This is a genomic window from Sphingopyxis sp. PET50 (genome assembly GCF_025244705.1).
Classification (GTDB): Bacteria; Pseudomonadota; Alphaproteobacteria; order Sphingomonadales; family Sphingomonadaceae; genus Sphingopyxis.
In genome coordinates this window covers 3,034,024-3,145,936 of sequence record NZ_CP104207.1, presented here as the reverse complement: position 1 = coordinate 3,145,936, position 111,913 = coordinate 3,034,024, and the positions used below count along the sequence as shown (strand labels likewise).

The 111,913-nt window shown below is 66.4% G+C and carries 97 protein-coding genes, 6 tRNA genes and 16 pseudogenes (1 of these 119 cut by a window edge); 50 read left to right on the top strand and 69 right to left on the bottom strand.

Annotated elements, in window-relative coordinates:
* Nucleotides 1-253 precede the first annotated feature (253 nt).
* From N0A20_RS16585 to tldD, 9 genes and pseudogenes are all read right to left on the bottom strand, one after another.
* A pseudogene (locus N0A20_RS16585) lies at nucleotides 254-1,591 on the bottom strand (ammonium transporter).
* A 17-nt stretch (nucleotides 1,592-1,608) separates the two neighbouring features.
* Complete coding sequence (locus N0A20_RS16580; protein WP_003043080.1) at nucleotides 1,609-1,947, bottom strand: P-II family nitrogen regulator; 339 nt, start codon at nucleotides 1,945-1,947, stop codon at nucleotides 1,609-1,611.
* A gap of 206 nt (nucleotides 1,948-2,153) precedes the next feature.
* A pseudogene (locus N0A20_RS16575) lies at nucleotides 2,154-2,850 on the bottom strand (endonuclease/exonuclease/phosphatase family protein).
* A gap of 158 nt (nucleotides 2,851-3,008) precedes the next feature.
* On the bottom strand, nucleotides 3,009-3,578 hold the full coding sequence (locus N0A20_RS16570; RefSeq protein ID WP_260581428.1) for a pyridoxamine 5'-phosphate oxidase family protein: 570 nt from the start codon (nucleotides 3,576-3,578) through the stop codon (nucleotides 3,009-3,011).
* 27 nt (nucleotides 3,579-3,605) lie between these two features.
* Nucleotides 3,606-4,181: a DUF924 family protein gene (locus N0A20_RS16565; protein ID WP_260581427.1), complete on the bottom strand. Its 576-nt coding sequence runs from the start codon at nucleotides 4,179-4,181 to the stop codon at nucleotides 3,606-3,608.
* Between the two features lie 6 nt (nucleotides 4,182-4,187).
* Nucleotides 4,188-4,595: a hypothetical protein gene (locus tag N0A20_RS16560; protein ID WP_260581425.1), complete on the bottom strand. Its 408-nt coding sequence runs from the start codon at nucleotides 4,593-4,595 to the stop codon at nucleotides 4,188-4,190.
* A gap of 98 nt (nucleotides 4,596-4,693) precedes the next feature.
* A complete protein-coding gene (locus tag N0A20_RS16555) occupies nucleotides 4,694-5,905 on the bottom strand; it encodes a hypothetical protein (protein WP_260581424.1) in 1,212 nt (403 codons plus the stop codon).
* Nucleotides 5,906-6,021: 116 nt separating this feature from the next.
* A complete protein-coding gene (locus N0A20_RS16550) occupies nucleotides 6,022-6,900 on the bottom strand; it encodes a hypothetical protein (protein ID WP_260581422.1) in 879 nt (292 codons plus the stop codon).
* Between the two features lies 1 nt (nucleotide 6,901).
* Nucleotides 6,902-8,329, bottom strand: a complete 1,428-nt coding sequence (gene tldD, locus N0A20_RS16545) for a metalloprotease TldD (RefSeq protein ID WP_260581421.1) — start codon at nucleotides 8,327-8,329, stop codon at nucleotides 6,902-6,904.
* A gap of 2,073 nt (nucleotides 8,330-10,402) precedes the next feature.
* Here tldD and N0A20_RS20820 point away from each other — a divergent pair.
* A pseudogene (locus tag N0A20_RS20820) lies at nucleotides 10,403-10,882 on the top strand (CHAT domain-containing protein); the annotation flags it as partial.
* 31 nt (nucleotides 10,883-10,913) lie between these two features.
* On the top strand, nucleotides 10,914-11,531 hold the full coding sequence (locus N0A20_RS16535) for a CHAT domain-containing protein (RefSeq protein WP_260581418.1): 618 nt from the start codon (nucleotides 10,914-10,916) through the stop codon (nucleotides 11,529-11,531).
* Between the two features lie 13 nt (nucleotides 11,532-11,544).
* Here N0A20_RS16535 and N0A20_RS16530 read toward each other — a convergent pair whose 3' ends face one another.
* The 3 genes from N0A20_RS16530 to N0A20_RS16520 form a co-directional block, all read right to left on the bottom strand.
* Nucleotides 11,545-12,093, bottom strand: coding sequence for a DUF4402 domain-containing protein (locus N0A20_RS16530; protein ID WP_260581416.1), 549 nt, complete (start codon nucleotides 12,091-12,093; stop codon nucleotides 11,545-11,547).
* Between the two features lie 121 nt (nucleotides 12,094-12,214).
* On the bottom strand, nucleotides 12,215-12,412 hold the full coding sequence (locus N0A20_RS16525) for a zinc-finger domain-containing protein (protein WP_260581414.1): 198 nt from the start codon (nucleotides 12,410-12,412) through the stop codon (nucleotides 12,215-12,217).
* A gap of 214 nt (nucleotides 12,413-12,626) precedes the next feature.
* Nucleotides 12,627-13,280: a DUF4402 domain-containing protein gene (locus tag N0A20_RS16520; RefSeq protein ID WP_260581413.1), complete on the bottom strand. Its 654-nt coding sequence runs from the start codon at nucleotides 13,278-13,280 to the stop codon at nucleotides 12,627-12,629.
* A gap of 111 nt (nucleotides 13,281-13,391) precedes the next feature.
* Between N0A20_RS16520 and N0A20_RS16515 the strand changes: the two are divergent.
* The 5 genes and pseudogenes from N0A20_RS16515 (at nucleotide 13,392) to N0A20_RS16495 (ending at nucleotide 17,860) form a co-directional block, all read left to right on the top strand.
* Nucleotides 13,392-14,316, top strand: a pseudogene (locus tag N0A20_RS16515) (ABC transporter ATP-binding protein).
* Complete coding sequence (locus N0A20_RS16510; RefSeq protein ID WP_260581411.1) at nucleotides 14,313-14,807, top strand: hypothetical protein; 495 nt, start codon at nucleotides 14,313-14,315, stop codon at nucleotides 14,805-14,807. Before N0A20_RS16515 ends, N0A20_RS16510 begins: the two are co-directional and overlap by 4 nt.
* Nucleotides 14,804-16,381 carry an L-aspartate oxidase gene (gene nadB / locus N0A20_RS16505; protein WP_260581409.1) on the top strand — a complete coding sequence of 526 codons (1,578 nt, stop codon included), beginning with the start codon at nucleotides 14,804-14,806 and terminating at the stop codon, nucleotides 16,379-16,381. The genes N0A20_RS16510 and nadB overlap by 4 nt, the downstream gene beginning before the upstream one ends.
* Before the next feature lies 1 nt (nucleotide 16,382).
* Nucleotides 16,383-17,156 carry an AAA family ATPase gene (locus N0A20_RS16500; RefSeq protein WP_260581408.1) on the top strand — a complete coding sequence of 258 codons (774 nt, stop codon included), beginning with the start codon at nucleotides 16,383-16,385 and terminating at the stop codon, nucleotides 17,154-17,156.
* A complete protein-coding gene (locus N0A20_RS16495; RefSeq protein WP_260581407.1) occupies nucleotides 17,153-17,860 on the top strand; it encodes a Crp/Fnr family transcriptional regulator in 708 nt (235 codons plus the stop codon). The genes N0A20_RS16500 and N0A20_RS16495 overlap by 4 nt, the downstream gene beginning before the upstream one ends.
* On the opposite strand, the gene N0A20_RS16490 is transcribed toward N0A20_RS16495, so the two are convergent.
* From N0A20_RS16490 to N0A20_RS16465, 6 genes are all read right to left on the bottom strand, one after another.
* Nucleotides 17,857-18,288 carry a hypothetical protein gene (locus tag N0A20_RS16490; RefSeq protein ID WP_260581406.1) on the bottom strand — a complete coding sequence of 144 codons (432 nt, stop codon included), beginning with the start codon at nucleotides 18,286-18,288 and terminating at the stop codon, nucleotides 17,857-17,859. The genes N0A20_RS16495 and N0A20_RS16490 overlap by 4 nt on opposite strands.
* 81 nt (nucleotides 18,289-18,369) lie before the next feature.
* Nucleotides 18,370-18,618, bottom strand: coding sequence for a GlsB/YeaQ/YmgE family stress response membrane protein (locus N0A20_RS16485; RefSeq protein ID WP_260581405.1), 249 nt, complete (start codon nucleotides 18,616-18,618; stop codon nucleotides 18,370-18,372).
* Between the two features lie 114 nt (nucleotides 18,619-18,732).
* Complete coding sequence (locus tag N0A20_RS16480) at nucleotides 18,733-19,116, bottom strand: GxxExxY protein (RefSeq protein ID WP_260581403.1); 384 nt, start codon at nucleotides 19,114-19,116, stop codon at nucleotides 18,733-18,735.
* 49 nt (nucleotides 19,117-19,165) lie between these two features.
* On the bottom strand, nucleotides 19,166-20,368 hold the full coding sequence (locus N0A20_RS16475; protein ID WP_260581402.1) for a M20 family metallopeptidase: 1,203 nt from the start codon (nucleotides 20,366-20,368) through the stop codon (nucleotides 19,166-19,168).
* The gene (locus N0A20_RS16470; protein ID WP_260581400.1) at nucleotides 20,349-21,743 is read right to left on the bottom strand and encodes a hypothetical protein; all 1,395 of its coding nucleotides are present in this window, start codon (nucleotides 21,741-21,743) and stop codon (nucleotides 20,349-20,351) included. Before N0A20_RS16470 ends, N0A20_RS16475 begins: the two co-directional genes overlap by 20 nt.
* Entirely contained in the window at nucleotides 21,740-22,279 is a 540-nt protein-coding gene (locus N0A20_RS16465) for a hypothetical protein (protein ID WP_260581398.1), read from the bottom strand. Before N0A20_RS16465 ends, N0A20_RS16470 begins: the two co-directional genes overlap by 4 nt.
* Nucleotides 22,280-22,313: 34 nt before the next feature.
* On the opposite strand from N0A20_RS16465, the gene N0A20_RS16460 reads away from it, so the two are divergent.
* Both N0A20_RS16460 and N0A20_RS16455 read left to right on the top strand, forming a co-directional pair.
* Complete coding sequence (locus tag N0A20_RS16460) at nucleotides 22,314-22,712, top strand: hypothetical protein (protein WP_260581397.1); 399 nt, start codon at nucleotides 22,314-22,316, stop codon at nucleotides 22,710-22,712.
* A gap of 42 nt (nucleotides 22,713-22,754) precedes the next feature.
* Nucleotides 22,755-23,096, top strand: coding sequence for a metalloregulator ArsR/SmtB family transcription factor (locus tag N0A20_RS16455; protein ID WP_260581396.1), 342 nt, complete (start codon nucleotides 22,755-22,757; stop codon nucleotides 23,094-23,096).
* Here N0A20_RS16455 and N0A20_RS16450 read toward each other — a convergent pair.
* Complete coding sequence (locus N0A20_RS16450) at nucleotides 23,093-24,265, bottom strand: acyl-CoA dehydrogenase family protein (RefSeq protein WP_260581395.1); 1,173 nt, start codon at nucleotides 24,263-24,265, stop codon at nucleotides 23,093-23,095. The two genes, N0A20_RS16455 and N0A20_RS16450, sit on opposite strands and share 4 nt — an antisense overlap.
* 357 nt (nucleotides 24,266-24,622) lie before the next feature.
* On the opposite strand from N0A20_RS16450, the gene N0A20_RS16445 reads away from it, so the two are divergent.
* On the top strand, nucleotides 24,623-25,879 hold the full coding sequence (locus N0A20_RS16445) for a dipeptidase (protein ID WP_260581394.1): 1,257 nt from the start codon (nucleotides 24,623-24,625) through the stop codon (nucleotides 25,877-25,879).
* A 145-nt stretch (nucleotides 25,880-26,024) separates the two neighbouring features.
* On the opposite strand, the gene N0A20_RS16440 is transcribed toward N0A20_RS16445, so the two are convergent.
* Nucleotides 26,025-26,447, bottom strand: coding sequence for a DoxX family protein (locus N0A20_RS16440; protein ID WP_260581393.1), 423 nt, complete (start codon nucleotides 26,445-26,447; stop codon nucleotides 26,025-26,027).
* Nucleotides 26,448-26,468: 21 nt separating this feature from the next.
* On the opposite strand from N0A20_RS16440, the gene N0A20_RS16435 reads away from it, so the two are divergent.
* Nucleotides 26,469-26,972: a TlpA disulfide reductase family protein gene (locus N0A20_RS16435; RefSeq protein WP_260581392.1), complete on the top strand. Its 504-nt coding sequence runs from the start codon at nucleotides 26,469-26,471 to the stop codon at nucleotides 26,970-26,972.
* A 137-nt stretch (nucleotides 26,973-27,109) separates the two neighbouring features.
* Here the strand turns inward: N0A20_RS16435 and N0A20_RS16430 are convergent, their stop codons facing one another.
* Nucleotides 27,110-28,402, bottom strand: coding sequence for an FAD-dependent oxidoreductase (locus N0A20_RS16430; protein WP_260581391.1), 1,293 nt, complete (start codon nucleotides 28,400-28,402; stop codon nucleotides 27,110-27,112).
* A gap of 375 nt (nucleotides 28,403-28,777) precedes the next feature.
* Between N0A20_RS16430 and N0A20_RS16425 the strand changes: the two genes are divergently transcribed.
* Nucleotides 28,778-29,431: an SGNH/GDSL hydrolase family protein gene (locus N0A20_RS16425; RefSeq protein WP_260581390.1), complete on the top strand. Its 654-nt coding sequence runs from the start codon at nucleotides 28,778-28,780 to the stop codon at nucleotides 29,429-29,431.
* Nucleotides 29,417-29,490: transfer RNA gene (locus tag N0A20_RS16420), tRNA-Gln, on the top strand. Before N0A20_RS16425 ends, N0A20_RS16420 begins: the two co-directional genes overlap by 15 nt.
* 329 nt (nucleotides 29,491-29,819) lie before the next feature.
* Here N0A20_RS16420 and N0A20_RS16415 read toward each other — a convergent pair.
* The 3 genes from N0A20_RS16415 to N0A20_RS16405 all read right to left on the bottom strand — a co-directional run bounded on the left by N0A20_RS16415 (nucleotide 29,820) and on the right by N0A20_RS16405 (nucleotide 32,121).
* Nucleotides 29,820-31,346: an MFS transporter gene (locus N0A20_RS16415; protein ID WP_260581389.1), complete on the bottom strand. Its 1,527-nt coding sequence runs from the start codon at nucleotides 31,344-31,346 to the stop codon at nucleotides 29,820-29,822.
* A 231-nt stretch (nucleotides 31,347-31,577) separates the two neighbouring features.
* A complete protein-coding gene (locus N0A20_RS16410; RefSeq protein ID WP_260581388.1) occupies nucleotides 31,578-31,724 on the bottom strand; it encodes a hypothetical protein in 147 nt (48 codons plus the stop codon).
* 4 nt (nucleotides 31,725-31,728) lie between these two features.
* A complete protein-coding gene (locus tag N0A20_RS16405; RefSeq protein ID WP_260581387.1) occupies nucleotides 31,729-32,121 on the bottom strand; it encodes a phytanoyl-CoA dioxygenase family protein in 393 nt (130 codons plus the stop codon).
* Here N0A20_RS16405 and N0A20_RS16400 point away from each other — a divergent pair.
* Nucleotides 32,099-32,524, top strand: coding sequence for a hypothetical protein (locus tag N0A20_RS16400; protein WP_260581386.1), 426 nt, complete (start codon nucleotides 32,099-32,101; stop codon nucleotides 32,522-32,524). The two genes, N0A20_RS16405 and N0A20_RS16400, sit on opposite strands and share 23 nt — an antisense overlap.
* Before the next feature lie 95 nt (nucleotides 32,525-32,619).
* On the opposite strand, the gene N0A20_RS16395 is transcribed toward N0A20_RS16400, so the two are convergent.
* Nucleotides 32,620-33,276, bottom strand: coding sequence for a TetR/AcrR family transcriptional regulator (locus N0A20_RS16395; protein ID WP_260581385.1), 657 nt, complete (start codon nucleotides 33,274-33,276; stop codon nucleotides 32,620-32,622).
* A 27-nt stretch (nucleotides 33,277-33,303) separates the two neighbouring features.
* The gene (locus N0A20_RS16390) at nucleotides 33,304-35,214 is read right to left on the bottom strand and encodes an AMP-binding protein (protein ID WP_260581384.1); all 1,911 of its coding nucleotides are present in this window, start codon (nucleotides 35,212-35,214) and stop codon (nucleotides 33,304-33,306) included.
* A gap of 160 nt (nucleotides 35,215-35,374) precedes the next feature.
* Between N0A20_RS16390 and N0A20_RS16385 the strand changes: the two genes are divergently transcribed.
* The 5 genes and pseudogenes from N0A20_RS16385 to N0A20_RS16365 all read left to right on the top strand — a co-directional run bounded on the left by N0A20_RS16385 (nucleotide 35,375) and on the right by N0A20_RS16365 (nucleotide 40,126).
* Nucleotides 35,375-36,388, top strand: coding sequence for a phosphotransferase family protein (locus tag N0A20_RS16385; protein ID WP_260581383.1), 1,014 nt, complete (start codon nucleotides 35,375-35,377; stop codon nucleotides 36,386-36,388).
* A 4-nt stretch (nucleotides 36,389-36,392) separates the two neighbouring features.
* Nucleotides 36,393-36,788 (top strand): DUF6285 domain-containing protein, encoded by a 396-nt coding sequence (locus N0A20_RS16380; protein ID WP_260581382.1) that lies wholly within the window; start codon nucleotides 36,393-36,395, stop codon nucleotides 36,786-36,788.
* A gap of 1 nt (nucleotide 36,789) precedes the next feature.
* Nucleotides 36,790-38,092 (top strand): annotated as a pseudogene (locus N0A20_RS16375) (acyl-CoA dehydrogenase family protein).
* Entirely contained in the window at nucleotides 38,089-39,381 is a 1,293-nt protein-coding gene (locus N0A20_RS16370) for a cytochrome P450 (RefSeq protein ID WP_260581381.1), read from the top strand. The pseudogene N0A20_RS16375 and the gene N0A20_RS16370 overlap by 4 nt, the downstream one beginning before the upstream one ends.
* A gap of 139 nt (nucleotides 39,382-39,520) precedes the next feature.
* Nucleotides 39,521-40,126 carry a hypothetical protein gene (locus N0A20_RS16365; protein ID WP_260581379.1) on the top strand — a complete coding sequence of 202 codons (606 nt, stop codon included), beginning with the start codon at nucleotides 39,521-39,523 and terminating at the stop codon, nucleotides 40,124-40,126.
* A gap of 178 nt (nucleotides 40,127-40,304) precedes the next feature.
* Here N0A20_RS16365 and N0A20_RS16360 read toward each other — a convergent pair whose 3' ends face one another.
* The 3 genes from N0A20_RS16360 to N0A20_RS16350 form a co-directional block, all read right to left on the bottom strand.
* Nucleotides 40,305-40,967: a D-Ala-D-Ala carboxypeptidase family metallohydrolase gene (locus tag N0A20_RS16360; protein WP_260581378.1), complete on the bottom strand. Its 663-nt coding sequence runs from the start codon at nucleotides 40,965-40,967 to the stop codon at nucleotides 40,305-40,307.
* On the bottom strand, nucleotides 40,964-41,617 hold the full coding sequence (locus tag N0A20_RS16355) for a purine phosphorylase (RefSeq protein WP_260581377.1): 654 nt from the start codon (nucleotides 41,615-41,617) through the stop codon (nucleotides 40,964-40,966). Before N0A20_RS16355 ends, N0A20_RS16360 begins: the two co-directional genes overlap by 4 nt.
* Nucleotides 41,618-41,728: 111 nt before the next feature.
* Nucleotides 41,729-42,477 (bottom strand): IS5 family transposase gene (locus N0A20_RS16350; RefSeq protein WP_260581376.1). Its coding sequence is split into 2 segments (ribosomal slippage): nucleotides 41,729-42,150 and nucleotides 42,150-42,477, totalling 750 coding nucleotides; the frame shifts between segments, so codons are not numbered across the junction.
* 256 nt (nucleotides 42,478-42,733) lie between these two features.
* On the opposite strand from N0A20_RS16350, the gene N0A20_RS16345 reads away from it, so the two are divergent.
* The 3 genes from N0A20_RS16345 (at nucleotide 42,734) to N0A20_RS16335 (ending at nucleotide 43,845) form a co-directional block, all read left to right on the top strand.
* Nucleotides 42,734-43,090, top strand: a complete 357-nt coding sequence (locus tag N0A20_RS16345; protein WP_260581375.1) for a DUF962 domain-containing protein — start codon at nucleotides 42,734-42,736, stop codon at nucleotides 43,088-43,090.
* Nucleotides 43,091-43,161: 71 nt separating this feature from the next.
* Nucleotides 43,162-43,365 (top strand): DUF2061 domain-containing protein, encoded by a 204-nt coding sequence (locus N0A20_RS16340; protein WP_260581374.1) that lies wholly within the window; start codon nucleotides 43,162-43,164, stop codon nucleotides 43,363-43,365.
* A gap of 51 nt (nucleotides 43,366-43,416) precedes the next feature.
* Nucleotides 43,417-43,845, top strand: a complete 429-nt coding sequence (locus N0A20_RS16335; protein WP_260581373.1) for an OsmC family protein — start codon at nucleotides 43,417-43,419, stop codon at nucleotides 43,843-43,845.
* Nucleotides 43,846-43,949: 104 nt separating this feature from the next.
* Here N0A20_RS16335 and N0A20_RS16330 read toward each other — a convergent pair.
* From N0A20_RS16330 to N0A20_RS16290, 9 genes and pseudogenes are all read right to left on the bottom strand, one after another.
* Nucleotides 43,950-44,024, bottom strand: a tRNA-Glu gene (locus N0A20_RS16330).
* A gap of 31 nt (nucleotides 44,025-44,055) precedes the next feature.
* Nucleotides 44,056-44,131, bottom strand: a tRNA-Glu gene (locus N0A20_RS16325).
* 80 nt (nucleotides 44,132-44,211) lie between these two features.
* Nucleotides 44,212-45,991 (bottom strand): annotated as a pseudogene (recJ, locus tag N0A20_RS16320) (single-stranded-DNA-specific exonuclease RecJ).
* The gene (locus N0A20_RS16315) at nucleotides 45,988-46,293 is read right to left on the bottom strand and encodes a PH domain-containing protein (protein WP_260583938.1); all 306 of its coding nucleotides are present in this window, start codon (nucleotides 46,291-46,293) and stop codon (nucleotides 45,988-45,990) included. The pseudogene recJ and the gene N0A20_RS16315 overlap by 4 nt, the downstream one beginning before the upstream one ends.
* Nucleotides 46,290-46,976 carry a PH domain-containing protein gene (locus tag N0A20_RS16310; protein ID WP_260583937.1) on the bottom strand — a complete coding sequence of 229 codons (687 nt, stop codon included), beginning with the start codon at nucleotides 46,974-46,976 and terminating at the stop codon, nucleotides 46,290-46,292. Before N0A20_RS16310 ends, N0A20_RS16315 begins: the two co-directional genes overlap by 4 nt.
* A 139-nt stretch (nucleotides 46,977-47,115) precedes the next feature.
* Nucleotides 47,116-47,535: pseudogene (locus tag N0A20_RS16305) on the bottom strand (PH domain-containing protein); the annotation flags it as partial.
* Nucleotides 47,532-48,062 carry a PH domain-containing protein gene (locus N0A20_RS16300; RefSeq protein WP_260581372.1) on the bottom strand — a complete coding sequence of 177 codons (531 nt, stop codon included), beginning with the start codon at nucleotides 48,060-48,062 and terminating at the stop codon, nucleotides 47,532-47,534. The gene N0A20_RS16300 and the pseudogene N0A20_RS16305, both read right to left, overlap by 4 nt.
* Before the next feature lie 157 nt (nucleotides 48,063-48,219).
* The gene (locus N0A20_RS16295; RefSeq protein WP_260581371.1) at nucleotides 48,220-49,920 is read right to left on the bottom strand and encodes an alkyl/aryl-sulfatase; all 1,701 of its coding nucleotides are present in this window, start codon (nucleotides 49,918-49,920) and stop codon (nucleotides 48,220-48,222) included.
* Entirely contained in the window at nucleotides 49,826-50,182 is a 357-nt protein-coding gene (locus N0A20_RS16290; RefSeq protein WP_260581370.1) for a hypothetical protein, read from the bottom strand. The genes N0A20_RS16295 and N0A20_RS16290 overlap by 95 nt, the downstream gene beginning before the upstream one ends.
* 65 nt (nucleotides 50,183-50,247) lie before the next feature.
* On the opposite strand from N0A20_RS16290, the pseudogene N0A20_RS16285 reads away from it, so the two are divergent.
* A pseudogene (locus tag N0A20_RS16285) lies at nucleotides 50,248-50,735 on the top strand (flavodoxin family protein).
* A gap of 58 nt (nucleotides 50,736-50,793) precedes the next feature.
* Here the strand turns inward: N0A20_RS16285 and N0A20_RS16280 are convergent.
* The 3 genes and pseudogenes from N0A20_RS16280 to glpX form a co-directional block, all read right to left on the bottom strand.
* Entirely contained in the window at nucleotides 50,794-51,837 is a 1,044-nt protein-coding gene (locus N0A20_RS16280) for a TIR domain-containing protein (RefSeq protein ID WP_260581369.1), read from the bottom strand.
* A gap of 64 nt (nucleotides 51,838-51,901) precedes the next feature.
* A complete protein-coding gene (locus N0A20_RS16275) occupies nucleotides 51,902-52,105 on the bottom strand; it encodes a hypothetical protein (protein WP_260581368.1) in 204 nt (67 codons plus the stop codon).
* Between the two features lie 515 nt (nucleotides 52,106-52,620).
* Nucleotides 52,621-53,548 (bottom strand): annotated as a pseudogene (gene glpX / locus N0A20_RS16270) (class II fructose-bisphosphatase).
* On the opposite strand from glpX, the gene N0A20_RS16265 reads away from it, so the two are divergent.
* Both N0A20_RS16265 and N0A20_RS16260 read left to right on the top strand, forming a co-directional pair.
* On the top strand, nucleotides 53,439-53,726 hold the full coding sequence (locus N0A20_RS16265; RefSeq protein WP_260583989.1) for a hypothetical protein: 288 nt from the start codon (nucleotides 53,439-53,441) through the stop codon (nucleotides 53,724-53,726). The pseudogene glpX and the gene N0A20_RS16265 overlap by 110 nt on opposite strands.
* Before the next feature lie 111 nt (nucleotides 53,727-53,837).
* Complete coding sequence (locus tag N0A20_RS16260; protein WP_260581367.1) at nucleotides 53,838-54,149, top strand: hypothetical protein; 312 nt, start codon at nucleotides 53,838-53,840, stop codon at nucleotides 54,147-54,149.
* Here the strand turns inward: N0A20_RS16260 and N0A20_RS16255 are convergent.
* The 3 genes from N0A20_RS16255 to N0A20_RS16245 form a co-directional block, all read right to left on the bottom strand.
* Nucleotides 54,146-54,979, bottom strand: a complete 834-nt coding sequence (locus N0A20_RS16255; protein WP_260581366.1) for a hypothetical protein — start codon at nucleotides 54,977-54,979, stop codon at nucleotides 54,146-54,148. The genes N0A20_RS16260 and N0A20_RS16255 overlap by 4 nt on opposite strands.
* A 100-nt stretch (nucleotides 54,980-55,079) precedes the next feature.
* Nucleotides 55,080-56,414, bottom strand: coding sequence for a homoserine dehydrogenase (locus tag N0A20_RS16250; protein ID WP_260581365.1), 1,335 nt, complete (start codon nucleotides 56,412-56,414; stop codon nucleotides 55,080-55,082).
* Between the two features lie 187 nt (nucleotides 56,415-56,601).
* On the bottom strand, nucleotides 56,602-57,486 hold the full coding sequence (locus N0A20_RS16245) for a hypothetical protein (RefSeq protein ID WP_260581364.1): 885 nt from the start codon (nucleotides 57,484-57,486) through the stop codon (nucleotides 56,602-56,604).
* Between the two features lie 316 nt (nucleotides 57,487-57,802).
* Between N0A20_RS16245 and N0A20_RS16240 the strand changes: the two genes are divergently transcribed.
* The 6 genes and pseudogenes from N0A20_RS16240 to N0A20_RS16215 all read left to right on the top strand — a co-directional run bounded on the left by N0A20_RS16240 (nucleotide 57,803) and on the right by N0A20_RS16215 (nucleotide 62,703).
* Nucleotides 57,803-58,411 (top strand): energy transducer TonB, encoded by a 609-nt coding sequence (locus tag N0A20_RS16240; RefSeq protein ID WP_260581363.1) that lies wholly within the window; start codon nucleotides 57,803-57,805, stop codon nucleotides 58,409-58,411.
* A 69-nt stretch (nucleotides 58,412-58,480) separates the two neighbouring features.
* Nucleotides 58,481-59,296: a MotA/TolQ/ExbB proton channel family protein gene (locus N0A20_RS16235; RefSeq protein WP_260581362.1), complete on the top strand. Its 816-nt coding sequence runs from the start codon at nucleotides 58,481-58,483 to the stop codon at nucleotides 59,294-59,296.
* A gap of 113 nt (nucleotides 59,297-59,409) precedes the next feature.
* On the top strand, nucleotides 59,410-59,928 hold the full coding sequence (locus N0A20_RS16230) for an ExbD/TolR family protein (protein WP_260581360.1): 519 nt from the start codon (nucleotides 59,410-59,412) through the stop codon (nucleotides 59,926-59,928).
* A gap of 34 nt (nucleotides 59,929-59,962) precedes the next feature.
* Complete coding sequence (locus N0A20_RS16225; RefSeq protein ID WP_260581359.1) at nucleotides 59,963-60,388, top strand: ExbD/TolR family protein; 426 nt, start codon at nucleotides 59,963-59,965, stop codon at nucleotides 60,386-60,388.
* Nucleotides 60,389-60,738: 350 nt separating this feature from the next.
* Nucleotides 60,739-62,050: pseudogene (locus N0A20_RS16220) on the top strand (UDP-glucose dehydrogenase family protein).
* A gap of 77 nt (nucleotides 62,051-62,127) precedes the next feature.
* Nucleotides 62,128-62,703 carry a superoxide dismutase family protein gene (locus tag N0A20_RS16215; protein ID WP_312846558.1) on the top strand — a complete coding sequence of 192 codons (576 nt, stop codon included), beginning with the start codon at nucleotides 62,128-62,130 and terminating at the stop codon, nucleotides 62,701-62,703.
* Between the two features lie 248 nt (nucleotides 62,704-62,951).
* Here the strand turns inward: N0A20_RS16215 and N0A20_RS16210 are convergent.
* Nucleotides 62,952-64,527: pseudogene (locus tag N0A20_RS16210) on the bottom strand (spinster family MFS transporter).
* 106 nt (nucleotides 64,528-64,633) lie between these two features.
* On the opposite strand from N0A20_RS16210, the gene N0A20_RS16205 reads away from it, so the two are divergent.
* A complete protein-coding gene (locus N0A20_RS16205) occupies nucleotides 64,634-65,122 on the top strand; it encodes a low molecular weight protein-tyrosine-phosphatase (protein WP_260583935.1) in 489 nt (162 codons plus the stop codon).
* Here N0A20_RS16205 and thpR read toward each other — a convergent pair.
* Nucleotides 65,029-65,661, bottom strand: coding sequence for an RNA 2',3'-cyclic phosphodiesterase (gene thpR, locus N0A20_RS16200; RefSeq protein ID WP_260581358.1), 633 nt, complete (start codon nucleotides 65,659-65,661; stop codon nucleotides 65,029-65,031). The genes N0A20_RS16205 and thpR overlap by 94 nt on opposite strands.
* Nucleotides 65,662-65,787: 126 nt before the next feature.
* Between thpR and N0A20_RS16195 the strand changes: the two genes are divergently transcribed.
* Together N0A20_RS16195 and N0A20_RS16190 are read left to right on the top strand one after the other, a co-directional pair.
* Nucleotides 65,788-66,519 (top strand): Bax inhibitor-1/YccA family protein, encoded by a 732-nt coding sequence (locus N0A20_RS16195; protein WP_260581357.1) that lies wholly within the window; start codon nucleotides 65,788-65,790, stop codon nucleotides 66,517-66,519.
* 188 nt (nucleotides 66,520-66,707) lie between these two features.
* A complete protein-coding gene (locus N0A20_RS16190; RefSeq protein ID WP_260581356.1) occupies nucleotides 66,708-67,496 on the top strand; it encodes a DUF2785 domain-containing protein in 789 nt (262 codons plus the stop codon).
* 79 nt (nucleotides 67,497-67,575) lie between these two features.
* Here N0A20_RS16190 and N0A20_RS16185 read toward each other — a convergent pair whose 3' ends face one another.
* Complete coding sequence (locus N0A20_RS16185; RefSeq protein ID WP_260581355.1) at nucleotides 67,576-68,211, bottom strand: glutathione S-transferase family protein; 636 nt, start codon at nucleotides 68,209-68,211, stop codon at nucleotides 67,576-67,578.
* A 103-nt stretch (nucleotides 68,212-68,314) separates the two neighbouring features.
* On the opposite strand from N0A20_RS16185, the gene N0A20_RS16180 reads away from it, so the two are divergent.
* Nucleotides 68,315-69,076 carry a competence/damage-inducible protein A gene (locus N0A20_RS16180; RefSeq protein ID WP_260581353.1) on the top strand — a complete coding sequence of 254 codons (762 nt, stop codon included), beginning with the start codon at nucleotides 68,315-68,317 and terminating at the stop codon, nucleotides 69,074-69,076.
* On the opposite strand, the gene N0A20_RS16175 is transcribed toward N0A20_RS16180, so the two are convergent.
* Complete coding sequence (locus tag N0A20_RS16175; protein ID WP_260581352.1) at nucleotides 69,049-70,293, bottom strand: MFS transporter; 1,245 nt, start codon at nucleotides 70,291-70,293, stop codon at nucleotides 69,049-69,051. The genes N0A20_RS16180 and N0A20_RS16175 overlap by 28 nt on opposite strands.
* Before the next feature lie 95 nt (nucleotides 70,294-70,388).
* Here N0A20_RS16175 and N0A20_RS16170 point away from each other — a divergent pair, with 95 nt between their 5' ends.
* Nucleotides 70,389-71,165, top strand: coding sequence for a transglutaminase-like domain-containing protein (locus N0A20_RS16170; protein ID WP_260581351.1), 777 nt, complete (start codon nucleotides 70,389-70,391; stop codon nucleotides 71,163-71,165).
* A 211-nt stretch (nucleotides 71,166-71,376) separates the two neighbouring features.
* On the opposite strand, the gene N0A20_RS16165 is transcribed toward N0A20_RS16170, so the two are convergent.
* From N0A20_RS16165 to N0A20_RS16115, 11 genes are all read right to left on the bottom strand, one after another.
* Nucleotides 71,377-73,989, bottom strand: coding sequence for a DEAD/DEAH box helicase (locus N0A20_RS16165; RefSeq protein WP_260581350.1), 2,613 nt, complete (start codon nucleotides 73,987-73,989; stop codon nucleotides 71,377-71,379).
* Between the two features lies 1 nt (nucleotide 73,990).
* Complete coding sequence (locus tag N0A20_RS16160; RefSeq protein ID WP_260581349.1) at nucleotides 73,991-75,514, bottom strand: site-specific DNA-methyltransferase; 1,524 nt, start codon at nucleotides 75,512-75,514, stop codon at nucleotides 73,991-73,993.
* A gap of 94 nt (nucleotides 75,515-75,608) precedes the next feature.
* Nucleotides 75,609-75,685: transfer RNA gene (locus N0A20_RS16155), tRNA-Arg, on the bottom strand.
* Between the two features lie 2 nt (nucleotides 75,686-75,687).
* Nucleotides 75,688-75,761 (bottom strand) — tRNA-Gly (locus N0A20_RS16150).
* A gap of 257 nt (nucleotides 75,762-76,018) precedes the next feature.
* Nucleotides 76,019-76,390 carry a hypothetical protein gene (locus tag N0A20_RS16145; protein ID WP_260581348.1) on the bottom strand — a complete coding sequence of 124 codons (372 nt, stop codon included), beginning with the start codon at nucleotides 76,388-76,390 and terminating at the stop codon, nucleotides 76,019-76,021.
* 101 nt (nucleotides 76,391-76,491) lie between these two features.
* Nucleotides 76,492-77,586, bottom strand: coding sequence for a tyrosine-type recombinase/integrase (locus tag N0A20_RS16140; RefSeq protein WP_260581347.1), 1,095 nt, complete (start codon nucleotides 77,584-77,586; stop codon nucleotides 76,492-76,494).
* Between the two features lie 6 nt (nucleotides 77,587-77,592).
* A complete protein-coding gene (locus tag N0A20_RS16135; protein ID WP_260581346.1) occupies nucleotides 77,593-78,069 on the bottom strand; it encodes a helix-turn-helix domain-containing protein in 477 nt (158 codons plus the stop codon).
* A gap of 4 nt (nucleotides 78,070-78,073) precedes the next feature.
* On the bottom strand, nucleotides 78,074-78,241 hold the full coding sequence (locus N0A20_RS16130) for a helix-turn-helix domain-containing protein (protein ID WP_260581345.1): 168 nt from the start codon (nucleotides 78,239-78,241) through the stop codon (nucleotides 78,074-78,076).
* A gap of 107 nt (nucleotides 78,242-78,348) precedes the next feature.
* A complete protein-coding gene (locus N0A20_RS16125) occupies nucleotides 78,349-79,269 on the bottom strand; it encodes a hypothetical protein (RefSeq protein ID WP_260581344.1) in 921 nt (306 codons plus the stop codon).
* Between the two features lie 57 nt (nucleotides 79,270-79,326).
* On the bottom strand, nucleotides 79,327-80,547 hold the full coding sequence (locus N0A20_RS16120) for a tyrosine-type recombinase/integrase (protein ID WP_260581343.1): 1,221 nt from the start codon (nucleotides 80,545-80,547) through the stop codon (nucleotides 79,327-79,329).
* A 201-nt stretch (nucleotides 80,548-80,748) separates the two neighbouring features.
* Nucleotides 80,749-80,822 (bottom strand) — tRNA-Gly (locus tag N0A20_RS16115).
* 134 nt (nucleotides 80,823-80,956) lie between these two features.
* On the opposite strand from N0A20_RS16115, the gene N0A20_RS16110 reads away from it, so the two are divergent.
* On the top strand, nucleotides 80,957-82,114 hold the full coding sequence (locus N0A20_RS16110; RefSeq protein ID WP_260581342.1) for an acyl-CoA dehydrogenase family protein: 1,158 nt from the start codon (nucleotides 80,957-80,959) through the stop codon (nucleotides 82,112-82,114).
* A complete protein-coding gene (locus tag N0A20_RS16105; protein ID WP_260581340.1) occupies nucleotides 82,114-83,055 on the top strand; it encodes an acyl-CoA dehydrogenase family protein in 942 nt (313 codons plus the stop codon). The genes N0A20_RS16110 and N0A20_RS16105 overlap by 1 nt, the downstream gene beginning before the upstream one ends.
* Nucleotides 83,056-83,267: 212 nt before the next feature.
* Here the strand turns inward: N0A20_RS16105 and N0A20_RS16100 are convergent, their stop codons facing one another.
* The gene (locus N0A20_RS16100; protein ID WP_260581339.1) at nucleotides 83,268-83,720 is read right to left on the bottom strand and encodes an Lrp/AsnC family transcriptional regulator; all 453 of its coding nucleotides are present in this window, start codon (nucleotides 83,718-83,720) and stop codon (nucleotides 83,268-83,270) included.
* A gap of 116 nt (nucleotides 83,721-83,836) precedes the next feature.
* Between N0A20_RS16100 and putA the strand changes: the two genes are divergently transcribed.
* A complete protein-coding gene (gene putA, locus N0A20_RS16095) occupies nucleotides 83,837-86,926 on the top strand; it encodes a bifunctional proline dehydrogenase/L-glutamate gamma-semialdehyde dehydrogenase PutA (protein WP_260581338.1) in 3,090 nt (1,029 codons plus the stop codon).
* A gap of 211 nt (nucleotides 86,927-87,137) precedes the next feature.
* Here the strand turns inward: putA and N0A20_RS16090 are convergent, their stop codons facing one another.
* Together N0A20_RS16090 and N0A20_RS20275 are read right to left on the bottom strand one after the other, a co-directional pair.
* Nucleotides 87,138-87,797: a hypothetical protein gene (locus tag N0A20_RS16090; protein ID WP_312846557.1), complete on the bottom strand. Its 660-nt coding sequence runs from the start codon at nucleotides 87,795-87,797 to the stop codon at nucleotides 87,138-87,140.
* Nucleotides 87,712-88,077 (bottom strand): tetratricopeptide repeat protein, encoded by a 366-nt coding sequence (locus N0A20_RS20275; protein WP_312846556.1) that lies wholly within the window; start codon nucleotides 88,075-88,077, stop codon nucleotides 87,712-87,714. Before N0A20_RS20275 ends, N0A20_RS16090 begins: the two co-directional genes overlap by 86 nt.
* A gap of 158 nt (nucleotides 88,078-88,235) precedes the next feature.
* On the opposite strand from N0A20_RS20275, the gene gdhA reads away from it, so the two are divergent.
* Complete coding sequence (gene gdhA / locus N0A20_RS16085) at nucleotides 88,236-89,591, top strand: NADP-specific glutamate dehydrogenase (RefSeq protein WP_260581337.1); 1,356 nt, start codon at nucleotides 88,236-88,238, stop codon at nucleotides 89,589-89,591.
* Between the two features lie 189 nt (nucleotides 89,592-89,780).
* Here the strand turns inward: gdhA and N0A20_RS20270 are convergent, their stop codons facing one another.
* A complete protein-coding gene (locus N0A20_RS20270) occupies nucleotides 89,781-89,930 on the bottom strand; it encodes a hypothetical protein (RefSeq protein ID WP_312846666.1) in 150 nt (49 codons plus the stop codon).
* On the opposite strand from N0A20_RS20270, the pseudogene N0A20_RS20265 reads away from it, so the two are divergent.
* The 6 genes and pseudogenes from N0A20_RS20265 to N0A20_RS16060 form a co-directional block, all read left to right on the top strand.
* Nucleotides 89,866-90,036: pseudogene (locus N0A20_RS20265) on the top strand (hypothetical protein); the annotation flags it as partial. The gene N0A20_RS20270 and the pseudogene N0A20_RS20265 sit on opposite strands and share 65 nt — an antisense overlap.
* 50 nt (nucleotides 90,037-90,086) lie before the next feature.
* Nucleotides 90,087-91,127, top strand: a complete 1,041-nt coding sequence (locus tag N0A20_RS16080) for a hypothetical protein (protein WP_312846665.1) — start codon at nucleotides 90,087-90,089, stop codon at nucleotides 91,125-91,127.
* A gap of 8 nt (nucleotides 91,128-91,135) precedes the next feature.
* A pseudogene (locus tag N0A20_RS16075) lies at nucleotides 91,136-93,155 on the top strand (heme-binding protein).
* A gap of 3 nt (nucleotides 93,156-93,158) precedes the next feature.
* A complete protein-coding gene (locus N0A20_RS16070) occupies nucleotides 93,159-95,138 on the top strand; it encodes a hypothetical protein (protein WP_260581336.1) in 1,980 nt (659 codons plus the stop codon).
* 3 nt (nucleotides 95,139-95,141) lie between these two features.
* Nucleotides 95,142-99,525: pseudogene (locus N0A20_RS16065) on the top strand (hypothetical protein).
* A gap of 373 nt (nucleotides 99,526-99,898) precedes the next feature.
* Complete coding sequence (locus tag N0A20_RS16060) at nucleotides 99,899-100,465, top strand: putative colanic acid biosynthesis acetyltransferase (protein WP_260581335.1); 567 nt, start codon at nucleotides 99,899-99,901, stop codon at nucleotides 100,463-100,465.
* A gap of 58 nt (nucleotides 100,466-100,523) precedes the next feature.
* On the opposite strand, the gene N0A20_RS16055 is transcribed toward N0A20_RS16060, so the two are convergent.
* Nucleotides 100,524-102,617 carry a bifunctional (p)ppGpp synthetase/guanosine-3',5'-bis(diphosphate) 3'-pyrophosphohydrolase gene (locus N0A20_RS16055; protein WP_260581334.1) on the bottom strand — a complete coding sequence of 698 codons (2,094 nt, stop codon included), beginning with the start codon at nucleotides 102,615-102,617 and terminating at the stop codon, nucleotides 100,524-100,526.
* A 126-nt stretch (nucleotides 102,618-102,743) separates the two neighbouring features.
* On the opposite strand from N0A20_RS16055, the gene N0A20_RS16050 reads away from it, so the two are divergent.
* Nucleotides 102,744-103,634 carry a glycosyltransferase family 2 protein gene (locus tag N0A20_RS16050; RefSeq protein ID WP_260581333.1) on the top strand — a complete coding sequence of 297 codons (891 nt, stop codon included), beginning with the start codon at nucleotides 102,744-102,746 and terminating at the stop codon, nucleotides 103,632-103,634.
* Between the two features lie 50 nt (nucleotides 103,635-103,684).
* Here N0A20_RS16050 and N0A20_RS16045 read toward each other — a convergent pair whose 3' ends face one another.
* Nucleotides 103,685-104,011 (bottom strand): CC_3452 family protein, encoded by a 327-nt coding sequence (locus N0A20_RS16045; protein ID WP_260581332.1) that lies wholly within the window; start codon nucleotides 104,009-104,011, stop codon nucleotides 103,685-103,687.
* A 125-nt stretch (nucleotides 104,012-104,136) separates the two neighbouring features.
* Between N0A20_RS16045 and N0A20_RS16040 the strand changes: the two are divergent.
* From N0A20_RS16040 to N0A20_RS16030, 3 genes and pseudogenes are all read left to right on the top strand, one after another.
* Nucleotides 104,137-104,659 (top strand): annotated as a pseudogene (locus N0A20_RS16040) (winged helix-turn-helix transcriptional regulator).
* A gap of 58 nt (nucleotides 104,660-104,717) precedes the next feature.
* On the top strand, nucleotides 104,718-105,845 hold the full coding sequence (locus tag N0A20_RS16035) for a sensor histidine kinase (protein ID WP_260583934.1): 1,128 nt from the start codon (nucleotides 104,718-104,720) through the stop codon (nucleotides 105,843-105,845).
* Nucleotides 105,842-106,648, top strand: coding sequence for a LytR/AlgR family response regulator transcription factor (locus tag N0A20_RS16030; RefSeq protein ID WP_260581331.1), 807 nt, complete (start codon nucleotides 105,842-105,844; stop codon nucleotides 106,646-106,648). Before N0A20_RS16035 ends, N0A20_RS16030 begins: the two co-directional genes overlap by 4 nt.
* 184 nt (nucleotides 106,649-106,832) lie before the next feature.
* On the opposite strand, the gene ribA is transcribed toward N0A20_RS16030, so the two are convergent.
* The 4 genes and pseudogenes from ribA to N0A20_RS16010 all read right to left on the bottom strand — a co-directional run.
* Complete coding sequence (gene ribA, locus N0A20_RS16025; RefSeq protein WP_260581330.1) at nucleotides 106,833-107,906, bottom strand: GTP cyclohydrolase II; 1,074 nt, start codon at nucleotides 107,904-107,906, stop codon at nucleotides 106,833-106,835.
* Nucleotides 107,903-108,691 carry an exodeoxyribonuclease III gene (locus tag N0A20_RS16020; RefSeq protein WP_260581329.1) on the bottom strand — a complete coding sequence of 263 codons (789 nt, stop codon included), beginning with the start codon at nucleotides 108,689-108,691 and terminating at the stop codon, nucleotides 107,903-107,905. The genes ribA and N0A20_RS16020 overlap by 4 nt, the downstream gene beginning before the upstream one ends.
* 394 nt (nucleotides 108,692-109,085) lie before the next feature.
* Nucleotides 109,086-109,748: a LolA family protein gene (locus N0A20_RS16015; protein ID WP_260581328.1), complete on the bottom strand. Its 663-nt coding sequence runs from the start codon at nucleotides 109,746-109,748 to the stop codon at nucleotides 109,086-109,088.
* 120 nt (nucleotides 109,749-109,868) lie between these two features.
* A pseudogene (locus tag N0A20_RS16010) lies at nucleotides 109,869-111,913 on the bottom strand (DNA translocase FtsK 4TM domain-containing protein) (it continues 173 nt past the right edge of the window).

The following is a 111,913-nucleotide window of genomic DNA, read 5'->3' as shown; positions in this document are numbered from 1 at the left end:
TTTGCATCACCACTGCCTATTTTTTGTGCGGATGCGAAGGCTGGCCGCTGCGGCGGGCGAGCAGGGCGGCCGGTCGAGCACGCGCGCATCGCATGGTGCCGGCCGCTGTCGCGCGATGACGGAATAGAGCTACCCGCCGCAGGTCAAAAAAAATGGCCGGGGACAAGCCCCGGCCAGTGGTTCGCAGGAGGAACCTGGGTTGGACCCCGCCGCCTTTTGAAGAGGAGAGAGCGGCGGCGGGTGTCCAGTCTCGTCAGTAGTTGTAGGCCCGCTCTCCATGTTCGCCGAGGTCGAGGCCTTCGCGCTCCACCTCTTCGGAGACGCGCAGCCCGGTGACCGCCTTGGCGATATAGAAGGCGATGGCCGATCCAACGGCTGCCCAGACGATCGCGACGGCGGTCGCGAAGAGCTGGGTGCCAATCTGGCCGCCGACGGTATAGTCGGCATCACCCGGACCGCCGAGGCTCGGCAGGTTGGTGAAGGCGACACCGATCGAACCGATGATGCCCGCGACACCGTGGATACCGAACACATCGGCGGTGTCGTCGAAGCCGAGCTTCGGTTTGGCATAGGCGACGAAGCCATAAGCGATGACCGAGGCGACCGCGCCGAGGATGATCGCACCGAACGGTCCCGAGAAACCCGCCGCCGGGGTGATGGCGACGAGGCCGGCAATCACGCCCGAGCAGCCGCCGAGCAGCGTCGATTTGTGGCCCGACAGCTTTTCGGCGATCAGCCAGGCGACCGCACCTGCTGCCGTGGCGGTGAAGGTGTTGATCATCGCGAGGCCCGCGGCCGAGCTCGGCACCGAGCGCCGAGCCGGCTGTTGAAGCCGAACCAGCCCACCCACAGCAGGCCGGTACCGATCAGCGTCATCGTCAGCGAGTGCGGCGGCAGCGCTTCCTTGAGATAGCCGATGCGCTTGCCGAGGATAAGGCAACCGACGAGGCCCGATACGCCCGCATTGATGTGCACGACGGTGCCGCCCGCAAAGTCCAGCGCGCCTTTTTCAAAGAAGAAGCCGCCTACCGACCACACCATGTGGGCGAGCGGGAAATAGACGATCGTCAGCCAGATCACCGCGAAGATCATCAGGCTGGTGAACTTCACGCGTTCCGCCAGCGAGCCGACGACGAGCGCGCAGGTGATCGCAGCGAAGGTCATCTGGAAACTGACGAACACATATTCGGGAATGGTGCCCGAAATGCTGTCGGCGTTGACATTCGCGAGGAAGGCGTTGCTGAGATTGCCGACGAAGGGGCCGGCTTCGGTAAAGGCCAGCGAATAGCCCCAGCTGACCCACACCAGCATCGCGACGCAGGCGACCGCGAGCACATGGGTGAGCACCGACAGCATGTTCTTGGTGCGGACGAGGCCGCCATAGAAGAGCGCGAGGCCCGGCACGATCATCGCGAGGACCAGGACGGTCGAGATGAGCATCCAGGCGGTGTCGCCGGTGTCGATCGTCGGGACTTCCTCCGCGACCTCGGCGACCGCTTCGGCCGCCTCCTGCGCCCAGGCGGGCATTGCGGCGAACAGCGCGAGGCCGGCTGGCCCCGGCGGTCGCCGCCGTCTTTTTCATGAGATTCATTGCTTCCCCCTTTATCATTACAGCGCCGCTTCGCCGGTCTCGCCGGTGCGGATGCGCACGGCCTGACCCACGTCGAGGACGAAAATCTTGCCGTCGCCGATCGACCCGGTTCCGGCGCTTTGCTGCAGCGTTTCGACCACGCGCGGCGCAAGCGCGTCGTCGCAGACGAGCTCGATCTTCACCTTCGGCACCATATTGGTGGCATATTCCGCGCCGCGGTAGATTTCGGTTTGGCCTTTCTGACGACCGAAGCCCTTGACTTCGGTCACGGTCATTCCGGCGATGCCCAGGCCGGTGAGGGCTTCGCGCACCTCATCGAGCTTGAACGGTTTGATGATAGCCAGGATCAGCTTCATGACGCCCCCTTGTGATTATTGGCAGATGCTGCACTGCAACAGCCGTGCCAGATTGCGCGGGCGGGGGATAAGTTAACATTTTGTGACGAATCGCGGCGCCCGCACGACCGATTGAGTCAGCGGATTGGGCAAGCGAGGCAGTGCGATGCCTAATTTTTGGGCAGAAGTGCGAAGCGCCTTCCCTGAAAGGGAGGGCGTAAAGGAGTTCAGTCCGCCCGTTCGAACCGCGCCCAGATCGGCAGATGGTCCGACGCCCGCGCCGCGAGCGCGCTGCGATGCACCCCGGCCTCGACGGCGTTCAGATCGGGCGAGGCGAAGATGCGGTCGAGCTTTGCGACCGGGCGGCGGCTGTGGAAACTGTGGCCGGTGTCGATCAGGCGGTGCCGCTCGCCGAAATCATGGAGGCAGCCGCCCTGATTGCGCCACTCGTTGCAGTCGCCCATCAGGATCGTCGGCAAGGGCTCCCCCGCGGCGACATGGTGCAGGATCGCGCGCGCCTGTTGCCGTGCGCCGCAGCCCCGAAATGTCGAGATGCATGCCGACGACGCGCAATCTGGTGTCGCCGATGCGGATCGTCGCCGCGACCGCGCCGCGCGGCTCGAGGGTCGGCAGGTGGAGCGCGTGGCTCTCCTCGACTTCGGCGCCTCTGCGCACGAGCAGCGCATTGCCGTGCCAGCCGAGGCTGTGCGGGCGATTGTCGAGCGTGACGGGCACATAATCGCTATGCTCGTCGAACATATGGGGCGGGATCGCGCTGGCGCGGGTGCCGAAGCGGCGGTCGGCCTCCTGCAGCGCGACGATATCGGCGTCGAGCTCGGTCAGCACCGACAGCACCCGCCCGGGGTCGCGGCGCCGGTCGAGTCCGATGCCCTTGCGCATATTGTAGCTGGCGACTTTTATCATGGGAGAATTTCGTACCGGCCTTCAATCCGTTTGCGTTGAGTCCCGAACCTGTCGAGCGATCAAAGCACTGTCCTTCTTTCGCCGCTCAAGAGGAAAAACGGTCCTTCGACAAGCTCAGGACGAACGGAGGAGGGGGTGGGTTGCGGAGAAAACGACTGTCACCCCGCAATGAAGCGGTCGGTCGGGCGTGCCGGCAGGCCGTCGATGCTTCTGGTGCGCTGCTGGAATTTCTCCACCCACAGCGCGGGATCGGCCTGGCGGTGATATTTCTGCAACGTGTCGCGTTCGTGTTGCAGCTCCATCATCGGCACGCCCCAGCCGCAGCTCGTCTGCACGCTCTCGACATCGATGACGAAGATCTGGCGCGTGCCGGGGAGCAGGGTGAAAGGCGCTGCGACCGTGTCCCAGTCGCCGTCCTGCGGCAGCACCGCGCGCCCGCGGCCATAGAGGCGCAGGATCAGCGCGCTGCGGTCGAAGGCGCAGAACATGATCGTGATGCGGCCACGGTCGGTTTGGGCCGCTGCCAGATGCGCGTGCGTCTCGTTCCCCGACCCGCCGAAGTCGAGGTAGGCCACCTGCGTTTCCGACAGCACGCGAAACGTATCGGCATAGCCCTTGGGCGACAGGTTGATCCGGCCCTCCGCGGCGGCGGTCGCGGTGAAGAAGACCGGCTGTTTCGCGATGAAGGCGATATGCTTGTCGGTCAGTCTGTCGGTGAATTCGGCCATGGCTCTGCTCCGTCCGCGGACTGCCTATCACCAATTTTTGCCTTCTTCTATCGCCCCTTCCTCGCCGGGCCGGTTGGCGCGGCCGAGCGCGGCGTTGCGGTGCGGGAAGCGGCCGAAGCGGTCGATGACGTCGAAATGCTTTTGCGCATAGTCGCGGAACATCGGGTCGGCGAGCTGGCCGAACAGGCGCAGCGATTCGCGCTGGTCGGCGATATCCTCGCTATGCTGCCAGGGGAGATAGGCGAATTGGCGCCGCGCGTTGGGCCAGTCCTGGTCCCAGCCGCGCGCGACGATGCCGCGCGCGACCGCGCGGGCGAGGTCGTCGGTCGCGAAAGCCTCGGCGGTCCCGCGAAACATGTTGCGCGGTACCTGGTCGAACAGGATCGCCGCGGCGAGCGCGGTGTCGGGATCGGTCAGAAAGGTTGCGGCGGGTTGCGAGCGCAACACCGCGTACCAGTCGGCGGCAAGGTCGTGGATCGCGGCGTCGAAATCCTCGCCGCCGCCGTACCAGTCGTCCATGCCATGGCCGTCGAACCAGAAGGTGAGCAGCCGCGCCGCCCAGTCGGCGGGCGGCGCGGCCGCCAACGTGTCTTCATCCCTCATCGCGGCTTATTTCGCGGCGGTATCGACCTTGCGATAGGGCACGAATTCGCCGAGCGAAACGAAGCCCGAATAGAAGTGGCTCGTGCGGTCGATAAGCTGCACCGCGTCGATGCTGCACAGCTGGCTGCCGATCGTCTTGGTGACGAGGATATCGTCACCGTCGAGCGATTCGGCGCCGCCCTTCGGCCGGTTGACCCACAGGGTGCTGCCGGCGCGATAGACGATCGCGGTGCCGTCGATGATCGTCGAGCTGCGCGCGCTCGACAGCGAGATGCAATCCTGCGGCTCGCCGACGACGCGGCCCTCGAGCATCTTGGCGAGCTTCGCCTCGGGGTCGAGCCGTTCCTTGGCCGAGGCGGCGGGAACGGCCGCGATCGCGGCGGCGGCAATGAGGCTCAAGATTAACGGACGCATGGCAAGACTCCTGTCATTCAACACACACCCTCTGTCGACAATATAGGGCGGCTCGGCTGAACGACAACTGACTCGGCCAGGCGTCCGTTGGTATCGCGTCAGCAGGCGCCGTCGGGCAGCGGAATGCCCAGCGGGCCCTTGCATTTCTTCTTCTTCGCCGGCGCCGCCGGGGCGCTGCCGTCGCCGCCGCTGCTCATGCCGCCCATGCCGCCGAAATCGGCGCCGACCATCAGCATGGTGTAGGAACGGAAGCGCACCTTCGCGGTCCAGTCGATGTTCCACGCCGCATTGCCCGCGGGCTTGGGCGGGTAGGAGAAATTCGCCTCGGGACCGAAGGCGTTGAGATTGCCCATCATGATCTCGCCCGATGCCTTCTTGACCTCGGCGGGGATCTGGCACGTCGTCTGCGACGGCGGCATCACGATCTTTTTGGTGATCAGGTTCGCGACCACCGACGGCGGCAGCCAGTCCCACAGCCCGCCGCCGAATTCCTTCGTGGCGCTGCTCGACCACCAGACGATGTCGCCACCCTTTTCGGCGCGGTCCATGCCGCCGATCGTCCACGCCGCATAGCCGGTCGCATTGGTCACCGGGTTCCAGCGGATCGTGACCGATCCGTCGGCCTGCTGCGCGGTCGAGGCCTGCAGCGCGGGCATATAATCCTGCGTCAGGGTGAAATTGATGTCGTTGCCGACATTGCTCGCGACGCGATGCGCGCCGAGCAGCGAGCTGTCGCGCGCGGGGAATTTGTCCGACTTGCCGTTGGGCCATTCGGCATAGGATTTGCTGTTCGACGGCGACACCTCGCGCACGATCGGCACGGCACTCGAGAAGAGACCGGGCGGCACCTGCCCCGCCGCGACCTTGGCGAAGTCGACGATCACCGGCTGCCCCGGCCCCGCCTTGGCGCCGCAGCCCCAATAGAGCAGCAGGCGGCCTTTCGGACGCTCGAAATTGTCGGGCAGGTCCGGCGTGCTGCGCAATGGCGCAATCAGCGGCACCGATTTGCCGAGCTTCGCCTGCGGCAGGAAGAAATGGTCGCCCTTGGGCGGCGGCGCGGTCGGCGCCTCGTTCGAACCGAGGCGGAGGAACAATTGGCGTGCCAGCGCGCTGTCGGGGCCGCCGCCGAACATCATGCTCATCGCGCCGCTCATGCCCCCCTTGCCGCCGCCCATCGCGGCAAAGCCCGACAGCGTCGCGGCGTCCATTTCGTAGCGTTCCCTGGGGCCGGTGGTCTTTTGCGCCGCGACGGGCGCGCTCAGCATCGCGGCGATGACCGCGAGCGACGTGATACGGAAAGTTGTACGCATAATTCCTCCCTGCGACCGGAGGCGGTGCCTCCGCCGGAAAATGTCATGCGAGCCAAGTCTGCCTTATGTTTGAAAGCGCTATAGGCGGAAGAAGGACGAAGGCCAAGTGATCGACGTCACAGGGTGCAATGGAAGGGCGGTAGCCAAATATGGATGTCGTGATTGAAGGATTGGGATAGAATTTTTTCTGCGATGTCCACTATCAAGGCCATTCCGGCAGCAATGGCGAGCGCAAAAGGAACGACTCCATCATGCCACTTGAACATTCGTCTGTCTGATTGATGTAGGCTATTAGATAGTTCGGTCAAAGATTCGGCAGAATGTAGAGCAGTAGTCTTGAACAGCCTATAAAGCTCTTGAAGCAAGCCCGATATCGTGGAATAATAATTTGGTGTTGAGTCTGTGTCTTGAGTTAAAAAGTCTCTTCCTTGCTGACTCATTATTTCATTATGAAGCTTGTAAATTTTTTCCGGATATTCTCTAAGAGATGAAATAATCTTTTCAATATCTTTTAAATTTTTGGTTAGAGTCAATTGGTCTAGATGAACAATTATTTCTGATATATCTCCCATAGTCCTATTTACTGTTTCACTCATCTCAGAAAATATTCTACTTCTTTCGGAGACGAGGCTCCAGCTGGTAGATCTTAATGATAAGTCCGTAGCTTCTAGAGAATAAATAATAGAATTTATAGCATCAATAGCCGTTTTTTTATTAGAAAATCTTCTCGCAAGCTCACTGTGGAGATTCCTCTGATGTATATATTCATGATAATATTCTATGGTTGTGTAAGATAGGTAGGCGAGGAGTCCCAAGCCTAAAATCCATGATTGAATTTTTGTCTCGGCTAGTCCTGGAACCGATGTCATCGCACCCGTGGTTGCTAACGCAAAGCCCAACCCGAGCGTGCCTACAGCGAGACAGTTTCTTTTTTTTCGACGAAACTCTTCGTCGGTTTCTACGCGATCAGAACTTTGGGTAATCGCCTCCGTCAACTCAGGCCGTCCCGCCCACCGTCAGCCCGCTGACCAGCAGCGTCGGCTGGCCGACGCCGGCGGGGATGCTCTGGCCGCCCTTGCCGCACACGCCAATGCCTTCGTCGAGCGCCATGTCGTTGCCGATGCCGGTGACCTTGGTCAGCACGCTCGGCCCGTCGCCGATCAAGGTCGCGCCCTTGATCGGGGCGCCGAGCTTGCCATTCTCGATCTTGTAGGCCTCGGTGCAGCTGAACACGAACTTGCCCGACACGATATCGACCTGGCCGCCGCCCATGCTCTTCGCGAAGATGCCGTTCCTGACGCGGCTCAGCAGTTCGGCGGGATCGTCGTTGCCGCCCTTCATGAAGGTGTTGGTCATGCGCGGCATCGGCGCGTGGGCAAAGCTTTCGCGGCGCCCGTTGCCGGTCGGCGCCATGCCCATCAGCCGCGCATTGAGCCGGTCCTGCATGTAACCCTTCAAAATGCCGTCCTCGATCAGCACGGTCTCGCTGGTCGGCGTGCCTTCGTCGTCGATGCTCAGCGAGCCGCGCCGTTCGGCGATGCTGCCGTCGTCGACGACCGTGACGCCCGGCGCCGCGACGCGCTGGCCGATGCGGCCCGAAAAGGCGCTGGTGCCCTTGCGGTTGAAATCGCCCTCGAGCCCGTGCCCGATCGCTTCGTGCAGCAGCACCCCGGGCCAGCCGGGGCCGAGCAGCACGGTCATCTCGCCCGCGGGGGCATCGACCGCCTCCAGATTGACGAGCGCCTGCTTCAGCGCCTCGTCGATCGCGCGGTTCCACTGCGCTTCCTCGAACAGATGGTCGTACATGTACCGGCCGCCAAGGCCGAAATAGCCCGATTCGCGGCGGCCATTCTCCTCGACGACGATGCTGACGTTGAGGCGGACGAGCGGGCGGATGTCGGTCGCGAGGAAGCCGTCGGCGCGGACGATCTCGACCACCGACCAGCTTCCGGCGAGCGCGACCGACACCTGCACGACGCGCGGATCGCGCGCGCGGGCGGCGGCATCGACCTGTTGGCACAGCGCGACCTTCTTCGCGAAGGGGATGAGGTCCAGCGGATTCGCCTCGCCGTAAAGATGGCGGTTGGTGCGCGCCGGGGCGGGGGCGTGCGGCTGGCTGGCGGGGTCGAGCAGCGCCAGCGTCTCGGCGGCGCGGCGGATCGCCGGGGCGCTGATGTCGCTGGCATGGGCAAAGCCCGTCATCTCGCCCGACACCGCGCGCAGGCCGAAACCGGCGTCGGTCGAATAGTCGGCGGTCTTGAGGCGCCCGTCGTCGAAGCCGAAACTCTCGGTCGCGCGATATTGCAGATAGAGTTCGCCGTCGTCGGCCTGCGCCAACGCTTCTTTCGCCAGTTGCTGCGCGAGATCGGGGTCGAGCGCATCGGCGCGATAAAGGAAGCGGCGGGGATCGGTGGGGCTTGTCATGAGGCCGATATAAGGAGGGGCGCGCGGACTGCCTAGAACAAAGCGCCGCGCCGGTTGCGGCGGCGCGATTGCCTTTGTCCCTTGTCCCTGATTATATCGTGGATTGCGGACATCCGGGGGAAGAGCCGCCATGCATATCCTTCATGCCCTTGTCGCCGGCTGCGGCGCTGCTGGCGGCGGCGCCCCTTCATGCCCAGAACGCCGCCGCCACGGGCGACGCGCCCAAGGCGGCCTATCAGTTTCCGACCTGCGCCGCCTATCGCGCCGCCGACGCCGAGGCGCAGCAGGCGATGCGGACCGACTATGTCCTGCGCGTCGACTGGGAGCAGAATCGCATCGGAACCGCCGATCCGGACTTGATCGAGGAAGCCTGCTGGGCGGAAGGAACGCTCGCGAACTTCAAGGCGCGGCTCGACGAGCAGCGCAATGCGCCTGGCTATGCCGAAACGGTGCGCAAGAATGACGCGATCCGCGCGCGCAACCGCGCCGGGCGAGCGTCCGACCCCTGCTACATCGACGAACCCGAGATGCGCCATGTGAACGAGGATATCCTTTATTCCGCCTATTCGCCGGTCTCGCGCACCATCGACGAGCGGAAGGAACGCGATCGCGCAAGCTGCATGCGGGCCGTGGCCGCGGCGAGCGACGGCACGATCGACGATCGCGAGATGGCGGCGCTTGCCGGCGATCTGTTGGCGCATGTCGTGGCGCTCGACATGCGATCGGCGATGGCGCGCCGTGCCGGGCGCTTCGACGAGGCGCGGGCGGCGCGCCTTGCCTCGATCGAATTGCTGCGCGCCAACAACGGCAATCTGGGAAACGGGCTGCGCGACTATGCGGCGTTGCTCGCGGATATCGGCCGCTTCGTCGAGGCGGCGGATGTGATGGAGCAGGCGGCGCGCGCGAAGAAGCCGGGCGTCGGCATCAACGACGATTATCTCTTCTTCCGGCTGGAGGCCGCCGATGCGGCGCTCCGGGCGGGCGCGATCGACGACGCCGAGACGATCATCCGCGACACCATTCCGCTGGTGGGGGGCACCTTTCGTTTCGGGTCGCCCGATTCGGCGAATGCGCACCTGTTGTTCGGCAAGGCGCTCGACGCGTTGGCGCGCGTGCGGCTGGCGCAAGGACGCGCTGCCGATGCCGAGCGCCTGCTCGCGTCGTTCGACTGGTTCTATCGTGAGGCGCTGGTGCGCCCCGTCGGCAAGCTGCCGCATTATCTGCCGCGGATCGAGGTGGCGCTCGCGCTGAACGATGTGGCGGGTGCCGAGGCCGGCGCGGCGCTGCTTGCGGCGCTGCCGCAGGACGATTTTTCGATCAGCGAGGTGCGCGCGGTCCGGCTGGCGCTCGCGCGCGTCGCACTGCGCGGCGCGCGCCCGGGCGCGGCACTCGCCCCGCTCGACGCGCTGTGCGGCGAGGGACAGGCGGGGGATTTTGCCGGGCGCACCCAATGCGACGCGCTCCGCGCGCGGGCGATCCTGGCGGCCGACCCGCGGTCGCCCGCGGCGCTCGCGGCCGCGTTCGAGGCGATGCAGGCGGCGAACCGCTCGGTCGCCGGCGATGCGCTCGCACGCAATTCCGCGCTGGCGGCGGCCAGCCTCGGCGGCGTGTCGCAACTCGCGCTCGATTATGAAGAGACGATGCGCGCGATTCGCGCGGCGGACCAGGATATCGACCGGCTGCTCGCTTCGGGGGAGGTCGCCGATCGGCAGCGGCAATTATCGGCGCGGCGCGCCGAGCTCGTGGCCCGCGCCGCACAGATCGGCGACACGCTGCGCGTCAAGGCGCCGCGCTATTGGGAGTTTCGCGCGCCCCGGGCGGTCCGGCTCGACGAACTGCGCGGCGACGGCGGCCTGCTCGCCGACAACGAGGCGCTGGTCGTGCTCAGCGCGCCCGTCGACGGCGCCGCCGGGCTGACCTTTGCTGTCAGCCGCCGCGACGCGGCCTGGGCACCGATCGACGTCAGCGCCGACGAGTTGGCGCGCACGGTCCGCACGCTGCGGCGCCAGATCGACCCGTCGACCGACACGCCCATGCGGCACGGCGCGGGTCTACGAAGCCTTCGACCGAGGGATGGCGTTCGATCTCCACCAGGCGCTGCTCGGCAACCCCGACGTCGCGCGCGTTCTGGACGACACCGGAATCGATACGTTGCTCGTCGTCGCCGACGGCGTGCTCGCAGCGATCCCGCCGGGCCTGCTGGTTACGCGCCCGCCCACCGGCGCCGACGACGATCCGGCCGCGCTACGCGAAACCGCATGGCTGATCCGGGACAAGGCGATCGCGATCCTGCCGGCGACCGGCGCGCTGCGGACGCTGCGGGCGAAGGCGTCGGCGGAGCGGCCCGCCGATAACATGCTGATCGCCTTCGCCAATCCCGACTACAAGGGCACGGGACAGATACCGGGGCTCGATCCGGGCATCGATCCGATGTCGATCGCCGTGACGCGCTCCTTCACGGTTCCGGCGGCGCCGACGCGCGGACAGGTGCGGGCCGAGGGCGAGGATAGCCGCAACCAGCTCGCCGCGCTCCCCGAACTGCGGGAAACGCTGAAGGAAGGCGTCGCCTTGACGCGCCTGCTGGGTGGTCAAGCCCGAATATCTGCTGTTGGGTCCCGATGCGTCCGAGGCGCGGTTGCGCGCGCTGAGCGACAAGGGCGTGCTGGCGCGGACGCGCACCCTGTCCTTTTCGACCCACGGCTTGCTGAGCGGCGATTTCGACGGTCTCGCCGAACCGGCGCTCGCGCTCGCCGCCCCGGCGCCGGGGGCGCCCGGCGACGGGCTGCTTCTGGCATCCGAGGCGGCGACGCTCAGACTGGCGGCGGACTGGGTCGTGCTGTCGGCGTGCAACACTGCGGCGCCCGACCAGATCGGCGGCGAAGGCCTGTCCGGCCTCGCGCGATCCTTTTTCTACGCCGGCGCCGACCATCTGCTGGTGTCGCACTGGCAGGTGCGCGACGATGCGACGCGGGCGCTGATCAGCGCGACCTTCGACCATCTGGCAAAGGATGGCGCGCGCGGGAATGCCAGGGCGTTGCAGGCGGCGATGATCGAGCTGATCGACGATCCGCGCGACGACGAGGTGCGGCTGATCGTCGGGCAATGCGCGACGAGCGGGATGCTGGGGGCCGACGATTGCCCGATGGCATCGTTGGCGCATCCCTGGGCTTGGGCGCCCTTTGTCATGGTCGGTCTGCCCTGACGGCGCGACGGGTTCAGAGATAGTTGACGGTGAGCGTGAAGGTGCCGCTGTAATCGCCCTCGGGCTGGTTCGCGGGGACGGTCAGCGTGCCGCCGATATAATAGGTCTGCACCCCGCTCGGCAGCAGCGTCGTGCCGAGCAGCGTGATGCCGCCGCCGCTCGTGCTCGCGGCGCGGACGAGGGTCGCGGTCATCGCCGGGGCGCCGCCGCCGGCGCGCGTCAGCGTCACCGAGGTGCTGCCCGACACGGTGATCAGCAGGATGCCGCCGGTGCCCTGAAAGGTCGCGCGCCGGGAATCATTGCCCACCGTCGTGGCGCCGCCGCTGCTGGTGCGCGCGCCGGTGACGGCATTGACCGACACGGTGCCGCCGCTGGTCCCGCTGACGATGGTGCCGAAATCGAGATCGTCGGTCTTGACGAGCGTATTGGGGCGGACGACGGTCGCGCTGACGGTGCCGGGCATGTCGGCGGCGTGCGCGGCCGCGCTCCACCCGGCGAGTGCCGCGGCGAGGATCAGGACGCGCGCGGCGGCCCGACATTTGCTGGTCCCTTGAATCCCCACGATTCTGCTCCTGTCTGGCACAGACTATGCCAGCGGGATGTGAATCGATGATGCTTCGGCTTGGTAAAGGCGGCGTTTACGCCTTGGCGCGCTCAGCGCTTGTCGGCGACGCCGCCGACGCTCAACCCTTGTCGGCGATACCGCCGATCAGGACGAAGCGCCGGTCGCAATAGCCGCAATCGGCGAAACCCTCGTCGGGATCGATCTCCAGCCACACGCGCGGATGGCCGAGCGCGGCATCGGCGAGGCCGTCGCCGGTGCCGTCGCAGGCGATGCGGGTCTTGGGCGTGCGGATCGTTTCGGGCGCGTTCTGGGTCATCGAGGGCGCCCATAGCAAGCGCGGCGGAGGGGAGCAATCGGGTCCGTTCACTCCCCCGATTCCCCGAGCGAAGCCGAGGGGCTCGTTCGAGCAGAGCGAGAACCGGCAACGCCGCAGCCTCGACTACGCTCGGCATGGCCCCTCGGCTTCGGCCAAAGGCCGAGGTTTATCCTGAGCGCCCGCCAGGGCAGTCGAAGGGCTCGGGGAATCGGGTTTAACTACTTACCGCCATGACGGCACCGGCGAGCGCATATCCCCCGAAACGCGCAAGTGGTCCCCCGGTGCCGTCTCCCCACGCGTCGGCGGTCAGAGATAGTTCAGCGTAATGGTAAAACTGCCGGCGATAGTCGCCGGGTGCCTGGTTGGCGTTGACGTCGAGCGTCGCGCCGACCGGGAAATTGAAGTTGCCGAGCGCAGTCGCGATGCGGAAGCGCGTCGGGGTCGTCGACAGGATCGCGGTCGGCGTCGACCCGATCTCGAAATTGCGCACGCGCATCTGCTGCCCCGGCCCGGTGATCCAGATCTGGTTCGCGCCGAGCGAGATCGACACTTCGCGGTTGTAGGTGCCGAGTCCGGCGAAGCGCGCAGGCTCGCCGTCCGATCCGGCCAGCGTCACCCCGCCGGTGCGGGTGCGCGACCCGTCGGGAGAGAGGCGCACCGTCCCCGCATTGGTCGACGCGATGACGTCGCCGAAGTCGAGGTCGTTAACCTTGAAGAAGGAAAGGGGCCTCAGCACGATGGCTTCGGCTTCGCCCTGCGCATTGGTCTGCGCATGCGCCGGCAGGGCAGCGAACGGCGCAAAAGCGAGCGCGATGGCGGCTAGGGCGCGCTGCGCGGGCAGCGGGCGGATGATGTGTCTGGTCCTCACATCCCCCCGCATAGCGCCGAGATGACAAAATATGCTTACCCGCCGTGGTAAAGATTTCCTTGCCGGAACGCGGGCTTTCGCAGGCGCCTGCGCACGGCTATGGAGGCGGCCATGAGTGAAGCCGCCATCCGCATCGACGCCGTCTCCAAAATCTATGCGGGGGGCAAGCAGGCGCTCGACAATGTCAGCTTCGACGTGCCGCGCGGGGACATCTTCGGGCTGCTCGGCCCGAACGGCGCGGGCAAGTCGACGCTGATCAACATCCTCGCGGGGCTGGTCAACAAGACCAGCGGCTCGGCCAGCATCTGGGGCTTCGACATCGATGCCGATCCGCGCAACGCCAAATATTCGATCGGCATCGTGCCGCAGGAAATCGTCTTCGATCCCTTTTTCACGCCCTTCGAGACGCTGGAGAATCAGGCGGGCCTCTATGGCGTTCCCAAGGCGAAGCGCCTTTCGGACGAACTGCTCGCCGCGGTGCATCTGACCGACAAGCGCGACGCTTATGCGCGCACCCTGTCGGGGGGGATGAAGCGGCGGCTGCTCGTCGCCAAGGCGATGGTGCATTCGCCGCCGATCATCGTCCTCGACGAGCCGACCGCCGGCGTCGACATCGAACTCCGGCAGCAGCTCTGGGACTATGTGCAGCGCCTCAACGACCGCGGCGTGACCGTGGTGCTGACGACGCACTATCTGGAAGAGGCCGAGGAATTGTGCGACCGCATCGCGATCATCAACCATGGCTGAGCTGATCGCGAACAAGCCGACGCGCGAGCTGGTCGACATGGCGCGAGAAAAGATCGTCGTCGTGACGCTCGATGCCGATGTGACGGTGCTGCCGACGCATCCGGCCTTCGAGAAGGTCGAGCGCGAGGGCGAACGCGGGCTCGCAATCAGCTACAACAAGGACCGCATGAACGCGGGGGAGGTGCTCGCGGCGGTGAATGCGATGGGACACGGCATCGTCGACGTCTCGACCCGCGAGGCCGACCTGGAGGATGTGTTCCTCAACCTGACGCGGGCGGCGAATGGGTGATGATCTTTCGGCGTAAAATCTTCCGCCTTTCGGCTGCTATGTTTTCGGCGTTGGCCATTGGAAGAAGTGCTCATGCGATGAGTTCATCCTCAATCGTTTCGGATGCACTGGTCTCCGCCGACTGGATTGCCAAAGCCCTGTCGTCTTCAGGTTATCGGGCGGACTTCACGTTGGCGAGCTTGGAAGAGATCGATCGTTTTTTTGACGAGCATGCGCCCCATGGCGTTGCTCGGTCCGGCGGTCTGCTCTCGGAGGACGTTGGTTCGCGATTGTTCGCGATTGGGTCATATATTGGCGAAACACTTCGACGTCAGCTCGGCGGCGATTGGATCGGGGATGACGAAGACCCCCAAGCCGAAATCAACATCAGTCTCAAACTGGCGGATGGCTCGATTATCTGGCCGATACAAAGGGCGATGAAGCGCTTTCGCAATGGTCCGGAAGACAGCATTGCCGCTTATGGGGCGGCGGTATCTAGGTCTAGCCAATGAACGATACTTACGACGTCATCATCGTCGGTTCCGGCGCCGCCGACCTCACCGCGGCGATCGCGCTCGCCGAGCATTGCCGCGTGCTCGTGCTCGCCAAGGGCGAGCTCACCGGTGGGTCGACCGCCTGGGCGCAGGGCGGGATCGCCGCGGTGCTCGACGCGGGCGACACGTTCGAGAATCATATCGAGGACACGATGGTCGCGGGGGCTAGCCTCAACCGGCGCGAGACGGTCGAGTTCGTCGTCGAAAATGCGCCCGCGTCGATCGAGCGGCTCGTCGAGATGGGCGTGCCCTTCAACAAGGACAGCGACGCGCTGCACCTGACGCGCGAGGGCGGGCATTCGCACCGCCGCATCGTCCATGTCGACGACGCGACCGGCTGGGCGGTGCAGGCGGCGCTGCTCAAGACCGCCGAGGCGCATCCGAACATCACCCTGCTGCCCGGACAGGCGTGCATCGACCTGATCACCGGCCGGCACGAGGAGCGCTATTCGGGATCGGGCCGCGTGTGGGGCGTCTATGCGCTCGACGAGAAGAGCGGCAAGGTGCGCGCGCATGTCGGCCGCGCGACGATCCTCGCGAGCGGCGGGGCGGGGCGCGTGTACCAGTTCTCGACGGCCCCTAGAGGCGCGACTGGCGACGGCATCGCGATGGCCTGGCGCGCAGGCGCGCGCGTCTCGAACATGGAGATGATGCAGTTCCACCCGACCTGCCTCTATAATCTGGAGGTCAAGAATTTCCTGATCACCGAGGCGGTGCGCGGCGAGGGGGGCCTGCTCAAGCACCCCGTCACCGGGCATCGCTACATGCCCGATTATGACGAACGCGCCGAACTCGCGCCGCGCGACATCGTGGCGCGCGCGAACGACGACCAGATCAAGCGCTACGGGCTCGACTATGTCCATCTCGACATCAGCCACCTCGACCCCGATTTCGTCGCGGGCCATTTCCCGAACATCTACGACAAGCTGCTGACGCTTGGGCTGGACATGACGAAGCAGCCGATCCCGGTGGTGCCCGCGCAGCATTATACCTGCGGCGGCATATTGATCGACCTCGACGGCCGCACCGACCTGCCGGGGCTCTACGCCGCGGGCGAATGCACCGAAAGCGGGCTGCACGGCGCCAACCGCCTCGCGTCGAACTCGCTGCTCGAATGTTTCGTCTTCGGCGAGGCCGCGGCGAAGGACATCATCGCGCGCTGGGACGCGCTCGACCCCCCGCCGATCCGCGCCTGGGACGAAAGCCGCGTCACCGACTCCGACGAAGAGGTCATCATCAAGCAGAACTGGACCGAGATCCGCCGCTTCATGTGGAACTATGTCGGCATCGTGCGCACCACCAAAAGGCTGGAACGCGCGCAGCACCGCATCAACATGATGACCCACGAGGTCGAGGATTATTACGGTCATTTCCGCGTCACGACCGACCTCATCGAACTGCGCAACCTGCTGCAATGCGCCGACCTGATCGTGAAAAGCGCGCTCCACCGCAAGGAAAGCCGCGGGCTGCATTATACGCTCGACTATCCAGCGATGCTGCCGCAGGCGGTCGACACGGTGCTGGTGCCCTGACATGGCGCGGCGGCCCCGCGATACCAGCCTGCCGCCGCCCTTTCTGAAACGCGTGTGGCTGCCCGAGGACGGCGATGGATCGGTCGCCTGGCCGGACTGGGTCGACCCCGACGATTATCCCTTCAACATGCCGCTGCTTCGCGATGGTCTCGATATCCGTTTCGAAAACGCGGTGACGATCGTCGTCGGCGAAAATGGGTCGGGCAAATCGACCCTGCTCGAAGCGATCGCGACGATGGCGGGTTTCAACGAAGGCGGCGGCGCGCAGCGGATGGCTGCGGTCGGCGAAGGCTGGGCATCGGGCGCGGACGGCGGCGGCCTGGGCCATGTCTTGCAGGGCGCGTGGCTGCCGCAGGTCAAGCGCGGCTGGTTCTTTCGGGCCGAGACCTTCTTTTCGGTCGCGCGCTACCTCGACGAAGCGGGGTCGCCGCGCGCCAATTATCTGTCGGCGTCGCATGGCGAGGGGTTCATCGACTTCTTCGAGGATCGGCTGAGCGAGCAGGGTCTCTTCATCCTCGACGAACCCGAGGCCGCGCTGTCGCCGCAGCGCCAGTTCGATTTCCTGAAAATCCTGCGCCGGATGCAGAACGCGGCGAACTGCCAGGTGATCATGGCGACGCACTCGCCGATCCTGATGGCGCTGCCCGACTCCGCTCTGTGGCAGATCGATCCCTTCGCGATCCAGCCGACGACGCTTGAGGAGACCGCGCACTATCGCCTCTACGACGAATTTATCCGCTATCCGCATGAGACGGTCGAGGCGATGATCGAATGACGGCATCCAGGGGAAGCGACGCGCTCGACTGCGCGGGCTGCCCCGTGCGTGACCGCGCGGCGTGCGCGGCGCTGCCCGACGGCGAGCGCGCCGAGCTCGCGCGCATGGGGCGGCACCGCGACCTCGTGCGCGGCGAGATGCTGTTCGCGCCGGGCGACGACAGCGCGTGCGCGACCCTGCTGTCGGGGGTGCTCAAGGTCGTGCGGACCGACGCCGACGGGGTCGAGCGCATCGTCGCGCTTATCCATCCGGCGGGCTTCGCGGGCGAGATTTTCGCGGCGCCCGACGATTGCGAGGTCACCGCCGCCGGCGCGGCGCGCGTCTGTATCTTTCCGCGCGCCGACTATGCGCGGATGGTGACGGAAAATCCGCGGCTCGCCGCCGGGGTCGCGCGGCGCGCGATGAAGGCGGCGTCGGAAACGCGCGCGCTGCTCGACCTGGTCGGGCGCCGCCGCGCCGAAGCGAAGGTCGCGGGGCTGATCCTCGCGCTCGCCGATGCGGCGGGGGCCGCGCCCTGCTCGCCCGCCGCCCGATTCGACCTGCCGCTGACCCGCGGCGAGATGGCGGCCCTGCTCGGCATCAGCATCGAGACGGTGAGCCGGCAACTCGGCGCGCTCGAGGAGGCGGGCCTGATCAGGCGGCACGGCGCGCGCGGACTCGAAGTCCGCGACGCGCCGGCCTTGGCTGCCCTGTTGGCCGATTAGAGCGCCGCGACGATCGCCGCGACGATGAGGCCCCACCCCAAAATCAGCACGGGCAGCATCAGGACTTGCGCGGCCGCTCCCCTTCCATCGAGGCGCCCGGTGAGCGTGTCGACACCGTCGGACATAAAGCGGCTCCACGTCGGCGGCTTGGCCGCATGGCGGGGTTTCATCCGCACCCACATCGCCGGGGTTCCGAAGGCCATGGCGATATAGATCGAAAAGATCGCCATCGGGATTGCGAGTCCCTGGTCGGCGAAAGTCGCCGCCATCACCCCCAGGAAGGCGAAATAGAGGGCGACGGTCGCCGCGAACAGGCCGGTGGGCAGGTCAAAGCTGCGGACGACCCGGACCTGATGGTCGGCGATCGCCGCGACGGTCGCGGGGGCCGCGACGATGCGAAAGGCGCTGGCGGGGACATGCTGGCTCATGGCGAGGCTCCTTGGTGACGAGCCATGTCATGCGCGCGTTCGGGGACGGCCGCTTTGACCGATGTCAAAGGCGGCGAAAGATCAGCCGCCGATGCCGAGCAGCCGCCCGACGAGGATCAGCACGACCGCGCCGATCACCGAGGCGAAGCATCCGGCGCGGTGGAACTCGCCGCGCACGCCGCGGGTGGTGACGAGCCCGGCGAGCAACGATCCGCCGATGCCGAGCAGAATCGTCGCGATCCACCCCATTTCGACCGCACCGGGATAGAAGAACCGCGCCAGCGCCCCGATGACGAGGCCGGAAATGATGGCGCCGATGATGTTGATCATGGGGTGGTCCTTCATACGGAAAGATTGCGCCACTGAGCTAGGAAGCGGCGAACTTATCTGCAAGCTCCGCCATATGAAATCTCACGCAAAGGCGCAAAGGCACGAAGAAGGCGGCTAAGGGCGGTGGTTGTTGACGATGCGTTTGACGCCTTCCTTGAAAGTCTCTCCACCAAAATTGACCAGGAGGCCGAGAGGCATTTGCAGCAGGCGAAGATAGGTCAGCACCTGCTTGCCATGGAGCGGCGCTAGCCGCTCAACCGATTTCAATTCGACAAGTAGCTGACCCTCGACCAAAAGGTCGGCCCGAAATCCTTCGGGAAGCTCGACTCCGCCATAGCGGACGGGAATGGGCACTTGACGAACAACATTGAGGCCGCGCCGGGCGAGTTGATCCGCCATGATCGCCTCATAGACCGATTCCAGCAGTCCCGGACCCAATTCCTTATGGAGGTGGAAGCCGCAATCGACGGTTATGCTGACCAGTTCCTCGACGTCCACCTTGCCTCCTTCTTTGTGCCTTTGCGCCTTTGCGTGAGAAAATCTTTCCTTACCCAAACCCCTCGTTCAAAAACCGCTCCGCCAGCGCCGCGTGCAGCGCCGCGCCGCGCGCCATTACCTTTTCGTCGAGGACCATGCGGTTCGAATGCAGCCCGCAGCAGGCGCGCCAGTCGCTTCCCTCATGGCTCGCGCCGAGCCAGAACATCGCGCCGGGTACTTTCTCGAGCACATAGGCGAAGTCCTCGGCGCCCATCACGGGATTGTCCATCGTCAGCCAGGCGGCCTCGCCGAAGGTCTCCTCGACGACGCGCTGGCCGAAGGCGGCGGCGCGGCTGTCGCAGACGGTGACGGGGAAGCCCTCGACGATTGCGACCTCGGCGGTGCAGCCATGCGCCTCGGCGATCGCGGGGGCGAGGCGTTTGAGTTCCGCCGCGACCATCGCGCGGCGCTGCGGCGACAGGGTACGGATCGTACCGAGCAGTTCGGCGCTTTCGGGGATGATGTTGTTCGTCGTCCCCGCCGCGATCTTCGCGATGGTGACGACGGCGGGGTCGAACACCGAGACGCGGCGCGTCACCATCGTCTGGAGCGCGGTGACGATGGCACAAGCAACCGGGATCGGGTCGATAGCATCGTGCGGCATGGACGCGTGTCCTCCGGCGCCCTTGACGGTGATGGCGAGGACGTCGGACGAGGCGAGCAGCGGTCCGGGCTTGCCCGCGAACACGCCGTGCGGCGCATTGGGCATGATGTGGAGCGCGAAGGCTGCGTCGGGCAGCGGGTCGATCAGCCCGTCGTCGAGCATGAAGCGCGCGCCATGATGCCCCTCCTCGCCCGGCTGGAACATGAACATCACGGTGCCGGGCAGCCGGTCGCGCGCCGCGCACAGCAGCTTCGCCGCGCCGACGAGCATCGCGACATGCGTGTCGTGCCCGCAGGCGTGCATCGCACCGCTGGTTTCGGAGGTGAAGTCGAGCCCCGTATCCTCGACCAGCGGCAGCGCATCCATGTCGCCGCGCAGCAGCACGGTGCGCCCGTTGGCGGGCCCGCGCAGGATCGCGACGAGTCCGGTGGTCGAGGCCCCCTCGCGAAATTCGAGCGGCAGGCCCGCGAGCGCGTCCTTGATCTTGGCGAGCGTCCTCGGGTTCTGAAGACCCAGTTCGGGATCGCGGTGAATCGCGCGCCGCAGGTCGACGAGGCCGGGAAGAATGGTGTCGGCCTCGGCGGGCCAGCTATGCGAGAGATTGTCCATGCGGTGAGTGTGGCGCCAAGCCCGCGCGCTGTCGAGGCGTCTTGGCGCGGCGTTCGGCGTCGCGCCGCACGTCGGTCAGCACGCGGTCGACATTCTGCCCGATTGCCCGACGCGCGATCGGCGCCCAGTAAAGCCCGGGATCGATGCGCAGCACATGGTCGGCGCGTGTGGTCAGCCGGGTGCCGCCGCCGGGCAGCGGCGCGAGGTCGAAGCGTGTCTCGCCGGTGTCGAAATAGCCGACGAGGTGCGGGGTGTGGAGTTTGCGATAGGGGCTCATCTCCTCCATCGCGGGCGGCTGGCGTACGACGCGAAAGGCCAGGGTACGGCCGGGTTGCCAGATGGTGATGCGTTCGTCGGCGGTGCCAGTCGAGAAGCGGCCGATCCGCCGCGCACCTTCGCCGGTGCCGACGATGCGGCTCGCGACGGGGTAGGCGAGCCCCGCGAGGCCAACGAGCCCCGGGGCTTCGGTGACCGGGCGGTCGGCGGTCAGACTGGCCCATACCGCCTCGGGCGGCGCGGCGATGGCGACGTCGGCATGCGTGACGATGGGAATTTCGGGCGGCATCGCGGCATCGACGAAGAAGATCAGCGGCAGCGCCGCGACGCCGTAGAAGGGCTGGCGCGGATCGGCCAGCCGCCTTGCCGCCGCGCGTCCGATGAAACCGCCGATCCCCGCGAGTACGACCGCCAGCGGCGCGATCAGCAGGACGCACATCAGCCCTTCAAGCGCGAGCATCAGCAGCGCGATCGTGCCGAGCAGCCCCGCCATCGCCACCGCGCCGAAGGTTTCGGCGGCGCTGCGATCGGCGCCGCGATTGACGAGGAAGCCGGTGATCAGGCCGACGAGGAAAGGCGTCGCGACGAACAGGCCCCAGCCATAGGCGCCCATCGTCAGCGCTGACACCGCGACGGCGGCGACGATCAGCGCGGTTCCGGCGGAAATGCCGATCGCGAGCTGGTGGGGCGGCGCCGGCTTGCCGACGCGCCGGGGCTCGCTGTCCGCGCGGCGTTGCCACAGCAGGGCCAGCGCGAGTGCCGCCGCGACCTGGACGGTCGGCACCATCGTCGCCAGCGCCAGCCCGCCGCCGCGACCGAGGCGATCGGCGCGACGCAGCGACAGCCGGGCGAGCGCCGCCGATATCACGAGGCAGAAGGCGAAGCCGCCGACCGCGACGAGCGGCGAAATGCCGGGCAGCATCGCGAGCTGGCGGATCGGGAACAGCCAGAAACGGTCGTCGAGTGCGAGCGGCATGCCGAGTGCGCGAAAGGCGAGGAAGACGATGGCATGCTGCGACAGGATCAGCGCCGCCGCGGCGAGCGCATAGAGGATCGACGCGCGAACCTCGGTCCGCAGGCGGTGCAACAGGGGACTCACCGCACCACTCCGGCCAGCGGCGCGGGCAGCGGGGTGACCTGTGCGACAACGCTCAATCCGCTGCGCGTGCCGAGGGTCGTGGGCGTCCGGACGTTCCATGCCAGCCCCAGCCGCTCGCACAGGCGGATAAAGCCATAGCCCCAATCGCTCTGCCCCGGATGCAGGCCGATGCGCGCCGACCCCGGATAGGCGTGGTGATTGTTGTGCCACGCCTCGCCCATCGTCGGGATCGCCGCCCAGGGGACGTCGAACGCCTGCACGCCATGCGCATCGACCGTCCAGTGCTGCGGTCCGCGATTGTGGGCGAGATGGCCGACGAGCCAGTGGCCGTGATTGGCGACCGCGACGCGCGCGGCGACGCCCCACACGACCCAGCCCCAGCCGCCGATCGCGAAGAAGAGCAGGGCGACGGGCCATTGCTGCCAGCGCCACGTCGCCTCCAGCCAGCGGTGAAAGGGATCGCGGTTGAGTTCGGAAAAATCGAAGCGCGGCGGGCGGTCGAGGTCGAGCCTGGCAATAGATCTGCCACCACGCATCGCGCAGCATTCCGGTGCCGTGGCGCAGGAAGGGATGGCAGTCGGCCTGCCGCTGCGCCCAGTCGCGTGTGTCGTGCGCGCGAACGATGCCATAGGGCCCCGCCATGCCGACGTAGGCGCCGAACCAGATAAGCGTGCGCGCCAGCCAGCGCGGCGCCTCGAAGCTGCCGTGGATCATCATCCGGTGATAACCGACGCTGTGCCCAAGCAGCAGCGCGGCGCCGGTGGTGACGAGGAAGAGCGCGATCGTCCCCGGCGTGACGAAGAAGGGGCCGGCGACCAGCGCGACGAGCGCCATGCCACCATTCCACGCGATGCTCGGCGCGTCGGCGCGGACGGTGCCGGAAACCGGATCGGGCCCGGGTTCGTCGATCAGGAAATTGACCGCATGGGGATCGTCATCGCGCATCATCCGACTCCTGCAAATAAATAAGAAATTACTTAAATATCTAAATCCTTGTCAAGTCGGCATGCGGTGTCCATTTACGAATATATGGAACGGGTTTTTCAGGCATTGGCCTCGACGCCGCGGCGCAGGATTCTGGCCTATCTGGCGCATGCAGAACTGAGCGCGGGCGACATCGCCGCGCGCTTCGACATGAGCAAGCCGGCGGTGTCGCAGCACCTGTCGGTGCTCGAAAACGCCGGGCTGATCGCCAGCGAGAAGCGCGGCCAGTTCGTTTTCTATCGCCTGATTCCCGACGCGCTGACCAATGTGCTCAACGGCTATGTGCAGGAAGTGTGCCCGGTGTCGCGCCCGCTCAAGGCCGAATCGCTCGCGATCGCGGCCAAGCGGTCTAAGGACCCCGAGGTCTAACGCCCCCCAAACAACTGCCGCCCGGCCAGATCGAGCAAAATCTCCTCGCTCCCCCCGCCGATCGCGTTGACGCGGACCTCGCGGTAGATGCGTTCGACCTTGCTGCCGGTGATATAGCTGGCGCCGCCCAATATCTGCGCCGCCTCGCGCGCGACGGCCTCCAGCATGCGCGTCGCCTGGACCTTGAGCATCGCGAAGTCGGCGGGGCGGTCCCTGCCTTCGCGGACCTGCCATGCGGCGAGGTCGACCCAGGCCTGCGTTGCCTCGATCTGGCGTTCCATGTCGGCGAGCTTGATGCGGATCGACTGGTGGCCGACGAGCGGCTTGCCGAAGGTCTCGCGGTTCTGCGCCCACTCCGCCGCCTCGGCCATCGCGACGCGGGCATAGGCGCAGCAGCCCATCGCCATGCCGAGCCGTTCGCTGTTGAAATTGCGCATGATGCCGATGAAGCCGCCATTCTCCGGCCCGATCAGGTTCGACGCGGGGACGCGGACGTCGCCGAAATGGATCGCGGCGGTGTCGCTGCACCGCCAGCCCATCTTGTCGAGCCGCGTGCGTTCGACGCCGGGGCTGCCCATGTCGATCAGCAGCAGCGAGATGCCGCCCGCGCCCGGCCCGCCGGTGCGGACCGCGCAGGTTAGCCAGTCGGCGCGCATGCCGCTGGTGATGAACATCTTGCCGCCGTTGACGACATAGTCGTCGCCATCGCGGACGGCGGTGGTTTTCAGGTTGGCGACGTCGCTGCCGCCGCCGGCTTCGGTGATGCCGAGCGCGATGATCTTCTCGCCCGCGAGCACGGGCGGCGCGACGCGCCGTTTCATTTCGTCCGAGCCGAGCGCGAGGATCGGGGGCAGGCCGATGCCGTGCGTCATCAGCGAGGCGCTTAAGCCCCCCGCACCGACGGCCGCCAGCTCCTCGGTCAGCACGAGGCCGTGAAAATTGTCGAAACCCTCGCTGTGGCCGCCATATTCCTCGGGATAGCGCAGTCCCAATATCCCCGCTTCCGCCGCTTTCCTGTGCAGTTCGCGCGGCAATTCGCCTTCCGCCTCCCAGCGGTCGATGTTGGGCGCGATCTCGCGTTCGACGAAGCGGCGGACGCTCTGCGCCAGCGCCTCGTGGGTTTCGTCATAATAGGGCGAACGCGCGCGCCAGTTGTCGAAAGCGGTCATGAAGGCGATGCTGCGCGGGGTTGACGTAAACGTCAAGGCAAGTCTGCCCCGCGGGCGCGGCGCAGAAAAAATCTCACACAAAGGCGCGAAGGCGCGAAGAATATAATCTCACACAAAGACACAAAGAGGGCGCGCCCCTGCGCGAACCTGTCGTGTCGCCGCAGGCGATCATAAAGGCGCTTCGCGCGGTTTCCTCGCCATCGGGTGGTGGCGTAAATTGCCCTCTTTGTGTCTTCGTGTGAAATCCCTTTTTCTTCCTCCTTCGCGCCTTTGCGTGAAACATTACCGCGCGCCCTCTCGGCCACCCCCTCCGCCCCGGGCTTGCGCCGCCCGATCAACCTATTAGGGTCGCGCACCATGTCCAAGTCGCACCTGCTCGCCAGCCTCGCCGCACTCGCCCTCCTCTCCACCCCCGCCATGGCGCAGAAATCGCCCGAAGCGGTCGCCGACGCGGCGCTCAACAAGGCGCCCATCTTCGACGGGCATAACGACGTCCCTTGGGAACTGCGCGGTCAGGTCGGCAATGTGATCAACGACTTCGACTTCAACGACACGGCCAAGCCCAAGCCCGACGGAACCGTGATGCACACCGACATCCAGCGGCTGCGCAAGGGGCATGTCGGGGCGCAATTCTGGTCGGTCTATGTGCCGTCGAACACGAACGAGCAGCAGGCGGTGCAGCAGACGATCGAGCAGATCGACGTCGCCAAGCGGCTGATCGCGCGCTACCCGAACGACCTCGGCCTGGCGTTCACCTCGGCCGAACTCGAACAGCAGATGAAGGCGGGCAAGGTCGCGGGCATGCTCGGGGCGGAGGGCGGCCAGTCGATCGGCTCGTCGCTCGCGGTGCTGCGCGAGCTTTACGGCATGGGCGTGCGCTACATGACGCTGACCCATGGCAAGACCACGCCCTGGGCCGACAGCGCGACCGACGCGCCGCAGCATGACGGGCTCACCGATTTCGGCAAGCAGGTCGTGCGCGAAATGAACCGCCTCGGCATGATCGTCGATTTGAGCCATGTCAGCGAAGCGACGATGAAGGACGCGCTCGAAGTGTCGAAGGCGCCGGTGATGTTCAGCCATTCGGGGGTGCGCGCGGTCAACGACCATCCGCGCAACGTGCCCGACAGCGTGCTGCCCGCGGTCAAGGCGAACGGCGGCATCGTGATGGTGGTGCTCTATGCGGCCTTCCTCGATCCCGGGTTGCGCGCGCACGGCCTGTCGCGCACGGCCGAAAAGGCGCGGCTCGACGCGCTGTATGTCGGCGATCCCGACGCCGCCGCGGCGGCGCTGAAGGCGTGGGACGCGGAGAACCCGGCGCCGCAGGTGCCGATCGGCATCGCCGCCGACCATATCGACCATCTGAAAAAGACGATCGGCATCGACCATATCGGCATTGGCGGGGATTACGACGGGATGGACGCGACCCCGGTCGGGCTGGAGGATGTCGCCGGCTATCCGCGCCTGTTCGCCGAACTTGCGCGGCGCGGCTACACCCAGGCCGAACTGGAGAAGATATCGAGCGGCAACATGCTGCGCGTGCTGAAGGCGGTCGAGGCCTATGCCGCCAGCCAGAAGGGCCAGCCGCCGATAGAGACGCCGGTGGTGAAGTAGGGCGCAATCCTCTCATCCGTTCGTGCTGAGCTTGTCGAAGCACCGTTCTTCTTCCTCCAACGGTTGAAAGAAAGAACAGCCCCCTTCGACTGCCTGCCAAGGCAGGCGCTCAGGACGGGCTTCGACAAGCTCAGGGCAAACGGATTCAGGGGATCTTCTTTTTCCCGAACGGCCAGTCCACCGCCCCGCTGGCCCATAAGGCCCACCAGATGATGACCGGCTGCAGCGCGAGGCGCGGGCCGTGATACCACCATCCCAGCGTCTCGCCGCCGATCGCGACATGGGCGAGGGCATGGTGGAAATTCGCGGGCCAGACGCAAAGCGCATAAAGCGCAAGACCCCAGCCCGCCGCCTTGCGCAGCCGCGGGATCGTCAGCCCCGCCGCGCCGGCGAGTTCGGCGATCCCGGTCGCGTCGACGACCGCGGCCGGAAAGGGCACCCACGGCGGGGTGATCGCGAGGAAGGGGGCGGGGGTCGCGAGGTGGCGATAGCCCGCATAGGCATAAGCGAGCGTCAGCAGCCAGCGCAGCACCATGCGGACGCGGCTTTCCGGCTTGCCTAGGTCCATGTTTTTTCGTCTAGTCGCGCCATGAGGACCATCATCTCCGCCCGCCTGTTGCTCGCGCCGCTCGCCGCGGCGCTGCTGCTCGGCGCCGCGCCGGGCAAGACGCCCCAGCCCGGTTTTCCCGCGCCCGCCTTCACCATCACCACCTTCGACAAGCGCAAGGTCACGCTCGCCGGGATGAAGGGCAAGGTCGTCGTGATCAACTATTGGGCGACCTGGTGCGCGCCGTGCAAGGCCGAAATGCCGATGATGCACCGCTATTTCAAAGCCAATCAGGCGCGCGGGCTCGAAATGTTCGGGGTGACGACCGAGGACAGCGTGCCCAAATATCAGCTCAAGCAGGTCAGCGACCTCCTGTCCTATCCGCTGTCGAACCGGATGACGGGCAACTACGGGTCGATCGACAATGCGGTGCCCTCGACCTACATCATCGACCGCAAGGGCGTGGTCCGCCACGCCAAGAAGGGCGCCTATACCGCGGCCGATTTCAAGGCGGCGCTCGATCCGTTGCTGGCGGAGGCGCCCTGACCGACCGGCTGGTCAGGAGCGATGAACCGATCCCCGGCGAAAGCCGGGGTCCATGAGGAGAAGGCTGCGTTCGCCATCTGGACCCCGGCTTTCGCCGGGGATCGGTTCATCGCTCGCGTGGCACGAAAAGGGGCAGCCTACCGCCCGATCGCCGCGAGCATCGCCTCGACGCTGGTGAATTTCTCGCGCGGGTTGCCGTCGATTGCGGCGGCGACCTCGGCGGCCTCGATCCGCCGCCAGTCGCGGAAGGTGACCGGCACGATGTTCCGGCTCGCGAGCAGCGCGTCGAGCCCCGCGCGCCCGGCCTTGCCCGCGCCGCGCCCGATATCCTCGAGCAGCATGTCGGCGATGCGCGCGCCGTCGGGCTTGTTGGTGCCGATCGTCCCCGACGGCCCGCGCCGCGCCCAGCCGACGGCATAGAGGCCGGGCAGGATGCGCCCCTCGTCGCTCGCGAAACGCCCGCGGCCATGTTCATAGGGGACGCCGGGGATCGGCGGGGTCTGGTATCCGATGCAGCTGACGACGAGCCCCGCCTCGATCGCATAGGTCTCGCCGGTGCCGCGGCTGCGCAATTCGCCGTCGAGCGTCGTGCGTTCGACGATCACGCGCTGGACCTTGCCGTCTCCCTCGATCGCCACCGGCATCGCGAAAAAGTCGAAATCGATCGTCACCGGCTTGGCGACCGGATTGGCGGCGAAGCTGCGCAAATGGGTGACCGACTTGCGCATTCCGGGTTCGAGCAGCGCATCGTCGCCCTCGGGCGGCAGGTCGGCGGGGTCGACGCGCGGGGACGCACGTTCGAGATGGCCGAGTTCGCCGAGTTCCTTGGGCGTCATCGCGATCTGGTGCGGGCCGCGGCGGCCGAGGATATGGATATGGCGCACCGCGCTCGCTGCCAGCGCTTCGCGGGCATGGGCGACGATGTCGCTGCCCGCGAATTCGGCCGGCGTCTTGGCGAGGATGCGCGCGACGTCCAAAGCGACATTGCCGTTGCCGATCACCGCGACCCCCGCGGCGCCCAGTTGCGGGTCGAGCGCCGCGAAATCGGGATGGCCGTTGTACCAGCCGACGAAGGCGGCGCTGCCGATCACGCCGGGCAGGCCGGCGCCGGGAATGTCGAGCGGCCGGTCGTTCGGCGCCCCGGTTGCGAGCACGACCGCGTCGTACAGCTCCACCAGCTCGTCGATGCCGACGTCGGTGCCGACCGACACATGGCCGACGAAGCGCACATTGTCGGTCAGCGCGACGCCCTCGTAGCGGCGCGACACCGCCTTGATCGACTGATGGTCCGGGGCGACGCCGGTGCGGATCAGGCCATAGGGGACGGGCAGGCGGTCGATGACGTCGACGGCGATATCCTCGTCCTTCTGCAAGGTTTCGGCGGTATAATAGCCCGCGGGACCCGACCCGACGATCGCGACATGACGCATTCAGCCCACTCCTCCGGGGTGTCCGCGCAGGGCGCGGCCCCCTGTCTGTTCTGCGCGCGATGCTAACGGCGATTTGCGTCAGGGCAAGCGGGCTTGTGCGGGCGCGCGCCGGTGTCGGGCGCCGGATGGACGGCTGGTGCGGGCCTGATCGTTTCAAAAATAAAATCCGATAGCTGTTGACCAGTTTTCATTATATCCTATCGTGATTACAATGTTCCGTCTTCCGTCTTCCGTCTTCCGTCTTCCGTCTTCCGTCTTCCGTCTTCCGTCTTCCGTCTTCCGTCTTCCGTCTTCCGTCTTCCGTCTTCCGTCTTCCGTCTTCGGTCTTCGGTCTTCGGTCTTCGGTCTTCGGTCTTCCTTGTCATTATTGGATTCATGGCCGGTTTATTGGCCGGATACTGTAGATGGCATGAACCGTTCGACCCTTTTTCGACACGGCGCGGGGTCACGCTGAACCGGACCGCCGATTTTCCGGCCGGAGGCATGTTGCTCATCGGCGACAGCACCGTGGAGCGGCTGCATCTTCCGACGCTTTGCAACCTTCCCGTCTTTAACGCCGGCCTGTCGAGCGCCCGCAGCGACCAGGTGCGGCCCATGGTGCCCGAACTGCTGAAACGCCTGCGGCCCCGACGCGTCGTGACCTCGCTGGGATCCAACGATCTGCGGCAAGGACGGGCCGGTTGGGAACGCGACGTCGCCGCAATCGCACCGCGCGGTGCGATCATCGTGGGAATCAGCAGCGATGGCCCCGGCGACCGCGCCGCGGCCAATCGTTTCCTCGCGCGACTGGCGGCCGAACGTGGCGGACGCTTCGTCGCGGCGCTGCCCGTGTCGAAGACCAGCGACGGCGTTCACGCCGATGCCGCTCGGCCGCGCCGAGTGGAAACGGCGCGTCGCCGCTGCTTGCGCCGACAATCCGCGCTAATGGTCGCAATGAAGACCCTGCAAAGTCGCAATGAGGTCGCAACGAAGCCCTTGACCCACGCGTTTCTGCCGTTTATTGGCCCCCGCTCCTGCCCCGTCGTCTAATGGTAAGACTACGGATTCTGATTCCGTCTATTGAGGTTCGAATCCTCACGGGGCATCCATAAACATCCAGAGAAATCAGAACCTTGGAGCTTCTTCCGGTGTCTGGATGGGCGCTTTTTCCGCGCTTTCCGGAATCCGTCTATCGGCCGTCTTGCGTCAGCCCACGACGGACTTCCCGATAATTCGGCCGCACAAATGAAATGATCCATGATCCGCGCGTTCCCTTCGCGCATCAGGCTTTGGGCCGGCGCTGATCGGGCATCAGACGATCATGGGAGTTCGAGAGATGCCCGGCTGGCCGCTCAGGAGCCGGGATCGACGCGTGCCCCTCCCGCTTCCTGCCCGTCGGCCGCTTGTGCATTCATAAGATCTCGTTGCCGGTCACGCCTTATGCCGATGCCTTTCCGGGCACGGTCCCGGGAACGCCGCTTGCGACCGGCATGCCCAAGAATTCCGGCTCGCCGGTTGCGATCGTTCCCGCTTCGGTCGGCGCCGCGCTGGCCAGCCTGGAAAGATTGGCCTGGTGCTGCGCGCGGTCGATGCGAAAGAAATGGATCGTGACGAGCGAGATGATGCCGAGCAGCAGGGCGATGGGCACGTAGATGACACCCAATTTGTGCATCAGGCTCGCGCTGAAAGCGCCCGGTTTGGCATCGGCAGGGAAGCTCACCCAGGTCAGCATCGCACCGGCCAGCAGCGTGCCGAGGCCGGTCACGCACTTGTTCACCAGCGTATTGGCCGAGAAGAACAGGCCTTCCGACCGATAGCCGGTCCGCGCCGCATTGTCCTCGACCACATCCGCCAGCATCGACGTGATGGCGATCAGGCCCGTCAGCGCCAGAACCGAGGCAAGGAAGATCTGGCCGAGCAGAAACGGCATCAGCCACGGCCAGTCGTTGCCGGGCAGGATGCCCAGCAGGCGCAGTCCGATCGGCAGCACCGCCGCCGTCGCCGCGAGCGCCAACCCGCCCATCGCCACCCTTTTCTTGTCGTAGCGGCGGGTCAGCGCCGGCGTGATCGAGACGCTGACGATCGAAGCGACCAGGATCGGCAGCGCCAGCCCCGAAAGCTGGTCGGTGGAAAGCCCCCAGAAATAGACGTTGAAATAGGTGGTGAGCGTGTTCGACACGCCGGTGCTGAGGCCCGAGAAAAGCGAAGCGATCATGATCGCCAGGAAATTGCGGTTGGAAAAGGCCGCGGCCACCTGGGACAGCGCCCGGCGCAACTTGCCGCCATTTCCGTCTTCCGGCGGGTTCGCCAGATGCGGTATCTGCCGGTGCGTGCCGATCGTCGCGAACAGGAAGGACAGGCTGATCACGACGCCGCACCACAGTCCGAACCGGCCATAGCCTGCGGGATTGTGGACCCCGCCGGCCCGGTCGCTCAGGAAAATCTGGAAGGCGAGCAGGCTTGCGAGAACCAGACCGCTGACCCCGCCAAAATAGAGAACCGAGACAAAGCCGGTTCGTTTGTCGTAATCGGGCGCGATTTCGGGGATCAGCGAGGTGGCGGGCACTTCGTAGAGGCTCGAGAAAAAGCGGACCGCCATGATCGTGACGAGCAGATAGGCGAAGTTTCCGGCGTCTGACAGATCGGCGGGCGGGTTCCACAGCGCCCAAAAGGCAATCCCTGTCGGGACGACGGCGGCATACATGAAGGGATGCCGACGGCCCAGCCGCGATAGGGTCGCGTCGGACCACAGGCCGATCGCGGGATCCCAGAAGGCGTCACCGATCAGCGAGAGCATCAGCACCAGGCCGACCGCCGTTGCCGACATGCCGACGACCTGATTGTAGAAGAGCAGCGCAAGGGCGGTGATCGCCTGCGCCGCGATGCCGCTCGCCACCGCGCCGACGCCGATAGCGGCATAGGGAAGAGCGCCGACCCGCCGGGCGGGCAGCCGGGCCGCGGTCATATTCCCCGCCCCGCGGAGCGGATTTTCCCGGGCCGATCCATCATCCTGTCTCCCCTGTCGCGGCCGCTGCGGCCGCCGTCTGCCCTCTGTGTGGCCTGTTGCTCACCCCGGAATGGGGCGATTGAAGATAGTTCCGGCTGTTCCGCCCTGGAAAAGCTCAAAGGGCGCGCGGGCGCGGCCCCGCCCGAGCCTTCCCGGAGAGGAGGGATGGGACAGGTCATGTCGCGCTGGTCAGATCGGCATGAAATCGATCGTCGCCGATTTCGGCCCGATTACCTCGGTGTTGGCGTCGGCATAATGATAGACGAGCGCCGAGCGCCGTTCGTCCGATTTGTTGTCGTTCGACATATGCATCAGGAAGCTGTGGAAGATCAGCACGTCGCTAGGCCTCCATCAACACCGGTTCGGCGTCGGAGAAATCATAGTCGACGACTTCGAGATAGCCATAGTTCGATCCCGGGCGCGCGTCGGGCACGACCTTGTGAATCGGCTCCTTGTGCGACCCGGGTGCAACGAACAGGCAGCCATTCTCGATCGTCGCGCGGCTCGTGGCAAGCCAGACCCCGACCTGGGGCATGCGGTCGAAGCTGTAGTAGAGCGAATCCTGATGCCAGGGCTGGCCCCAGACGCCCGGGTTCTTGAAGATATATTGCGAATTGAAGATCGCGACTTCGGACCCCAGGATCGCATTCATGGCGTTGCGGATCGCCGGATGCGCCGCAAAGCTGTAGAAGGGCTCCTTGCGGTGGAGGTTGAACAGCTTCGACATCCGCATATCGGGCGCCTCGCCCGAATCGACCTTCGCCGCTTCCTCGACCGCGATCGCGCCGTCCTCCCCGATATGGTGGCCGCCGACGCCGGCGCTTGCCGGCCTCCGCCCGCGTGAAGATGTCAATCGCTCGGCGCGTCATCTCCGCGCAGGTCGCGGCATCGACGATGCCGCGCAGGATGAAATAGCCCTTCTCGGTCCAGCTTTCCGCCTGTTCGGGGGTCAGCAGGCCCAGGTTGCGGCTGTGATCTTTCGGATCGTTGACGCGTCCCGCCTGCTTCGCGTTGAGCATCTGGGCCGCCATCTCGTTGATGTTCACGGCGGTCGCCTGATCGGTCATTCCATCCTCCCTTTCGATTGCCGGCGCGAGCCTGCAGGGACAAAATGGTATCAGAGTCGATTATTATAGTCAAATAGCGTAATTGCCGAATGCCCGCACGAACGGGCACGGCCGCGATGGCGGCTGGGGAATATCGACTTTCGAGGGGTTGAGGGCGGCCGCCCTCAGGGGTTCACGGGCTCGAGCGGCAGGATGGTGCGCGCCATGCGTTCGGCAAGGTCGAGCGCCTGGCGCGTTTCGGTGACCAGGTCGAGCCCCTTGACCCGCGTCCACCGCGTATAGGATGCGACGCCGCTCGCGATCAGAATCTGCCCAGCCAGATAGGGAGCATAGTCCTTCCGCGGGTCGAGGCCATAATCATGCGCGATATAGTCGGCGACCAGCCGGACTTCGCGCTCCTCATAACGCAGCCACCCGAGTGCGAGTTCGGGATCGCGCTGCAGGGCCTGCATTTGCCCCGTCTTGGGGTCGCCGTCCTTTTGCCGGGTCGCGGCGGTCGAGAGCACGAGTTCGCGGAAGAATTTGAAGAAGGGAACATGGCCTTTGGCTTCCGCGATCATGGCGCCGAAAACCTCGATCTCCTGGTCGCTCAGTGCCGCCGCCAGATCGCGCTTCGTCTTGAAATGGGTGAATAATGTCGTGACATGGATATCCGCCGCATCGGCAATGGCGTTCATCGTCGCATCGGCATAGCCTGCCCGGGCGAATTCGGCGCGAGCGGCTTCGAGGATGCGTGCGCGCGTTCGCTCCCGGCGCGCGGTGCGCCGGGGAAAGCGCTCGGCCGCATCCCGACCGGTTTCGGTATCCGCCTCTTCGCTCACGCTACCCCCGATTTCTGCAGGGCATGGTTAATTCGTCATGCCTTGATTGATCGTCACTAGCCGATACCCCCGAAAAGTCCAACTCACGCCTGGCCGACCTCGATGATGCCTTCGGCAACCGGATCTTGATAGAGCTTGGCCGACCAGCTCCGCGCGGCGCTCGATGACGGCGCGCTGGTTGACATAGCCCTTGTCGGTGATCTCCCCGCCCTCGACGGAGAGCGGCTCGCCGACGATCAGGAAGCGCTTCACCCGGCGCGACGAACCGCCCGCGCCGCGGTTGTGCGCCGCAAGCCGCGCGGCGACGGTCTGCGCCAGCGCCGCGATATCGAGCGTGCCGTCGACGGCGAATGCGTCGCGCGCGGCCGCCGAAGGCCAGAGAAGCGCCGCGACGAACCCCCGGTCCTGACCCGCGATCACGGCATCCTGCACAAACGGACTGCACGCCGCGATGACGTCGGGGCGCAGCGTGCCGACCGATACCCAGGTCCCGCTGTCGAGCTTGAAATCCTCCGCGACGCGGCCATCGAAGACCAGGCCTTGTGCGGGGTCGCTGTCATCGAGAAACCGCACCGCGTCGCCGAGGCAGTAGAAGCCTTCTTCGTCGAAAGCCGCGGCGCTGCGTTCGGCATCGCCGATATATCCGGGCATGACGGTTGGTCCCTTGGCGCGCACTTCGAGCTTGGCGCCATTGGGCACCAGCTTCAGCGTCACGCCGGGGAGAGGAAGCCCGATCATCCCGACGCGTTCGGTTGCCCAATGCGTGACGGTGATCCCCTGCGTTTCGGTTGACCCGTACATGGTGGTGATCGGAATGCGCTGGCCCGTCTCGGCGATCGCGAGCACCTGGAGGCGATCGAAGAGATCGTTGGACAAGGTCGCGCCGCCATAGGCCATTTGCACGAGGTTGCGGAAAAAGGATGCGCGGAGCCGCGCATCGCGCTCGAGCGCTTCGGCGAGCATGCCGTAAGCGATCGGCGCCGAGGCGAAGACGATCGGCGAGACGTCGTAAAGATTGCGGATCGTCTGGTCGAAGAGGCCGGGGACCGGGCGGCCGGTGTCGAGATAGAGCGTCCCGGCGTCGCTGATGATGCCGTTGAAGTTGATGTTGCCTGCCGAAATATGGCTCCACGGCATCCAATCGAGCAGTTCGACCGGCACCGCGGGATCGCGCGGCTCGGCGCGCAGGCCGCCGGTGGCGGCAATGACGCCCGTCATCATTCCCTGCGTCTGGGGCACCGCCTTGGGCAGCCCGGTCGAGCCCGAGGTAAAAAGGATCTTGGCGACGGTGTCGCCGCGAAGCGTGTCGCGCCGCTCGGCCACCTCCGTGCGGGCCGCCTGGTTCCAAAGCTCCGCGAGCGGCACCGTCCCGCCGCTGCCGTCGACCGTCACCGCCTCGAGGCCGGGCGCTGCCTCGCGCAGGGCCGCGATTGCGGGGGCGAAAGGCGCGAAGGTCTGCGCAAAGACGAGCGCCGGCTTCGTGATGTCCGCGCAGTGCCGAAGCCGCCCGAAGTCCTGCGAGGCGAGCGAATAGGAGGGGCTGACCGGCACCGCCGCCACGCCCGCGGTCATGCAGCCGAGAATCAGCAGCGCCTGCTCGGTCGAATTGGCCGAAAGGATCAGCACCGCATCGCCTTCTCCCAGGCCGCGCGCGATCAGCGCCTGGGCGATATTCTCGGACCGTCGCAGGGCATCGTCATAGGTCAGCGTCTGCCAGGGACCATCGCCGCCATCGCGCTCCTTCAAAAAGGCGCGCCCGGGAAATTCGCGCGCACGGTCGTGCAGAAGATGGGGAATCGATCGCGGCGCGGTGCCGGGCGCGTGACCGGAGGACAGCAGGATGGAGCCGTCGGCGCGCCGCTCCAGCCTGACCGACGGGGCGAGCATGCCGAGCGGTTTGAACGCTATATCCGTTTGCGCGGCCACGGCATCGTTCATCGGCTTTCTCCCATATCTCATGCGTCGGGCCTAGCGCCATGTGCAGGCTTTCCGGCGCCAATCCGCATTGACACTATATGACTATAATTTTATATTCTACATCAAAATAGGGATTCGGGAGAGCGCGGGCGAGCCGCTGCTGATGAGGTGAAGGGCCCCCATGCTATCGACGGAAACGTCACCGACCGACGCCATCGCGATGGGGGTCCGAACCGGCCTGTCCCGGATCGCGGGCCGGATCGCGCCCGCCGCCGGTGCGATCAGCGGACTCGAGCGCTTGTCCGGCGGCGCCACGCAGGAAATCTGGCGCTTTGACCTGGCGAATGCCCGCGAGGGCGATGGTCGCTACATCCTGCGCCGCGCGCCGGGCGGAACCCGGATCACCGGCGGCGTCGGACTCGAAGTCGAAGCGAAGCTGATGTCGGCTGCTGCGGATGCAGGCGTACCGGTGGCGAGGGTCGCCTATGTGCTGAAACCGGAAGACGGCCTCGGCCGCGGCTTCGTCATGGGCTTCGTCGAGGGCGAAACGCTCGGCGGCCGGATCGTCAAGTCTCCTGATTTTCACGCGGCCCGGCAAAGGCTTGCCGGCGATTGCGGAACGATCCTCGCCCACATCCACGCCATTCCCGTCGAGCGGTTTCCGGGCCTCGACCGCGAAACGCCGGTTCAGATGGTCGAGCGGTGGCGCAAGGCCTATCGCGAAACCCCGGTCAGGCGGCCGGTCTTCGACCTCGCCTTCCGCTGGCTTCACGACCATGCCCCGCCGCCCGCGGCGCCCCGGCTTGTCCATGGCGATTTCCGCAACGGCAATCTGATGATCGGTCCCGGCGGCGTTCGCGCGGTGCTCGACTGGGAATTGGCGCATATCGGCGATCCGATGGAGGATCTGGGCTGGATTTGCGTCAACAGCTGGCGCTTCGGCCGGATCGACCTGCCGGTCGGAGGGTTCGGGACGATCGAGGATCTGGTTTCCTCTTATGAAGCGGCGAGCGGGATCCGGCCCGGCCCGGCCGCTCTCCGCTGGTGGGAAATATTCGGCACGATGCGCTGGGGCATGATCTGTGCCCAGTCGCTCGCTGCCTACCGCGGCGACGATTCGACGGTGGAGCGCGCGATGATCGCGCGGCGCACGTCGGAGACCGAGATCGACCTTCTGCGCCTGATTGCGGGCTGACCCGATGCAGGATCAGCCCTCTCCCGACGAACTGCTCGGCAGCGTCATCGATTTCCTGCGGGAAACCGTCGTCCCCGAAGCGCGGCCACGCACCGCCTTTCTGGCGCGGGTCGCGGCCAGCGCGCTCGAGCTTGTGTGGCGCCAGATCGAATTCGGCGCCGCGGGCGAGGAGGTGGAGAAGCAGCGGCTTCTCGCGTTGCTCGGTAGCGGGGACACATTGCCGGAACTGAACAACGCCCTCGCCGACGCCCTCGCGGAGGGGCGCCTCGATATCGGATCGCCGGGCGTGGCGGAGCATCTTCGCGCAACGACGCTCGAGAAACTCTCGGTCGATCAACCCCGCTACTCCGGATATCGCGCCGCGCTGCGCGTGTCCGGCGATGCCGCCAGGAAGGACTGACATGGATTTCACCCTCCCCGAGGACCTGATCCTCTATCTCGCCGAACTCGATCGCTTCATCGAAAGCGACATCAAGCCGCTGCAGGCGAAGGACGACAACGAACGTTTCTTCGATCATCGGCGCGAACATGCGCGCACCGACTGGGACAATCACGGGCTGCCGCGGCCCGAGTGGGAAGCCCTGCTGAAGGAAGCGCGCGAGCGTGCCGATGCGGCGGGGCATATGCGCTTTGCCTGGCCCAGGGAATATGGCGGCGGCGGGGGGTCGAACCTCGCCATGGCGGTGATCCGCGAGCATCTGGCGGCCAAGGGGCTCGGCCTCCATAATGATCTTCAGAACGAGCATTCGATCGTCGGCAACAATCCCTTCATCATGATGTTCCGTGAATTCGCGACGGCCGAACAGGACGCGCGCGACGGCGAAAAGCTGCTGAAGGGAGAGATGATCGCCGCCTTCGGCCTGACCGAGCCCGGCCACGGCTCCGACGCCACCCATATGGAAACCCGCGCGGTGCGGCAGGAGCGCGACGGCTTAGCCGGGGTGGTTGCTCAACGGCGAGAAGATGTGGACGACGGGCATGCATGTGGCGACGCATGCCATGGTTTTTGCGCGCACCTCGGGCGAGGATGGCGACGCCAAGGGGATCACATGCTTCATCGTGCCCGCCGACGCGCCGGGGGTGAAGATCGAGGAATGGCTGTGGACCTTCAACATGCCCACCGACCATCCGCGCGTCAGCTTCACCGACGTGTGGCTGCCCGAGGACAGCTATTGGGGCGAGGTCGATCGCGGGCTCGGGCTTGGGCAAAGCTTCGTCCACCAGAACCGCATCCGCCAGGCGGCCTCGTCGCTCGGCGCCGCGGTCTATTGCATCGAAGAAAGCGTGAAATATGCGCGGGCGCGAAAGCCCTTCGGCAAGCCGCTTTCCGACAATCAGGCGATCCAGTGGCCGCTCGTCGAACTGGCGACCCAGACCGAGATGCTGCGCCTGCTGATCCGCAAGACCGCATGGCAGATGGACCGGATGGATCACAAAGCGGTCGAACGCACCCTCTCCGACAAGGTCAGCATGTGCAATTATTGGGCGAACCGGCTGGTCTGCGAAGCGGCCGACCGGGCGATGCAGATCCATGGCGGCATCGGCTATTCGCGCCACAAGCCGTTCGAGCATATCTATCGCCACCACCGCCGCTATCGCATCACCGAAGGCGCCGAAGAGATTCAGATGCGCAAGGTTGCGGCGTTCCTCTTTGGCTATATGGGGCCGCGCAAGGCCGAATTCGCGAAAGCGCCCGCGGCATGAACGCTGCCGCGGCCGTCGACGCGCTTGTCCCCGACGCCATCGCACGGACGCTCGTCGATCCCGCCGCCTATGCGGGTGAGCGCATTCACGATGCCTATCGCTGGCTGCGCGCGAACAATCCGCTGGGCCGGGTCGAGGTGCCGGGTTTCGATCCGTTCTGGGCGGTGACGCGCCATGCCGACATTCTGGAGATCAGCCGTCGGAACGCGCTCTTTCACAGCGGCGATCGTTCGACGACGCTGGCGACGATCGCGGACGAACGGCGGGTACGCAGGATGACCGGCGGCAGCCCGCATCTGGTTCGCTCGCTGGTTCAGATGGACGCCCCCGATCATCCCAAATATCGCGCGCTGACCTTCAAATGGTTCTCGCCGGGCAGCGTCAGGCAGCTGGAAGCCGGCATCCGTGCCATCGCGCACGCCGAGGTGGGCAGGATGGCGGCGATGGGCGGGCGCTGCGACTTCGTAACCGACGTCGCGCTCGGCTATCCGCTGCATGTCATCATGACCATCCTCGGAGTGCCGATGTCCGACAAGCCGAAAATGCTGAAATTGACGCAGGATATCTTCGGCACCCAGGACAAGGGCAAAAGGTCGCTGATCGGTGCGCTGCCGCCGTTCATCCTGAACAGGATCATTGCGGCGGTCATGGCCGACATCCGCAAATATTTCATGGGCATCGCCAGGGACCGGCGCGCCCATCCGCGTGACGATCTCGCCAGTGTCATCGCCAATGCCGTGATCGACGGCGCGCCGATTTCGGACCGCGAGGCGACGGGATATTTCACCATCGTCGCAACGGCGGGACACGACACCACTTCTTCGTCGCTCGCGGGCGGAATGGGCGTGCTGGCCCGCGATCCGGGGCTTCTTGCGCAGCTCAAGGCCGACCCCGCGCTGATCCCGGCTTTCGTTGAGGAGGCGATCCGCTGGACCAGCCCGGTCAAGACCTTCATGCGTTCGGCGACCGAAGACACCGAAGTCGGCGGACGAAAGATCGCGAAGGGCGACTGGCTCATGCTCTGCTACGCGTCGGGCAATCGCGACGAGGCGGTGTTCGACGACCCGTTCGCCTTCCGCCTCGATCGCCAGCCCAACAGGCAGCTCGCATTCGGCCATGGCGCGCATATGTGCATCGGCCAGCATCTCGCGCGGCTCGAGCTGAAAATCCTGTTCGAAACGCTGCTGCCGCGTCTGCGCGCGATCGAGCCCGATGGCGAGATGACGTTCACCAAAAGCTGGTTCGTCAACGGCCCGCGCACGCTGCCGCTCCGCTTCGAATTCGCCTGAGCGGAAAGGGAGAAACATGATCCACGGCCTTGTCCGGCGTCAGCTGCGCAGGATGGACAGCCGGGACGCACAAAAGGTTGTGGCGCTCGCCGCCCTCGGTGCGATAGTGCTGCTTCCCCTTCTCCGCAGGAGCTGAGCGATGCGCAACCTGACCACCCTCGTCCTGATCGGCCTGCTCGCCGCGTGCAAACCCGCCGCCGACAGCGCCCCGGCGGACAGCGACCCCGTCGCGCCGCCGGTTCCCGAGGCCAAGGCCGACGGCCCCGCCGCCGCGACCACCGGCGTCGCGCTCGACGGCGAAGGGCTGCGCTTCGTCGACAAGGCCAGCGGCAAGGCCAGCCTGCTCGCCTTCGGCGTCCCGCGCGCGCAGGCGGAGGAGGCGCTCGCCCGCGTCGCCGGCACGCTCGACGATCGCAGCACCAACGAGGAATGCGGCGCGGGTCCGATGGACTTCACCCGCTTCGACGCGATGACGCTGAACTTTCAGGGCGGCAAGTTCGTCGGCTGGTTCCTCGGCAACGAACCCGGCGCCGACCAATATTCCACCCTGTCCGGCATCGCCATCGGCACCGCGCGCGCGAAGGCGGCGGAATCGGTGACGCTGGTGATGATGGAGGACAGCACGCTCGGCGAGGAATTCAGCCTCGGTTCGGGCGACAACACCGTCGGCGGCATGTTCGCCGCGCCCGGCGATGCGGCCAAGATCGACGCGCTGTTCGCGGGGGCGAACTGCTTCGCCCGCTAGGTCCTCCCGGAAACGGAGCGAGGGATCATCGAAGATGGTGGAGAGGCACAGGCGATTTGCCTTACCGAGGAGGGGAACATTCTCCCTTCATGGACGGGAATGACCGGATCGGCCGTTTCCAGACATTCGTCATCCCGGATTTGATCCGGCCCTCCCTTCAAAAGAAGCAGGCCCGGGGTCAAGCCGGGGGTGACCTCAGGGACGGGTTCGTCGGGCACGGCGACGACATCGCATGATAGTCGGCGCCCCAGCGGCGATAGCCCGCCGTGTCGATATGGAAGCGCGTGATGGCGTAGATGCCGAGGCCGACGTCGAAGCGTGCGCCGGTGCGGGCGTGGAGGGGGCATAGCCGGGCGATGAGGTCGTCGCGCGACAGCGGCGCGACCGGGGTCAGGTCGAGCGCGGCGAAGCGCAGGTGGCGGCTCGCCTTCGCGCCCTTGAAGCAGCCATTGGCGACGGGGTCGCGATAGCCCGACACGACGCGCACGGGGCCGGTGACCGGCACCAATTCGTCGCGGATGTAGCGCAGGGTCGGGACCATCGCCGGCCACAGATGGCGCGGCGGGACCGCGAAGGGCTGGGCCCCCTTGCAGGTCCGCCAGCGCGCGTCGCTGCGCAATATGTCGGCGATCGGCAGGACGCCGGCGACGCCCTCTTTTTCGAGATAGGCCGCGATCGCGGTCACATCGTCCTTCGCGGCGCCCATGCGCCAGGCCGCGAACAGGTCGGCGTCGCGCTGCGGTTCGACGCGCGCGATCGGCGCGACCGAGCGGGTGAGCAGCAGCCACACGGCGGCACCCGCGAGACCCAGCAACAGCGCGGCGGCCAGCGCGCGCTTCACGGCATCGCGACCAGCCGTTCGACCTCCGTCGCCGCCTGGCGCGCGGCGCGCAGCAGGTTGGCCTGGAAATCGCCGCCGCTGGCGCCGTTGGCGTCATCGGTCACCGCCTTGATCGCGGCCCAGGGCTTGCCGAGTCGCGCCGCGACCTGCGCCACCGCGCCGACCTCCATGTCGACGAGCGTCGCGCCGAGATCGGCCGCAAGGTCGGCGGCGGCGTCGGGGCAGGCGACGAAACTGTCGCCGCTGGCGATGCGCGCGTGGGGGAGGCCGAGACCGGGGTCGGGCATGGCGGCGAAATGCGCTTCTCCCGGTTCGCCGATCGGCCAGTCGCCGGCGCGGTAGCGGCGGAAGCGCCCGGGCTGGCTGGCGCCATAATCATGCTGCACCGCCTCGGCGAGCCAATAGGCGCGGCCCGCCTCGGCGCCGAGCGCGCCGCAGGTGCCGGAGATGAGGAGGATATCGGCATCGGCGGCGAACAGGCCCGCGGCGAGCGCGGCGTTGACCTTGCCGAGGCCGCAGGTGGCGATGGTGACGGCGTGGCCGTGCGCGGCGAGGCGGCGGAGGGGGACGAGGCCGTCGTCGCGGGCGCCGGTGCCGGGGAAGAGCGCGTCGGCCTCTTCGGGGAGGGCGGCGAGGATGAGGAGGTTCATGGGGTTGGTTTAGCGGGTGCGGCGATCATCGCCAGCCTTGATCGCGTGGAGGGGCCAAGGCGACCGCGATTTTGGTTCACGCGGAGACGCGGAGACTAGGCTCAGGACTCATTAAATCCAAAAGAGGAAGATGGCGGCGAAGGTGATGGCTGCGAGGAAGATGTCGGCGCATCGGTCGTAGCGGGTGTGGATGCGGCGCCAGTCCTTGAGGCGAGCGAAGAGGTTTTCGATTTTATGTCTCTGGCGATAGAGACTTTTATCGTAGCAGTTCTGGACCTTATGGCTGCGATGGGGCGGGATGCAGGCCGCGATGCCCCTGTCGGCGAGAGTTTTGCGGAACCAGCGCGAAGCATAGGCTCGATCGCCGATGAGGCGTTCGGCTTCGGGCATGATCTTGACCAGAGCCTCCGCACCTTTGTGGTCGCTGCGCTGGCCTTCGGTGAGGTGGAGCCGCAAGGGACGTCCCCGGCCATCGCACAGCACATGCAGCTTGGTGGTCAGCCCGCCCCGGCTGCGTCCGATACATCGGGGTAGAGCCCCTTTTTGAGCAGGCTGGCGGCGGTGCGATGCGCCTTGAGGTGGGTCGCGTCGATCATCAGAACCCCGTCGCCATCCCTGGCCAGTTCGGCGAAGATGCGGTTGAACACCCCTAACCGGCTCCAGCGGATGAAGCGGTTGTAGATCGTCTTGTGCGGCCCGTAGCCCGTCGGCGCGTCGCGCCAGCGCAGACCGTTGCGGATCACGAACAAGATCCCGCTCAATATCCGCTGGTCATCGACCCGCGGTACTCCATGCGACAGCGGAAAATATCCCTCGATCCGGCGCATCTGCGCCTCACTCAACAGCAACAAGTCACTCATGGCAGCACCTCCGGCCACCTTGAATCAAACCCGAACCTAACGCGCAAGCATTTTAATAGGTCCTGAGCCTAGTCGCAGCGGGGTGGGTCATGGCAACGTCGCTGCCCACCCCCGACCCCTCCCGCCTGCGGGAGGGGAGAATAAACGTCCGCTAACGCCCCATACCGGCCATCCCCGCCCCGGCTTTGCAAAAAAGACATCATCGCCTTTCCCGTGCCCGCTTGACCCGGTGCGGCGACCGGCGCATCCTTTCGCCATGCCGCGAACCTACACCAGCTTCGCCGCCTTCTGGCCCTTCTACCTGCGCGAGCACAGCAAGGCGTCGACGCGGGCGCTGCACTATGTCGGGACCAGCCTCGTCGTGGCGATCGCGATCGCGGCGGTCGCCACCGGCCGCTGGACGTGGCTCGCCGCCTTGCCGGTCGCGGGCTATTTCTTCGCCTGGGTCGCGCATTTCGGGGTCGAGAAGAACCGGCCGGCGACCTTCACCTATCCGCTGTGGAGCCTCGCCGCCGATTTCCGGATGTGGGCGCTGTGGCTGACCGGGCGGCTGGGCCCCGAACTCGACGCGGCGGGGGTCGCGCGCCGCCGCGCGCAAAATCGATCAGAGTGAGCGAAAGGCCGCATTGGCCCTTGTTGCGAATTATTCTTAACTGTCTGGCATTGCCCAACCGGAGCCGTGCCATGCCCACCGACCTGATCAAGACGCTGACCTATTTGTCGCTGCACCTGACGATCGGGTTCGGCGTCGCCTATGTCATGACCGGATCGGTCGCGCTCGCGGGCGGGATCGCGGTCGTCGAGCCGTGCATCAACGCGGTGGCCTTTTTCTTTCACGAAAAGGCGTGGAAGCGCGCGGGCGCGGGGCGTAGGTTCGCCGCGGCCTGACCGCAGGCTTCCGAGTCCCCGTCCATCGTTCCCGGCCCAAGGAGACATGCCATGACCGTCAACCGCGCATCCGCCCGCTACGAAGGCTTCGGCAAGGAGGGCAAGGGGTCGATCACCACCCGATCGGGGGTGCTCGACAAACAGCCCTATGGCTTCGGCACGCGCTTCGAGGGGCAGCCGGGGACCAATCCCGAGGAGCTGATCGCGGCGGCGCACGCGGCCTGTTTCACCATGGCCCTGTCGTTCGGGCTGGCGCGCGCGGGCTATGGCGGCGGCAGCATCGAAACCACCGCGGCGGTGACGCTCGACCAGGTCGAGGGCGGGTTCGAGATTTCGAGCTCGGCGCTCACCCTGACCGCCAGGGTCCCTGGCATTTCGGCCGGGGACTTCGCGGCGATCGCGAAAGAGGCGGAGATGACCTGCCCGGTGTCGAAGCTTCTCGATTGCGAGATCACGCTCGAACATAGCCTCGAAAACTAGGCGTCTCCCGCCCGGTCGGGCGCCAGGCCGGACGTTCGCACAAGGAGTCTTGACCGTCGGCCGAATGGGCCCGGAGTCAGGCTTTCCCGGGAAGGCGGGAAAGCTGGTGACCCCTACGGGAATCGAACCCGTGTTTCAGCCGTGAGAGGGCCGCGTCCTGACCGCTAGACGAAGGGGCCGCAAATGCCGGTTCGGCATGAAGACCGCCGATGGTGACCCCTACGGGACTCGAACCCGTGTTTCAGCCGTGAAAGGGCCGCGTCCTAGACCGCTAGACGAAGGGGCCGTCAGTCGGTGAGCGGGCGCCTTAGACGCGCATATCTTTGCGGTCAACCCGTTCGCGCAATAACGGCAGGCGTCGCGGCATCAATCGGCCCAGGCGGCATCCTCCAGATGCAGTTCGGCCGCCGGGCGGCTGCCCCAATCGTCTCGTTTCGCGCGCCCCGCGAGCCATAATTTGCGCCCGCGTGCGTTCAGCAAGGTCTGGCCCAGCGCGGTCTCGGCGCTGCGAAAGGCGATCGCCTTGAACCGCGCGCCGTCGTCGCCCGACACGATCAGCCGGACATGGTCGGTGCCGACGATGCTCGCCTCGACGATCTGCACCGGCCCCGTCGCGACGCGCGGCGCGGGCCAGCCGGCGCCATAGGGGCCCGCGCTCTCGATCGCCTCGCACCACAGCGGCGCGATGCCGCGCGGCGCCAGCACCGCGTCGATCAGCAGCGCGCGGTCGCCGCTCGCGCGTTCGACGTCGGCGGCGAGGCGCTCGTTGAGGAAGGCGCCGAGCGCATCGAGCTTGTCGGCCGCGACGGTCAGCCCCGCCGCCATCGCATGGCCGCCGCCCGCGACGAGCAGGCCCGATTCCTTGGCGGCAAGCACCGCGGCGCCCAGGTCGACGCCGCCGATCGAGCGCCCCGATCCCTTGCCCACGCCATTCTCGTCCAGTGCGATGACGATCGCCGGGCGATGGAGCTTTTCCTTGAGCCGTCCCGCGACGATGCCGATCACCCCCGGATGCCAGCCCGGACCCGCGACGATCGCGACCGGCGCATTGCCCGCGCGCGCGCTCATCGCCAGCGCCTCGTCGAGCACCCCCGCCTCGATCGCGCGGCGCTCCTCGTTCAGCCGGCCCAGCTCCTGCGCAATCTCGGCGGCTTCCTGCGGGTCGCCGGTGGTGAGCAGACGGACGCCGAGATCGGACTTGCCGACGCGCCCGCTCGGCGTTGATCCGCGGACCGAGCGCGAAGCCCATGTCGGTCGCGGTGGGCGGTTTCGTGAGCCGCGCCGCGTCCATCAGCGCCGCCAGCCCGATATTGCCGCGCCGCGCCATGATCTTCAGCCCCTGCGTCACCAGCGCGCGGTTGAAGCCGGTCAGGCGCGCGACATCGGCGACGGTGCCGAGCGCCACGAGGTCGAGCAGCTCGATCAGCGCGGGCTCGGGGCGATTCGCGAAAAAGCCGCGCGTCCGGAGCGCGCGCAGCAGCGCGGCGCCGAGCAGGAAGGCGACCCCGACCGCCGCCAGATTGCCGTGCGCCGCCGCGTCGGGCGCCTCGTCGAGCCGGTTGGGGTTCACCACCGCAAAGGCCGCGGGCAGCGTGGTCGCGCATTGGTGATGGTCGACGATGATCGTCTCGACCCCCGCCGCATTGGCTTCGGCGATCGCGTCGAACGCCTGCGCGCCGCAATCGACGGTGACGACCAGCTTCGACCCCGCCTCGCCGATCTTGACCAGCGCCGCGCCCGAGGGGCCGTAGCCCTCCATCAGCCGGTCGGGGATATAGGCGCCGACCGGGACATCGAGGTCGCGCAGCAGCCGCACGAGCAGCGCGGCCGATGTCGCGCCATCGACGTCATAATCGCCGAAGATGGTGATGGCCTCTTTGGCCTCGACCGCATCGGCGAGCCGCGCGGCGGCGGCGTCCATGTCCCTGAACAGCGCCGGGTCGGGCATGAAGCCGCGCAAGGTCGGGGTGCGCTGGCGTTCGAGATCGTCGCGCGGCACCCCGCGCGCGAGCAGCAATTGGGTGACAAGGTCGTCGGGCGCGAGATTTTCGCTCGCCATGTCGGCGCTTGCGCGGCGCCAGTGCCACGGCTGGCCCGCGATCGAGCGGGCGATACCCAGAGCCGGTTCGCTTGCGGTGTCGGTCATGCCCTTGCCTTGGCGGCCAGGATGCGCGCGCGCAACTCCTCTGCGATGGCGCGCGGGATGGCGGGGATTTCGTGGCTGGCGAGCGCGCTGCCGCCGGGCACGCCGAAGACGAGCGTCGCGAGGCCAAGCGGGCGCAGGATGAAGTCGGTCTTGAGGTCGGCGCTCTGTACCGAGGCGTGCGGCAGCAAGGTCGTCTTGGGTTTCCACATCCCGCGCCGGATCGCGACCCTGTCGCCGAGATCGACCCAGCGGTGGAAGCGCGCGCCGAACAGCGCGCCCGCCGCGATCAGCACACCGATCACCGGCCCGAACCAGCCGAGCGCCTGCCCGAAGGCGACTGCGACCAGCCCGCGCGGCGCTTGCGCACAGCCCACCGACGAGGCCGCCGAGCGCGACGATGCGGTGGCTGTGCCGCCAGCCGGCATCCTCGCTCGGCGCGCGGGATCGCGATTTCGGCGAGCACCGGGTCGATCTCGGCAAGCTGCGCGAAGGGGACGACCTGATGGTCCTTTTCCTTGCCGCCGTCGCTCGCCAGGCTTTGCAGCCGCAGTTCGTGCCAGCCGAAACGCTTGCGGAACCAGCCGGTGACGAGGATCGCCGCCTGCACCCGGCGCACCGGGATGGCGACGTCGGTGCGCGTCGTCAGCCCGCGCGTGCGGCGCAGCGCGCGCGGCTCGCGCGTCAGGCGGAAGTTCCAGTTGGCGAAGATCATCGTCGCGATGCCGCTCGCGAAACCGATCAGCAGCAGCGAGACGACGCCGCCGATCCCCGCGATCCAGCGATGCGCGACCACCCACCGGTCGAGGCCGTAATCGCCGGCGATATCGGCCCAGTCGCGCGGGTCGAAGATGTTGAAGGGCAGCAGATTGTCGAAGAACTGCATGCCAGCGCCGACCACCGCGAGCGCGGCGAGCGAGAAGTTGAACAGCCCGGCGATGACGAAGCCGGCGCGGCCCCATCGCGAAGAGCAGCCGGTCTTCGTCATGGGCCCGTGCCGCCGCCGTTTCGCCCGCGACCGCCGCGACGGGCGCTGCGGCCGCGACCGGCGCGCTGCGATGCGCGCGGATCGTCGTGCGCAGCGCCTGCGCCGCGTCGAGTGAAATCGCGTCGAGATCGGCGTCATTCTCCTTGCCCGCGCCGCCGGCCCCGGTTTCGAAGCCGACCTTGGCGATGCCGAGCGCGCGTGCGACGAGGCCCTGTTCGATGCTGACGTCCTGGATGCGGTCGAAGGGGATGGTGCGATGCTGGCGCGACAGGATGCCGCTCTCGATGACGATCTCGTCGTCGCCGACGAGGAAGCGGAAACGCAGCCATTTGAGCCAGGCGGCGATCAGCGAGAAGAGCAGGAACAGGAGCAGCGCGGGGATCGCATAGATCCATTTGCCCGCGATCCCGATCGCCGCGACGGCGGGCAGGAAATTCAGGCTGCGCGGCCCCAGCCTGACGATGGCGAGCGCCAGCGTCGCGGGGTGCAGCCGCTGCCAGTCGGGCTCGGGCGCGACGGCAACGGGTGGGGCGGTGGGCAGGGCGGCGGCGTCGCTCATGCGAAGTCGGTCTGGATATGGCGGCGGATCGTTTCGCGCATCGCGGCGGCGAGGTCGGCGGGCAGGCCGGGCAGGGTGACCGTGCTGTTGTGGGTGCCCGATGTGTGGACGATCAGGTGCGACAGGCCGAACCAGCGCTCGACCGGCCCCTGGCCGACGTCGATATGCTGGACGCGCACGAAGGGCACGATCGTGTCGGTGCGGAACAGCCAGCCGCGCGCGACGCGCAGCTGCCCCTCGCCGATCCGGTAGCCCCAGCGCTGCATCCGCCGCGCCGGGAAATTGACGATCATGATGATCGCGGCCAGCCAAGCCAGCCCGGTGATCAGCCCATAGGGTCCCCCGATGCTGCGGATCAGCAGCGCGTCGAACAGGCTGGCGCCGATCGCCAGCGGGATCAGGTTCAGCGCCGTCGTCGCGCGCAGGACATGGACATAGCGCGGATCGACCGGATCGAGCCCTTCGGCGGCGTTGAGCGCCTGCGGATCGAAGGGATCGGTCGGGTGAACGGTCTCGATGTCGGTCATGATCCTCCGTTAGAGCAGGGTGGCATTCAATTGAAATCCTCTGTGTGTCCCCGCGAAGGCGGGGACCCATCTCCGGCCGGTCCAAAATCGAGCCGTTCGGAGATGGGCCCCCGCCTTCGCGGGAGCACGGGCGGTGTTTTGCTCAAGGACTGGCGCTTCATGGTTCGACCACATTGAACCGCGGGTCGGCGGGCGGGTGCAGCGCGAACCAGCTCAGAAAGGCTTGCCTGTCGCCGTCGATCCGGATCGCCCCCGATTGCAGCAGCGCGGGGAATTGCGCCTGGCCCAGCATCACATCGTCCAATGTCCTGCGGTCGATGGTGACCGTCGCGGTCGGCGCGGGGTCGGTGACGCCATGGCGCGGGAACTCGACCCCGCCGCCGACCGAGACCGCCACCGCCTCCTTGCTGTCGGGCAGCACGAACTGGAAGGTGCCGGCGATGGCGCTCCCCTTCGCCGCATCGAAGCGCGTCGCGAGCGCATCGAAGAAGACCGCGGTCGGGATCGCGCTGACGAAGCTGCGGCTCTGCCCGTTGCCCGACGTCGCTTCGACCGCGGTGCCGCGCAGCGTCGCGGCGGCGGCGAGATAATAGTTGCGCCACGCGCCCGACTCGGCCTGATAGCCGAGCTGGTCATAGGCCGAGGCCAGCGCCGCCTTCGCCGCCTCGTTCCGCGGTTCGGCGAACACCAGCTTGTTCAGCAGCTCGGCCGCCCAGCGATACTCGCCCGCCGCGATCGCCGCCTTGCCCGCGCTCAGCAGCTTGTCCGCCCCGCCCGCCAGCGCGACATATCTGGGCGCCGACTGTTCGGGCGGGATCGGGTTGAAATGGGCGGGATTGCCGTCCCACCAGCCGAAATAGCGCTGATAGACCGCCTTCATGTCGTGGTTAAGCGTGCCGTAATAGCCGCGCGTCGAAAAATCGCGGCCCTGCACCGGCGCCTCGGGGGTCTGGTCTGCCAGCTCGTGCAGCGTCGCGCCGCGATTGGCGAGAAACAGCGTGCGGTCGTGGACATAGCGATAGGCATCGCGCTGGTTGGTCAGCAGCGCGCTGACCTCGCCCGCGCCCCAGGTCGGCCAGTGATGCGACGCCAGCGCGACCTCGGCCTTGCCGCCCCATTGGAGCAGCGCGGCGTCGATCACCTTCGACCAGCGCAGCGCGTCGCGCACCTGCGCCCCGCGCAGCGTCAGCACATTGTGCAGCGTGTGCGTCACCACCTCGGTTGTGTGTAAGGCCTTATATGCGGGGATGTAGAAGACGAACTCCGACGGCGCCTCGGTCCCGCCGGCGTCGAGAAATTCTAAGGCCAGCCCGTCGATCGTCAGCGTGCCGCCCTTTTCGCTCACCGTCTCGGTCGGCTCCATATAGCCGATGGTGCCGGTCGACAGCTTGGGCCCCAGCCCGGTATCGACCTGCCCCGCGGGTCCGGGCGGCAGGATCGACCCGAACATATAGACCGCGCGCCGCCCCATCGCGCCGCCCGCGAGGACATTTTCGGAGGTCGCCTCCTCCGAAAAGCCGTGCGGGGCGATGATGCGGATTTTCTCCTTCGCCACCTGTTCGGAGGTGACGATGCCGCCGACGCCGCCGAAATGGTCGCTGTGGCTGTGGCTGAAGATCACCGCCCTGATCGGCTTCTTGCCCTCCTTCGCCTCGACGGTGTCGGCGAAGAGTTTCCACCCCGCCGCCGCGGCTTCCTCGGACAGCAAAGGATCGACCACGATCCACCCGGTCTTGCCGCGGATGATCGTCATCACCGAGATGTCATAGCCGCGGATCTGCCAGATCTTGCCCGGCACCACCTCGAACAGCCCGTGCACCGCGTCGAGCCGCGCCTGCCGCCACAGCGACGGATTCACCGTATCGGGGCCATGCTCGGCGTCGAGAAAGGAATAGGGCCGCCGGTCCCACACTGTCTTGCTCGACCCCGTCCAATATGACCCCGCCCGGAATCTCGGCGAGCTTGCCGCGTGTCGCATTTTCCATGTCGCGCGGGTCGCCCAGCGGCAGGCGCATCGCGGTCCCCGCCTGCAAAATGCGCGTCGCTTCGCTCGCCGCATCCTGCGCGGCGGCGGTCAGCGGCAGGCTCGCGGCCAGCAGCATCGCGGTCAATCGGCGCATCGTCTGTCTCCCCCTGTTTTGGGGGCAGCTTGCGCGCCGCGCCGCGGCTTGGCAAGCATCGCGGCATGACCGACGCGCCGCACCTGCTGATCGCCTGGCACAGCCGCACCGGCGGCAGCGAAGCGCTTGCCCGTGCCGCCGCCGAGGGGGCGACGACGGCAAGGCTGGTCGCGGCGAACGATGTGACGCCCGCCGATCTGTTCGCGGCCGCATGGCTATCTCTTCGTCGGCCCCGAAAATCTCGCCGCGCTGTCGGGCGCGATGAAGGAGATGTTCGACCGCTGCTATTATCCGTGCCTCGGCTCGGCTCGAAGGCCGCCCCTATGCGACGATCGTCTGCGCGGGCTCGGACGGCGAGAACGCCCAGCGCCAGCTCGACCGCATCGCGACCGGCTGGCGGCTGAAACGCGTCGCCGATCCGTTGATCGTGAATACCGCCGCGCAGACGCCCGAGGCGATCCTGGCGCCCAAGACCATCGAGCCCGCCCGCCTCGCCGAAGCGCGCGCGCTGGGCGCGGCGCTCGCCGAAGGATTGGCTGCGGGGATATTCTGACCGGGCGTGTCGCATCGCCCGGCTGTATTATCACATCAATACAGCGACGCGAAGCCCTTCAATAGCGGCCTTCGGAATAGGCGATCCGCCGCTCGTCGATCTGCGCGATGCGCTGGCGCATCGTGTTCGCGACGCACGCTGCGTCGCCGCAGGCGTCGCGCACGCCGACGCGCCAGTTGCGCTGTTCGGCCTCGATGTCGCGCAGGCGGGGTCCCGCGACGCTGCGCCACTGGCGAAAGGCGCGCGCCATCTCGCGGTCGAGCGACGCCAGCTCGTCGTCTCCGCAGATGAATTTTTCCGCCTGCGTCGCGGCGCGGTCGCAGTTGAAGGTCGGGGCGAGCCGCGCGCGGATCGGTCCGGGTGCCCGGACGACCGGCGCCTCGGCAACCGGCAGGACGGGCGCCGTCGCGGCTGCCGGGGTTGCGGGCGCTTCGGCGGCCGGGCCCGCTTCGGCGCGTTTCGGCTCGTCGCCGCCGGACAGGAACAGCATCGCGGCGAGGATGGCGACCGCGGCCGCGAGCCCCGCCATCACCAGCGTGCGCACCTGGATGCTCATGCCGGCGCTTCGGCGGCCGCGCGGCGGCGGCGGCGGGGCAGCGGGCTGCGCGGGCGCGGCCTCGCCCGCGAGCAACGCTGCGTGCAGATTGTCGGCCGCGGCGTGCGCCGCCGGGGCGGCGGCGGGCGGCGGCGGCGCGGTGCCTGCCAGCTGTTGCGCCTTGGCGGCGATGCGCGCCATCGATTCGTCGCGCTTTTCCAGCCAGTCGATCCATTGCGCGCTGGCGAGATGATAGGCGAGGTCGTTGGGAACGATTTCTTCGAGCCGCAGAGGGATGATCGCCTTGTGCGCGCTGTCGGCCAGGATCAGCTCGCGCTTGACGTGCGGGCTCTTGTCGGACTGGCTGCAGAACAGCAGCAGGACGCCCGCGCCGTCGCGGATCGCCGCCATGATCGCCGAATCGAACGCCTCGCCGGGACCCACGTCGCGCGGCGCGATCCAGCAGTCGACGCCGTGGCGCGCCAGCGCCTTTTCGACGTGCAGCGCGACGTCGAACTTGCTCGAATGGTGGCTGACGAACAGCCGCGGACGTTTCGCTTCTTCCATCGCCCTATCCCCCTGTGCGGCGACGATGCCATAGCCGCGGCTGCGGTCAACCCATGCCGGGCGGCTATTTTCCCTTGGCGGCGCGCGGCGCCTTCAACGTCGCCGGGTCGGGGATGGCGGGCGACAGCGCCGCGATCACCGCGTCCGAATCGAGGAACAGCGACGCGGGCATCGCGGGGTCGGTGGGGTCGCCCAGGTGCCCCGGCGCGCGGCCTGCCGCCGCTATCGCCGCGATGCGCGGGTCATGGCAAGTTTTTTTGGGGTTCATACCCTGGACCAGGGAGCGGCCCTGTTCCCCGGCGAAAGCCGGGGTCCGGATGGGCAGCGCTATTCCTCCTGGACCCCGGCTTTCGCCGGGGAACACATACTTGCCGGAAAGGAATGGCGATGACGTCTTTTGCAAACCCGGGACGGGAATGGCCGGTTTCGGGCGGAAGCGGACGCAGGCTTATCGGCGGCACCGAAGGCGCGGTGCGCCGACGTGGGTGAGATTGATTTCGCACAAAGGCACAAAGGCACGAAGATGTCGTGCTTGCCGCGAAGCGGCGTTCCCTCTTCAACCTCGTCTAAGGATTGACGTCGATGATAAGGCGGCCTTTCGGCCGCGAACGGCCCTCTTCGTGCCTTTGTGCCTTTGTGCGAAACAAAATATCCGCCCCATCAGCCTCGAACAACGCTTGCTGAGCGCGTCGCCAAACGTCCGCCTCCCACCCCGAACCCGACAGGCCGCTTGAGTTTGCAGAGGACATAAGCGCCAAAGGAATAACCGACTTTTTTGCGCGCTCAGCCGACCCGGTGCTCGCCCTTCACCCAGCGCACCGTGCCCGATGAAGCGCGCATCACGACGGTCTCGGTGGTCAGCACACCGCCGCGGCGATGCTTGACCCCGCGCAGCAGCGACCCGTCGGTGACGCCGGTCGCGGCGAAGATCACGTCGCCCTTGGCCAGATCCTCGAGGTCATAAATGCGTTCGAGGTCGTCGATTCCCCATTTCTTCGCACGCAGCCGCTCGTCGTCGTTGCGGAACAGCAGGCGGCCCTTGAACTGGCCGCCGACGCAGCGCAGCGCCGCCGCGGCGAGCACGCCTTCGGGCGCGCCGCCCGACCCCATATAGATGTCGATATTGGTTTCGGGGTTGGTCGTCGCGATCACCCCCGCAACGTCGCCGTCGGGGATCAGCGCGACGCCGCAGCCGATCGCGCGCAGCTCGGCGATGATCGCCTCGTGGCGCGGGCGGTCGAGGACGCAGACGATGATGTCGGCGGGCGAACAGCCCTTTTCGCGCGCCACCGCCTCGACATTCTCGCGCACGCTGTTGTCGAAATTGACGATGTCGGGCGAATAGCCGGCGCCGACCGCCAGCTTGTCCATATAGACGTCGGGGGCGTTGAGCAGGCAGCCTTCCTCGGCGATCGCGAGCACCGCGAGCGCGTTGGGGCTCGGCCTTGGCGGTGATCGTGGTGCCCTCCAGCGGATCGACCGCGATGTCGATCTTCGGGCCCTTGCCCGGCGCGTTGCCGACCTTTTCGCCGATATAGAGCATCGGCGCCTCGTCGCGCTCGCCCTCGCCGATCACGATGGTGCCGTCCATATAGAGCGTGTTGAACGCGGTGCGCATCGCTTCGACCGCGGCGGCATCGGCGGCCTTTTCGTCGCCGCGCCCGATCAGCTTCGCGGCGGCGATCGCCGCGGCTTCGGTGACGCGCACCATTTCGAGCACGAGCACCCGGTCGAGGTTGCTGCCGGTCTTCGTCATGGTCTTCACTCTCCGTCTTTACTTGTTCCGCCCGGTCGGCATGGTGGGCGCCATATGGTCGGTTGTGGCGCTTGTCGAGAAACCATCGTGCGATTCGCCGCCGCTTTCGCCGTCGCCTGTGTCATCGCCGTGACGCCGGCGGGCGCGCAGGAGGACGGGCCCGCGCCGCCGGCTGCCCGTCTACGGGCCGCCCGCGCCCAAGCCCCCGCCCGATGCCGCAACCGCCGCCGCCAAGGCGAAGGAAATGGTCGACCCGATCAAGCGCTGCACGCCGAGCGACGACGGCGCGATCAACGTCTGCGGCTCCGACACCGACCGCCACCGCCTGTCGCCCGAACTGCGCGCGATCGCGGGCGTGGGCCGGTCGACGAAGACCGCGATTCCCGACGCGCCGAAGATCAATCCGACCCCGCTCGACAAGCTGCCGCACAACTGGATGTCGCTCGGCGGCCGGTATCCGCCGGGTCCCGAATATAATGCGCTCTACGAAATGGCGAAGCGCGCGACCGATCCCGATACCGGGGTTCCGCCGCCTCCCGAAGAGGCCGAACCTTAGGCAAAGACTTCGGCCGCCGCGACGCGCGGTGCGCTCGATCGATAGAAGCCGACGGGGATCAGTATCTGTCCCAGGAAATAGAGCGCGAACAGCAGCACCCAGCCGGCGCTCATCAGCATTTCGAGTCCGCCGCCGGGCGCATTCGTGATGATGACCGCGCCGTGCAGGCCGACCAGGACGAGCAACGGAATCGCGAATATAAAGCCGTAAAGGATGTAGAAGCCGAACAGGCGCCACTGTGCCGAGCGGGTCAGCCGCCACGATTCGACAAAGGCCGACACTGGCTCCAGCTTGCCGCGTCCGCCCATGATCGCGCCCGCCAGGCACAGCCGCGCATTGATCCAGCCGCCGACGAGCGACAGCAGAAAGCGATAGCCCTCCAGCGCGATCGGCGTCCCGCGGTCGCTCGACGCGAGCCACTCGGGCCCGAGGAGGAACAGGGGCAGTGTCGCGACCACCCCGATCAGGGTCATCAGCGCCAGATTGGCCAGCAGATAGGCGAAGCCCGCGACCATGCCGTACATCAGTTCGGAGATATAGCCCTCGCGCAGCTCGGCGAGGATCGCGTTCCACGCCGCCAGCATCGCGCCCGCGACGATCACCGCGACGATGCCGAGCAGATACAGCGGACAGGTGATCGAACCCCCGATGCGATTGGTGAAAGGGTCGGAGACGATCGCCATGACGTTGCGCAGGCTGAAGATCGGTTCGCTCGACAGGAACAGATAGGGCAGCAGTACGCCCAGCGCGGTATAGACCAGCAGAGCGCGCCAATGCTCGCCCGCCAGCATTCGCGCCGCGGCCAGCCCGCGCCTGATTTCGATGTCCATGGATACGCCCCCTGTTTCCCGCACCCTGGGTAACAGGGGAGGGGGCGATTGCAAGCGAGCTAGGCAAAAGGATCCTCGCTGCTTGCGGGGAGCGGCGCCTTTACAGTGCCAGTATCGGCATGTGCATCGGCGCGCCGACGACATGGTCCGACGCCGCCAGCGTCGCCAGCGCGGCGTGGATCGCGCGCGCCGGGCCTTCGTGCGTCACCAGCGCGATCACCACCGCGCCCGTCTCGTCGTCGGTGCCGCGCTGGATGAAGCTTTCGATCGACACGCCGGCATCGCGCATCGCCGTGGCGATCTCGGCGAGCACGCCGATGCGGTCCTCGACCACCAGCCGCACATAATGTTTGCCGACGCGCGCGCCGGCGTCGGCGGCGGGCGCCTCGTCGAGCGCGTCGACGGGCATCGCGAAGGCGGGGCCATATTCGTCGCGCGCGATGTCGATGATGTCGGCGACGATCGCCGATGCCGTCGGCCCCGCGCCCGCGCCCGCGCCCTCGAAGAACAGGCGGCCGACGAAATTGCCCTCGGCGACGACGGCGTTGAGCGAGCCCGGAACATAGGCGAGCGGATGGTCGGCGGGGACGAGGCACGGCTGGACATGCTGGTACAGCGCCCCATTGCCCTGGCCGCCGTCGCGCTCGGCCATGCCGATCAGGCGGACGCGGTGGCCCAGCGCCTCGGCCTCGCGGATGTCGGCGGCGATGATGTCGCGGATGCCGTTCACCGTCACCGCGCCGATATCGAGCTTCGTGCCGAAGCACAGCGCGGCGAGGATCGACAATTTATGCGCGGCGTCGATGCCGTCGACGTCGAAGGTCGGGTCGGCCTCGGCATAGCCTTCGGCCTGCGCCGCGGCGAGCGCTTCGGCGAAGCCCCAGCCATCGCGCTCCATGCGGGTCAGGATATAATTGCAGGTTCCGTTGAGGATGCCATAGACACGCGCGATCTCGTTGGCCGACGCGCCTTCGCGGATCGCCTTGATGACGGGGATGCCGCCCGCGACCGCGGCCTCGTATTTCAGCGGCGTATCGCGCTCCTCGGCGAGGCGGGCGAGGGCGAGGCCGTGGTGCGCGATCATCGCCTTGTTCGCGGTGACCAGTGCCTTGCCGCTGCCCAGCGCCTGCCGCGCCAGCGTCAGCGCCATGCCGTCGGCGCCGCCGATCATCTCGACGACGACATCGACGTCGCCGGCCGCGACGAGCGCGCCGAGGTCGTCCTCCCAGCGATAGGGCGACAGGTCGACGCCGCGGTCCTTGTGGCGGTCGCGCGCCGAGATCGCGACGATCGCGACCGGCCGGCCCGCGCGCCGCGCGATCAGCTCGCGGTTCGCCTGCAGCAACCTGACGACCCCGCCGCCGACGACGCCGAGCCCGGCAAGCGCGACGCGCAGCGGGGGGCGGGGGACGGCGGGGGCGGGCAAAGGCGACATGCGGACACTCCTGTGAAACTCGCCTGCGCCCCTATCGGCTTTTCGCGATGAAACAAGCGGCCTGTTTCCGCTCTGCGGAAACGCGCGGCACCGGCCCGCTCCCCACCCGGCCTCCCCGACGATAGTAACCTAGGGAGGCCGGGTGGGGGAGCGGGCCGGTGCCGCCTTCGCCGTCAGGCGAAGAAAATCAGCTTCCCACCGGCGGTTTGCGCGTGCGCGTGCAGTCGCCGAGCGCGCCGAGCACGACGCCATAGTCCGACGCCGCCTTGCGCCGGTCCTCGGGCGGGGTGCCGGCCAGCCTGTCGAGCGTCAGCTGTCGCGGCAGGCCGCAGGCGAGGCGGTACCAGGCGAGCGTATCGCGCGCCGGCACCGCCGCCGACCCGTCGACGATCTCGCCGAACGCCGCCGCCCAGCGCCGCGACCCGTCGGCGGCGGTCAGGATCGTCAGCGACATCGGCTCGCCCGTCGCGGTGTTGAAGAACAGCTGCGTCTCGCCCTCGCCGGGCAGCGACCCGGGGACGTGGAAGCCGTTGTCGAATCCGGTGATCGCGGGGGGCGCTCCGGGCTTGACCAGCTCGGTCAGGATCGCGCGCAGCCGCGCCTCGGTCGCCGGGTCCCACGGCAGCTGCGCGTCGGGGGCGACCAGCCGGACGCTGTTCGTGCTGTTCGTCCCCGCCGCCGCGCCCGCGACGGGACGGGCGAAGAGCAGGACCGGCTGTTTCTTTTTCAGCTTCACCGGCTTGCCGTTGGCGCCGAGCGGCAGGTCGACGAGATAGGTGATCCGCGCCGCGAGCGGTCCGGCGCCGCGAATCAGGCCGACGACATCGGCCTCGACATAGAATCGGCTGTGACCCGCGGCGAGGCCCGGCGCGCGCTCGGGCTTGAGCGCGGTGGCCGACGCGATGCGGGCGTGGATCGCCATCGGCGCCGCGGTGGCGAGGTCGGCGACGTCGGCATAGCTATAGGGGCTGGCGGGTGCCGCGGCGACGGGCTCCTGCATCGCGGAAACGCCGGAAATCCCGGCATTTAGGCCGATCAGCGCGGCGGCGGCGGCGGGGAGGAACTTGGGCATGGTCGGTCCACTTCTGTCTGTCTTTGACACCGGTAACGGCGGCGGCGTGCCATCTTGGTGCCCCCCACATTAACCCCTGATAAAGCGTTTGCGAATGTGCCGCCACCGCGATAGGACGGCGGCGAAGCGTCCGGCACAGAACATAACAGCCGGAAGCTGCCCGCCGGGTCTGCGGAACGCATCGGAAGTATCCGGGCATTTGGCAACTCCTCCCCGACGGTATGGATTGGTGTCAGGATGATCTAGCAAGGAGCGTCGTCCCTGAATGGCTTATGGTGATAATGTCGACCCTAAAAACAGGGTAGTGGCAATCGTCTTGGTCGGTCTGTTCACCGCTGTTCTGGGCTACGGCCTGGTCAACGGCCTGAACATCAGCATCGTCAAGAAGCTTGCCGAAAAATTGGATGTGGTGGACATCGAAGAGCCGCCGCCGCCGGAAGAGCCGCCGCCGCCGCCGCCGCCGGACAATGTCCTGCCGCCGCCGCCGCCGGTTGTCGTGCCGCCGTCGATCATCCCGCCGGTGGCCCCCACCAACGTGCTGACCAACACGACCGAAAAGGTCGTGGAGCGGAAGCTCGAGCCGATCCTGCCGGTCAAGAAGGAAGAGCCGGTCGTGGTCAAGCAGAACCTCAGCAAGGCCTGCGCGCCGAAGGGCAACCCCGGCCGCTGGGCGACCAACGACGACTATCCGGCCCGCGCCATGCGCGAAGAGCGCGAAGGCACGACCGGATTCCGCATCACCTGCGGCGCCGATGGCAAGGCCACGTCGTGCGACGTCACCTCGTCGAGCGGTCATGCCGACCTCGACGCCGAAACCTGCAAGCTCATCTTGCGGCGTGCGCGCGTCGTTCCCGGTCTCGACTCCGACGGCAACGTCAATGGTGGTACCTACAGCAGCCGTATCCGGTGGCAGATCCCGCGCTGACCGGCGCCGGGGTCGGTCTCCCGATCTTCAAGTTTTCACGATTTTCGACTTTGAGAGGGAATTTCCAGTATGTTTAATCTGATCGCAACTGCAGCTGCAGCCGCACCCGCGGAAGCCCATGACGTCGGCCTCACCCTGATGCCCGCCTCGATGTGCGTCAAAGAGGAAGGCACCAGCCCCTACGGCCTGCTGCCCGCCCTGTGCGAAGGCGGCGTCGTGTCGCAGCTCACCTTTCTCATCCTGCTGATCATGTTCGTCGGCACGCTGTACATCCTGTTCACCAAGCTGTTCGAGCAGAACAAGGTGATGAACCAGGGCAAGGCGGTCGATGCGAACTTCTGGCGCGCGCCGACGCTGGCCGACGGCGTCAGCAAGCTCGAAAAGAACAGCGCCTATCGTCAGGTCGTCGAAGACGGCCTGCGCGCCAACGAAGAGCATAACAAGCTGACCGATCCCGTCGAAGCCCACGACTGGATGCACGGCACGCTCGAACGGTCGCAGAACCACATCAACTCGAAGCTCAACGGCGGCCTCGCCTTCCTCGCGACCGTCGGTTCGACCGCGCCGTTCATCGGTCTGTTCGGTACCGTTATCGGTATTCTCCGCGCGCTGGTGAAGATCGGCGCATCGGGTCAGGCCTCGATCGACACCGTCGCCGGTCCGGTCGGTGAAGCGCTCATCATGACCGCCATCGGTCTGATCGTCGCGGTTCCGGCGGTGCTCGCCTTCAACTGGCTGCAGAGCCGCAACAAGGCGATCGCCCGCCGTCTGTCGACCTTCTCGAACGACGTTCTCGGCTCGATCATGTCGGGCGGCCAGGTCAAGCCGGCTGTGACCGCGCCCGCCAAGGCCGCTGCCCCGGCCGCGGCACCGAAGAAGGCCTGATCTTCGGACTCCGCCCCTTCGCGGGGGCGGAGCCGATGAGGGGACGGGCGGTCCCGCGGCAAGCGACGACCGCCCGGTCCATGACAGTAATTTTGTGACAGGATGCTAATCCTATGGCGATGAGTGTAGGCGACAAGGGCGAAGATGCCCCGATGTCCGACATCAACACGACCCCGCTCGTGGACATCATGCTTGTGTTGCTCATCATCTTCCTCATCACGGTTCCCGTGGTGCTGGAAACGGTGAACCTCAAGCTGCCCGACGTGGTTTTCGAGGTCACGACGACCAAGCCTGAAAACGTCTTGTTGTCGGTGCGGTCGGCCGATACCGACGGCGACGGCGCCCCCAATCCCGAAAGCACGGCGTGCGAAGTCTATTGGGGCCAGACCCCGGTCGATTCCAAGCAACTGCTGGAAAAGGGTCAGAAGAAGCTTGAGGATCTGCTCAAGGAAATCGGCGGCATCGAAAATGTCACCGAGGAGAATTTCCCCGAAGTGCATATCCGCGGCGACGTCAACACGCCGTACCAGTGCATCGGCGGGGTGATTTACACGATGCAGTTCGCCGGCTTCCAGAAGATCGGCTTCATCTCCGAACCTGCTCCCGGCTCGGGCACCATCGGCCGCCTGTAACGGCGGTCCGACCCAAGATACGAAGGAATAAACCATGGCCATGGCAGTTGGAGATCGGGACGACGACGAACCGATGATGGACATGAACACGACGCCGCTGATCGACGTCATGCTCGTGCTCCTCATCATGTTCATCATCACCATCCCGGTCCAGACCCACGCGGTGAAGATCGACCTTCCGGTGCCGACCGACGCCGAAAACAATGTCGATCCCGAAAAGAACAAGGTCTATATCGACCCGGCGGGCACGATCTTCTGGAACAACATCCCGGTCGACCTCGGGCAGCTGGAGCAGTATCTGCTCCAGACCAAGACGCTCCCGGTCGAACCCGAGCTGCAGGTCCAGCCCGATCCCTTCGCGCGTTATCTGGTCGTCGACCATGTGATGGCGGTGATCAAGCGCAGCGGCGTCGGCAAGCTCGGCTTCGTCGGCAACGAACAATATGCGCGCGTCTTCTGACCGCTGATCGCCCGCATATGACCAGGCAGGGGGCCGCGAAGCAATTCGCGGCCCTTTCCCTTTGGGCGATACGGGTTTCGGGCGGGGGTGGCCATTTGTCTCCCCTCCCGCAGGCGGGAGGGGTCGGGGGTGGGCAGCGACGTCGCGACGGCCCACCCCGCTGCGACTAGGGCGCAAGCGCCCAAGTCTCGCTGCCCCTCCCGCCTGCGGGAGGGGAGACCTGCCTATCACTCAAACCTTCGCTCTCCACCCCCAACCCGACCGCCATCCGCGCCGCGCGCGATTGATCGCTTTTCCTTTGGGGCCATTGGCCCTAAAGACGCGCCGCCCCAACAGCAAAGGTAGCATGCATGAAAATCGCCATGATCGGAACGGGCTATGTCGGCCTGGTTTCGGGTGCCTGTTTCTCCGATTTCGGTCATGATGTGGTGTGCGTCGACAAGGACGCGGGCAAGATCGACGCGCTGCACGCCGACCGCATGCCGATCTACGAACCCGGACTCGACGCGCTCGTCGCGGCGAACGTCGCCGCCGTACGGCTGTCCTTCACCACCGACCTCGCCCCCGCCGTCGCCGGCGCCGACGCGGTGTTCATCGCTGTCGGCACCCCCTCGCGCCGCGGCGACGGCCATGCCGACCTTTCCTATGTCTTCGGCGCCGCCGATGAACTCGCCGCCACCCTCGATCACGATTGCGTGATCGTCACCAAATCGACCGTGCCGGTCGGCACCGGCGACGAGGTCGAGCGCATCCTGCGCGAAGGCGCGCCGGGCCGCCGCCACAGCGTCGCCTCCAACCCCGAATTCCTGCGCGAAGGCGCCGCGATCGGCGATTTCAAGCGCCCCGACCGCATCGTCATCGGCGCCGAGGACGCGACGGGCGAGGCGGTGCTGCGCGAAATCTATCGCCCGCTCTTCCTCAACGAAGCGCCGATCCTGATCACCCGCCGCCGCACCGCGGAGATGATCAAATATGCCGCCAACGCCTTCCTCGCGACCAAGATCACCTTCATCAACGAGATCGCCGACCTGTGCGAGGCGGTCGGCGCCGAGGTGCAGGACGTCGCGCGCGGCATCGGGCTCGACAACCGCATCGGCGGCAAATTCCTCCACGCTGGCCCCGGCTATGGCGGCAGCTGTTTCCCCAAGGACACGCTGGCGCTGCTCAAGACCGCGCAGGACAATGACGTGCCGCTGCGCCTCGTCGAGGCGACGGTGCTCGCCAACGACCTGCGCAAGCGCGCGATGGGACGCAAGATCGTCACCGCGCTCGGCGGCCAGGCGCGCGGCAAGACCGTCGCGCTGCTCGGCCTCACCTTCAAGCCGAACACCGACGACATGCGCGATCTCGCCCAGCCTCGCGATCGTCCAGACGCTGATCGACGCCGGCGCGCGCGTCACCGCCTACGATCCCGAAGGCATGGCGATCGCCGCGCCGATGATGCCCGATGTCGAGATGAAGGACAGCGCCTATGCCGCCGCCGAGGGCGCCGACGCGGTCGCCATCGTCACCGAATGGGACGCTTTCCGCGCGCTCGATCTGGCGCGGCTCGGTGCCGGCATGACCGAAAAATTGCTCGTCGACCTGCGCAACATCTATCGCCGCGACGAGGTGGTGCGCCACGGCTTCCGCCACATCGCCATTGGAACCGCCGCCGAATAGGTGCATCGTCGCGGCGAACGGAACGAATCCAGCCATCGGACATTGCGAGTCCGATCCATTTTCCGGGGAGCAGAAAAATGACGACGCGTTCGACCATGGCCCGCAACCTCGCGATCGGCGCGCTGGCGCTGTCGGCGCTCGCGACCGGCGGCTGCGACATGCTGGGCAAGAAGAAGGACCCGGTCTCGAACCTGCCCGTTCCCGACGCCAGCGCGCCCCTGTTCGACGCGCGCGGCGCCGACCGCGGCCGCGTCGACATCTTCCGCGACAGCGACGGCCTGCGCCTCGAACTCGTCGCGCGCGGCTTTCCGGCCGGAACCTATGGCATGCATGTGCACGCCGTCGGCCAGTGCGATGCCCCCAAGTTCACGACCGCCGGTCCGCACTGGAACCCGACCAATGCCCAGCACGGCCGTGACAATCCGCTGGGCGCGCATCACGGCGACATGCCGAACCTGGTGATCGAACCCGATACGATCGGCCGCGCGACGCTGCGCATCGTCGGCACGCGGCTGACGGGGGAGGGCGGCCTGCTCGACGCCGACGGCGCCGCCTTCGTCATCCACGCCAAGCCGGACGACTACAAGACCGACCCCAGCGGCAACAGCGGCGACCGCATCGTCTGCGGCGTGATCGCGGCTCCGGCGGAGTAATATGACGTCGCCCCCGCGAAGGCGGGGGCCGCGATATGTCTATGCAGCAGCGATGGGCAAGGCGGCTAGAGCAGCGTGCGTTAAATATGAACCGTTTGCCCTGAGCTTGTCGAAGGGTCGTTCTTTCTATCAGCGTCGAAGAGAAGGGCAGTGCTTCGACAAGCTCAGCACGAACGGGTTTGGGTAATGATGCAGATTTAACGCACGCTGCTCTAGCGGCCCCCGCCTTCGCGGGGGCGACGGCTTGGTCAAACCCGCGCCCGCTCCTCGATCGTCGCCTCGGCCCTGGGCACGGCGCGATAGGCATGGATCAGCAGCGCGAGCGCGAGCGGCGCGACGCCGATCAGCGACAGGATGCCCGTGCGCAGGTCGCCGACGGGCTTGCCATCGACGATCGTGCCCGCCAGGTCCGAAATCTGCCCGGTCATATAGGGGCCGAAGGCGAGGCCGACCAAGGTCGTGCCCAGAAAGAAGGCGGCGGTGGCGGTGCCGCGCATGCGCGGCAGCACCAGGTCCTGTGTCGTCGCCGCCGCGGCGCCCAGCGCCGCCGCGCCGAACATCCCGGCAAGGAAATTCATGACATAGAAGAGCGTGCCGCTGTCGGTGGTATAGCCGATCCAGATCGGGACGATCGGGGCGACGACCCCGAACATGATGACCCAGATCCGGCCCGCCGGATTGCGCGCGCGCAGCGCGTCGGCAACGCGCCCGCCGATGATGACGCCCAGAAAGCCCGCCACCGCGCCGTTCGCGCCCAGCACGAACGCCAATTGCTGCTTGGGCAGCTGCAAGACCGTCTCGGCATAGGGGGCGGACCAGAATCCGAGCGCCCAGGCGACCAGCGACACCAGGCTGTAACCCAGCGTCGTGCAGATGAACAGCCGGCGTGCCCCAGATCAGCCGGAAGGTCGCCGGGTCGCGCGCCTTGAGCGTGCAGGCCCATGAAAAGACGGCATAATAGCCGAAGGCGATCGACGACCATTGCGCCAGGTTGCCGGTCAGCCCGATCATCAGCCACGCGGCGGCGGTGGCGAGCGCCGCGACCGCCAGGTTGATCGCGAGCGCCGCCGGGCCGCGTTCCCAGGCGCCGAGCAGGGTGAAGGGCGGGACAATGCTCTCCAGGTCGCGCAGGAAGCTACGGAACGGCGTGGGCGATACGGGGCTCGCGACTCCGTCCATCGCGCCGCGCGCGGGTTCGCGCAGCGTCGACACCCAGAGCGCGATCAGCAGGCCGGGGATGCCGACTGCCAGGAAGGCGCCCTGCCAGCCGACGAGGCCGAGCGGACCGCCGTTCGGCCAGGTCTCGTTCCAGACCTGCCCGATCTTGGCACCGATCAGCAGCGACACCCCACCGCCGATATACAGCCCCGACGAATAGATGGCGAGCGCGGTGGCGCGCTGACGCTTGGGGAAATAGTCCGAAATCAGCGAATAGGCGGTGGGGCTGGCGGTCGCTTCGCCGACGCCGACGCCCATGCGCGCCAGCGTCAGGGTCAACTGGGTCTGCGCGAAACCCGACAGCGCGGTCATCGTCGACCACAGGGTCAGCCCGATCGCGAGCAGCCTCTTGCGGCTCCAATTATCGGCCAGCCGTCCGAGCGGAATGCCGAACAGCGCGTAGAAGACGGCAAAGGCCGCGCCGCCCAGGAAACCCAGGTCGCCGTCGGTCAGTCCCAGGTCGGCCTTGATGTCGACCGCGAGGATGCTCAATATCTGCCGGTCGATGAAGTTCAGGATATAGACCACGACCAGCACGAACAGGACGTACCAGCTATAGCCGGTCGCGCGCGGCGCATTTTCCTTTTGTCCGGTGGCTTCGGCCATCTGGCAACCCTCTCCTCGACCCGTTATCGTTGGCCGCATGGCTAGCAGAGCCGGGCGAAGGCGCAAGTTGAAAGTCGGTTCAACTTTGGGCGGGGGAATGGCCGATATGCGCGATGACCGGAAAAATCCCCCCGCCATCCTCTTCCTCTGCCTCGGCAACATCTGCCGCTCGCCCCTAGCCGAGGGCGCCGCGCGCGCCGCCTTCGCCGCCGCGGGCATCGACGCTGTGTTCGACTCGGCCGGCACCGGCAACTGGCACCTCGGCCACCCGCCCGACCGGCGTGCCCTCGCGGAAGCGCGGCGGCGCGGGGTCGATATCTCGGACCTGCGCGCGCGCCAGCTCGCGCGCGCCGACTTCACCCGCTTCGACCTCATCCTCGCCGCCGATGCCGCGAATCTGCGCGAGGCGCGCGCGCTGGCGCCCGCCGATGCGACCGCGCGGCTCATGCTGATGCTCGACCTCGTTCCCGGGCGCGCCGGCGACAGCGTCACCGACCCCTATTATGGCGCCGAAGACGGTTTTGCGGAGACCTGGGACGATGTCAGCGCGGTCGCGGCGGCGCTGGTCGCCGACGCAGCCGGATCGAGCGGATAGCGCGCGACGGGGTGATAGCGCGACCCGCCATGCCCCATCTCGCTTTCGTAGAGCGTGACATGGCCGAAGACGAAGGCTTCGCTCGCCAGGTCGCTGTGCAGCGCCAGGAATGGCGCGACGGCCCCCGAGCCGCGATTGAGCCGCGCCATCGTGATATGCGGCACGAACGCGCGCGTCTCCGGCGCCACCCCGACGCGCGTCAGCAGCTGGTCGACCTTGCGGTGCAGCGCCGCGATCGCATCCTGCGGTTCGACCCCGGCCCAGATCATGTGCGGGCGGCCATGATGCTCGAACAGGTCGACCCCCGCGATCCGCGCGGTGATGGCGGGGGCGTGTAGCGCGCCGAGCGCCGCGGCGATATCCTCGGCGCGGTGCCGGTCGACCTCGCCGATGAAGCGCAACGTCAGGTGGAGCTGGTCGTCATCCTGCCAGCGCGCGCCCGATATGCCGTGCATCGCGGCGATCAGCGTGGCGCGGATCGGGCGCGGCGGACGCAGGGCGACGAACAGGCGGTGGGTCGACATGGTGGTCGCCAGCATAGTCCGTTCCGCGGCCGCCGGAACCCCAAACGGGGCTTCGTCCGGTTTCGCTTGAAAGCGCGGGCGAAAATCACGATATTGCGGGTTGTGGCCGGTATGGGCTTAGCCAAAGATGGAGTGAAAACAATGGCGAATTGGAACGACCCCCATATGGCGGCGTCCGGTTTTGGCGCCGGCACGAGTGCAGCGGACCAGGCCGTCGATGCCGGCCTGCGGTCGTACATGCTGTCGGTTTACAATTATATGGCGTCGGGCGTGCTGCTCACCGGCATCGTCGCCCTGCTGGCCTTTACATCGGGCGTGACGCTGTCGATGATCCAGAGCCCGCTGTGGTTCGTCGTCGCACTGTCGCCGCTGGCCTTCGTGCTGGTGCTCAGCTTCGGCATCAACAAGCTGTCGACCTTTGCGATGCAGGCGATCTTCTGGGCCTTTGCCACGGTGATGGGCCTGTCGATGTCGACGATCTTCCTGCGCTTCGGCATGGGGTCGATCGCGCAGACCTTCTTCGCGACCGCCGCGGCCTTCGCGGGGCTCAGCCTCTACGGCTATACGACCAAGAAGGATCTGTCGGGCTTCGGCACCTTCCTGATCATGGGTGTCATTGGCATCATCGTCGCCATGCTGCTCAATGTCTTCATCTTCCAGTCGCCGGCGATGATGCTGGCGATCAGCATCATCGGTGTGCTGCTGTTCGCGGGCCTGACCGCCTATGATACGCAGAAGATCAAGAGCATGTATTTCTACGTCCGCGGGTCGGACATGATGGGGAAGACCGTGATCATGGGGGCGCTGAACCTCTATCTCGACTTCGTCAACATGTTCACCTTCCTGCTCAACCTGCTGGGCAGCCGCGAATAGGCGGACGGACAAGCGAAACGGAAAGCCCGGCGAAGCGATTCGCCGGGCTTTTTGTTTGCGGGTGATGGGGGGATGGAATGATGCGGAGGTGGATGACGGCAGCGGCGATGTTGGTCGCGATGCCTGCGCCGAGCGGAAACCGCGCTGCGGCGTCCTGTGAGATCGGTTATTCTCCGGATCGAAACGAAATGAAGGAACTGGCGCGTTCCATCTTCGCGCAAGCCGATCGTGCGGAAATCGACAATCTGATCCAATGTTTTGCCGATCCCGACCCGCAGATACGCGATGACGCGGCCTTCACGCTCTGGGCGGAAGGGCTACGCGGCAAACATCTATCGCCTGAATTGATGCGCTATGCAGGGCAGCGTCTGTCGGGGGTTCTGGCGGCCCCCGACGATGTCGCCGGTTTCCAAAGGCCCTTTGCCGCGCTGGCCTTGTCCGAAATCGCGCGCGCCGACCGGATCGATGCCTTTCTGACCGATGCCGAACTGCATCGTCTCGCCGAAACCGGCGCCGCCTATCTGCGCGCCGTGACCGACTATCGCGGGTTCAGCGCAGGCGAAGGATGGCGGCATGGCGTCGCGCATGGCGCCGACCTGATGCTCCAGCTTTCGCTCAACCCGCGCCTCGCGCGCGCCGACGCCGAGCTGCTGCTCGGTGCGGTCGCGGCGCAGGTCGCGCCCGGGGCGCCGGTCTATTATGTCCACGGCGAGCCCGGACGGCTCGCGGCCCCGATCCTCTATCTCGCAAGGCGCGCCGACATCGACGATGCAGCGTGGGCGGCGTGGTTCCGGTCGCTGCATCCGAATGACACGGCGCGCTGGAAAGACCCCTATGCCAGCGACGCCGGCCTGTCGGCGGTGCATAACAGCACCGCTTTCGCCAACGTCGTCTATGTCAGCGCGTCCGAATCGCGGGATCCGCAGATCCGGCGGCTGGCGCCGTTCGCGGTCGAACTGCTCAAGGCGTTGCCCTAGAGCCTGATCGGCCTTGCTTGAAAAGCCCCGCGCTCCCGCCTTTGCGGGGACACGGCGGTGCTTGCTTCAAGGACGGACCCTAGGCCGGATTCGCCGCCTGCATCTCGGCAATCAGCGCATTGTCGATCGCCTTCGCGCGCTTGTAGCCGTCGCGCTCGCGCAGGCCGGCGGCATAGGCCTCGAACGCCGGGCGGCTCGGGATGGTGCCGAACTGCAGCCCCCAGTCGATCTGGCTGCCGACATAGACGTCGGCGGCCGTGAATGTATCGCCCGCGACAAAGGTCTTGCCCGCGACCGCGCTTTCGAGTGCGTCCAGCGTCTGGTCGAAGGTCCCGAACCCCGCCGAAACCTGCTGCGTGGCGTCGGGTTCGATGCCGAAATGTTTCGCGGTGATCGCGGCCTCGACCGGACCCGCGGCAAAGAACATCCAGCGATGATAGTCGGCGCGCGCCTCGGCATCGGGCGCCAGCCCGGCGTCGGGAAAGGCTTCGGCCAGATAGGCGCAGATCGCGGCGCATTCGGTCACCACCTTGCCGTCATGGACCACCGCCGGCACCTTGCCCATCGGGTTGATCGCCAGATAGCCGGGCTCCTTCATCGTCGTGCCATAGTCCAGGATCCGCGTCGCATAAGGCGCGCCGACCTCTTCGAGCATCCAGCGGACGATCTGCCCGCGCGACATCGGGTTGGTGTAGAAAATCAGCTCATCGGCCATGGGGCGTCTCCTTGGAGCTTGGCGAGTCGCATGGAACATATCAGGAACATCGTCGCGGCGCCAGCGGGCTTGTTTTGTCACCGTTCGCGGCTAAGGCAAGGGGATGAGCGACGAACGCATCTGGACCGCCGCCGTGCTGGTGATCGGCGATGAAATCCTGTCGGGCCGCACGCAGGACAAGAATGTCGCGCAGATCGCGACCTGGCTCGACGTGCAGGGGATTCGCCTGCGCGAAGTGCGGATCGTCCCCGATGTCGAGCAGGAGATCGTCGACGCGCTGAACGCGGTCCGCGCGCGCTACGACTATGTCTTCACCACCGGCGGCATCGGCCCGACGCACGACGACATCACGGTGGACGCCGTGGCGAAGGCGCTGGGAGTCGGGGTGATCGTCCACCCGCAAGCGCGCGCGATCCTCGAACGCTATTACACCGCGCGCGGCGGCGAACTGACCGAGGCGCGGCTGCGCATGGCGCGCACCCCCGACGGCGCCGAACTGATCCCCAACCGCATGTCGGGGGCGCCGGGCATCCGCATCGGCAATCTGTTCGTGATGGCGGGCGTGCCGCACATCACCGCAGGGATGCTCGACGCGCTGACCGGCGAGCTCGAGGGCGGCGCACCGCTCGTCGCGCATACGATCGGCGCCTGGGCGCCCGAAAGCGAGGTCGCCGACCTGCTCCGCCAGGGCGAAAAGGACCATGCGGGGGTCGCGATCGGCAGCTATCCCTTTTTCCGCGACGGCAAGGTCGGCGCCAATTTCGTCATCCGTTCGACCGATGCCGACAGCGTCGCGGCCTGTGTCGAACAAGTGACCGCAAGGCTCGAGGCAGCGGGCTATGCGGTGACCGACGGCGGCATCTGACCGGCCTCGCTCGTCCGCGTGGCGCGCGGCAGTCGGCGCAGCATCGCGATCGCCAGCAGCCCGAACAGCGCGGCGACGAGGAAGGCGGCGCCCGGGAAATGCACCGGCGCCCCGCGGCCGGTGAACCAGGCCATCGTGCCGATCAGCAGGCCGGGCGCGCCGATCTGGCCCAGCCCCATCGCCATCGCCGAGATGCCCTGCACCTCGCCCTGCGTCTCGGGGGTCGCGCGCCGCGACATCAGCGCCATCAGCGACGGCTGCACCGGCGCCTGCAGCGCGACCGGGATCAGCAGCAGGAAGGCGCCGAGCGTCGTGTCGACAAAGGCATAGCCGACATAGACCGCGACCGCGACGGCGATGCCGATCGTCGCCGCGTCGCGCTCGCCAAAGCGCTTGACCATCGGCCCGACGACCAGCGCCTGACCGAGCGCAATCGCCACCCCGACCGCGGCGAGGCTGGCACCGATCATCCTCGGCGACCAGCCGAGCTGCGCGATGCAGTAAAAGCTCCATGTCATCGGATAGACCAGGCTGGCGATCTGCCACAGCACCAGCACCGCCGCGACCCCGCCCATGCCGGGCAGGCCGCGCATCGTCTGCCATGCGCCGAGCGGATTGGCGCGGCGCCAGTCGAAGGCGCGGCGCCGTTCGGCCGCCAGCGTTTCGGGAAAGATGAAGAAGCCATAGAGCATGTTCGCCGCCGCGAGCGCGGCCGCCGCGACGAAGGGCGCGCGCGGGCCAATCTCGCCCAGGAATCCGCCGATCGCCGGCTCGACGATGAAACCGACGCCGAACGCCGCGCCGACGAAGCCGAAATTGCGGGCGCGCTCCTGCGGTGCGGTCACATCGGCGATTGCCGCCTGCGCCGCCGCAAAACTGCCGCCGAAAATGCCCGACAGCGCGCGGGCGATGAACAGCCAGGGCAGGGTGTGGACGATGGTCAGCAGCACATAGTCGGCGGTGAGCCCCGCGAGCGAGAGCAGCAGAACGCGCCGCCGCCCGAACCGGTCCGACAGATTGCCGAGCACGGGCGAGGCGACGAAGGTCGCGACCGCCATCACCTGTCCGATCGCGGTGGCGATGCCCATCGCGCTCGCCAGGTCGGTGCGGCCGATCTCCATCACCAGATCGGGCAGCACCGGCATGATGATGCCGAATCCGATCGCGTCGATGAAGATGGTCGCGACGATGAAGGGGATGGTACGCGAAGCGGTCACAAAACATCCTATGGCTGGCGGCGGGGAAGCACGGCTTGCCCTTTGGCGCGACTGCGCCTAGCGGCACCGATCCTCCCCTCGCGCGTTGGCGATAGATGAAACTCGAAATTTCCGCTTCCCTAAACTACCGGCTGCCCGAACCGGCCGACCTGATGCTCCAGATCGAGGCCGCCGACGGCCATGGCCAGCGCGTGCTCGACGCGTCGCTCGACCTCGGCAAGCCCGGTCATCTGGCGCGCGTGCCGACGCAGAGCGGGATTTGCGAACCGATCTGGCTGCGCGACGAAGGGCATCTGCGGGTCGCCTATCGCGCGAGCGTCGCGATCGACCGTCCCGCCGTCGATCTCGCCAGCCTCGCCGCGATGCCGCTGCACCGGCTGCTGGCCGAAGCGGTGCCCTATCTCAACGAATCGCGCTATTGCCCGTCGAACAAGTTTCACGCCTTTGTCGAGCGGCGCTTCGGCGAGGATGAGGGCGGGGCGAAGATCGCGCGCATGCGCGACTGGATCGAAAGCCGCTTTACCTACGTCGCGGGCAGCAGCGATGCGGAAACGAGCGCGCTCGACAGCTTCGTCGAGCGGCGCGGCGTGTGCCGCGACTATGCGCATGTGATGATCGCGCTTTCCCGCGCCGCGCATATCCCCGCGCGCATGGCCAGCGTCTATGCGCTCGGCGTCGAACCGCAGGATTTCCACGCGGTCGCCGAAGTCTATCTGGCGGGCGACTGGCATCCGGTCGACGCGACGGGCATGGCGCGCGGCGACGCGATGGCGCGCATCTGCGTCGGCCGCGACGCGGCGGACATCGCCTTCCTCACCGCCTATGGCGAGATCGAACTGGTCGGCCAGTCGGTGTCGGTGCGGGAGGGGTGACCAAGCCGGTCCGGCAAACAGCAGGGTCGCACCTACTGTATCGGTGGAGCGGTGAAGGGAATCAAAAAGATTGGCACAATGCCATGTATATGGCGCTTTATGCGAATGCGGCTTTCAAAATACCCCCAATTATACCCCCAAAATCGCTGACTGGACATGAATCAGGGGCCCCGGATGATGGTTGCAGCGGACGGGGAAGGGGGCATCGGGCCTATCCCCCCACCTCAATCTTGTGCAAAATCTGTTCAGTCACGCCCCGGCCGTCGGCATCGCGCTTGACCGCCATCAGGAATAGCAGTCTGCCGCCGCTCATCTCTTCGGCCTTCAGCCCGATATTGTTCTTTTCGGCCGCGTCGGGGTCCGTCGGCCCCTTATATTCTACGATCAACTGCCGCCCGTCGTTCAGCTCGGCAACGAAATCGGGATAGAAGAAATTGCCCGACGTTGGCAGGCGATAGGCTCCATAGGTACGATCGACGTTGCGCACCCAATGCTTCACCGCGTCGAGCCGGTCGATCGCCTGCGCGCACTCAAATTCCTCGCCCTGCGATTTGAGGTCGCCGATCGCGGCATAATAATGTTTCTTGAACCGGAAGCCGCCTTGATACGGATTGCGCGCGTCATAGCGGTTCGGATCGAAATGGTGCAGCGCCCCGGCGGGGTTGGCTGGAACGCCCACGCCATCCAGAAAGAGCTGCACGCCCTGTTGGGCGGTCAGTTTCCGCAATTCGGCGACGCGCGCCAGCACGGCACGCTTCAGCGCATATTTGCCGCGCACCAACGCCGCCAAGGCCATGCCCTGATCCTGTACCAGTTCGACCACGACGCGGCGGCAATATTCCAGATAGGTCGCCTGGCCGGTATGCGCCTGCCGCGTCTGGCGGTCCAGAAAGCGCGCCAGCGCCGCTTCGTCCCAATTGGTCGCGCCGTCGAGCGCAAGCTCCAGCGTCGTTGCCATATGGCTGTAGACCAGCCGGTCGCCCCGAATATCAAATTCATAGCTATCGGGTTGCTCAGTCATGCTGAAGCCGGGCAGGTCCGCGCCATGCGCCAGCAAATCCCAGCCCGCCAGATCGACGAAGGATTCGGGATAGGCCAGATCAAGCTCGCCCTGCACCTCGATTTCGAGTTGCGGCACCGCGAACGGAACACCGCGCGCGGCGGGCGACTTCGCCGCTTCGGTCTGCACGATGTTGCGCTCGACCGCTTCGGCCGCACCGGGCGCAATCGCTTCCATCGCCTTGCCGATCTCGCGCTTCACCTCGTCGCTGGCATGGGCGTCGATCACGGCGAGCACCTTGCCTGCGCCGTCGTCGGCCATGCGCAGCGCCTGCCGCGCCGCTACGCTCCAGTCGCTCGTGTCCGGCCGCTCGTTCACGGTCAGCTTCACTGGTTCGGGCACGCGATAGAGCGGCCCCATATCGCCGCCCTCCAGATCGAACGAAGGCGGCATTTCCAGTATCGCCTCGCGCGCGCTGCGCTCGTCGAACCCCATTTCGGTCAGCCGATCCATCAATCCGTTCGCCGCCGCCGCGAACGTCGTTTCGGACACATGGGCATAGGCGCGGTTCAATTCTTCGGACGCGCGGCGCGTCGCAAAGGGCATGCGCAGCACCCGGCCCAGCAACTGCTCAACCGCGCCCGATGACCGGATGCTGGCAAGCGAGCAAAAGACATAGGCATAGGAGCAGTCCCAGCCTTCCTTCAGCGCCTGCACCGTGATGACATGCTCGATCCTGCACGCCGGATCGAACAGGCTGACGCCATCCAGCCCGCGCTGGTCGCCCGTCGCAACAACGATTGCTTCTTCGGGAATGCGCTCCTGTTCGATCAGATGCGCTTTCAACACCTCGACCGTCGCTTCATTGCCTTCGGCGGCGGGCATCGCCTGATAGAGCGCGATCGGGCGAATCCCGGCCGGATCGTTCGCCGCGATCCGCGCCAGCCATGCGCGATTCTGCACCGCATGGGAAACGGCTTGCTGCCAGCTTCCATGCTGCGACAGATGCACCGGCATCTTGATCATGTCCTCCGCCTTCAATTCCATCGCGGTCGCAACGGCGATGACATTGGAGCGCGGTTTGGGCGTCGCCGTCAGCTCGACGATCGCCGACGGATTGAGCCGGGCCTTGGTCCCGCCCGACAGGCCGGTCATGAAGTTGTGCGCTTCGTCCAGGATCATCAGCGGGCGCTGGCGGTGCAACACATTGGCGAAAGACAGCGCGATCTCGCCCCGGCGCGGCCCGTCGTTCACGACGTCCAGCCCCTCGCCCCGGCGCGCGTCGCGGAAATGATCCTCCAGATTCTCGTCGTCGGCATAGACGTTGCGGTTCGACGTGTCCTCGACGCGAAATGCCTGATAGGTCGCGACGATCACGACGGTCTTGTCCAGAAAATCCTGCGGCCGGATTTGCCGCCGCTCGCTGATATCGAACACCGCAACCGCACCGTCGAACGCCTCCTCCAGCGCGACGCGGTAGGGATGGCGCGGCTGTTTGAGCGCGTCGAGCGTCTGCGCCTGAATCGCGCTCGACGGCACCAGCCAGATCACCGGAACGCGCGCGCGGTCCATATAGGCATCGGCCGCGACCTTGATGGCATGGCTCGCCAGCAAGGTCTTGCCGCCGCCCGTCGGCAGGCGAAGGCAGCAATAGGGCACCGCCTCCAGCCCCTCGACCGGCGTATAGCCGCCGCGTGCATAGCTGCCGAGTTCCGCCCCCGCGATGGCGTCGGCATAGGCCTGCGCGGGCGGCTTCACCTTCGCCGCGCTCAGGAAGGTGCGAAGGGCGTCGAGCGCGCGGGTCTGATAGCGTTTCAGCTCCATCTCAGCGCGCCTTCACATCATAGGGAGTCTGTTTGAACGTCACGCCTTCGGCCTTCAGCCGCGCATCGCCGATCCGGCTCGCCTCGCCGTAGATCGTCAGCGGCCCGTCGTGCCCGGCGGCCGCGCGGATCGACGCGAGCAAGGCATTGGTCAGCACATTGCCGCCCGACATGCGCTTGTCTCCCAAGATGCCGTTGTAGAGCAAGGCAAAGCCGCGCGTGCCGTGGCTACCGAGAAATGGTCGATCCGCCGTGCCCTGATAAGGGAAGCCGGTTTCAGAAAACCAGATATGCGCCGCGAGCGCCGCAAATTTGATCCCCGGCCGGATGCGCCCGTCCTCGTCGAACACCGGTTCGCCGAGACGGTAAAAGTTGAAACCGCCGCCGCCCTGCCAATTGACGGCTTGGGAAATGCCACCCTGTTCGCCATCGATCACTTTTGTGAGGCGCGGCGCACAATGAGTGACGGCATGGTCGCCCATTTCGACGCCGATCCATTGGCGGCCCATTTTGTGGGCGACAGCCGCCGTCGTCCCAGAACCAAGAAAGCTGTCCAGCACAAGTTCACCGGGGTTGGTTGCGATATGTAACACTCTCTCAATAAGTCGCTCGGGCTTCGGCGTTCCAAAGCTCGTTTCTGCTCCGAAAAGTGCATTAACCTCGTTCTTCGCTTCGCCCGTATGGCCGACTTCCTCATGCGGCCACCAAGTCCAAGGGACAAGCCCTTTCGCCTTGGAAAGAAATTCTTTTCGGCGAGGAACACCATTACCATCACGTCCAAAGTAAACTCTGTTGTCCGCGATCAGCTTGTCATATTCCGACTGAATTACCTTCCAACAGTTTCCGGCCGGTGGGACATGCACCCTTCCATTAGGAGCAGTGATCTCATACATCTGATTTGGCCGGAAGCCTTGCGCCAGCAGTGACACCGATTGCCATGGTCCGCGCTCATCGTCGTCGGGATTGCGATACACTGCGCGCTGCTTCTGTCCGAGAGGAAGAAGGTTACGTCCATTCTTAAAGCGATCGGGCGCCAAGCTGTAAACAAGCAAGAACTCATGCGAGTCGCCAATTGCTTCCCTGTTTTCTCTTGAATACCTTTTTTGCCAAAGATTCGTCGCCACGAAATTTTTACGTCCAAAAACCTCGTCCATCACCACCTTTAGATAGTGGCCTTCATTATCGTCGATCGACACCCAGATACTGCCATCTTCGGCAAGCAGGTCGCGCAGCAGTTCCAGCCGAGGATAGATCATCGCCAACCACTGGCTGTGCTCCAGATTGTCGTCATAATGCTCGAACGCCGAGCGCGTGTTGTAAGGCGGATCGATATAGATGCACTTCACCCGCCCCTTGTAATAGGGTAGCAGCGCCTTCAGCGCGTCCAGATTGTCGCCCTGGATCAGCATGTTTCCGGTCGCCGGATCGCCGTGCGACAGCGCCGGGTCGGCCTCCAGCAAGCGATAGGGAACCGCCGCCGCGCGCTTCAAATCCTCGTCGCGCGTCAACCATGTCAAACTCGGCATTCCAGACTCCCCGCTTGGTCGCGCGGGCTTAGCAGCGCGTGTGGCTTGTCGCCAAGAGATTAGCCGCCAAATCGGCGCGCTGCCGCCATATTGGTGGTGCCCCCGGCAGGACTCGAACCTGCACCGTAGAGGGTAGAAACCTCTTGCCCTATCCAGTTGGGCGACGGAGGCGCTGGAGCGGCCTAGGAGAATCGAACTCCTGTAGACGGGATGGAAGCCCGGTGCCTAACCTCTCGGCCAAGGCCGCGCACGCAAAATTGCGTCAGCGTCTCGGGCGTCCGCTTCCGGCCGGACGGGCGATATGTGCGTACAGCCCGAAGGCAGCAGGGTTGGCAAAGGTCGCACCGGAAAGCATGGCGAAATGATAAGGCATGATCGTCGGAATGCAAGACATTCGGCGGATGACGAATGAAACCTCAGGCTGGCGTTACGTTCAAATCCTCGTCGCGCGTGACCGTGCCAAGCCCGGTTTCGCTTGCCCGCCGGGTTCGGCAGCGCGTCTGGTCAATTAAGATGGTCAGGAATTTCGACGGGGTATACCAGCCGAATCCCAGACCCGCACAGGGCCTTGTCCAATAGCAGGCCGTCGTCGGAGTAGAACACCCGCCAGCCCGGCAACTCGGCCTTGACCGCAAAAGCGATGGCATAGCCTTCGCGGTCGAAGTCCGGCCAGCCCGGATGCGTGCGGTCCCCGCTCCCACCTTCGGCGCGCTCAATCTCGGCGTATCGCTCCACCCAGCGTTGCAGGCGGGCATAAAGGCCGGGGCTGATACGAAACCCGTCCAGTGCTTCGCGCGGGAGGAAGGGGACATGCCAGATGCCGTCGCTTGCATACTCCGCCATGATGCGGACAGCTTTAAGCGGGGTGATGTTCATTGGGGTGACTCCGACAGGCAAAGGCGCCGGGCAAAGCGCCCGCGCTTCATCGCTTGTCGGTGTGCGCGTCCTTTAGCGCATGGCCGGGGCGATCGTCCAGACTATCCTGCCAGCTTCTGCAATGCGGCGATGGCCTGCGCCACCGTTGCCGGATCGATGGTCGCCACGCCACGCGTGACATCCATGCCCCGCATCAACGCGGCTTGCCGGTGCGCGGCGACATTGCCGTAGCTCGTCAGCGTCGTCATCACCCGTTCGTGGCCCAGATTCTGCGACCATGCCTTGAATTGTTCGGGCGTCGCGCACCGCTGCTCGCCGAGTTGGACCAGCGTATCGCGGAACGAATGCGGGTTGAAATAGGGTAGTCCGGCCGCCTCGAAGGCATTGCGGAAAATATCGCGGATCGGTCCGGCGCTCGCCCAGCCATCACGCCGAAGCCCGGTCGGCTGGAAACCGCCCGCCTCGCCTAGCCCGATTTGGGTGGCTGGGAACAGCGGATCGTCGTCGCCCCAGAACAACTCGCTGCGCAGATAGCCGCACCAATGCTCGACGATCGCCAGCGCCTCGCCACCGACCGGAAAGAACCATGTCGAAAAGGTCTTGCTGCCCTTGGTGCGAACGTCGCGGGCGTCCTGATCGACCCGGCCTTCAGTTAGATCGACGTGCTTCAGCTTGAAGGACGCCAGCGCGCCATCGCGTGCGCCGGTCAGTATAGCGAAGGCGATCAACGCACGATTGCGCAGTTCAATGTCGCTGCCGGTCGGCATCGCCGACAGGACATGGTGGATTTGATCCAGCGACGGGAACGGCTTGATGCGCGTCGCCTTGGCGACCCGCGCATCCTTCTCCGGGAGGTTGAAATAGTCGGCGTCCGAATAGCGCAACTTCGACTTGTAGCCCGGTTGCCCCGCAAGCCAGACGAAGAACGCGCGCAGCGCCGACAGGGTGCTATGCACCGTCGCGCGGCTCAGCGGCTTGCCGGTGCGAACGGCGACCGTCTCGTCCAGCTTGCGCTTGAACGCGACCGCCTGCGCGCGGTGGAAATTTTTGAAGTCCTTGTGCCCGTTCACGTCCTCAAAGCGCGACAGCGCCTTGGCAACGGCATCGATCGACGCTTCGTCGCGACGCTGCGCTTCTTTCAAATAGGCGAAATATTCGTGCTTGATCCGGGCGTTCGCGCCATTGTGCTTTGCCATGTCGGCTCAGTCCTTTCGATTGTCACAATATAGGGAAGGTGAAGCCCGCTCTATTAGGCGTGCGCCCGCTTCCCTGATTTGGACGTCGGTTGCGGGCATGATCGCGGCAACGTCGCTGCGGCGGGCGCGGCGGAACATCATGGTCCCGCACGTCTCGCAAAGCGCCGTCAGGTCGCCCGTCGCGGCATTGCGGGCGACATATTCGACCATGCCGAGCGCGGGGCGGCGCGGCTCACGGCACTTCAGACAATAGATCGTGCCGGGCGAGCAAGGACGCTTCCCGGCCTTGCGCCGACGTTCCAGAAAGGCGCGCAGCTCATGCCCCAGGATCAGCACCGGCCGACCACCCTCGACGACAGGCAGGCCTTTCTTGATCCAGCCGCGCACGCTGTTCTTGTGGACACCGAGCGCGCGGGCCGCTTCGTCCGCACTGTAGGCGCGGTGGATTTTGATCAGGCGCGGATTGATCCGCCGTGCGGACATGGCGTTACGCCTTGCCCGACACCAGCTTGCGGATCGATTCCGCGCGGATCAGCGTGCGGCGACCGAGCTTGAACGCTTCGAGACGCCCGTCGGCGATCATGGCGTAGATCGACGTGCGCCCCATGCTCAGCACGCGGGCGGCTTCATTGATGGAATAGGCGAGACGGTCCATTGCGATGCTCCTGCATTGAACGCTGGCGTTCCAGCGAATGCAGGGAATGTCGTGGGTGCCGAATTTCGCGGAAAGTTCGGCGGCTATTCGGCGGCCATTTTACCGCGTTATGGCTTGGGACCGCGCTTACGCTCGCCGGTCAAAACACGAATGCGGTCCCGCGAAATATGATTGTCTGGAAAATCCGCGCGAACGAGGATCAGTAAATCGTCCTGCGAGAGGCCATCGCGCACGTTTGCGCGCTTGTTCCACCATTTTTCCAGGTCCGCGTTCGACAATGGCGCTTTGCTGGCGTCGGACGTTTCCGGCGACGGGGCGACAGATATCGTCTTGTTTCGTGTCGCATATTCTATGGCGTCGGACAGACTCGCACGGGCAAAGGACACCCCTTTTGCCTGCGCCTGGCAATAGCCCCCCTCCGTTTCTCCCGGCCCGGCAAAATTGCCCGATCGCCAGTTGAGAATAGCATCCGGGTGGCGGGCGCTGGTCATCCAGAACCAGGTGGGCATCACCCCATCTTCAATCTCATCGTCTGGGTCGTAACTGTCGGGATATTGGCAATTCAACGCCCGGCACCATGACTCGATAAGCCTGTTCGCGCAGCAATGGATGATCGCGGCAAGCGCCTGATCGGTCGAGACAGCCGCTGCGTCCGCTACATGCTCGACGGCGTCCGCGCAGTCGATCCAGCGCCCCGCCTTCACCCCGCTGCCCGGCACGACAGCGTAAATGTCGTCCGCCAGAAACGAGACGCCAAAGGCTTTCACCTGAAATTTCTGGTTGATCCAGGTGCTGAAATCGCCCGTCGTCCAATTCTGATTGAGTGCAGCGCCCCCTTCGGCCCACCAGAAATCTTCACCGATATTGGCGTTCGAATGCTTTCCGCTTGGCAAGATCAACGTCTCGGCCCGCGCCTGAATCAGTCCGGCGTGCGCCCGCGCGCAAATCGTCCGCCGTTGATCGGTGAGAGGCGCTACGCGCTGCAAAAAAGCAAGCGCATCTCGGGCCGCAAGCCATTCTTCTTCCATCGACGAAGATTATTCTGCGGTCACCCGCGAACGCAAGCGATCAATTACTGGCCCGAGTCATGCGCGTAGAGGCACAATATCTGCCCCCTTGCGCAACATATCCAGATGGTCGCTCCACCATTGCGCCATCGCGACCCGCTCCTCCCAATGCGCGCCGCGATGATAGGCCGCGCGCACCTTGTCGCTATCGCCGTGCGCCAGAGCGCGCTCGATCGCGTCGGGGTGCCACTTGCCGCTTTCGTTGAGCAAGGTGGACGCCATCGCCCGGAAGCCGTGCGCGGTCATTTCATCGGTGCTGTAGCCCAGCCGACGCAATGCCGCGTTGAGCGTGTTTTCGCTCATCGGCCGGGTCCGGGTCCGCACCGATGGAAAGACATAGCCCGTCGCCCCGGTCGCCTCGTGGATTTCGCGGAACAGCGCCACCGCCTGCCGCGACAATGGGACAAGGTGCGACTTGCGCATTTTTGTGCGTCCGGCCGGGATAGACCAGATTGCGCCGTCCAGATCGATCTCGCTCCAGTCTGCATGTCGCAGTTCGCCGGGGCGAACAAAGACATGCGGCGCGAGCTGGAGCGCAAGTCTGGTCACGCCGCTGCCATCATAATCGTCGATCGCGCGCAGCAATTCGCCCACCCCCTTGACGTCGGTGATGGCCCCGTAATGCGTCACCGTCGGCGCGGTCAGCGCCCCGCGCAAATCGCGCGTCGGGTCCGACGCCAGCCGTGCCGTCGCTACCGCATAGCGGAACACCGCGCCCGCCAGTTGCAGGCTACGCCGCGCGCTTTCCAGCTTGCCCTTGCCTTCGATACGGCGAATCGCGGCCAGCACGTCGGCGGGTTCGATCTCGCCTATGGGCAGTTTGCCGATGGACCCGGAAACCAGCGAAAGCAGATATTCGCTGCGCGTTGCCGTCGCGGGTGCCCAGCCCTTTGCCCCGTCCTTCCGGCGCTTGGCGCAATATTCGTCGCAGATTGCGGCGAACGTATCGGCTGCCTCCGCCCGCGCGCGTATCTTCGCGCGCTGCTTTTCGCGCGAGGGGTCTTTGCCAAGGGCGATCAGTTCGCGCGCCTCCTCGCGCCGCCTGCGCGCCTCGCCAAGCCCGATCTCGGGATAGCTTCCGATCGCCAGCGTTTTCTCGCGCCCGTCGATCCGGTATTTGAGCCGCCACAGCTTGCCCCCTGCCGGAGTGACAAGCAGGAACATCCCGCCCCCGTCCGCCAGCTTGGTCGGCTTCGCGCCGCGCTTCGCGTTGCGGATAGCTATGTCGGTCAAAGCCACGGGATTGCCTGCCTTTCCGGGGACGATACCCCCAAGCGCGGGGGTATCGAAATGGCCGCTTTGCAAATACCCCCCAAAGATACCCCCACCGGCTTGCGATTGAACGCGAACGCCGGTGAACGCTTGCGGCCTGATAGCCGCCTAAATACCGTGGTTTTCTGGGGGTGTCCAGACGTATGCGAGCGTCGGCGGACAGGGAAATGGAGCGGGTGAAGGGAATCGAACCCTCGTCGTAAGCTTGGGAAGCTTCTGCTCTGCCATTGAGCTACACCCGCGCACTGGTTGCGGCCTTTGCCGCCTTACGCCGCCCCGGTCAATATCCGATACGAGCGGCGGTGATATCCGAAAAACGGCTTGTGGCATCGCTGCGTGGGCAATAGGCGGCTTTGCAACGACAAAAGACGGAAGGATGCCGGTGTTCGATACGCTCACCCTCGCCAGCCTGCCCGCCGCGGACGAGGCGCTGCGGCCGGCGATCCGCGCGCTCGCCGATGAAGCGGCCGGCGCCGCATCCGCCGATGTCCGCGCGCGCTCCTGGTCGGGTTTCGATCCTGCGTTCAGCCGGCGGCTCGGCGAAGCCGGCTTCCTCGGTCTCACCTTGCCCCGGAAATATGGCGGCGGCGAACGCGGCCCCTTCGCGCGCTTCGTCGTCGTCGAGGAACTGCTCTCGGCGGGCGCGCCGGTCGCGGCGCACTGGATCGCCGACCGCCAGAGCGCGCCGCTGATCCTGAATTACGGCAGCGAGGCGCAGCGCGAATATTATATCCCGCGCATCTGCCGCGGCGAGCTTGTCTTCTGCATCGGGATGAGCGAGCCGGGGTCGGGCTCCGACCTTGCGAGCGTGCGCACCCGCGCCGAGCGGACGGCGAGCGGCTGGCGCGTCAACGGGCAGAAGATCTGGACCACCAACGCGATGCACGGCGATTATATGATCGCGCTCGTCCGCACCTCGGGCACCAGCGAGGATCGCCACGCCGACCTGTCGCAGCTGATCATCGACCTGAAGGCGCCGGGCGTCACCGTCCGCCCGATCACCGACCTTGTGGGCGATGCGCATTTCGCCGAGGTTTTTTTCGACAATGTCGATCTGCCCGAGGATGCCCTGATCGGGAACGAGGGCGAGGGGTGGAAACAGGTCACCGCCGAACTCGCCTTCGAGCGCAGCGGGCCCGAGCGCATCTATTCGAGCGTCGTGCTGCTCGACGCCTGGATCGCGCATCTGCGTAAAGTAGGCCGCGCCGATCCGGCGACCTTGGCGCTGGTCGGTGATTTCACCGCGCGGCTCGGGACGCTGCGCGCCATGTCGATCGCCTGCACTGCGCGGCTGGCGCTCGGCGAAAGCCCGGTGACCGAGGCGTCGCTGGTCAAGGATCTCGGTACCGCTTTCGAACAGGAATTGCCGGTCGCGATCGGCGACGATCTCGCCGCGCACCCGGGCGAGGCGGTCGATGCCGAACTCTACCGCACCTTGATGTTCGTCACGCATGTCGCGCCCAGCTTCTCGCTGCGCGGCGGCACGCGCGAGGTGCTCCGCGGCATCATCGCCCGCGGAATGGGGCTGCGCTGATGAGTGAATTTCTCGAACCGTTCGAGCGGATGCTCGAGGATGTGGCCACGCCCGCCGCGGTTCGCGCGATCGAACATGGCGGCCGCATCGACGCGATGTGGGGCGCCTTCGCCGAATCGGGTTTCCTCGACGCGCTGGTCCCCGAGGATCGTGGTGGCGCGGGGCTGCCGCTGGCGGAGGTCCACCCGCTGTGGATGGCGCTCGGCCGCCATGCAGTGCCGCTGCCCGTGGGCGAGACGATGATCGCGCGCGCGCTGCTGACCGGCCTGCCCGAAGGTCCGATCGCGCTGGCGGTCGCCGCGGGGGCCGCGGTTGTCGTACCGTGCGGACGGGTCGCGGCGCATGTGCTGGTCGAAGCGGAGGGCGCGCTCCACCTCGTCGAAGCATCCGGCGTATCGACGGGCGTGCCCGCCAGCCTTGCCGCGCGGTTCGACGTCGGCGCGCCTGGAACGCCGGTCGCCTCCGCCCCCGAGGGAGGCTTGCGCGGTATCGCGGCGATCCTGCGCGCGGCGCTGATCGCCGGCGCGGCCGGGCGGCTGACCGAGATGACCGCAACCTATGCCAATGAGCGCGTCCAGTTCGGCAAGCCGATCGGGCGCCAGCAGGCCTTGCAGCAGCAGATGGCGGTGATGGCCGAGGAAATGGTCGCGGCGCGCATCGCGTCGCAGCTCGGCTGCGCGGGCGGTTTCCCGCCGTCCCTTGCCGCCGCCGCCACCGCCAAGTCGGTCGCGAGCAAGGCGGCGGCACGCGTCGCCGCGACCGCCCATGCGATGCATGGCGCGATCGGGATCAGCGAGGAGCATGACCTCCAGTTGTTCACGCGGCGCCTGCACGAATGGCGGCTGGCGGACGGGTCGGAGACCTACTGGAACCGCCTGCTCGGTGCGGCACGGCTCGATGATGCGGGCCGGTCGGTCGATTTCGTGCGCGAGGCGCTCTGATCCTGGCGGCGCGCCGGTTTGTTTCACGCGAAGACGCGAAGAAATCCCCAAATCCGTTCGCTCTGAGCCTGCCGAAGCCTGTCCTGAGCGCCTGCCTTGGCAGGCAGCCGAAGGGGGCCGTTCTTTTCTTTGGCGCTGCAAGAAGGACGGTGCTTCGACAAGCTCAGCACGAACGGGGGTTGGTTTATCTTCGCGCCTTGGCGTGAACTATTCTAACGCGCCGACTCCAATATCGTCTCCATCGCGACGAAGGTCGAGGTGCTCGCGACGTGCGGCAGGCTCGAAATCTTCTCGCCGAGCACGATGCGATAGCGGCGGATGTCGGGGGTGCGCACCTTGAGCAGATAGTCGAAGCTGCTCGCGATCATATGGCATTCCTCGACCTCGGGGATTTGCCGCACCGCCTGGTTGAACCGGCGCAGCGCCTCCTCGCGGGTGTCGGACAATTTGACTTCGGTGAAGGCGACATGGTCGAGCCCGACCTTGGCCGGATCGACGATCGCGCGAAAGCCGGTGATCAGCCCGCTCTCGACCAGCCGCTTCACGCGCTGCTGGCACGGCGTCTTCGACAGCCCGACCTGCGCCGCGAGATCGGTATAGGTGATCCGCCCGTCGCGCCCCAATATGCTCAGAATCTTGCGATCAAACTCGTCCAGATCAACCATGGAAGACAGATTTTTCATATGTTCAGACTAGGATCATGATAATCTTTGGTCAAAACATATATGACTGGGAGTAAATGAAGGCGGATCGACTTTGCGGATTCTGCTATGGAGGGCCCATGACTCAGCCCACCGACCGCGCCGCCATCCGCGCCCTCGCCCGCCGTCCCGAAGCCGATATCGTCGCCGATCTGCGCGCCGAGCTTGCGCGCTCGCCCGCCAGTGTCGAGGCGACCACCGCGCGCGGGCTCGCGCTGATCCGCAAGGCGAAGGCCGAGGGCGAACGCGAGACGCTCGTCGCGCAGCTGATGAACCGCTACCGGCTCTCGACCGAGGAAGGCGTCGTGCTGATGTGCCTTGCCGAGGCGCTGCTGCGCGTTCCCGACAGCGCGACCGCCAATGCGCTGATCCGCGACAAGATCGCCGGGCGGCGCTGGAACGAGGGCGAGGATGAGGACAGCCCGCTGATCGTCGCGCTGTCGGCGCGCGGGCTGTCGCTCGGCTCGGCGACGCTGATGCTGGATGCCATGGGCAGCAGGGCGAACCCGCTCGCGCTGCTCAAGTCGATGATCCGCCGTTCGGGCGAGCCGGTGATCCGCCAGGCCTCGCTCGCGGCGATGAAGATGCTCGGCCAGCAATTCGTGATGGGCGAGACGATCGACGCCGCGGTCAGGCGTGCCGACAAGGAGAAGTCGGAACTCGCGAGCTTCGACATGCTCGGCGAGGCAGCGCGCACCGCGGGGGACGCACGGCGCTATTACGACAGCTATGCGGGTGCCATCGCGCGCATCGGCAAGAACGCGAAGCCAGGCGACCCGCACGCCAACCACGGCATCTCGATCAAGCTGTCGGCGCTCCACCCGCGCTACGAATATCTGCAAGGGCGGCGCGTGCGCGAGGAACTGATCCCGCGCGTCATCGAACTCGCGCGCGCCGCGCGTACGGTGAACATCCCGCTGATGATCGACGCCGAGGAAAGCGACCGGCTCGAACCGCATATGGACGTCTATGCCGCACTGATCGACGCGGGGATCGCCGACGGCTGGACCGGGCTCGGCATCGTGATCCAGGCCTATCAGAAGCGCGCGCCCGAGGTGATCCGCTGGGTCGCCGCCAAGGCGCGGGCGCGCGGCGTCAAGCTGTCGATGCGGCTGGTGAAGGGCGCGTACTGGGACACCGAGATCAAGCGCGCGCAGACCATGGGTCTCGCCGACTTCCCAGTCTTCACCGCGAAGAATCATACCGACCTCAATTACATGCACTGCGCGCAGATCTTGCGCGACGCACAGGATGCGATCTTCCCCGCCTTCGCCAGCCATAATGCGATGACTCTCGCCTTCATCGCCGAGCTGTTCGCGGGCGCCGATTACGAGTTGCAGCGATTGCACGGCATGGGCGAGGGCGCGCATGACGCGATCGTCGGTCTCTTCCCGCCGCCGCGCCCGGTGCGCGTCTATGCGCCGGTCGGCACCCACCGTGACCTCCTCGCCTATCTTGTCCGCCGTCTGCTCGAAAATGGTGCGAACAGCAGTTTCGTGCACCAATTCTCCGACCCCGACGTGACGGCGGAGGAGCTTGCGGTCGATCCGCGGAGCATCGCGAGCAAGCCGTCGACGATCGCCACCGGCCTTCAGCTGTTCGACCCCGAGCGCCGCAACTCGCGCGGCTATGACCTCGGCGACCCCGGCGTGCCAGAGGCGCTGATGGCGGCGATCGCCGAGGCGCGGCGCGCGAACCCGGTCGCGGCGCCGGTCGTCGCAGGCCGTACGCTGACCGGCACGGCCCAGCCCGTCCACAACCCCGCGACCGGCGCCGTCATCGGCACGGTGATTGAGGCCGACGCGGCGGCCGTGGACGAAGCCGTCGCCGCCTCGCGGCAGGTGCAGGAGGACTGGAGCCTCGCCGGCGGGGCGTTCCGCGCCGAACGGCTCGAACGCGCCGCCGACCTGCTCGAGGAACGCGACGCGCTGTTCCTGGGCCTCGCGATCGACGAGGCGGGCAAGACGCTCGCCGACGCGGTCGCCGAGGTGCGCGAGGCAGTCGATTTCCTCCGCTATTATGCGGGACAGGCGCGCGCGCATTTCACCCACCCGCTGCCGCTTCCCGGACCGACGGGCGAGCGCAACGAGCTGATGCTGGAGGGCAAGGGCATCTTCGCGTGCATCAGCCCGTGGAACTTCCCGCTCGCGATCTTCCTGGGGCAGGTGTCGGCGGCGCTCGCGGCGGGCAATGCGGTGCTGGCGAAGCCCGCCGAACAGACCCCGCTCATTGCCCACGCCGCGGTCGAATTGCTCCACGAAGCCGGCGTGCCGGCCGAGGTGCTGCACTATCTCCCCGGCCGCGGCGAGACGGTCGGCGCGGCGGTGACCGGCCATGCCGACGTCATCGGTGTCGCCTTCACCGGCTCGACCGAGGTCGCGCGCCTCATCAACCGCAGCCTCGCGATGCGCGACGGCCCGATCGCGACGCTGATTGCCGAGACCGGCGGCGCCAATGCGATGATCGTCGATTCGACCGCGCTTCCCGAACAGGTCGCGCGCGACGCGGTCGCCAGCGCCTTCCAGTCGGCGGGCCAGCGCTGCTCGGCGCTCCGCCTGCTCTGCGTGCAGGAGGATGTCGCCGAGGGCATGATCGAAATGGTCGCGGGCGCGATGGCCGAGCTCGACGTCGGCGATCCCGCAAAGCTCGCGACCGACACTGGCCCGATCATCGACGAGGAGGCGCGGGCGAATATCGCGACCTATGTCGCCGAAGCGCGTAGCGCGGGACGCGTGCTCGCCGAAGCCGGCGGCGACCTGCCCCCCGGCGGCCATTTCGTCCGCCCGGCGCTGATCCGCCTCGACCATGTCACCGAGCTCACGCGCGAGATTTTCGGCCCCGTCCTCCATGTCGCGACGTGGAAGGGCGGCGAGCTCGACGCGCTGATCGATGCGATCAACGCCTCGGGCTACGGCCTGACATTGGGCGTCCACACCCGCATCGACGGCGTCGCGGCGCATGTCGCGGCGCGCGCGGGCGTAGGCAACGTCTACGTCAACCGCAACCAGATCGGCGCGATCGTCGGCTCGCAGCCCTTCGGCGGGCGCGGCCTGTCGGGCACCGGGCCGAAGGCGGGCGGGCCGCACTATCTGTTCCGCTTCGCCGAAGAAAAGTCGATCTCGACGGACATCACCGCCGCGGGCGGCAATGCGGCGCTGATGGCGGGGTAGTTCGGGCTCGCACAAAGCCACGAAGCCACAAAGGGAATCACAAACACCGTTCGTGCTGAGCTTGTCGAAGCACCGTTCTTCTTTACCGCCGAAAGAAAGAACGGCCCCCTTCGACTGCCTGCCAAGGCAGGCACTCAGGACAGGCTTCGACAAGCTCAGGGCAAACGGAGTAAATAATCTTTGTGGCTTCGTGGCTTTGTGCGAGTCCTCGTTAAGCCCCCGGCACGCCCAGCATCTGCGCCTGCGCCTTCAGCCGCGCCGCCGCGCCCGGATTCGCCGCGATGCCGTCCTTCAGCGCCTGCGCCGCTTTCGCCGTTTCGCCCAGCGTCATGCGGCTGCGCATCAGCATGATCCAGCGGTCGACGTCGGCCGGATTGGCCTTCAGCTTCGCCTCCAGCCCGTCGACCATGCCCTGAATCATCGCATCCTGCTGGCCCTTCGGCAGTTGCGACGCGGCCTCCATGTCGGCGCGGCTCGGGCCGGGAATGGCGCGTGCGGCGACCGGTATTTCCTCGGCGGTCGGCGCGCGCGGTTTGGTCGCCGCGAGCCGCGCGGCGACGTCGATCTTGTTGATCTTGCCCACCTCTTCGATCGTGCGGCGCAGATTTTCCTCCCACGGGGCGCCTTGCGGCGTGTCGGCGAGCAGCGCGAACCAGTCGTCGATCGCGCCCTTGTGGTCCTTGTCGACGTCCTTCTTGACCGCGAGGAAATAGCGCGCCCGCGGGTCCTTGGCGTCGAGATCGAGCGATTTCCGGAAGGCGGCAAGCGCCTCGGCGGGAAAGGGATCATCCTTGCTCGCATAGATCTCGCGCCTCGCCGAGCGCCGACCACAGGCCCGCGGACCGGGGCGACAGCGCGGCCGCCCTGTCATAGGCGGCGACCGCGCCGGGAAAATCCTCGAGGTCGAATCGCGCCTCGCCCAGCGCCTTCCAGGCCTCGGCATTGTCCGGTTCGGCCTTGGTCCGCGCCTCCAGCGCGGCGAGCGCATCGACCGGCGCGGCGGTTTCGGGGACCGTCGAAACCGCGCCGCCCGCCGCGGAATCGCGCCAGATCGCATAGCCGACTGCCCCCGCGAGCAGGACGAACGCCGCGATCAGCACTGCGCGATTGATACCGGTCATGCCGCCGCTCATCTTGTTGCTCTCGCTCATTTTTGCCCCTCTTGTGCGTCTGCGAAAAAATCTCCGCGGCACGCGCTCGCGGCTTGCCTTTGCCGGACGATGGTGTAGCCTTTGAAGGGCGAGGTCGGTCAACGACAAAATCGTAAGGGGTCGCACCGATTTTTCCCAGTCAACAGGGGGAGGGGTGCATGGCAGTATCGGATCATGTCGATTTTTCGACATTCATGGAGGGCGTGAAAAAGCGCAATCCGGGGCAGACGGAGTTTGTCCAGGCGGTCCAGGAGGTGTCGGAAGACATTTTCGATTTCATCGCCGACAAGGAAGAATATCACGCGCAGCAGATATTGCGGCGCATCGCCGAGCCCGACCGGGTCGTCTCCTTCCGCGTCTGCTGGGAGGACGACAACGGCAATATCCGCGTCCAGCGCGGCTGGCGCGTCCAGAACAACAATGCCATCGGCCCGTACAAGGGCGGCATCCGCTTCCACCCCTCGGTCACCGAATCGGTGCTCAAATTCCTCGCCTTCGAACAGACGTTCAAGAATGCGCTGACCGGCCTGCCGATGGGCGGCGGCAAGGGCGGGTCGAACTTCAACCCCAAGGGCAAGAGCGTGCGCGAGATCATGCGCTTCTGCCAGAGCTTCATGACCGAACTCTATCGCCATATCGGCGCCGACATCGACGTGCCGGCGGGCGACATCGGCGTCGGCGGGCGCGAAATCGGCTTCATGTTCGGCCAGTACAAGCGGATTACCAACGAATTCACCGGCGTTCTGACCGGCAAGGGCCTCGAATGGGGCGGCTCGCTGATCCGCACCGAGGCGACGGGCTATGGCGCGGTCTATTTCCTGCAGAACATGCTGGCCGTGAAGGACCAGGATCTGGTCGGCAAGACCGCGGTCATCTCGGGATCGGGCAATGTCGCGACCCATGCGGCGGAAAAGATCGTCCAGCTCGGCGGCAAGGTGCTCACCCTGTCCGACTCGGGCGGCTTCATCCACGATCCCGACGGCATCACCCAGGAAAAGATCGACTGGGTGAAGGCGCACAAGACGCACCGCCGCGGCCGGATCGAGGAATATGTCGACGAGTTCAAGGGCGCGAGCTTCACCGCGGGCAAGACGCCGTGGGGCGTGAAGTGCGACGTCGCGCTGCCCTGTGCGACGCAGAACGAACTGCTCGGCGAGGATGCGAAGACGCTGATCGCCAATGGCTGCATCGCGGTCAGCGAAGGCGCCAACATGCCGACCAACCTCGACGGGGTGCACGCGTTCAAGCATGCGAAGATCATGTTCGCGCCGGGCAAGGCGGCGAATGCCGGCGGTGTCGCGGTCTCGGGCCTCGAAATGAGCCAGAACAGCGAGCGCCGCAGCTGGAGCGAGGGTGAACTGCAGCAGATGCTCAAGGACATCATGGTCGGCATTCACAAGAGCTGCCTGACCTATGGCGACCAGGGCGGCGGCTATATCGACTATGTGAAGGGCGCCAATATCGCGGGCTTCAAGAAAGTCGCCGACGCGATGCTGGCCTTTGGGGTAGTGTAGACGGGGCTGAGGCGCAAAAGCGTCCGGCCGGGGTAAAAGGGGTTCTGCGATGACGACGCACGCTGGAATGGAGCGCCGCGATCGGCCTTGGTCGGCCTTTGCCGCCCTTGTGCTGCTCCTCGTGGCGCTTGCCGTCGCCGCCGTCATCGCGGCGCCGCCGGCGCGTTCGCAGGGCGAGGGCGGCGGCCGCTACACCGGCGTCGCATCGTGCGCCGGATCGACGTGCCACGGCCGGATGGAGGGCGACGGCACCGTCATCCGCCAGGACGAGCTGATGAAATGGCAGGAACCCTCGACCCCCGGCGGCGCGCACAGCCGCGCCTGGGCGGTGCTCAGCAACAGCCGCAGCCAGTTCATCGCGCGCAACCTGGGGCTGAAGGATGCCGCGACCGCGCCCATGTGCCTCGGCTGTCACAGCACCAAGGGCGCTATCGACGCGGCGGGCGGCGCGCAGCGCGGGACCGTGCCGCTCGAGGATGGCGTCGGATGCGAATCATGCCATGGCCCCGCCGCAGCGGCTGGATCGCCAGCCATTATGCCGGGGTCGGCACCACCGCCGATCCCGACCGTGAAATGCGCGAAAAGCACCTCGCCAACCTGTCGGCGGGTCTTCGCAAGCTCGAGGATCCGGTGGTGCGCGCGGGCGTCTGCGTCGATTGCCATTTCGGGTCGTCGGGCGACGGGCAATTCGTCACCCACCGCATCATGGCGGCGGGGCACCCGCGGATCAGCTTCGAACTCGACCTCTTTTCCTCGCTCCAGGCGCATCATCAGGAGGATGAGGATTATGGCTGGCGCAAGTTCGGCGCGGCGAATGCCCGCACCGACCATGTCCAGATGTGGGCGGTTGGCCAGGCGACCGCGCTCGAACGCAGCCTCGCGCTGTTCCAGTCGAAGCGCGGGGCCGAGGGCATGTTCCCCGAATTTTATTTCCTCGACTGCCACAGCTGCCACCGCCGTATCTATGACCAGGCGAAACCGGTGAAGACGAGCGCGGAAAATCCCGGCCGCCGCTACATTGTGGATGGGCGGCAGGTCAGCCTGCCCGAGGGCATGCCGCCCTATAATGACGAAAATCTGATCATGCTTGCGGCGGCGGCGCGGCTTGCGTCGTCCGATCTCGCCGCCGAACTCGCCACCCGGACCCAGGCGTTCCACCGGGCGATGACGCAGGATCGCGAAAGCGCCAAGACCGCCGCGGCGCAGCTCGGCGCGACCGTCGGCAAGCTCAAGGCCGCCTTCGCTTCGCCCGCCTTTGCCCGCGTCGATGCCTTTGCCCTTGTCGATGCGATTTCGGCCACCGCGATCAGCGACCGTTTCACCGACTATTCGGGGTCGCAGCAGGCGGTGATGGGGGTCGATACTCTGCTCAACGCGATGGTTTCCTCGGGCCGGGTCACGGTCGGCGCGGCGGCGGGCATCCGCGGCGACATCGACCGCGCCTATGCTGCCGTAAAGGACCCGAACAATTATAGACCCGCCGATTTCCAGGCCTCGCTGGGCAGCGCGGTGCGGGCGATCCGGGCGCTTCGCTGACGACCGATATGCAGAAACCGACCCGCCTTTTCCGCTCGACCGCCTTCGCCGCGATTGCCGCGCTGCTCCTGTCCTCCTGCGGCGGCGGGGGCGGCGGCGGTACGCCCACTCCCGCGCCGACGCCCACGCCGACCCCGACGCCCACGCCGACGGGCGGCCTCTTCACGCCGCCCGCCGCCGAATCGCTGAGCACCGCCGACGTGCAGCAGATCATCGCGCAGGCGGTGGGCGAGGCGCGCGCGCGCAGCCGTCCGTCGATCATCGCGGTGACCGACCGCGTCGGCAACGTCCTTGCCGTGTTCCAGATGACCGGCGCCCCGGACACCGCGGTGGTCAGCCGCAACCGCATCGGCGGTCCCGCGCCGATGGGCAGCGAGGTCGGCTTGCAGGGCGCGACGATCCCCGCCGCCGCCGCGGCGATCGCCAAGGCGATCACCGGCGCCTATCTGTCGAGCGGCGGCAACGCCTTTTCGACCCGCACCGCGAGCCAGATCGTCCAGGAACATTTCCCGCCCGCCCCGACCACCGTCGGCCTCGAAAGCGGCCCGCTGTTCGGGGTGCAGTTCAGCCAGCTTCCCTGTTCGGACCTGTCGCGGCGTTTCGTCCCCGGCGGCGGGGCGGGGGCGCTGATCGGCCCGAAACGCTCGCCGCTCGGCCTCGCCGCCGACGCCGGCGGCTTCCCGCTCTACAAGAATGGCGTCGTCGTCGGCGGCATCGGCGTGATGGGCGACGGCGACTACAGCTTCGATCCCAATATCCTCGATATCGAAAATGACGACGAGGAGGCGATCGCCTTTGCCGAGCACGCAAAATTATGCGGCGCCGGAGGCGATCCGCGCCGAGCGCATCACCGTCGACGGCACCTCGCTGCGCTTCAGTGACGCGACCACCGCCAGCCTGTCGCCGCTGCAGACCAATTTCGGGGCGATCAACGGCACCCAGGGGGCGCTGATCGGGGTCACCGGCTATACCGACGGCACGCTGATCGCCGGAACGGTCTATGGCAGCGAGGCGTCTGGCGTTCGCGCGAGCACTCCGGCCGAATTTTCGAACCGCGACGCCTTCGTGCTGACCGACGGCAGCGGCAATCCGCGCTATCCGATCCGCGGCGGAACCGACGGAGCTTCGGTCGCGCAGCCGCTCACCGCCGCCGAAGTCCGTACGGTGCTGGAAGAAGCCTTCACCGTCCTGTCCCGCTCCCGCGCGCAGATCCGCCGCCCGCTCGACAGCCGGATGCAGGCGACGATCAGCCTCGTCGATACGCGCGGCGAAATCCTCGGCATCGTCCGCTCGCCCGACGGGCCGCTCTTCGGCACCGACGTCAGCCTGCAAAAGGCGCGCACCGCCGCCTTCTTCTCGGGCAGCCATGCCGCGCCCGAATTGCTCGCGACGCCGGTGTTGCCCGGTGTTGCCAATGTTCCCGCCTATGTCCAGCGCACCCGGACCTTCCTCAACGATCCCGCCGCGCTCACCGGCACCGTCGCCTTTGCCGACCGCTCGGGCGGCAATCTGTCGCGGCCCTATTTCCCTGATGGAGAGGTCTCGCGCCCGCCGGGTCCATTGTCGGTCGAACAGTCGGCACAGTTCAGCCCCTTCGCGGTCGGCCTCCAGACCGATCTCATCGCGCTGAACGTCGTCCAGCATCTCAATTTCGTGGTCAGCGGCGGCGCGAGTCCCGACACGCCGCAGCAATGCACGCAGATTCCCGACGTGACGCCGGGGCACAAAAGGCTCGCCAACGGCATCCAGATATTCCCCGGCTCGGTCCCCATCTATCGTGGCAACACGCTCGTCGGGGCGATCGGCGTGTCGGGCGACGGCATCGACCAGGACGATATGACCAGCTTCCTCGGCGCCCACAACGGCGGCGCGCGCGCCGGCACGATCGGCAATGCCCCGACCGGCATCCGCGCCGACCGCATCGTCGTCAATCTGGCGGGCGGGGCGAACGTGCGGCTGCGCTACGTCTCCTGCCCGTTCGCGCCCTTCCTCGACACCGCGCAGCAGAATGTCTGCGATGGGCTATAGACGATGAGCCTCGCGGGGAGCAGCCTTTGGCCGATCATCGCCAGCCTGGCCGCGCAAGGCGCGCCGGGCGATGCGGTCGAGCCTGCGCCCGATGCTCCTCCTGCCGCGAGCGAGGAAACGCCCTCTGGCGACCCGTCGCTCGACGACCTCGTCCCGCCGCCGCCGCCGGTGAACTGGCAGGAGATGATGAGCGAGGATCTGGTCACCCAGATTATCGAGGGCCGTCGCCGCCCCGGCTATCGCCCCGACCTGCCCGACCGGCTGACCCAGGACAATATCGGCGCTTTGCGCCCGCCGCCGCCCGAGGCCTTTCCGGGCATGGAGGACCAGCTTCCCGTCCCCGACCGCTGGCGGCTGATCGAAAGCCTCGGCGTCGTCAAGGAACGATGGTTCGACCCCTATCACCAGAACACCTACAAGGGCGACCGCGCGCTCTGCATCCCGACCGAGGAAGAGCAGGAACGGCGCGCGCGGCTGGGCGAAGCGCGGTGCAAGACGCCCAAATTCCTCGGCCTCAAGGGCGACGACTGGTTCTTCGTCGCCAATCTCATCTCGGACACGGTGTTCGAACCGCGCACCTTCCCGATCCCGGTCGGCGTCCAGACCACCTCGCGCCCGGGCAGCCTCGACGTGTTCGGCAAGAACCGCAGTTTCGTCGCCGCGCAGACCTTCATCGCCGGTGTCGCGCTGATCAAGGGCTCGACCGCCTTCAAGCCGCCCGACATCGAATATCGCCTGACGCTCGCCTATCAGGCGAACTATGTCGACGTGCCCGAACGGCGCGTGCTCGACGTGCGCCCGTCGAAGAAGAGCAACCGCTACGACAGCTTCCTGGGGGTGCAGGAACTCTTCATCGACAAGCATCTCGGCAACGACAGCGACCGCTACGACTTTCACTCGATCCGCGTCGGCATCCAGCCGTTCCAGAGCGATTTCCGCGGCTTCCTGTTCCAGGATTCGCAGCTCGGCATCCGCTATTTCGGCAACCGCGACAACAACCGCTTCCAATATAATCTCGCGGCCTTCTGGCGGCTGGAGAAGGACACGAACAGCGGCCTCAACGACATCACCCAGACGCCGCGGGACGATTTCATCTTCACCGGCAACCTCTATCGCCAGGATTTCCCGTTCGTCGGGCTGACCAGCCAGGTCAGCGTGACCTATAATATGAACCGCGAAAAGAACGACGTTCAGATCGACCATAATGGCTTCCCGGTGCGTCCGGCGCTGCTCGGCGACCTGCGCGGGCGCGAATATGACGTCGTCTATCTCGGGTACAGCGCCGACGGGCGGATCGGGCGGATCAACGTCACCGCCAGCTTCTATGCCGCGCTCGGCGAAGACCGGAACAGCTTCTTCACCAGCAAGCCGGCGAAGATCCGCTCGGGCTTCGGCGCGGTCGAGCTCAGCTACGACCATGACTGGATGCGCTTCCGCCTCTCGGGCCTCTATGCGACCGGCGACGGCAACCCCTATAACAACACCGAAGGCGGCTTCGACGCGATCTTCGAAAACCCGATCTTCGGAGGCGCCGACACCAGCTACTGGATTCGCCAGACGATCCCCTTCGCGGGCGGCGGGCGCGTCATCGCGATCTCGGGGCGCAACGGCATATTGAACTCGCTGCGCTCGTCGAAGGAAGAGGGGCAGTCGAATTTCAACAATCCCGGCACCGTCTTCGTCGGGCTGGGCGGCGACTTCGACCTGTCGCCCGAGGTGCGCGTCAGCACCAATTTCAACCACCTGTGGTTCGCCGACACATCGAGCCTGCAGGCGCTGCGCATGGAAGGCTCGATCCCCAAGGACATCGGCTTCGACCTGTCGGTCGCCGGCATCTGGCGGCCCAAGGCGACGCAGAATATCGTCGGCCGCCTCAGCGCCGCGGTGCTGGTACCGGGCAAGGGGTTCAAGGATCTGTTCGACAACAAGGAAGGCGACAAGGCCTATGTGTCGATCCTCGCCAATGTGATCTTGAGTTTCTAGATGATGACCCGCAAGCTCTTCGCCTTCCTTGCTTTCGTCCTCATGGGGGCGAGTTTTGCCGCGTCGATCGTCTATGCCGCGGAGGGTGAAAAGCCGGTCAAGATCGAATATCGCTTCAGCCCGCCCGCGCCGCGCGAACAGCCCGGCGCAACCTTCGAGGAGCGCGAGGCCGCGGTACTCGCCAAGTCGAAGGGCTGCTACAGCTGCCACATCCAGACCGACGCGCCGTCGATGCATGCGACGCCCGCCGTGCAGCTCGGCTGTGTCGATTGCCACGGCGGCGATGCCGAATCGCCCGCGGCTTTCGGCAATGCCAAGCTCGGCTACGACAATCCCTATAATCTCGCGGCCAAGAAGGTCGCGCATACGCAGCCGACGCTGCCGGACAGCTGGGGTCACAGCCCCGCCAATCCCAAGCGCAGCTACACCTTGCTCAACAAGGAATCGCCCGAATTCATTCGCTTCGTCAACCCCAGCGATTATCGCGTCGCGCGCGAGGCGTGCGGCGCCTGCCATCTCGAGGTGATCGAGGCGACCGAACGGTCGCTGATGTCGACCGGCGCGATGCTGTGGGGCGGCGCGGCGTACAACAACGGCATCATCCCCTATAAAAACTATATTTTCGGCGAGGCCTATACGCGCAGCGGCGAGCCGGCTTTGCCTGCTGTCGCCGACGACGTCGATGAGCGCCGCCGACTATAAGAATGCGTGCGATCCCAAGGTGCCGTTCGACAAGATATTGACCGACAAGGAACGCGCGCGCGGCGCGCTGGCGAAAATGTATCCGCTGCCGCGCTGGAGCGTGATCCCGCCGGGCGACGTCTTCCGCGTGTTCGAGCGCGGCGGGCGCAACATCAACACGCAGTTCCCCGAAATCGGCCTGCCCAATCCGACCGGCAGCATCCAGCGCCTCGAGGAACCCGGCCAAGCCCGACCTCAAGCAGTCGAACCGGGGACCGGGCACCGGCCTGCGCGTCGCGATCCCCGTGCTCAACATCCACAAGACGCGCCTCAACGATCCCTTCATGTGGTTCATGGGCACCAACGACCAGCCGGGCGATTACCGCCATTCGGGCTGTTCGGGCTGCCACGTCATCTATGCCAACGACCGCGAGCCGCGGCACAGCCTGACCTATTCGGGCTATGGCCGCGACGGCGAAACCGATACGGTCGATCCGACGATCCGGGAGCGCAAATGGAAGCCCGAGAGCGACGATCATGGCGGCCGCGGTTCGGAGCATGGCGATCCCGCCAAGCACGCCCCCGATGCCGAAAAACATGGCGGGCTGATCGACCCCGCCGACGCCGCCGCGGGGCCGCAGGTGTTTGCGAAGAAGGAACGGTTCGAATCGGGGCATCCGATCAAGCACACCTTCACGCGCTCGATCCCGACGTCGCAGTGCATGACCTGCCACATGCACCAGCCGAATATCTTCCTGAACAGCTACCTCGGCTACACGATGTGGGATTATGAATCCGACGCGCCGCAGATGTGGCCGGGCCCGCACAACACGACACCGCGCCCCGAGGGGATGAGCGACGAGGAATATCGGGAGAAATTCAAGAAACAGCGCTATCCGACGGCGAAAGAGGTCCACAAGGTCCTCGAGCGCAACCCCGAAGCGGCGGCGCCGCGCGGGCTGTGGGCCGATGTCGAGTTCCTGCGCGACGTCTATGACGTGAACGACACCAACAAGGACACCCAGTTCGCCGATTATCACGGCCATGGCTGGAACTTCCGCGGCATCTTCAAGCGCGACCGTAACGGCAATCTGCTGACCGCCGACGGCAATATGGCGACCTATGGCACCGATACGGCGCATATCGTCGATCCGGCGGACCCCGAAAAATGGCGCAAGAGCTGCGCCAGCTATACCGACCCGAAACAGCGCGATCTCTGCCTCGCCAGCGCCGATCCCGGCCTAGCCGGGGTTCGAGGGCAAGTTCGTGCCGCCCGGCCTGAACCCCGGCAAGGCGGTCCACATGATGGATATCCACGCCGAAAAGGGCATGCAGTGCGCCGATTGCCACTTCGCGCAGGACAGCCACGGCAACGGCTATATCCAGGGCGAGGTCGCGAATGCGGTCGAGATCGGTTGCAAGGACTGCCACGGCACCGCCGACGATTTGCCGAACCTGCTCACCTCCAACGTCGCCGCAAGACCGCAGGGCACAAATCTTGCGCTGCTGCGCAACCCCGACGGCCGCCGCCGTTTCGAATTCCAGTATGACGACAATGGCGAGGTCACCGGGCTGATCCAGCGCTCGATCGTCGATCCCAAGCTCGAATGGCAGGTCAGCCTCGTCAAGCAGGCGGTGACGCCGGGGCCGCATTTCAACGCCAAGGCGGCGCGCGCCAAGCTGATGGCGCGCAGCGGCGCCGACGACCGGAAATATGAATGGGGTCCCGACGTCGCGAAGGAGGATCGCGCGCACGGCGAAGACAAGATGACCTGCTTCACCTGCCACCTGTCATGGACGACGAGTTGCGGCGGCTGCCACTTGCCGATCGAGGCGAACTGGAAGACCAGCATGCACCATTTCGAGGGCGAGGAGACGCGCAACTTCGCGACCTACAATCCGCAGGTCGCGCGCGACGAGATGTTCCAGCTCGGCCGGCACCAGCTCACCAAGCCCGGCGAGCCCGGCCCGCCCGACGAAAACGGCTATCGAGCCCCCCGCGGCATCATCGCGCCGGTGCGTTCGACTTCGGCGCTGATCCTGTCGTCGACGAACATCAACCGCGAACGCATCTATGTGCAGCAGCCGCCGATCTCGTCGGCGGGCTTCTCCAGCCAGGCCTTCGCGCCGCATTTCCCGCACACGGTGCGGCGCCAGGAAACCAAGCAGTGCACCGACTGCCACCTGTCCGAAGCCGACGACAACAATGCCATCATGTCGCAGCTGCTGCTGATGGGCACCAATTTCGTGAACTTCGTCGGGCTCAATGTCTGGTCGGGCCAGGAAGACGGTTTCCAGGCGACGCGCGTCACCGAATGGGACGAGCCGCAGGCGGTGATCGGCAGCTATCTTCAGAAATATGCCTATCCCGACTATTGGGACATGCACGTCAACCAGAACGGGCGCGAACTCAAGAACTGGGTTCGCGGCAAGGTGTTCGACAAGAAGATTTCGGGCGAGAAATATGCGCTCGAGGAATTCGCCAACATCGTCCAGGGCACTGGCGGCCGGGTGAATTGCCTGCAACAGCGCGGCGAATATATGTTCGTCGCCGAGGGCAAGGGCGGCTTCCGCGTTTATGACGTCGCGTCGATCGGCAACAAGGGCTTCTCCGAACGCATCGTCCGCGCGCCCTTCTCGGCGCTCGGCCACGACACCCATGTGAAGACGAAGGACGCGACCTGCATGGCGATCGCGACCACCCAGCCGATCAGCATGAAGCGGAACATCGACATCCGCGAAAAATATCCCGAAAATCACGAACAGGCGATGCACGAGATTTACCGTTATGCGGTGATCACCGATCGCGTCGAAGGGCTGGTCCTGGTCGATATCGACACGATGGCGAACGGCGAATTCCGCGACAACAAGCTGTCGCGGGCGCTGACCTGGAACGAGGACGGCGTGCTGACGGGCGCGCGGCACGTCACGCTCGCTCGGCAGCGACGCCTATATCACCACCGATTATGGGCTGGTCGTGCTCGACCTCGGCGACCCGCTGGCGCCGAAGGTGAAGGCGAAGGTCGAAATGACCGACGCGCGCGCCAGCGCCGTGCAGTTCCGCTATCTGTGGGTGACCGACGCCGAGGGGGTGAAGCTGTTCGACATCACGCATATCGACGACCGGGAGAACCCGCGCCTCGATCCGGTCGCGTCGGGAACGGTGCGCCTCGGCAATGCCCGCAAAGTCTATCTGGCGCGGACATATATGTATGTCGCGGCCAAGGAGGACGGGCTGATCATCGTCGACATCACCCGCCCGGCGGCGCCGGTTGTCTGGCCGCGCCTCGCGATCGCGGGGGCGCCGACCGATGCCGAGGACGTCATTGTCGCCTCGACCAACGCCTCGCTCTTCGCCTATGTCGCCGACGGCCGCAACGGCATCAAGGTGCTGCAGCTCACCAGTCCCGACAATGCCGGCCTCTATGGCTTCTCGCCGAAGCCGACGCCGGAGATGATCGCCTGGGCCAGGACGCCCTCGCCGGCGCTCGCCCTGTCGAAGGGTCTCGACCGCGACCGCGCGGTCGATGAAACCGGCGGCCAGATCGCGGTGTTCGGCCGCCTCGGCGCGCGGCCCCTCACCCGGCCCGAGATGGAGAAATTGTTCCTCAACCGGGAGGGCAATGTCTACAAGGTCCGCGATTCCGATCCGAAGGATCCCGACCAGGCCGCCGCCTGGCGCGGCCCCGGCAAGTTCGGCGGCTGATCCTCTTCGCCCCTCCTTCGGGGAAGGGCCCGCGCCGACCGTGCCCCAAAGAAGGGCGATGATGTCTTTTTCGGACTCGGGACGGGAATGGCCGGTTTCGGGAGGGAGCGAACGTTTGTCTTCCCCTCCCGCAGGCGGGAGGGGTTGGGGGTGGGCAGCGACGTCTCAATGGCCCACCCCGCTGCGACTAGGGCGCAAGCGCCCAAGTCTCGCTGCCCCTCCCGCTTGCGGGAGGGGAGACCAGCCTATTCCTCAAACGTCCGCTCCCCACCCCGATCCCGACAGGCCGCTTGGGTTGGCAAAGGACATAAGCACCCGAAGAAGGGCTGGGGCTTGGCCTCCGCGCCCAGCTGTGCGACAGGACGGCCACCCTATGCGACCCACGATCATTCCCCATCCAGGCCTTGGCGACAAATTGCGCCGCGCGCTGTGGAACGCCGTCTGGCTGCTCCTCTACCGCCCCAGCCCGATCCCGCTCCACGGCTGGCGCCGATTGCTGCTGCGGCTGTTCGGCGCGCGGATCGGCGCGCAGGCGCGGCCCTATCCCAGCGCGCGCATCTGGGCGCCGTGGAACTTCGCCATGGGGACGGGCAGCACGCTCGGTCCGCGCAGCGAAGTCTATTCGGTGGCGCGCGTGACGCTCGGCCCCTGGGCGGTGGTCAGCCAGCGCGCCTATCTCTGCACCGCCAGCCATGACATCCGCGCGCCGGGCTTCGCGCTCACCGCCGCGCCGATCGCCATCGGCCGCAATGCCTGGGTCGCCGCCGACGCCTTCATCGGTCCGGGCGTGACGCTCGCCGACGGCGCGGTCGCCGCGGCGCGCGCGGTGGTGGTCCGGGATGTCGCGCGCAATGTCATCGTCGGCGGCAATCCCGCCGTGCCGATCGGCGAATGCGGCCTCGCGGACTTTGCCGATGGATCGGTGAAGCCGGGAGGCTAGAGCATCGTGCGTTAGACCTGAACCGCCTCCCCATGGCTGCGCCACAGGGAGGATATCCTCAAAGCCGCTCCGCCTGCACCACCGTGTCGGACGCGCGCAGCGCCGACAATATGCGCATCACATGGTGGACATCGCGCACCTCGACGACGACGTCATAGGTGTGGAATCCGCCCTCGCGGTTCGACAGGCGCAAATTGGTGATATTCGCCATATTGGCGGCAAGGATGCCCGACATTTCGGCGAGCGTGCCCGGTTCGTTGAGGATGACGATGCACAGCCGCGCATTGCCGCCCTCGCTGTCCTCCTGCCAGCGCAGGTCGATCCAGTCGGCATCGATCCCGTCGGCGAGGCTGGGGCAGTCGATGACATGCACCTCGATCCCTTCGCCGGGCCGCGCCAGCCCGACGATGCGGTCGCCGGGCACCGGATGGCAGCAATCGGCGAGCTGATAGGCGACGCCGGGGGTCAGCCCCTCGATCGACACCGCCGCCCCCTGCGCCAGCTTGCCGGGCTTCGACTTCATCTCGGCGGTGATGCCGGGGACCAGCGCTTCGAGCACGGCATTGTCGCTCAGCTGCTTCTTGGCGATCGCGACGTAAAGCGCGCTGTCGTCGTCGAGTTTCAGGCGCGTCAGCGCCGCCGCGCGCGCCTTGTCGCCGACCTTGTTGGGCAGGCGCGCGACGATCTCGTCGTACATCTTGCGGCCGAGCGCGGCGAGTTCGACCTTCTCCTTCGACCGCACATGGCGGCGGATCGCGGCGCGCGCCTTGCCGGTGACCGCAAAGCCCAGCCAGGCGGGCTGCGGCGTCTGCTTGTCCGACGACAATATCTCGACCGTGTCGCCATTGGCGAGCTGGGTGCGCAGCGGCACCAGCCGCCCGTTGACCTTGGCGCCGACGGTGCGGTCGCCGAGCTTGGTATGCACGGCATAGGCGAAATCGACCGGGGTCGCGCCCTTGGGCAACTGGTGCAGGCTCCCCTTCGGCGTGAAGGCGAAGATGCGGTCCTGGTACATCGCGATGCGCGTATTCTCCAGGAACTCCTCGGGATCGTGCGTCTGCTCGAGGATTTCGAGCAGGTCGCGGATCCACCCCGCCTGGCCGTCGGGCACGGTGCCGCCCTGTTTATACGCCCAATGCGCCGCGAAGCCGAATTCGGACTGCTGGTGCATGCCGATGCTGCGAATCTGGATTTCGATGCGCATATTCTGCTGGTGCATGATCGTCGTGTGCAGCGATTTGTAGCCGTTGCGCTTCGGCGTCGAGATATAGTCCTTGAACCGCCCCGGCACCATTTTCCACTTGCGGTGGATGATCCCGAGCGCGGCGTAGCAGTCGGCATCGGTCGGGGTGATGACGCGAAAGGCGATGATGTCGGTCACCTGCTCGAAGCTGACGTGCCGCTCCTGCATCTTGCGCCAGATCGAATAGGGGTGTTTCTCGCGCCCCGACACCTCGGCCTCGATGCCGTTCTTCGCGAGCAGTTCCTTGAACTCGCGGGTGATCGCCGCGACCTTGTCCTTGCCGCCGGCGGTCAGCTTGGCGAGGCGCCCGGTGATCGTCGCATAGGCCTCGGGCTCGAGCTCGCGAAACGCCAGCAGCTGCATCTCGCGCATATATTCGTACATGCCGATCCGCTCGGCGAGCGGGGCATAGATGTCCATCGTCTCCTTGGCGATGCGGCGGCGCTTGTCGGGATTCTGGATGAAGTGCAGCGTGCGCATATTGTGCAGCCGGTCGGCCAGCTTGACCAGCAGCACGCGAATATCGTCGGACATGGCGAGCAGGAATTTGCGCAGATTTTCCGCCGCGCGCTCATTCTCGGTCTGCGCCTCGATCTTGCTGAGCTTGGTCACCCCGTCGACCAGCCGCGTCACGTCGGGCCCGAACAGCCGCTCGATCTCCTCGGGCGTGGTCAGCGTGTCTTCCAGCGTATCGTGGAGCAGCGCGGTGACGATCGTCTCGCTGTCGAGGTGCAGGTCGGTCAGGATCCCCGCGACCTCGACCGGATGGCTGAAATAGGGGTCGCCCGACGCGCGCTTCTGGCTGCCGTGCTTCTGGACGGTGAAGACATAGGCGCGATTGAGCAACGCCTCGTCGACGTCGGGATCATAAGCGCGAACGCGCTCGACAAGTTCATATTGACGCAGCATCCTGTCCCAATGTCGTGCATACGGCCACAAATGCAATGCGAAACTTAGCTGCGCAAATCGGGGCCGATGTCGCAATATTGGTAAACAGCTTTGGAAGCTTCGTGCGCGCGGGCTATGGCGGGGGTGATGACAGGGACCGACGCTCCAGATTCGACCGCGGCGCCGCCGCGCGTATCGATGGTGATGCCCGTGCACAACGGCGCACGCTGGCTCGAAGAGGCCATCGACTCGGTCCTCGACCAGGATTTTGCCGATTTCGAACTGATCCTCGTCGACGATGCGTCGCGCGACGACAGTCCGGCGATCATGGCCGCCGCCGCGGCGCGCGATGGCCGCGTCCGCCATGTCCGGCTCGACACCAACGTCGGCCTGCCCGCGGCGCTCAACCATGGTTTCGCCCAGGCGCGCGGCGAATTGCACAGCTGGACCTCGGACGACAATCTGCTGCGCCCGCAGATGCTCGACCGCCTCGTCGCGACGCTCGACGCCCATCCCGATGCCGGCGTCGCCTTCGCCGATTTCTCGCTGATCGACGACGAGGGGCGCGATCTTGGCCGCTCGCGCGTCGGCCCGGTCGAGCGCCTGCTTCACGGCAACAATATCGGCGCCGCCTTTCTCTATCGCCGCGCGGTGACCGAGGCGCTCGGCGGCTATGACGTCGGGCTGTTCGGGGTCGAGGATTACGACTTCTGGCTCCGCGCGGCGCAGCGGTTCCGGTTCGTCGAACTGCACGAGGACGTCTACCGCTACCGCAAGCACGGCGGCAGCCTGACCAGCCAGCGCGCCGACCAGATTCAGGCGCTGACCGCGGTGATCGTCGAACGCGCGATACCCGCGTCGCTGCCGGCGCGCAGCCGCAGCGAAATCCTCCTCGGCCTCGCGCTCAAGACCCAGCGCCGCTGGCGCTTCGACCTCGTGCGCCGCGCGCTCGCCGCGCATCCCTTGACGGTCCTCGCGCGCCTGCCGCAACTGGCCCGCTGGACGCTCGCCGTCGCGCGCAACCGGATGGCGGCCTGAACTTCAGGAGCCGCCGTGCCTCCCCAGGGGAGGTCGCGGCGTCCCGCCGGTCAGGCCGCGCCGTTGCAGCGTGCCAGGTCTTCGGCTTCGAGCGCCTTGCCGTCGGCGATGAAGCTCTTCACCTCACCGGCTTCCCTGGCGAGGCCAGCGCACATCAGCAGCGGGCGGCTGGTGCCGCGCGCGCCGATGCAGTTCGTGCCCTCGCACGACCAGACGATGCCGCGCGCGACGAACTTGCTTTTGGGGGCGGGACTTGCGAGTTCGGCGCGGTAATAGGGGCCGGCGGCCGCGTGGACGGTCGCGGGCAGGGCGGCGGCACCGGCGAGTGCGATGCCGAACAGCGGCAAGAAATGCGCCGGGGAAGCGGGCCTGAACATGGGGAGGTCTCCTTTTTTGGCACCTATTTAGGTTGCAAAAGGAAATTTAAGGTGCGGGTTGCAAAATGCAACTCAGCCTGCATATTTTTTTGTGCGGGGGCCGATTTTACGTTAGGGCTAGGCCTATGGGAAAATTACGCGAACCGCTGAACCTGCTTTACGGGGACAATTGCGCCCTGCCGCTCGCGCTCGAGGCGATGGGCGAGCGATGGTCGTTCATGATCCTGCGTGCCGCCTTCAATGGGGTCCACCATTTCGAGGAGTTTCAGCAGGAACTCAGCATCGCGCGCAACATCCTGTCGAACCGGCTGTCGAAGCTGGTCGATCATGGCATCATGGCGCGCGAGGTGATGGCCGAGGATCGCCGCAAGGTGCGCTACGAGCTCACCGAAAAGGGCCTCGAACTGCTCCCCGCGATGATCGCGCTGCGCCAGTGGGGCGAAAAATGGGGCAGCCGGCGTACCTTCGACCCCGGTGCTCGTCGATGTGCGCGACGAACAGCCGATCGGCCCGGTGACGATCACCGCGCACGATGGCCGCGCCATCGGCTACAAGGAACTGGTGTGGAAACATCGCTCCGAACTGCAGCCGTTGGGCCAGGCGCGCGCGCGCACCGACGAACGGATGGCGCCGGTTGCCGCCGAGTGATGCGCGCGGCACGGTCCAGCCGCCCCGCCTGCCGCTGACCGCCACCCAAGGTTCCCCGATGCCCCTGTTCGGTCTTTCCTCGCCGGGCCCCTTTTTCGACAACAAGGTGCGTGCCTTCTGGAATCTCCAGATCCTGGGCTGGACCGCCTGGCTCGGGCTGCGCGGTATTTCGGGGCTTGCCAACGGCCAGCCGCTGGCCTTCCTGATCCCGCAGACGGTGTCGGCGATCACCGGCTTCTCGCTCTCGCTGATCCTGTCGGTCTGTTACCGCACCCTCATCAACCGCCGCCCGCTCTTGATGTGGGGGGTCAGTTTCGGCCTCGCCGGCCTTGCCACCGCGCTCTGGGCCTTCATCGACGCCTGGGTCGCGCAGATCCAGAACCCGGCGAGCGAAGCGGGCTTCACCAGCCTGCTGCTCGGCGCGGTCTATATCGACGCGACCTCGCTCGGCGCCTGGTCGGCGCTCTATTTCGCGATCAACTATTTCCTCCAGCTCGAGGAACAGAATGACCGCATGCTGCGGCTCGAGACGCAGGCCGCCTCGGCGCAGCTCGCGATGCTGCGTTACCAGCTCAATCCGCATTTCCTGTTCAACACGCTCAACAGCATCTCGACGCTGGTGCTGCTCAAGCAGTCGGAGCCGGCCAATGCGATGCTGTCGCGCCTCTCGGCCTTCCTGCGCTACACGCTCGCCAACGAACCGACCGCGCAGGTCACGCTGGCGCAGGAGATCGAGACGCTGAAGCTCTATCTCGACATCGAGAAGATGCGGTTCGAGGAAAGATTGCGCCCCCATTTCGCGATCGACCCCGCGGTCGCGCGCGCACGCCTGCCCTCGCTGCTGCTCCAGCCGCTGATCGAAAATGCGATCAAATATGCGGTCACGCCGCAGGAGGACGGCGCCGACATCACGATTTCGGCTCAATTGGCCGGTCAAAATGTTCGGATTACCGTGTCGGACACCGGGTCGGGATTGTCAGCCGACGGCGTGGACCCCACCACGGGCGCCGTTGCAACGGAATCGACCGGCGTGGGTTTAGCCAATATCAGGGACCGGCTGGCGCAGGCTTTTGGCGACCAGCACCGGTTCGAAGCCCAGTCGGGCGCTGCGGGCGGGTTCACGGTGGTGATCGAGTTTCCGTTTCAGCCCGATGGGCACATGACGATTGGAACCGAGCGAACATGACGATCAGAACCATCCTGGTGGATGACGAAAAATTGGCGACCCAGGGCCTGCAGCTCAGGCTCGAAGCGCATAGCGATGTCGAGGTGGTCGACACCGCCCAGAACGGCCGCGAGGCCATCCGCAAGATCAAGACGCACAAACCCGACCTCGTGTTCCTCGACATTCAGATGCCCGGCTTCGACGGCTTCTCGGTCATCCAGGGGCTGATGGAGGTCGAACCGCCACTGGTGGTGTTCGTCACCGCCTATTCGGACCATGCGATCCGCGCCTTCGAGGCGCAGGCGGTCGACTATCTGGTGAAGCCGGTCGAACCCGAACGCCTCGCCGACGCGCTCGACCGCGTCCGCCAGCGCCTCGCCGAAAAGCGCGGCGTCGCCGAGGTCGAGCGCCTCAAGACCGTGCTCGCCGAAGTCGCGCCCGAAGCGGTCGAGGAGCTCGACGCCGAGATTGCTCCCGATACGCACGCCGCCGACCGCTATGAAAAGATGATCAACATCAAGGACCGCGGCCAGATCTTCCGCGTCGACGTCGACAGCATCGAACGCATCGACGCCGCGGGCGATTACATGTGCATCTATACCGCCGACAACAGCCTGATCCTGCGCGAAACGATGAAGGACCTCGAAAAACGGCTCGACCCGCGCAACTTCCAGCGCGTCCACCGCTCGACGATCGTCAACCTCAGCCAGGTCAAGCAGGTCAAGCCGCACACCAACGGCGAATGCTTCCTCGTGCTGGGCTCGGGCGCGCAGGTGAAGGTCAGCCGCAGCTACCGCGACGTGGTGGCGCGGTTCGTGCACTGAATAATCTCGCACGAAGCCACAAAGATTCTCTCTCATTCCCGTTCGCCCTGAGCTTGTCGAAGGGCCGCTCTTCCTTTGAATGTTGAAAGGAAGGACGGTGCTTCGACAAGCTCAGCACGAACGGAAGTTGGGTGGACTCTTTGTGGCTTTGTGGCTTCGTCCGAGTCTGAATCGGATGTCGCGTTTAAAGCTGGTGCCCGGTCCGGTCCCGCTTCGTCGCGAGATATTGCGCGTTGTGCGGATTGGTAAGCAGTGCCAGCGGAATGCGCTCGACCACCTCGACGCCTTCCTTCTCCAGCCGCGCCACTTTCTCGGGATTGTTGGTCATCAGCCGGATGCGCGGTACGTTCAGCAACTCCAGCATCCGCCCCGCGATCGCGAAATCGCGCGCCTCGACCGGAAAGCCGAGCCGCAGATTGGCGTCGACCGTGTCAAACCCCTGGTCCTGCAGCGCATAGGCGCGCAGCTTGTTGACGAGACCGATCCCGCGCCCTTCCTGCCGGAGGTACAGCAGCACCCCCCAGGGCGCATCGGCCATTGCGTGCAGCGCAGCGTGAAGCTGCGGCCCGCAATCGCATTTCAGGCTGCCGAGCACGTCGCCGGTCAGGCACTCGCTGTGCAGCCGCACGACCGGCGGATGGCCGTCGCGCTTGCCGATGACCAGCGCGACATGGTCCGACGCTTCCTCGGGGGAGCGGAAGGCGACGATCTCGGCGGTCTCGCTCGCCTCGACGGGCAGCCGCGCGCGCGCCGCGATATGCAGCCGCGCGGGGTCGAGCAGGGCGGCGACATCGTCCGCCGTGCACTCGGTCTCGGCCGGGCCGGCGACCGCGCCCGAGCGCACGAAGAAGGCGGGGAGCAGTCCGGCGTGGCGCGCCAGAACCATCGCGGCGGCGGCGGCCTCTTCGCCGCCGGTATCGACGGTGCGGAACGGACCTTTCAGCGGATGGGCGAGGTCGAGCGCCGGGTCCGCGATCGCCAGCGCCGCCGCGACACTATCCGCCGCGCCCGCCAGCCGCACCGGCCCCGGCGCGGCCGCCGCGCGCTGGTTGGTCAGTTTCAGCGTCACCGCGCGCTCGCCCGAAATAAGCATGTCGCTGCTGCCGAACGCCGCCAGATCGGCGTCGCGCGCACTTTCGACCGCGATCAGGTCCAGCCCGCCGAAACGGTCGGCGACGCGAAACGTCCAGCCGCGGCGCAGCGCGTCGATCGCGCGCGCGGCCCGGCGGGCGCCGGGGCCGGTCGCCGCGCCGCTCAAAAGTCGAACTCGGTGATGAGAGGGATATGGTCCGACGGCCGTTCCCAGCTGCGCGCGGGCTGGATGGTGCGGTGCGACACCGCCCTCGCCAGCAGGTCGGGGGTCACCCACATATGGTCGAGCCGCCGCCCGCGGTTCGACAGCTCCCAGTCCTTGGCGCGATAGCTCCACCAGGTGAAGAGCGGCGCCGGCGCCGCGATGAAATGACGGCCCAGGTCGACCCAGCTCGACGCCGCCTGCAGCCGGCCGAGCGTCTCGACCTCGATCGGCGTGTGGCTGACCACATCGAGCAACGCCTTGTGGTTCCACACGTCGCTTTCGAGCGGGGCGACGTTGAAATCGCCGGTCAGCACCGTCGGCTGGTCGAGCGTCCCGGACCAGTCGGTCATCCGCCCGAAGAAATCGAGCTTCTGCCCGAATTTGGGGTTGATCGCGCGGTCGGCGATGTCGCCGCCGGCGGGAATATAGACATTGTCGAGCCGCACGCCCGACGGCAAAGTCACCCCGATATGGCGCGCCTCGCCATTCGCCTGCCAGTCATATTTGCGCACATCGGCCAGCGGCACCCGGCTGATCGTCGCGACGCCATGGTGCATGCGCTGGCCGTGGGTGACGATATGCCGATAGCCCAGCGCCTCGAACATCGCTTTCGGGAACAGGCCGCATTCGACCTTCGTTTCCTGAAGGCACAGCACGTCGGGTGCTTCCTCGCGCAGGAATTTCTCGACGATGCCGATGCGGGCGCGGACACTGTTGATGTTCCACGAAGCGATGCTGATGGTCATGGCTCGGCTCTATCGGCGCGATGAGCCGGGCGCAATGTGTTGCGGGCCGGTGCCGCGTGCGCCGTCAGGCGCCAAAGACGAGGCACCAAAATTAAACCCCCGTTCCAGGGGCGGTGGAACGGGGGTTCAAGGTCAGCGTTCGTCACGCTCTTGAATGAAGGTGCCTGGCGTTCCGGTTGGGGCAACAGGGGGAAACCCAGAACCGGGGGCCGTGTTGGCGCCTTCGAGAGTTGAAATAGCCCCGCTTCCCTGTCGCGAAGCTGAACGAAAATCGGGCGGATATGGCGGTCCTTGCAGTTCGTCGATGTCAGGCGACGGTTGGTCCGAAAAACGGCGCCGAATCCGCATTACGGGATTCGGCGCCGGTCGGTTTCGGCTGTGGATAAGTCCGTTGTCAGCCGCGGCGCCCGCGCGAGCGGGGGCGTGGGTCGGTCCATTTGAACGCCGAATCGGCGACCGCGACGTTGAATTTCTGGTTGCTGAGGTCGATGCGCGTGCGGTTGTTCTGCGAATCGAGCGCGACCCAGCCGCGCAGGCGCAGCCCTGCGGGCGCGCCGCCGTCGCGGACGAACACCATCGTGATCGTGCCATATTCGGGACGCTTCGGGTCCCTGACCTCGACGCTCACCACCTCGTTGCTGCCGGTCGGGATGACCTTGGCATATTGGCTCATGTCGCGGTCGGGATCGAGTAGCGCGCCGAGCGGCGAATTCTTCACCGGCCAGCGCTGCACCTGCTTCACCTCATAGTCGATCATCGTCAGCGAGCTGCCGTCGCCGACGATCAGCAGGGGCACGCCCTTCTGATACTGGAAGCGGATCTTGCCGGGGCGCTTCAGGGTCAGCTGACCGGTCAGGCGCTGGCCGTTGCGGTCGGTCTGGACGAAATCGGCGGTCATCGAACTCGTCGCCTTCAGGTGCGACTGCACCGACGACAGGGTGGTCGACGCCGACTGCGCGACCGCCGGGGCGCCAAGCGCCAGCGCGGCCGCCGCGGCGGGGACGAGCGCCAGCGCCGCGGCGCGGGTCAGGGTCAGGCGGGGGAAATTCAGGGTCATGATACTCTCATTCTGCCACAAGGACCGCCGGGCTATGCCAATCCAGCGTTGAACGCGCTGTGAACCCGGCGTTTGGATGCTGTTCAAGTCGCGAGGCGCGGCTTTGGTTCCGCCCCCGCCCTACCGTTGCTGCCCATATTGGTCGGTCAGCACATCGCGCCGACCGACATGATTAGGGGGGCTGACCAATCCCTCCTCCTCCATGCGCTCGATCAGCCTCGCGGCGCTGTTGTACCCGATGCGCAGCTGCCGTTGCAGCCAGCTCGTCGAGGCCTTCTGGCTCTCGACGACGATCTGGCACGCCTTGGCATAGATGCGGTCCTCGGCGCTGTCGCCGCCCGCGGGGGCACCCTCCATCGCGAAGCCGCCGTCCTCGGGTTCCTCGGTGACGCTTTCGATATAGTCGGGCTGGCCCTGGCCGCGCCAATGGTCGGCGACGAGCCGCACCTCGTCGTCGGAGACGAAGGGGCCGTGGATGCGCGTGATCTGCTTGCCGCCGGGCACGTACAGCATGTCGCCCTTGCCGAGCAATTGCTCGGCACCCGCTTCGCCCAGGATCGTGCGGCTGTCGATCTTCGACGTCACGTTGAAGCTGATGCGCGTCGGCAAATTCGCCTTGATGACGCCGGTGATGACGTCGACCGACGGGCGCTGCGTCGCGAGGATCAGGTGGATGCCCGCCGCGCGCGCTTTCTGCGCCAGCCGCTGGATCAGGAATTCGACCTCCTTGCCCGCGGTCATCATCAGGTCGGCGAGCTCGTCGACGACGACGACGATCTGCGGCAGCGGCGCATAGTCGAGCGTCTCTTCCTCATAGACCGGCTGGCCGGTCTCGGGGTCGTAGCCGGTCTGGACACGGCGCCCCAGGGACTTGCCCTTGGCGAGCGCGCCGCGCACCTTGTCGTTGTAGCCCGCAAGGTTGCGCACCGACAGGCTCGACATCATGCGATAGCGGTCCTCCATCTGCTCGACCGCCCATTTGAGGGCGCGGATCGCCTTCTTGGGCTCGGTCACGACGGGGGCGAGCAGATGCGGAATCCCGTCATAGACGCTGAGTTCCAGCATCTTGGGGTCGATCATGATCATCTTCACCTGGTCGGGACCGAGGCGATAGAGAAGCGAGAGGATCATCGCGTTGAGGCCGACCGACTTACCCGAGCCGGTCGTACCCGCGATCAGCAGGTGCGGCATCGGCGCGAGGTCGGCGATGACCGGGTCGCCGCTGATATTCTTGCCGAGGATGATCGGGAGCGCGCCCGTCTGTTCCTGGAACAGCGCGCTGCCGATCATTTCGGACAGTACCACCGATTCGCGGTGCGCATTGGGCAGTTCGATGCCGATCACCGTGCGTCCGGGGATTGGCGCGATGCGCGCCGACAGCGCCGACATGTTGCGCGCGATATCGTCGGCCAGGTTCGACACGCGGCTCGCCTTGGTGCCCGGCGCGGGCTCGAGTTCGTACATGGTGACGACGGGGCCGGGGCGCACCGCGGTGATCACGCCCTTGACCTGGAAATCCTCGAGCACCGATTCGAGCAGCCTCGCATTGCGCTCGAGCCCCGCCTTGTCGATCTGCCCCGTCGGCGCGGCCGGCGGCGGCGCGAGCAGGTCGATCGACGGCATCTGATAATTGGTGAACAGCTCGGTCTGCGGCTTGGGGCGCGGCTTCGAAGGCTGCGCGCGGGTTGCGGGGTCGGCGATTTCGGGCGGCGCGCGGTCGCTCGGCTCGGCGCGTGCGCGCGGGCGGATCACCCGTTCCATCAGGTTCGGCGCCTTGGCCGCGGCGGGCGGGGCGGGGGCGACAACGCGCCCGCGCTCCGCCGCAGGCAGCCGGAGCCGCGACCACCAGCCGGGTTCGAGCCGCAGCGCGCGCCAGGCGAGCCACAGGCCGGTGCCGATCAGCAGCAGGATCGCCGCAAAACGCACCAGCGCCGCGCCGGGCTCGGGGATGCGGTCGAACCAGGGGTCGATCGCGCCGCCGACGAGCAAGGTCAATATCCCGCCCAGCCCGGCGGGCAGCGGAATATTGCTGTCGGGCGCCCAGAGCTGCGCGCCCAGGCCGATGAGCAGGATCGCGGCAAAGACATAGGCGAGCTGGCGTTTCCAATAGGGCTGCGCCTCGCCCGTCCACAGCCGCCAGGCGACGAGGCCCAGCAAGGGCACGA

What these genes read in the sequence shown, in the direction of transcription:
- N0A20_RS16580 (WP_003043080.1), bottom strand. Translation starts at nt 1,947, where the DNA reads ATGAAGCTGATCCTGGCTATCATCAAACCGTTCAAGCTCGATGAGGTG.
- N0A20_RS16570 (WP_260581428.1), bottom strand. Translation starts at nt 3,578, where the DNA reads ATGGCCGAATTCACCGACAGACTGACCGACAAGCATATCGCCTTCATC.
- N0A20_RS16565 (WP_260581427.1), bottom strand. Translation starts at nt 4,181, where the DNA reads ATGAGGGATGAAGACACGTTGGCGGCCGCGCCGCCCGCCGACTGGGCG.
- N0A20_RS16560 (WP_260581425.1), bottom strand. Translation starts at nt 4,595, where the DNA reads ATGCGTCCGTTAATCTTGAGCCTCATTGCCGCCGCCGCGATCGCGGCC.
- N0A20_RS16555 (WP_260581424.1), bottom strand. Translation starts at nt 5,905, where the DNA reads ATGCGTACAACTTTCCGTATCACGTCGCTCGCGGTCATCGCCGCGATG.
- tldD (WP_260581421.1), bottom strand. Translation starts at nt 8,329, where the DNA reads ATGACAAGCCCCACCGATCCCCGCCGCTTCCTTTATCGCGCCGATGCG.
- N0A20_RS16525 (WP_260581414.1), bottom strand. Translation starts at nt 12,412, where the DNA reads ATGACCCAGAACGCGCCCGAAACGATCCGCACGCCCAAGACCCGCATC.
- nadB (WP_260581409.1), top strand. Translation starts at nt 14,804, where the DNA reads ATGAACGATACTTACGACGTCATCATCGTCGGTTCCGGCGCCGCCGAC.
- N0A20_RS16500 (WP_260581408.1), top strand. Translation starts at nt 16,383, where the DNA reads ATGGCGCGGCGGCCCCGCGATACCAGCCTGCCGCCGCCCTTTCTGAAA.
- N0A20_RS16495 (WP_260581407.1), top strand. Translation starts at nt 17,153, where the DNA reads ATGACGGCATCCAGGGGAAGCGACGCGCTCGACTGCGCGGGCTGCCCC.
- N0A20_RS16490 (WP_260581406.1), bottom strand. Translation starts at nt 18,288, where the DNA reads ATGAGCCAGCATGTCCCCGCCAGCGCCTTTCGCATCGTCGCGGCCCCC.
- N0A20_RS16485 (WP_260581405.1), bottom strand. Translation starts at nt 18,618, where the DNA reads ATGATCAACATCATCGGCGCCATCATTTCCGGCCTCGTCATCGGGGCG.
- N0A20_RS16475 (WP_260581402.1), bottom strand. Translation starts at nt 20,368, where the DNA reads ATGGACAATCTCTCGCATAGCTGGCCCGCCGAGGCCGACACCATTCTT.
- N0A20_RS16465 (WP_260581398.1), bottom strand. Translation starts at nt 22,279, where the DNA reads ATGCGTGGTGGCAGATCTATTGCCAGGCTCGACCTCGACCGCCCGCCG.
- N0A20_RS16460 (WP_260581397.1), top strand. Translation starts at nt 22,314, where the DNA reads ATGGCAGTCGGCCTGCCGCTGCGCCCAGTCGCGTGTGTCGTGCGCGCG.
- N0A20_RS16450 (WP_260581395.1), bottom strand. Translation starts at nt 24,265, where the DNA reads ATGACCGCTTTCGACAACTGGCGCGCGCGTTCGCCCTATTATGACGAA.
- N0A20_RS16445 (WP_260581394.1), top strand. Translation starts at nt 24,623, where the DNA reads ATGTCCAAGTCGCACCTGCTCGCCAGCCTCGCCGCACTCGCCCTCCTC.
- N0A20_RS16440 (WP_260581393.1), bottom strand. Translation starts at nt 26,447, where the DNA reads ATGGACCTAGGCAAGCCGGAAAGCCGCGTCCGCATGGTGCTGCGCTGG.
- N0A20_RS16435 (WP_260581392.1), top strand. Translation starts at nt 26,469, where the DNA reads ATGAGGACCATCATCTCCGCCCGCCTGTTGCTCGCGCCGCTCGCCGCG.
- N0A20_RS16430 (WP_260581391.1), bottom strand. Translation starts at nt 28,402, where the DNA reads ATGCGTCATGTCGCGATCGTCGGGTCGGGTCCCGCGGGCTATTATACC.
- N0A20_RS16425 (WP_260581390.1), top strand. Translation starts at nt 28,778, where the DNA reads ATGGCCGGTTTATTGGCCGGATACTGTAGATGGCATGAACCGTTCGAC.
- N0A20_RS16415 (WP_260581389.1), bottom strand. Translation starts at nt 31,346, where the DNA reads ATGACCGCGGCCCGGCTGCCCGCCCGGCGGGTCGGCGCTCTTCCCTAT.
- N0A20_RS16405 (WP_260581387.1), bottom strand. Translation starts at nt 32,121, where the DNA reads ATGCGGATGTCGAAGCTGTTCAACCTCCACCGCAAGGAGCCCTTCTAC.
- N0A20_RS16390 (WP_260581384.1), bottom strand. Translation starts at nt 35,214, where the DNA reads ATGAACGATGCCGTGGCCGCGCAAACGGATATAGCGTTCAAACCGCTC.
- N0A20_RS16385 (WP_260581383.1), top strand. Translation starts at nt 35,375, where the DNA reads ATGCTATCGACGGAAACGTCACCGACCGACGCCATCGCGATGGGGGTC.
- N0A20_RS16380 (WP_260581382.1), top strand. Translation starts at nt 36,393, where the DNA reads ATGCAGGATCAGCCCTCTCCCGACGAACTGCTCGGCAGCGTCATCGAT.
- N0A20_RS16370 (WP_260581381.1), top strand. Translation starts at nt 38,089, where the DNA reads ATGAACGCTGCCGCGGCCGTCGACGCGCTTGTCCCCGACGCCATCGCA.
- N0A20_RS16365 (WP_260581379.1), top strand. Translation starts at nt 39,521, where the DNA reads ATGCGCAACCTGACCACCCTCGTCCTGATCGGCCTGCTCGCCGCGTGC.
- N0A20_RS16355 (WP_260581377.1), bottom strand. Translation starts at nt 41,617, where the DNA reads ATGAACCTCCTCATCCTCGCCGCCCTCCCCGAAGAGGCCGACGCGCTC.
- N0A20_RS16345 (WP_260581375.1), top strand. Translation starts at nt 42,734, where the DNA reads ATGCCGCGAACCTACACCAGCTTCGCCGCCTTCTGGCCCTTCTACCTG.
- N0A20_RS16340 (WP_260581374.1), top strand. Translation starts at nt 43,162, where the DNA reads ATGCCCACCGACCTGATCAAGACGCTGACCTATTTGTCGCTGCACCTG.
- N0A20_RS16335 (WP_260581373.1), top strand. Translation starts at nt 43,417, where the DNA reads ATGACCGTCAACCGCGCATCCGCCCGCTACGAAGGCTTCGGCAAGGAG.
- N0A20_RS16310 (WP_260583937.1), bottom strand. Translation starts at nt 46,976, where the DNA reads ATGACGAAGACCGGCTGCTCTTCGCGATGGGGCCGCGCCGGCTTCGTC.
- N0A20_RS16300 (WP_260581372.1), bottom strand. Translation starts at nt 48,062, where the DNA reads ATGACCGACATCGAGACCGTTCACCCGACCGATCCCTTCGATCCGCAG.
- N0A20_RS16290 (WP_260581370.1), bottom strand. Translation starts at nt 50,182, where the DNA reads ATGCGCCGATTGACCGCGATGCTGCTGGCCGCGAGCCTGCCGCTGACC.
- N0A20_RS16280 (WP_260581369.1), bottom strand. Translation starts at nt 51,837, where the DNA reads ATGGAAGAAGCGAAACGTCCGCGGCTGTTCGTCAGCCACCATTCGAGC.
- N0A20_RS16275 (WP_260581368.1), bottom strand. Translation starts at nt 52,105, where the DNA reads ATGAACCCCAAAAAAACTTGCCATGACCCGCGCATCGCGGCGATAGCG.
- N0A20_RS16260 (WP_260581367.1), top strand. Translation starts at nt 53,838, where the DNA reads ATGGTCGACCCGATCAAGCGCTGCACGCCGAGCGACGACGGCGCGATC.
- N0A20_RS16255 (WP_260581366.1), bottom strand. Translation starts at nt 54,979, where the DNA reads ATGGACATCGAAATCAGGCGCGGGCTGGCCGCGGCGCGAATGCTGGCG.
- N0A20_RS16250 (WP_260581365.1), bottom strand. Translation starts at nt 56,414, where the DNA reads ATGTCGCCTTTGCCCGCCCCCGCCGTCCCCCGCCCCCCGCTGCGCGTC.
- N0A20_RS16245 (WP_260581364.1), bottom strand. Translation starts at nt 57,486, where the DNA reads ATGCCCAAGTTCCTCCCCGCCGCCGCCGCCGCGCTGATCGGCCTAAAT.
- N0A20_RS16235 (WP_260581362.1), top strand. Translation starts at nt 58,481, where the DNA reads ATGTTTAATCTGATCGCAACTGCAGCTGCAGCCGCACCCGCGGAAGCC.
- N0A20_RS16230 (WP_260581360.1), top strand. Translation starts at nt 59,410, where the DNA reads ATGGCGATGAGTGTAGGCGACAAGGGCGAAGATGCCCCGATGTCCGAC.
- N0A20_RS16225 (WP_260581359.1), top strand. Translation starts at nt 59,963, where the DNA reads ATGGCCATGGCAGTTGGAGATCGGGACGACGACGAACCGATGATGGAC.
- N0A20_RS16215 (WP_312846558.1), top strand. Translation starts at nt 62,128, where the DNA reads ATGACGACGCGTTCGACCATGGCCCGCAACCTCGCGATCGGCGCGCTG.
- N0A20_RS16205 (WP_260583935.1), top strand. Translation starts at nt 64,634, where the DNA reads ATGCGCGATGACCGGAAAAATCCCCCCGCCATCCTCTTCCTCTGCCTC.
- thpR (WP_260581358.1), bottom strand. Translation starts at nt 65,661, where the DNA reads ATGCTGGCGACCACCATGTCGACCCACCGCCTGTTCGTCGCCCTGCGT.
- N0A20_RS16195 (WP_260581357.1), top strand. Translation starts at nt 65,788, where the DNA reads ATGGCGAATTGGAACGACCCCCATATGGCGGCGTCCGGTTTTGGCGCC.
- N0A20_RS16190 (WP_260581356.1), top strand. Translation starts at nt 66,708, where the DNA reads ATGAAGGAACTGGCGCGTTCCATCTTCGCGCAAGCCGATCGTGCGGAA.
- N0A20_RS16185 (WP_260581355.1), bottom strand. Translation starts at nt 68,211, where the DNA reads ATGGCCGATGAGCTGATTTTCTACACCAACCCGATGTCGCGCGGGCAG.
- N0A20_RS16180 (WP_260581353.1), top strand. Translation starts at nt 68,315, where the DNA reads ATGAGCGACGAACGCATCTGGACCGCCGCCGTGCTGGTGATCGGCGAT.
- N0A20_RS16170 (WP_260581351.1), top strand. Translation starts at nt 70,389, where the DNA reads ATGAAACTCGAAATTTCCGCTTCCCTAAACTACCGGCTGCCCGAACCG.
- N0A20_RS16165 (WP_260581350.1), bottom strand. Translation starts at nt 73,989, where the DNA reads ATGGAGCTGAAACGCTATCAGACCCGCGCGCTCGACGCCCTTCGCACC.
- N0A20_RS16160 (WP_260581349.1), bottom strand. Translation starts at nt 75,514, where the DNA reads ATGCCGAGTTTGACATGGTTGACGCGCGACGAGGATTTGAAGCGCGCG.
- N0A20_RS16145 (WP_260581348.1), bottom strand. Translation starts at nt 76,390, where the DNA reads ATGAACATCACCCCGCTTAAAGCTGTCCGCATCATGGCGGAGTATGCA.
- N0A20_RS16140 (WP_260581347.1), bottom strand. Translation starts at nt 77,586, where the DNA reads ATGGCAAAGCACAATGGCGCGAACGCCCGGATCAAGCACGAATATTTC.
- N0A20_RS16135 (WP_260581346.1), bottom strand. Translation starts at nt 78,069, where the DNA reads ATGTCCGCACGGCGGATCAATCCGCGCCTGATCAAAATCCACCGCGCC.
- N0A20_RS16130 (WP_260581345.1), bottom strand. Translation starts at nt 78,241, where the DNA reads ATGGACCGTCTCGCCTATTCCATCAATGAAGCCGCCCGCGTGCTGAGC.
- N0A20_RS16125 (WP_260581344.1), bottom strand. Translation starts at nt 79,269, where the DNA reads ATGGAAGAAGAATGGCTTGCGGCCCGAGATGCGCTTGCTTTTTTGCAG.
- N0A20_RS16110 (WP_260581342.1), top strand. Translation starts at nt 80,957, where the DNA reads ATGCCGGTGTTCGATACGCTCACCCTCGCCAGCCTGCCCGCCGCGGAC.
- N0A20_RS16105 (WP_260581340.1), top strand. Translation starts at nt 82,114, where the DNA reads ATGAGTGAATTTCTCGAACCGTTCGAGCGGATGCTCGAGGATGTGGCC.
- N0A20_RS16100 (WP_260581339.1), bottom strand. Translation starts at nt 83,720, where the DNA reads ATGGTTGATCTGGACGAGTTTGATCGCAAGATTCTGAGCATATTGGGG.
- putA (WP_260581338.1), top strand. Translation starts at nt 83,837, where the DNA reads ATGACTCAGCCCACCGACCGCGCCGCCATCCGCGCCCTCGCCCGCCGT.
- N0A20_RS16090 (WP_312846557.1), bottom strand. Translation starts at nt 87,797, where the DNA reads ATGACAGGGCGGCCGCGCTGTCGCCCCGGTCCGCGGGCCTGTGGTCGG.
- N0A20_RS20275 (WP_312846556.1), bottom strand. Translation starts at nt 88,077, where the DNA reads ATGAGCGAGAGCAACAAGATGAGCGGCGGCATGACCGGTATCAATCGC.
- gdhA (WP_260581337.1), top strand. Translation starts at nt 88,236, where the DNA reads ATGGCAGTATCGGATCATGTCGATTTTTCGACATTCATGGAGGGCGTG.
- N0A20_RS16080 (WP_312846665.1), top strand. Translation starts at nt 90,087, where the DNA reads ATGCCATGGCCCCGCCGCAGCGGCTGGATCGCCAGCCATTATGCCGGG.
- N0A20_RS16070 (WP_260581336.1), top strand. Translation starts at nt 93,159, where the DNA reads ATGAGCCTCGCGGGGAGCAGCCTTTGGCCGATCATCGCCAGCCTGGCC.
- N0A20_RS16060 (WP_260581335.1), top strand. Translation starts at nt 99,899, where the DNA reads ATGCGACCCACGATCATTCCCCATCCAGGCCTTGGCGACAAATTGCGC.
- N0A20_RS16055 (WP_260581334.1), bottom strand. Translation starts at nt 102,617, where the DNA reads ATGCTGCGTCAATATGAACTTGTCGAGCGCGTTCGCGCTTATGATCCC.
- N0A20_RS16050 (WP_260581333.1), top strand. Translation starts at nt 102,744, where the DNA reads ATGACAGGGACCGACGCTCCAGATTCGACCGCGGCGCCGCCGCGCGTA.
- N0A20_RS16045 (WP_260581332.1), bottom strand. Translation starts at nt 104,011, where the DNA reads ATGTTCAGGCCCGCTTCCCCGGCGCATTTCTTGCCGCTGTTCGGCATC.
- N0A20_RS16035 (WP_260583934.1), top strand. Translation starts at nt 104,718, where the DNA reads ATGCCCCTGTTCGGTCTTTCCTCGCCGGGCCCCTTTTTCGACAACAAG.
- N0A20_RS16030 (WP_260581331.1), top strand. Translation starts at nt 105,842, where the DNA reads ATGACGATCAGAACCATCCTGGTGGATGACGAAAAATTGGCGACCCAG.
- N0A20_RS16020 (WP_260581329.1), bottom strand. Translation starts at nt 108,691, where the DNA reads ATGACCATCAGCATCGCTTCGTGGAACATCAACAGTGTCCGCGCCCGC.
- N0A20_RS16015 (WP_260581328.1), bottom strand. Translation starts at nt 109,748, where the DNA reads ATGACCCTGAATTTCCCCCGCCTGACCCTGACCCGCGCCGCGGCGCTG.